The organism is Halobacillus karajensis (genome assembly GCF_900108515.1).
GTDB lineage: Bacteria > Bacillota > Bacilli > Bacillales > Halobacillaceae > Halobacillus > Halobacillus karajensis.
This window is the reverse complement of record NZ_FNWW01000003.1, coordinates 57,672-172,005: the sequence shown is the minus strand read 5'-3', so window position 1 is coordinate 172,005 and position 114,334 is coordinate 57,672. Positions and strand designations below refer to the sequence as shown.

Sequence of the window (114,334 nt, the reverse complement as noted above, 5' to 3'; positions counted from 1 at the left end):
TTTACTTGATCGTTCTTAAAGGCCCATTCACAGAGACCTTCGACTGCCTCTGAAGCATACCCGAAACTCCTCTCGGAAGCGACCACGTGATACCCAATTTCTACATTGCCTTCAGGGTCAGGCTTCCCTTTAAACCCTATATCACCGATGACGTGATCCCCTTCAGAATCTATCATTACCCATGGTCCAAACCCAAGTTCCTCGGTATCATTTTCTAAGCGCTCCGCATACATAGGCATTAGGGCTTTCAAACCATTATGGGGCCAGTTCTTATTCCATGGCAGCTGAAATTTATAATAGAACGCAAGCGAATTCTTCATCAACGTTTGGGCAAGATCGAGGGTGATCGGGAAAAGCTGCAACCTCTCTGTTTTTAATTTCATCTGGTCATCCTTTCCTTTTTATGTATATGGAAAACTTCATCGTATTCCAACATACCCTGCCTCACCCAAATGTAAACTAAAACAACGAATCGTTTTTACGATTCGTTGTTCATCTTATGTTCCCAATATAGCTTTGATCATGCTTGTTGTCTTTCCCCCATCATAAATAATATAAAGGAGTAAATAAACAGCCACTCCTGTAATAGCTGTAAAGAACCAAATGATACTTGTCACCGGTCCTATTTTTTCATGTTTTTTGATTTTACGATTAAAAGCAAAGGTTAATGTCACGATCCCAAACACTGCTCCAACAGTTGCCAGTAAGATATGAAAAACTAAAAAGATCGTATAAAAGGCCTTTATATCATCCGGACCTCCGAAACTTGTATTACCTACAAAGATGGTCCGGCTGGCATAAATAATAAAAAAGATTAACGCACTAATCGCTGCTGCAATCATCACTTTTCGATGCGAGCTTTTTCTATTTTTAATGATCAACACCCAACCGGCAGCAACGAGTACGGCGCTCAATACAATGAAAAATGTACTCAATGTCGGCAATAATGGCATATTTCCACCTCTTCCCCTCTAAACAACGTTCTAAGAATCCGTTTGTAACTGATTCGGTAATGGATCAATCGTATCTCTTTCTTTGTTGAACCAGCTGAAGAAAATATAAGCAATGATTGCCCCAAAAATAATCTCTTGTGTGACTTTCATAATAATTCCACCAAGCTGTTGATCTTCAATCAGCGGCATCGTTGTAAAATAATTGGGGCCATTTAAGTTCGGTGAGATTCCATTCAACACATCTGCAGGCACACACAACGTCATCGCCTGCATCCACGCCCCAGCTTCAGAGTAAGTTTCGTAAAGCGGTGATCCGGCAAAAATGATTAAGCCGCATGCTGGTGTAATCAAGACCCCATTGGCGAAAATAAAACCAATCTTTAAGATTGGACTCAACCTGTCCAGTCGCTCCAGTGGAGGAAATACGGAAATCCACATACAAAAAGCAACAAACAAAATGGTTGTCGTAATCACAGCGTGTGCAAGTTCACTCGATTTCGCATAGTCAAAGATCACAGGCATGTGATACATAGAAAAAAGGGCGTTAAACAGCAATAGGGAAATAAGTGGACGTGTAAGTAAATGCAGGATCGATTTTATTCCTTTTGTTGCAAACACTTTCTTCCAAATCCATGTTGGTAACCCTTTAATAACTAAAATAGGAAACAATAAATAATAAATCGCCATTTGTGTCATATGGGCGGTAAACATGATATGCCCTAGCAAATCGACTGGGGAACCTTTAACGATGTATAAAAGCAGCATACCACTATAAAACATAAACTGTTGAGCCCCACTCGGACGCTCCGTACCTTTTTTACGACCAGGTCCTGTTATGTAAAAATAAAAAGCTGCTAGTAACAGAACGAATAGAAAATAATACGGACTCCACAAGGCTCGGAAGCCAAAAATTTGAAGTTCTAACCACATAGGTGCCTCACCTCAGATTGTTTACTTGTACTTCTTCATTTTACCTAATTATCGTCAAAAAAACGAGTATACATAAGGAATTCCTACGATTGTTCATAATTTAGTCATATCTATATGTACTAAGAATGAACGTTCGGAAACTGTTTACACTCCTCTCCAATAAGGGACCAGACTAAAATTTTCAGAGCAATGAAAAAAGACCGGCAGCACCGGTCTTTTTCCTTATTAGGTTTTATCAGCTTTAGGATTACCACCAGATGATGGATGTGAAGGTGATGATGGTTAGTAACGCAACGGCTGCGCCACCATACATCATCAATGCAACCATATCATGCCCTTTGTTCTTCATATGCATGAAGTAATAGAGCTGAAAAGCTACCTGGACAACAGCCAGAATGATCAACGTTGGAATGATGAAGTAAGAGTTCACTTCCATAATGACCATACCGAATGCGATTAATGTAAACAGGATCATCAAAGCGAATGTAAGAACCTGTTGTTTCATTTCTTCGCGGTGCTGTTTCTTTTCAAATTCTCTGTGATGCACAGGTTTGGAATGTGTGTTATCTGCCATGGATTAACCCACCTTTCCCATAAGGTACACAACTGTGAAAATGAACACCCATACAACGTCGATGAAGTGCCAGTACAAGCTTGCAATATAGAACTTCGGCGCGTTGTATAAGTTTAATCCACGCTTCTGGTTTCGGAGCATCAGTGATACAATCCAGCATAATCCAAAGAGAACGTGTCCCCCGTGGAAACCAACAAGCGTATAGAAAGCAGAACCAAATGCTGAAGAGCGGAATGTAAATTCATAGTGGTGAATATAATGGTAAAATTCATAAATCTCCATTCCAAGGAATCCAAGTCCTAAAACGACTGTAATTCCTAACCATATCTGCATCTTCTTAAAGTCTTGATTCTTCATGTGATACATAGCATAAACACTCGTTAAGGAACTTGTCAGAAGGAGCATTGTCATGATGAACACAAGCTCGAGTCCAAATAAATGCTCAGGTGTATTCTCCCCCTGTGTGGACCCATTCAATGCAAGGTACGTACCGAAAAGACTTGCGAATAGAACAGTTTCTCCGCCAAGGAAAAACCAGAATCCTATAAATTTGTTTTTGCCTTCAAGGGTGGCTTTTTCCGGATCGTGCGGCATATGTTTTGGATTGAGTACATCTTCAGAACTCATGATTTGCCAACCCCCTTCTTAATATCTTCTTCCAGTTCTTCTTTATGAATATGGTGACCCAGATCATCTTTAAGGGAACGCGTTAGCATAGAGCCCAATGTAATAGCCATACCCGCGAACACCGCAATCAACCATGTGGGATCATCCACTTGGTAGATAAAGCCGAAACCAGCAATAAACAAACCAAGTGATATTGTAAACGGAAGGATGGATGCATTTGGCATGTGAATGTCACCAAGCGGTTCGGCAGGTGTCATGCCCTCTTTACCATCCATTTTTTCTACCCATAGTGGATCCAGACCACGAACCAGTGGTGTTTGAACAAAGTTATAGTGTGGAGGCGGTGATGGAATCGACCATTCAAGCGTACGACCACCCCAAGGGTCTCCACTCACTTTCTTCTCTTTGACAGAAGTATAGATGACATTGATCAAGAAAATGATCGTGCCAAGTGCCATCAAGAAGGCACCTGCTGTACTAATGATATTCCCTGTGGCAAGACCTTGTCCTTCCTGGAAAACCCAATAACGACGAGGCATACCCATTAATCCTAAGAAATGCTGGATAAAGAAAGTTAAATGGAAACCGATAAAGAACGGCCAGAAGGCCAACTTGCCAAGCTTCTCATTTAGAACTTTACCGAACATCTTCGGCCACCAGTAGTGCAGAGACGCAAATAGACCAAAGACTACACCACCAACGATAACATAGTGGAAATGACCAACTACAAAGTATGTGTCATGATACTGGTAGTCAGCTGCAGCTGCGGCAAGCATAACCCCTGTCATTCCACCGATGGTAAATGATGGGATGAAGGCCACAGACCAAAGCATGGCCGATGTCATCTTAATTTGACCACCCCACATCGTGAATAACCAGTTAAAGATCTTGATTCCTGTAGGAACCGCAATCGCCATCGTCGCTACAGCAAAAATAGAGTTAGCGATCGGTCCCATACCAACGGTGAACATGTGGTGAGCCCATACCATAAATCCTAAGAAACCAATTAACACAGTTGCGAATACCATCGCTGAGTATCCGAATAGACGTTTCTTGGAGAAGGTGGAAAAGATATCACTGAAAGCTCCGAATAACGGAAGAATCAGTATGTAAACTTCCGGGTGACCGAAAATCCAAAATAGGTGTTCCCAAATAATCGCATTACCGCCGAGGCCTACATCGAAAAATGCAGATCCGAACATGCGGTCAAACATCATAAGGAAAAGTCCAACGGTCAGTGCAGGGAATGCAAAGAGAATCAACGTACTTGTTACAAATGTAGACCATGTGAACAATGGCATACGCATGTAAGTCATTCCAGGAGCTCTCATATTGACGATGGTCACTAGGAAGTTAATCCCACCGATTAATGTTCCAGCCCCCGAAATTTGCAGCCCCATGACATAGTAATCTACCCCGTGTCCCGGAGATATCGTTGATAACGGAGCATAGTTCGTCCAACCAGCATCCGGTGCCCCGCCTGTAAACCAAGACACGTTCAGCATCAGCCCACCAAACAAGAACAACCAGAAACCTAAGGAGTTCAAGAATGGGAAGGCAACGTCCCTCGCCCCGATTTGTAAAGGGACAACAGCATTCATCAAGGCAAAGATGAGCGGCATGGCAGCTAAGAAAATCATTGTCGTCCCATGCATTGTGATCATTTCATTGTAAAGTCCAGCAGAGATGAAGTTATTGTCCGGCTTCATCAACTGGATCCGAATTATCATGGCTTCGAGCCCACCGATTAGGAAAAACAGTCCCCCAGCGACCAAGTAAAGATGTGCAATCTTCTTGTGGTCTACTGTCGTTAAGTAATCCCAAATCACAGCGCCGAGCCCACGTTTTTGTGCTACTGCAGTACTCACGCTTTAACCTCCCTTTTCAACCTCTTTCTCATAATTACTCTTCAACACTTTGCACTGGAAGATCCTGACCTACATCCGAGTGCTGCAATTCTAATAGATAATCAGCAATCTTACCTGCTTCTTCTTCCGTGACTAATTCAGATGGCATTTGGTTGCCAGGTTTGACCTCGTCCGGATGTACAATCCACTCTACGAGATTTTCTTTGGATGGCTCCAAGATCCCGGCAATCTTTTCACGGTTCCCGAAGTTACCCAAGTTTGGTCCCACACCAGCTGACGCGCCACCAATTGCGTGACAGCTCATGCAATTATTGTTAAATAACTCTTGGCCTTCTTGAGCGGATGCTGTTTCAGGTGTCGCTTCAGGATCGATATTCTTCATGTCTTCCACCCATTGTTCATATTCATCCGGGCTGACAGCGACAACTTTGAAATACATCAACGAGTGTGAAGGTCCGCAAAGTTCTGCACAAAACCCTTCGTAAACGCCTTCTTCATAAGCTTCTAAGTACATGGTGTTCATGTTTTCTCCAGGGTTGGTATCCATTTTCCCTGCAATAGCCGGGACCCAGAAGGAATGGATTACATCACTGGATTTCATGTTTAAGTATACCCTTTCATTTGTTGGGATGTAGAGTTCCTGACTAGTAGATATTTCTTCACCTGAATAGTCAAACTGCCACCAATATTGATTACCTGTGACATCCACCGTAATTACACCTTCATCCTCTTGCGTCGATTGGTCGGCAAGGTCGAAGGTCGCCTGAACAGTAGGGATGGCTAAAACTAGTAACAGGATGATTGGAATGACTGTCCAAATCACTTCCAATGCTTTGTTCCCTTCTGTTTGTTTTGGAACGATGTGTTCCTGCCCTTTCTTCTCTCGATAACGGAGAAGAACAAAAGCATAAATGGCCATAACAATTACGAAAACGAAAATCATAATCGCAATACTGATCAACATAAGATCAAACAATAATTCCGAGCCATACCCTTTTGGTTTCAATGCACTAATGTTCTCAATACCACAACCGGTAAGGAGCATGGTAAGAGCACCGAATAAGAATAGTGAACGGAATTTACCCATCCAACCTCTCATGCGTGATACCTCTCTTTCTATTGAAATACATTTTTATTTTAGAAACTGACCTCTAAGGTAGAGGTCAGTTCTTTAAAATGGGAATGGCAATGTGACGATGACCATCATAAAGAACATGATCGTCAGATAGTTCAATGAAAAAATGAACATCCATGTCGCCCATTTGTAATCATCTTTCATAAAGAAACCTGCAATTCCTAGAGCCAGCCAGCCGATGGAAAGTACATAGGCGATCACAAGAAAGATTGTTCCTAGTGAAGCTAAGTATATCGGTAATGGAAGGAGACATGCGACATATACAACAATTTGCCGTTTTGTCATCTCAAATCCATGAACAACTGGCAACATGGGAACCCCAGCAGCCTTATATTCATCTTTCTTTTTCATTGCCAAAGCCAAAAAGTGAGGCGTTTGCCAAATGAACATAATAAGAAACAGGATTATTGCTTCCAATTGAAGCCCAGGGTCGATCGCAGACCATCCAATCAGGGGTGGTACAGCTCCGGAGAAACTGCCAACTACTGTATTGATGGTGTATTTCCTTTTTGACCACATTGTATAAAGCACAACGTAGACAAACCAACCAAATGCCCCCCACACGGCTGCCTGCCATGTAGTTAAAAGCAAAGTGACAAATCCTATAATTGAAATACTGATCCCCAATGTTTTTATAAATGATAAAGACATCGTTCCTGTCACTGTTGGACGACTGCTCGTCCGTGACATCACCGGATCAATGTCTCTGTCATACCAATTGTTAAGAATACAACCGCCGGCAATTACGAAAGCGGTTCCGAGCATTGTCAGTAGAAATGTGACCCACTCATCAATAAAGGATGTTCCCGTATAATAGAGCGCCAGCCAAAATCCAGCGAAAGTAGTAATTAAATTAGAGTTAATGATACCGACTTTGATCAAGCTCTTTATATCAGCTAACAAAGAATGGCCATTGGTTTCTTTTTGGATCATTTCTGTAGAAGCAGATTCGACTGTTCTTGGATTGTCCATCGTTATATCTTCCTCCTTCTACCTCCCTCAATACAAGAGCTTATCAATCAAATGACAATGACCTTTCACTGAGGGGTGTTTCCACACTTGCCACATAGTAAGATGACAAGAAACATCAAAATAATTATATCACGTAATTGTTATTGTATCTATTTAAACTCGACAATTTTATTCTTTTGTGACAACTTTGTGAAACACCACTTTCTTTAGTATCTACCATTCTTCAAAAATTTAACGCTTATTCCTAGAATGAGCTTAGTTTTCAAGAGCCATTAGAAGAGCACACCTTTATATTTCTAGCAAACACTGACAAACATTGCAAGTTTTTTTCACGTTTTTTACAGATTGTTTTTTGACAAAAATCGTGTTTCCTAAGGGGGTGGCTCTTACTTAAATGGTAATGGGCATTCGAAAGGACACGGGGACCTGCCGTTCATATGGAGGATTCTTTTCATCATCAGTTAAAGTTCTCGTAACTGTCCTGGTGCGTATCCTCCAGCTCTCTTCTATCTTACTTCTTTCATTTCCCCTTCAGAAATCCGGAGTGTGAACGTTTCGTGAATCCTTCCCCCAAAAAACTCGAAGATTGTTACTCTGAGACTTCTTCAAAAACGCTATCAAAAAAAGCGTGCAAACCTCAGTGGTTCACACGCTTTAGCCAAGCAAGTTTATTCGAATTCAAGCAACAAGTCACCAACATGAATGGCTTCATTATTATCCACATACACATCCTTGATGACCCCATCAAACGGAGCCTGGACGGTCGTTTCCATTTTCATGGCTTCTGTAATCATGAGATGATCACCCTTTTTCACTTTTTCCCCTTTCGTTGTCAGTACTTTAATAACGGTACCCGGCATCGTCGCTCCAATATGTCTATTATTGGACTTGTCTGCTTTTGGTCTTTGCTGGACAGTTGCTTTTACATTCTCGTCCTTAACTACAACTTCCCGAGGCTGACCGTTTAATTCAAAATAAACCGTCCGTGTACCATCGATTTGGGGCTCGCCGACAGAAACAAGTTTGACAATTAACGTTTTCCCTTGTTCAATCTCGACTTCGATCTCTTCCCCGAGCCTCATTCCATAGAAAAAGGTAGGTGTATCAAGTACGGACATGTCTCCATACTGTTCACAGAATTTATGGTGATCCATAAATACTTTCGGATAAAGAGCATAGCTGATCATATCAAAACTAGTGACTTGCCGGTTCAATGAATGGAATAATGTTTCTTTAAGATTATTGAAATCGACAGGTTCCAGCAGTTCTCCCGGGCGGACGGATATGGGCTCGCGTCCTTTCAATATAATTCGTTGGAGTTCTGCAGGAAAGCCCCCATATGGCTGTCCGAGATACCCTTGGAAAAATTCTACCACGCTGTCAGGAAAATCAAGTGATTCCCCTTTCTCATAGATATCATCTTCATTCAAATCATTTTGCACCATGTATAAGGCCATGTCCCCAACAATTTTGGAGGAAGGGGTTACTTTAACGATATCCCCAAACATATCATTCACTCGGCGGTACATTGTTTTTACTTCATCCCAGCGGTGACCAAGTCCAACAGCCTTCGCTTGCTGCTGGAGATTACTATATTGCCCTCCTGGCATTTCATGTTCATACACTTCGGTATGGGGAGACACCATGCCGCTCTCAAAATCCTGATAGTATTTTCTAGTATCTTCCCAAAAATGTCCCAGTTCCTCGTACGCCTGGATATCTACATTTGGTTTGCGTTCACTTCCTTCAAGAGCATAATAAAGACTGTTAGCACTTGGCTGTGAAGTTAACCCAGCCATCGATCCTGTCGCTACATCGACGACATCCACACCTGCTTCAATCGCTTTAGCATAAGTAAACAATCCATTCCCACTTGTATCATGAGTGTGCAGGTGAATAGGAATATCGATGGTCTCTTTTAATGTGGAAATCAACTGAAAGGCAGCTTCCGGTTTCATCAAACCGGCCATATCTTTAATGCCTAAGATGTGAGCTCCTGCATCCTGAAGTTCCATGGCAAGTTGTTTATAATAAGCGAGATCATATTTTGGCCGACCAGTATCAAGAATGTCTCCTGTATAACACATCGACGCTTCCGCAACTTTTCCACTTTCGCGCACAGAATCAATCGCTAGTTTCATGCCCTCCACCCAGTTGAGACTGTCAAAGATCCTGAAAACATCAATGCCAGCGCTTGCACTTTTTTCTACAAATTCACGAATGACGTTGTCTGGATAGTTTTTATACCCTACGGCATTCGAAGCTCTCAACAACATTTGAAAAAGGACATTCGGTGCCTTTGTTCTCAGTTTTAATAAACGTTCCCAAGGGTCTTCATTTAGGAAACGGTATGATACATCAAATGTAGCCCCGCCCCACATCTCAAGGGAGAAAAGTTCGGTAAGCAATCGTGCCGTCGGTCCAGCAATATTTTCTAAATCCTTCGTTCTTACCCGAGTAGCCAGCAACGACTGATGGGCATCCCGGAAGGTCGTATCGGTCAGAAGAACTTCATGACGTTCTTTCACCCATTTCGCGAGGCCTTCGGGTCCCCTTTCATCCAGAATCTGTTTCGTCCCCTCCGGCATCGGAGCGGAGTGTTTAATGTCAGGAATTCTCGGTTTTGAATAAGTAGGTTTTTTTCTATTTCCATACCCCTCAAATCCATTGATGGTGCGGTCAGCAATATAAGATAGCATTTTTGTACCACGGTCTTTTCGTTTTGGAAAAACGAATAATTCTGGAGAGCGGTCGATAAATGTCGTGTCGTATTCACCTGAAAGGAATTGCTTATGCTGTACGACATTTTCAAGAAAAGGAATATTTGTTTTGATGCCGCGGATCCGGAATTCTTTCAAATTTCTGACCATCTTATGCGCAGCTTGATCAAAACTAAGGGCCCATGTAGACAGCTTAACGAGCAAGGAATCATAGTACGGCGAAATAACCGCACCCTGGAATCCATTCCCTGCATCCAGACGCACACCAAAGCCGCCTCCAGAACGGTAAGCCATAATTTTCCCTGTGTCTGGCATGAAATTATTTAATGGATCCTCTGTCGTCACACGAGACTGAATGGCATACCCATGTGTATAAATATCCTCTTGGGTCGGAATTCCAATACGGCTGCTATGCAAACCATATCCTTGGGCAACTAGAATCTGTGTCTGAACAATGTCCACCCCTGTAATCATTTCCGTGATCGTGTGTTCTACCTGGACACGTGGATTGACTTCAATAAAGTAAAATTCGTCCCCCGTGACAAGAAATTCCACGGTGCCGGCATTGATATATTTCACATTATCCATAAGTTTGACAGCTGCTTGACAAATCGCCTCTCTCACTTCATCATTCAGGCTGACACTCGGGGCTATTTCAACGACTTTCTGGTGTCTTCGCTGAACAGAACAATCCCGTTCATATAAGTGCACAATTTCTCCGTCCATGTCTCCGATAATCTGCACTTCTATATGTTTGGGTTCTTCAATAAGCTTTTCAACATAAACCTCATCACTACCAAAAGCTGCTTGTGCTTCTGAGCGAGCTCTGTCATAAGATTCTTCCAGAGTGGCCGCACTTCGAACTACACGCATTCCGCGGCCGCCGCCTCCCATGGCTGCTTTTATCATGAGCGGGTAACCATGCTGATCACCGAACTCCCGTATTTCATCCAATCCACTGACAGGACCGTCACTACCAGGGATAACTGGGATATGGGCTTGTACGGCCTGATCTCTTGCTTTCACTTTATCGCCGAACATATTCAAATGTTCACTCGTTGGTCCGATAAAGGTAATGCCTTCTTCTTCACAACGACGGGCAAATTGAATGTTCTCAGATAGGAACCCATAACCAGGATGGATAGCATCTACGTCTACACTTTTAGCTATTTCAATAATTCCTTCAATATCCAAATAGGCATCGATCGGCTTTTTCCCTTCCCCGATCAAATAGGCTTCATCTGCTTTATAACGGTGATAAGAGCCTGTATCTTCTTGTGAATAGATAGCGACTGTACGAATGTTCAATTCGGTACAGGCTCGAAAGACTCGTATAGCAATTTCACCACGATTTGCAACTAAAACTTTGTTGATTTTTTTCACATTTGCCATAATTCCACTCCCTGATTGTCTGTGTTTTAGGAATTTGAACGTGCTTCTATAAGGTTTCTCTATTCTGTTCCAAAATTCCTTCTAATCTGACAATTTTGATAGAGAAAATAAAGTTTCACGTTAAACAGGGAGATCTTTAGAAACAAAAAAAGAACTCAAATTACAACATTTCCTGTCGCAATTTGAGTTCTTATATTAGGATTCCTGTGCAGCCTCATGTAAAACGTTCAATTGTTTCTCAAGGTTATCCAAAAGGGCTTTTCCTTCTTCGTCGCTGATTAAATTCAAGCGAACCGCAAAATGGATTTCGCGGGATAATCCAAACATCTGTGTATCTAAAACTTCTTCGTAAAGTGGACATTGAGGCATAGTCAAATTGTCCATCTGTACTTTTATCAACCTTAATATTTTATCAGCGTCAGCTTTTAGAAGGGCATAGGCTTTCTCTCGATGATCCACAGCCACATCAGACAACATAAAATCCCCTCCATATACAAGTCATTCTTTTAATCATCTTATCGTTTAACTCGATAAATTGCAAGATGGAATAAGTATCTCAAAAGATTGACAGGTCATAACGGTTCGAGAGGATTTCAAGCAAGCGGAGTCCGACAACACTATTTCCCTTTTCATCAAGACTGGGGCCATAAACCGCGATGCCGCCAAATTCGTTTAAAGAGGCTAAGACAGAACCTGAGACTCCACTTTTAGCGGGAATTCCTACTTTAATTGCAAACGAACCAGAAGCATCATACATTCCACAAGTCACCATAAATGTCTTACAAATCCGGGCCAGATGTTTCGGGATGATCCTCCGCCCTGACTGAATGTCTTGCCCGCCATTCGCCAGCAATGCTCCCATGCGGGCAAGTTGGCACACATTCACTTCAATAGCACACTGCTTGGTATACGCATCAAGGGTTTCTTCCACACTCCCTGTGACAATTTGGTGCTGCTTCATATAAAAAAGAAGGGCTCTGTTTAAAAATGCCGATTCAAATTCGGATACAGCGACTTCCTCGTTATATTTAATCGAATGATCATCTGTCAATTCATGGATGAAGCTAAGCAGACGGCCCACTTTTTCATCTGGTGTGTCCCCATGAATCATGTTCGTTACAGCTAGTGCCCCTGCGTTGATCATAGGATTAAGCGGCTTTGTGGGGCTCTGTTCCAAGCGATAAATGGAATGGAACGGATCACCTGTAGGCTCCATGCCTACACGATCAAACACATAATTTTCTCCATTATCCATAAGTGCTAACGCTAGGGAGATTACCTTCGATATACTTTGAAGGGTAAACCTCACTTCTGTCTTCCCTGCTTCTACCGTATCGCCATCCAGGTAATGAATGGCGACCGCAAGATCTTCAGGGTTACTTCGGGATAATGCGGGAATGTAATTGGCCACTTGACCATCATGAGCATATGACCGAACATTCTCAAGCCAGGCTTCTAAAACACTTTCTGATATATCTTTTATCAATGGAATCAGCCTCCTTTAATGAAATCGAATTCATTTTTTGCTATGATTTTGAATGAGTGACTTTTTACTATTCGAAAGGTGGCCTCAGCCATGATTGTCCAAATAGCAGGTAATGTAAAGTTCCCGATCACCCTTGATCCGACGGTTTGGATCTTTGACGACAGAAAAAAAACTTTTTCTGAAGTTTTTGAAGGAGAGGAAATAAAACCAGAATTCACAGAGGAAGATGAATTAAAACGGCAGTCCACGCGTTTTGACAGAGAAGTTTACCAGCAAAAAATTAACCCGCCCGTCAATAAAAGTATCAATCGTTATGAAAAACAACGGATTCTCAAAGGCACATTCCTCATGCCGTTACAACCTTTCTTACATACGAGTGAACCAGCTCCGGATGTCAAAAGAGCAATTCTTGTCACAGACAATGGTGAAGAAACCATTGATGCCGAAGAATTAGCTGATTCCCTCCTCTTGTTTGCTGAGGATGGAAAACCATTACAAGAAAAAGGGCCTGTTCATCTTTACTTTAAGGACGGTTCTAACCAGTCCGCGCCGATCAAAGGAATTAAGAAAATTGTATTACAGTAAACAAATGGGCAGCTTTTAAAGCTGTCCTCTTTGTATATTATCTTCAAGCTGACGCAGGCTATAAATAAAAAAAAGTGGTGGTTCCTTTGAAAAAGTTATTATTGTCTACAACCCTTTTATTATTAGCTGCCTGCCAGCAAAATGGCGGTGAAGAGTCGCTCCTTCAAGAGCGGCAGAACGATCCAAAGTTGAAATATGTGACTGATTCAGATCCTGTAGAAAAGAAAGACATGAGCAACCAGCAAGCAGCCCGTCACCTAGCTAAATTAGCCGTACAGGTTCCCGATGTTCATGATGCAACCGCAATCGTCCTTGGCCAATATGTTGTCGTTGGCATTGATGTCGATAAAGACCTTGACCGCTCCCGTGTAGGAGTAGTCAAATATTCCGTCGGTGAAGCTTTGAAGCACGATCCATATGGAAAACAAGCAACGGTTGTTGCTGATGCTGATGGCGTTGAACGATTACGCGGTCTTGGTCAAAAAATATCAGAAGGTCATCCTGTCGAAGCAGTGACAGATGAACTGAGTCAAATTGTTTCCCGGTATATGCCAGGTGGTTCAGTTGAAGAACAGCCAAACTCAAATAAAAACCAGGATTCGGTCCCTAAAGAGGACAAAGAAGAGCTTGAAAAAATTGAAAAGGACCAATCGAAACAAGAATAAACGAAAAGAAAAAAAACAGCTAAATCCTCGTAAGGATTTAGCTGTTACTTTTCTCAAGAATTTCTCTTTCTTTTTCCGTTAATTCATTATAATATTGAACACCGAACTGAGACCCTTCCGCTACCATATCTGAATTATCTAAGCTGTCCGTTTCTGGTTGACCAGCTTCTTCAATTGGCAGGTCGTCCGATTTCCCAAAACTATCCTGGATAGATTTTGCTTTGTCTTTCATTTGATTACGCGTGTCCTCATCTTTCATGAAATAAGCAAGTGTTCCTCCGGCTACTGCTCCTACAGCTGTAAAGATCCAACGCTTTCTCATAATATCATCCTTTCCTGAACTTCTGTCATTACAGTTCCCCAACTTTAAACACCTCAAACGTGAAAAGTTCATCTATTTATAAAAAATAGAATATGTTAAACTATATGTAATCGAATGGAAAAATAGAGGTGAAAAAGATGCGTGTACAATGCGTTATTTGCGATAAAATAGAAAAAATAGAGAGCTATTGCCTACAAGCAAAACGTCTGAGGAATCGCAGGATTCACACGTACATGTGTCAATCCTGTCATGATCGTATAGAAGAGAACACAAAAAAACGGTTAGCCACAGGAGACTTCCGTTTTAACAGAGAACGAAAAAAAGAAAAGCATTTAAGTTGATAGGAAAACCCCCTTCCGCGGTCAGGAAGGGGGTTTGATGTTATGAGGACTCATTCTGCTGCCTGGCCCCTCGTTCTTTATGGAGCCTCAGCCTGTAAATTCCAAGAATCAAGGCCGCAACAAACAGGCTTTCCGGAATCGGTAAATTTAAACCAAGAATCAACGTCAATACAAACGTTCCAATAATTAATACACCATAGACCACAATGGTCTTCATTAAAGGTAATTTTCTTGCAAAACCAAGTTTAAATGTAAGGATGGCCAGAATGACCGTCGTTAAGTATAAAAGCATGAAAGAGCGAAATAACATGGAAACTTCGCTTTCATCATTTAAATTTACTTCACTACCAAATCCTCGGAAAAAGAAATCAGCCACAGGCCATAAATCCGTTGGGACCGGTAATGTGGACATATCGTTCATGATGTTCCTCCTCATGATTACCCTATTCTTTTTCTATGATACTAGAAAGGCTTCACGGATGCTACCCGTGAAACCATTTTCATTATTTAGACAAATCCTTTATAATAGACTTGAATTGAGGTGAGCCTATGAAAAATTTCCATATGAATACAGCCTTGTTAGCAAGTCTGGTTATATTATCCTTTGTTGCTGTCGGCTTTGCCATCGGGCAGGAGATATTCTGGCTGGCAGGGGTACTTTTCTTTTTAGGGTTTGCGCTCATGAGCGTAGGTCTCAGAAGGAAGCGGAAGCACCAACAACAAACGTCTTGACCGGCTATGTAAAAAACATGGAGAAAGCGACCTTCCCCAAAAGGTCGCTTTCTTTTATTTCTTCAGACGAACATATCCAGTAGATATTTCTTCATGAATATTCGGCCGGCTTGCGAGCACAGTGGTTTTATTTAGAAGGTCTAGTTCTTCCCTGTCGGCCCGGGTAACGATTCCACCTACTTCACGAACAAGTATACTACCCGCGGCATAATCCCAAGGCATGAGAGTCATGGTTAAGTAACCATCCAAAAGCCCTTCTGCGACAAATGCGAATTCCAGTGCTGCGGACCCATACGATCGGGTACTTCTTAATTTCTTCACAAGGTCCTGCATTCCTTGATGTTCGACATGAGGATTTTCTGGAATCATCCATGATGTATTAAGGGCTAGAATGGATTCACTTAAAGGACGCTCTTCATCGAGCATGGGAAGTTTATGCTCATTTTTGTATGCCCCTTCTCCTCGTCTGGCTGTATAAAGAGTTTCTTCCATTACATTGTAAATGAGGCCGATCTCACCTACTCCTTCATAATAAATTCCGATGGAGATGGCAAAGTTCCTCTTTTGATGCACAAAGTTCATCGTTCCGTCAATCGGATCAACAATCCAGACGGTTCCGCCAAGATCCTCTATTTCATCACCGAATCCTTCTTCTCCTAATAAATAGTGGTCTTGATAGGTTTCGTTAATTTTTTGGGCGAAAAATTGTTCTGTCTCCTGGTCCATTTCCGTGACCAGGTCGTTCGGGTTGGATTTTGTTTCAATGGATCGAGGCGAATCAATTTTCGATTTGATCCGTTCACCAGCTTCCAGGATCCAAGCTTTTGCATGATCAAAAATCTCGTTCTTTTTCTGTTGATCCATAACATCGTACCCCTTTTATCAGTCTTATCCTTTATCGTATCAAAACCTAAACAATATTTCATCAAAAGTGCAACTCCCCTCATAACCACTCTTCCAAATAAGCCCCTTTATCCAGAATACTCATTTTCAGATGATGAGGATATTCCCACTATGTTAGACAGTGTTTGGAGGTCCGGGAAATTATTCGTTTTCCGGGACCTCACCTGTCATGTCCATCCCACAGGGCTTTAGCCCGCAAAAGCTTGCCAGTTCCTACGCAGGAAAGATACTTCATCTAAAAACCTACAAAAAAAACGAGCAACTTTATTGTTGCTCGCTTTTATAAAGACCATTCAATCAATTGCTTACGAAGTTCAGAGAGCCTTCTTTTTGTTTTCTTCATTTGTTCGACGTCCCCGGCGATCATTGCATCATGCAAAGTTACCAATTCGTAATCAATTTCCATACGGATTACCGGGAGCTTCTCTTCAGCTTCTCTTTTACGCAATGCTTCCATGACATGTTTCACTGCCAATCCCTCCCTTTCAAATCCTTACTCTATATATATGTGTCGATTGGAGCAGAAGTTTCAATTAGATTACTTAATATGTAACCCATTTTTACTCCATTCAAACCCTCGAACACATGACTTAGTAAGGAAGAAATGTTGTGGTAAAATAAGGGGCGAGAAAATCGAGAGGTGATAGAATGACGACATTTAAAGGATTTACCCAAGAAGACTTTGACGTATTTTCCATTCCCGGACTTGAAAATAGAATGGAGGCATTAAGAGAACGCGTTTCTCCAAAACTTGATGCTCTAGCAACTGAACTAGCCCCTGATGTAACGGCGATGACAGGGGATGAGATGTTTGTACATGTGGCCAAACATGCACGCAGAAAAACAAACCCGCCTAACGACACATGGGCAGCGCTTGCTTCTAATAAACGTGGGTACAAAAAGCTTCCCCACTTTCAAATTGGCTTATGGGAAACTCATGTCTTCCTGTGGTTTGCTGTCATTTATGAAAGTCCAATTAAAAAGGATTTCGCCTTTGAATTGGAACAGCACAAAAATGAGGTGCTCCAACATATTCCGGAAGATTTTGTCTGGTCGGTGGATCATATGAAGCCTGACAGCATCCCCCATTCCAAAGTAGACGAGGACAAGTACTTGAGCATGACCGAACGTCTGAAATCCGTTAAAAAAGCAGAAATTTTATGCGGAAGAAATATTGAACGCGGGGATGAACGTCTGAAGGATCCAGAATCATTTTTAGCCTTGTGCAAAGAAACCTTCCAAACTTTGGAACCCTTATACCGCTATACGAAACAAATAGAACGGGAATAATCTCGGCGAGCTCCTATCAAGATTATTGATTACGCATAGACAGGAGGCTCCCCTCTTCAACTCATAGACCATAAAAAAAGGCGCACCTATTGGCTGCGCCTTTCGTTTACATTTTTACTTTATCCCCTTTAGTGAGTGATTTCGCCTGTTTGACAGCTTGATAGCAGGAGTAGCCTGACTCTTTTTCAAATTGCCCGCAAAGCGTCTTTTCTTCACTCTTGGACGGGACGATTTGTTTGAATCGTGTATAGGCTAACATCAACTCATCACGATCCACACCATTTTCATAGGCCTGTTCGACCATACTATAAAAATTGACAACATCAATGATTTCTTCTTTTGTCCAATATACTTCATCAATGGGATAGGTGTAACTCATTTTTCTCCTCCTTATTAGCTCCAATGCCCCCGAATGGCTTCCGCTTCTGAAAGCATCCGTTTGAACAGTTCAGAAACTGTCGGAACATCCTGGATTCGTGATGCCACCTGACCAGCCCAACCGAATCCATATTCTTGTAGTCCATCATGGATAAACTTTTTATTCGCCTGCCCGCTGATATAGGACTTCAAGCCTTCAAAACCGACTTGTTGGGCTTCCATTTCTAAAATACGATGGGTCCAATTATTTTTCAAGGCACGAGCAGGTGCTTTCAAACTCCGTTTAATAACCGTTGTAGATGTTTCATCAGCTTCCACCAGTGCTTTTTGATAATCAGGATGGGCATGGACGCATTCTTTCGTTGCAATAAAGCGGGTTCCCATTTCAACTCCATCCGCTCCAAGGGCAAGAGCAGCCATTAATCCACGGCCGTCCCCTATACCACCTGATGCGATGACAGGGATATCCACGGCATCCACCACTTGTGGAGTCAGGACAAAGGTTCCGACATCATCACGCCCAAGGTGGCCGCCGCCTTCTTGACCAACAACCATAACCGCATCCGCTCCCAGCTCCTCTGCTTTCACGGCCTGTCTGCGGGCAGCGACGAGCACGAGTGTCTTTATCCCTTTCCCTTCCACACGTTTCAGAACAGGGGCCGGGTTCCCTCCTGTGACTGATATGACCGGCACTTCCAAGTCAATCGCTACTTGGACCATTTCATCAAAAGGACGGCCATGTTGGCCGATGGCGAAGTTGACTCCGAACGGTTGCCGGGTTTTCTCTCTTATTTTAACAATCTCCTCTTTTAACTGTTCGGGTCCCTCCATACTCATGGCTGTCAGTTGACCAAGCCCGCCAGCATTAGAAACAGCTGCTGCTAAATCCGAGTAGGCTAAGTGAGCGAGCCCGCCCTGAATGATGGGGTATGTAATATCCAACAATTTTGTAACACGTGTATTCCATTCCACTTGCATCCCTCCCTTTCATTCATTTTATCATGATTAGAAAAAGGATACACAAAAGACTAGCCAGTTAGAAAGGAACCTGCTATAATTCATTTGCTTTTCTAATTTAAAGAGGTGGAAACACGAATGAACCAACACGAAACCCCCTTGTTTACAGGGTTACAAAAACATAGAGATCAAAATCCTGTTCCTTTTCATATCCCAGGACATAAAAGCGGCAAAGGAATGGATGAGGAATTCCGCTCATTCATCGGTGAAAACGCTTTGTCCATTGACTTGATTAATATTGAACCCCTTGACGACCTTCATCACCCGCAAGGAATGATCAAACAAGCGCAAGACCTTGCAGCAGAGGCATTTGGCGCGGATTATACCTTTTTCTCTGTTCAAGGGACTTCAGGTGCGATTATGACAATGATTATGAGTGTCTGTCATCCTGGTGATAAAATCATTGTTCCGAGAAATATTCATAAGTCTGTGACGACTGCCATTATTTTCTCAGGTGCGAAGCCTGTTTTTATTCACCCAGAATTGGATGATCGATTCGGGATTTCTCATGGAATCACTTCAGAGGCTGTTAAGAAAGCTTGTGAAGCTCATCCTGATGCTAAAGGGTTACTGGTAATTAACCCGACTTATTTCGGTATTTCTTGTGACTTAAAAGAAATCGTGAGGATTTCTCACCGTTTTGATATTCCTGTTCTGGTCGATGAAGCGCACGGCGTGCATATCCATTTCCATAAGCGTCTTCCCCTTTCGGCCATGCAGGCAGGTGCAGATATGGCTGCAACGAGTGTCCATAAACTCGGAGGGTCCTTAACTCAGAGTTCCGTATTGAATCTAAGGGAAGGCTTGGTTTCCCATGAGCGGGTTCAGTCCATTCTTTCCATGCTTCATACGACTTCGACTTCTTACATTTTGCTGGCGAGTCTTGATGCAGCCCGAAGGCACCTCGCCATTCATGGAAGGGAATTAATGGAGAATACTCTTTCGTTGGCTGATGAAGCGCGTCACAGACTTAACCAAATTTCCGGCATCTATTGCCCGGGCATAGAAATGCTGACAAGTACCGCTACCATCGATTTCGATCCAACGAAACTTATCATTTCTGTTAAAAAACTTGGATTATCCGGTTATGATGTAGAGGTATGGCTGAGGGACAATTATAAGATTGAAGTCGAGCTCTCTGATTTATACAACATCCTGTGTCTTATTACACCAGGGGACAGCCAAGAACAGATCGACCTTTTGGTGAAGGCGTTGGAAGAACTTTCCGAAGAACGAGGCGATACAGAAGAACTGGAGAACATCCCTGTGAAAGTACCGGAAATACCTGTGCTATCTTTATCTCCTAGGGAAGCTTTTTACTCTACTACAGAAACTGTTTTCTTAAAAGAGGCCGTCGGTCGAATCAGTGCTGAATTTGTAATGGTCTACCCCCCTGGAATCCCCATTTTCATTCCAGGTGAAATTATTACACAAGAAAATATTCACTATATTGAGGAAAATGTAGAGGCAGGTCTCCCTGTGCAGGGACCAGAAGACGATACACTAGAAACGATTCAAGTCATACGTGAACAACGGGCTTTTCAATAAACGAAAGTTCTCCTGAACAAATAGAAAGAACCAGACGCTCGCTCGTCTGGTTCTTTCTGTATGCTTCTTTTTTGTCCCCGATCAATAGCCCGACCTTTTTATTTCTCTTTTGGTTTGTTGCAAGTTGGACATGTGCCGTAGAGAGTAGCGACCTTTTCATTTTCGTAGTGCTCGATTACCTTCTGACAGTCTTGACATACGATTGTACCCATTCATATCCACTCCTTATCCTGTAATCGCTTTCAGTATATGTTTATTTTAATATGACATAAACTAAAAATCAAGCCCAAAAGTATATCTTTTTATAAATTGTGACATACTAATGAATTCCACTCTTCCTACTATATGATGCAGAAGGCCTTTTTAGCCCACAAAAAGGTCATCGCCAGTCATTTTAATGATAATCAAACAAAAAAAGACCACTCCTACGAGTGATCTTTAATGGTTTATGGTGTTTTAATAAGAGCCGGGTCTAATAGGTCATACCCCTTTTCACGCAGACCATCGATGATTTCCCCCAAGGCCCCATTTGTCCATTCCCGGTCGTGCATAAGCAGGTTGGCTCCATTGTTGAGAAGAGGGGTATTTACCATCATATCTGCTAATGCGGAAGCATCCTGATACTCACTTTCCCAATCGTAGCCATACGTCCAGTTCATAACCAGCATATTTTCTTCCGCTGCCAACTGTTTTGAGTAATCCGTATTTTGGCCAAAAGGAGCCCGGAAGAATTTAGGGCGCTCTCCAATAATCTCTTCAATTTTGTCATTTAAACCGACCATTTCCTCATGTTGTTCTTCTTCACTTATATCCTGGAGGCTAGCATGAGAGGCTGTATGGTTTCCAATAGCAAAACCCATGTCATGAATTTCTTTCAGCCTCTTTTTTCCCTCCTCTGTCTCAATAAAATGGCCATTCACAAAAAAGATGGCCGGGGCCTCTTTTTCTTTTAACGTTTTTGCCATTTCTACAGCGTAGGTATCTGGCGCATCATCGATCGTTATAAGGGCGACTTGCGGATTGGCATCTGAGATGGGCTGAATCGACCAATTTGCAGTCAATTCATATTGAGGCTCAACTGGCTCAACTGGCTCAGCCTCCTCTTCCTTTGTCTCCCCATGATCTTTAGCTCCCGTTGACTCTTCTTCCTCTACCTTTTCCGACACTTTCTCTTTCCCTTGATATTCTTCCTGTTCTTGCACTTCTTCACTTTTCACTCCGGAACAAGCAGTCAGCCAAAAAAGCACGAGAAACAGGAAAGCCGTCCATTTTTTCATGGGTTCCCTCCACTGTTATGTATTTCCACTTTCTCCATTATATAAGATGATTCAACATTTTATCTATCGTTTTTGGGTAATTTATTATATAATGATATATCGTGGTCCAGAGACTTCTTACATATGGGTGATTAAATGCTTCAATCTTTGAAAAAATTCAAAATTTTAGGAAGCCGCACATTGAAAACAGGGATTTCAGTTTTTTTGACTGCATTGATTTGTGGTTTTTTTAATTTACCCATCATATTTGCTGTTATCACAGCCATTGTGACGATTGAACATACAGCCGCTGATTCAATAAAAAAAGCAGCTGTACGTTTTCCTGCATCCGCCATCGGAGCATTGCTTGCGACTACTTTTTACGGATTGTTCGGTAAAGGTGCCTTAACATTTGCTCTCGTAGCGATGGTGACGATTGCTGTCTGCCATAAATTGAAACTGGATGACGGAATATTAGTAGCTACAATTACGGCTACTGCCATGATTCCCGACTTTCAGGATCAATATATTGTTTCGTTTTTCACAAGATTGGGTACTACTTCCATTGGGATCATCATCTCGACATTTGTGAATTTTTTCCTTCTGCCTCCGAATTATTCACCTATGATTTACAAAAGCATCAACGGTTTGTATAATCAAGCTGGCCTGCTTCTCCAACGAATAATATCTGAGGTTACGGCAGAATCTAAAGAGAAAACTCGTGCCATCCAAAGGTCATACCGCCAACTGACGGCACTTTTGGAAAGGACCAATCAACTTTCTCAATACCAACGAGAAGAATGGAAATATCATCGTCATTCAGAGGAAGAAATGGTAGCATTTCAACTTTCACAAAGAAAATTAGCGGCATTTCAGCAAATTGCTTACCACTTGGGCAACTTGCAGTATGTCCAAACAAAAGCCTCTGATTTTACAGAAAAAGAGAAAGAACTTTTGCATGCCTTAACGAAAGAGTATGTGCAAGTATTAGGCGACCCTACACATTCGATCAGCGAAAAACAGTTCGAAATGGTGAATAAGTTGGATGATGCATTCTGGAAATGGAAAGAGGAGCATGTCGTGAAGCAGACAGGTTACCGTCACCATTTACCACCGCAGACGATCTTAATTTATGAGCTTCTCTGTTTTCATGATGTATTGGAAGAACTACAAAATATTTCAGAAAAACAGAAAACCCTCGTAAAGAAATGTTATTTACCTGATCGTTCGTGACTTGGCGGAAAAATGAATATTTACTTAGGAGGGAAGTCAGTAATGAATCAAGTAACAAAAGTGTTTTACATTTCGGTTGTTGTCGCCCTATTATTTATTGGTTGGGGGATTGTTCCTGAGACAACATTACCGACATGGAACTTATCTAATGTAACTTCGAGTATTCAAGGTTTCTTAACAGAGAAGTTTGGATGGTTCTATTTATTATCAGCCACTGGATTTTTGATTTTTGCTATCTTTTTGGTCTTCTCAAAATACGGAAAATTGAAGTTAGGTAAACCTGACGATGAACCGGAATATCCTTACATTACATGGTTTGCTATGTTATTTAGTGCTGGAATGGGCATTGGTCTCGTATTTTGGGGTGCTGCAGAACCACTTTCCCACTTCCATACACCACCGGTTCCAGGTCAGGAAACGATGAGTGAAGAATCGGCTCAATCAGCTATGAAGTACACATTCTTCCACTGGGGATTGCACCCTTGGGCCATTTATGCAGTATTAGCTCTAGCACTTGCCTACTTTAAGTTCAGGAAAGATGCCCCTGGTGTCATCAGTGCGGCTTTGACCCCTGTTCTGGGCGAAAAAAGAGTCAAAGGGCCAATTGGTACTTTCATTGACTTCATCGCTGTATTTGCCACGATTTTCGGTGTAGCGACATCTCTAGGACTTGGGGCCCTGCAAATTTCAAGTGGACTAGCCTTTACGGTGGATGGACTTGAGGATACATTCGGTCTTCAATTGACGATCATTGCTATTGTGACCGTTCTTTTCATGGTTTCTGCCATGACTGGATTAAACAAAGGGATCAAGTACTTGAGTAACACGAACGTTGTATTAGCCATCGTCCTCATGGTATTTATGTTATTTGCAGGACCGACGAACTTTATTATGGATTATTTCACAACAACATTTGGGTCATACATTCGTGACCTTCCGTATATGAGTTTTCGTCTGACACCATTTGCAGAAGATAATTCATGGGTACAAAATTGGACTATCTTCTACTGGGCTTGGTGGATTTCCTGGGCTCCATTCGTTGGAACCTTCATCGCTCGCGTATCGCGTGGACGTACAATTCGGGAATTCATTCTTGGAGTCCTTCTCGTACCAACTATTTTCGGTGCGCTCTGGTTCTCTGTGTTCGGTGGGACGGCCATCTCCCTTGAGTTCTTCAATGGTGTCGACATTTTTTCAGACGTCAGTGCACTTGGTACAGAAGTAGCTCTATTCTCTATGTTGGAGAACATCCCAATGGGTGCGATTATGTCCATTATCGGTCTATTGCTAATTAGTACATTCTTCGTAACGTCTGCGGATTCAGCAACATTCGTACTAGGTATGCAGACAACTAATGGCAGCTTGAACCCGAAAAACCAGGTGAAGTTCACTTGGGGGATTATTCAAGCAGGAGCAGCGGCTGTGCTGTTATGGCAAGGCGGATTAGGCGCTCTGCAAACGGCAGCCATTATCGCGGCTTTTCCATTCACTTTCATTATGATTCTCATATGCCTCTCCCTATTCAAAGCATTCCAGGAAGAAGCTAAGAAAGTGGATTTGAAGAAGAAGTCAAGATAATATGGTAAAGGAACCCAGAAATGTCTGGGTTCCTTTTTTTTATGGTCGAAAGAATAATAGGGATCTCTCTTCTTCTTTGTGCATAAAAATAGGATTTGCAATGGGCAAATGAGGGGCATTCGAATACATAGTAAAATAAATCTATAAAGGGTATGTCAGAGAGAGCAACAGAAGAAATAAGGAGAGAGGTCTTGTTCGTAATCCCACCATAGACTCTTAACTGTTAACCAGTTCTCAATTAAAAAAAGACAACCCCACAGTTTTCATCTACCCCCGTACCTTTTCAGTATGGTTACAGGAGATATTAAAATGAAACACAGGACTATCATTTCCATGACAAATCGTTAACATCCCAGGGGCTCTTGTTTATTCCTGTTACACTAGAACTCGAGTAAACAACAAGGGAGTGGTACCGAGCATGTTAAATCGATTGTTCTTATCCTTTTTTGGTATTTTCATTCTCACTGGCTGTATTTTTCAGGGAGATACTGTTCAAGTACTTACCGCAAAACCAGATGATTATGAATTATACTTATATACTAAAGCGGACCAAGAAGAATCCGCCCAAGATTATCTCAGTGCTTTGCTTGACTGGAAGTTAAAACAGAAGGATGGATCTGAACTTCAATTTGAACAGTCCGAACAGAAAAAAGACAAACTTAAACTTCCTACCGATGAATTACCACTCCTTGTTGTGAAGGAAAACGGGAAAACTTTAACAACAATTGCTGGTGACAATCCACGTGAAGACATATTAACGACATTAGAAGATAAAATAGTAATCGCAAAAAAATAACGGAAAACATCGAAACGTGAGGTGATTTTTAATTAAGCGAAAGAAATCCTTCTTATGTCTCTCCTCTCCCCTATGAATGTGATAGATAGATGGTAGGAAGGCGATGAGAATCCTCCGCCCCTATTTAAAAGATACACAAAAACCCGACAGGCTCAAATGAGCCGTCGGGTTTTTTAAGAAATCTGCGATTATTTTACGATGTGGATCGGTTGATCAATCGCAACTTCTGCTGCTTCCATCGTGATCTCACCTAGAGTTGGGTGAGCGTGGATAGTTAACGCTAAATCTTCTGCTGTCATGCCAGCTTCGATAGCCAAGCCAAGCTCAGCAATCATATCACTCGCATTAGCACCTGCGATTTGGGCACCGATGACAAGGCCATCGTCTTTACGTGTTACAAGTTTTAAGAAGCCATCACTTTCGTTAAGAGAAAGTGCTCGTCCGTTTGCTGCGAACGGGAATTTAGCTGCTTTTACATCATATCCCGCATCTTTTGCTTCTTGTTCTGTATAACCAACAGAAGCTAGTTCAGGATCAGAGAATACAACAGCTGGAATTCCTAGATAATCAATTTCGGATTTCTCACCAGAAATCGCTTCTGCAGCGATTTTACCTTCATAAGAAGCTTTGTGAGCAAGTGGAGGTCCGTCAACGATATCACCGATCGCATAGATGTTATCAATGCTTGTACGGCACTGTTTGTCGATTTCAATCAGACCTTTATCCGTCATCTTAAGGCCAAGATCTTCCAAACCGATTTCATCTGTGTTTGGACGGCGGCCAACTGTTACAAGAACGTAATCCGCATCAATCGATTTTTCTTCACCTTTTGCTTCATACTTCACTGTAACACCATTATCCGTTTCTTCAACACCTTGAGCCATCGCTTCTGTAACGACTTCTACGCCTTTTTTCTTCAGACGCTTCTTAACTAAAGAAGACATTTGCTTTTCAAAGCCGCCAAGAATATCTTTCGTACCTTCAAGGATGGTTACTTCCGTACCGAAGTTTGCATAAGCCGTACCTAACTCAGTACCAATGTATCCTCCTCCGATAACAACCATTTTATTCGGAATTTCATCAAGGTTCAATGCACCTGTTGAATCAAGGACACGATCAGAGAACTTGAAAGAAGGGATCTCAATCGGACGGGAACCTGTTGCAATGATGCAATTGTTGAACGTATACGTTTGAGAATTCTTTTCGTCCATGACGCGTACCGTGTTCTTATCGACAAAGTAAACTTCCCCTTTGACGATGTCCACTTTATTTCCTTTAAGCAGACCTTCTACACCGCCTGTCAGTTTATTAACAACTCCGCCTTTCCATTCTTGCACTTTGGAAAAGTCTACCGTTGTGTTTTCAGACTTGATCCCCATATCTTCCGCACCTTGAGCATGCTCATAACGGTGACCTGCCTGGATCAATGCCTTGGAAGGTACACAACCAACGTTCAAACAAACGCCGCCTAAGTTACCTTTGTCAACAATCGTTACATTCTGGCCAGATTGTGCAGCGCGGATAGCAGCAACATAACCGCCAGGTCCCGCACCGACAACTAACGTATCTAATTCAATTGGGAAATCTCCTACTACCATACTTTACGCCTCCATCATGATTAGTTGTGGATCGTTCAGTAAACGCTTGATGTTGTTCATTGCATGCTGAGCTGTTGCACCGTCGATAATACGGTGGTCAAAGCTTAGGGAAATCGCAAGAACTGGAGCTACTACAACTTCGCCATCACGTACGATTGGCTTGTCTGCAATACGTCCGATTCCAAGGATCGCCACTTCTGGGTGGTTGATGACCGGAGTAAACCATTGGCCACCTGCAGATCCAATATTCGTAATTGTAGTGGAAGCACCTTTCATTTCTTCAGCTGATAGTTTACCGTCACGAGCTTTCACAGCTAGTTCGTTGATTTCGCTTGATATCGAGAACACAGACTTACGATCCGCATCTTTAACAACTGGAACCATTAGTCCCTTCTCTGTATCTGCAGCGATACCAATATTATAATAGTGTTTCTGAATAATTTCATCCGTATTGTCGTCAATTGACGTATTAAGAACAGGATATTTCTTCAGAGTGGATACAAGAGACTTCACTACATATGGAAGGTAAGTCAACTTGATATCTTGTTCTGCAGCGACTGCTTTAAACTTCTTACGGTGAGCAACAAGCTCGGAAACGTCCACTTCATCCATCAATGTTACGTGAGGAGCTGTGTGCTTGGAGTTCACCATAGCTTTGGAGATCGCTTTACGGATTCCACTCATTTTCTCACGAGTTTCAGGATACGCTTCGCCTGCAGCTGGTGCTGCTTGCTGTGCTGGTGCCGCTTCTTCCTGTTTGTCTTCAGCTTTTGCATCTGTTCCAGCTTCTGGTTGACCACCGTTCATGAAGCTTTCTACGTCTTCTTTAAGGATACGGCCATTTTTGCCAGATCCTTGTACTTTACGGATATCGACATCGTTATCACGAGCGAATTTACGGACAGAAGGCATAGCCACAACGCGACGATCCTCATCGACGTTACTGTCATCAGAAGATGCAGCTGGTTGTTCAGACTTTTCTTCTTTAGCTGCTTCCTCTTTTTCTTCCTTCGCCTCTTCTTTTGGCTCTTCAGAAGATGGAGAGTCTTCAGAACCATCATCGATTGTAATGATGACCGTTCCTACAGTTGTCGTCTCACCTTCGTCAACATGGATGTCTTTGACAGTTCCATCCACTTGTGAAGGGATTTCGACTACTGCTTTGTCGTTTTGTACTTCACAAAGTACATCGTCTTCTTTTACTTCGTCGCCAGGTTTGACGAACCACTTTGCAATTTCACCTTCGTGGATACCTTCACCGATATCAGGCAGCTTAAATTCAAATGCCACGGTTATTACCTCCTAGTAGTAGAGATGATTAAAAGTTCATAACGTCGTTGACTTTTTCAACGATCGTGTTGTGATTTGGCAGCCATACTTCTTCTGCTTGAGTAAATGCATAAACGGTGTCTGGTGCAGTCACACGCAATACAGGCGCTTCAAGATGTAGAATGGCTTTCTCTTGGATTTCTGATACGATATTCGCAGCGATTCCTGCCTGCTTTTGAGCTTCTTGAACAACAACCGCACGATTTGTCTTCTTCACAGATTCAAGAATTGTTTCGTAATCAACCGGAGCAACAGTACGCAAGTCGATAACCTCTGCATTTACTCCGTCTTTTTCAAGTTCTTCTGCAGCTTTAAGGCAAGAATGAACCATCGCACCATAAGCAACTAATGTTACGTCTGTTCCTTCACGCTTCACGGCAGCTTTATCAAGTTCTACTGTATATTCTTCTTCCGGTACTTCTTCACGGAAGGAGCGGTAAAGCTTCATGTGTTCAAGGAAGATGACCGGATCGTTATTACGGATGGAAGAGATCAAAAGACCTTTCGCATCGTATGGATTAGATGGGATTACGACACGGAGACCAGGTTGTTGAGCCATTAGGCCTTCAAGGCTGTCTGCGTGAAGTTCTGGTGTGTGGACACCGCCGCCAAAAGGAGAACGAACAGTGATCGGCATTGGACGTGTACCACCAGAGCGGTAACGGTAACGTGCCATTTGTCCACTGATGGCATCCATCGTTTCATAGACAAACCCGAAGAATTGGATTTCAGGTACTGGACGGAAACCGGTGAGTGCAAGTCCAATGGACATACCGCCGATTCCAGATTCAGCTAGTGGTGTATCGAATACACGATCTTCACCGAACTCTTTTTGAAGTCCTTCCGTTGCACGGAATACTCCGCCGTTCTGACCAACGTCTTCACCAAAAACGAGGACGTTGTCATCATTTTTAAGTTCAGTACGCATCGCATCTGTGATGGCTTGGATCATTGTCATTTGTGCCATGATTTACTTCGACTCCTTTTCCTTATATTCTTCCAACTGCTCTTTCAAGTTTGAAGGAAGTTCCTCATGCATGATACCGATTAGATCAGTAACCGATTGTTTCGGAGTATTGTCAGCCTCTTTAATCGCTGCTTTGATTTCTTCTTTTGTTTTCTCGATCAATTCGTTCTCTTCCTCTTCAGACCAAAGGCCTTTGGCTTCTAGGAATTTTCGGAAACGAACGATAGGATCTTTCTTCTCCCACTCGTTGTCTTCATCCTCCGTACGGTAACGAGTCGGATCGTCTCCAGCCATTGTGTGTGGGCCGTAACGATAAGTAAGTGTCTCGATCAATGTCGGGCCTTCCCCGTTCACAGCACGCTCACGAGCATCTTTTGTTGCAGCATAAACAGCTAGTACGTCCATACCATCAACCTGGATACCTTCGATTCCAGCCGCTACTGCTTTTTGAGCAATGGTTTGCGCTGCTGATTGTTTTTCAACAGGTACAGAAATCGCGAAACGGTTGTTTTGTACAACGAAGATTGCCTGTGCACCGAAGGCACCAGCAAAGTTGATTCCTTCGTAGAAGTCTCCTTGGGAGGCACCGCCATCACCAGTGTATGTGATCGCAACAGCATTTTCGCCGCGCTTTTTATATCCAAGACCAACACCAGCTGTCTGCGTGATTTGCGCACCGATGATGATTTGTGGACTTACAGCATTAACCCCTTCAGGCATTTGGTTTCCTTTATAATGACCACGTGAGAATAGGAACGCTTGGTAAAGCGGAAGTCCGTGCCAGATCAATTGTGGAACATCACGGTAACCCGGTAGGATAAAGTCCTCTTTCTCAAGTGCAAATTGGCTTCCTAGCTGGGATGCTTCCTGTCCAGCTGTCGGAGCATAGAAACCAAGACGCCCCTGGCGGTTAAGCGCAATAGAACGCTGGTCAAGAATACGCGTGTAAACCATACGGCGCATAATTTCTTTCAGATCTTCATCAGATAGGTCAGGCATATAATCTTCATTTACGATTTCGCCTTCTTCATTAAGGATTTGAAACGTTTCGAACTGATTTTCAATGTTCTCAAGAGTTCGTTTCAAAGTCATTCACCCTTTCCTTTCGTATTTTAAAATGGATGCTGTGAGTTAGCTTTCCCAATTATGAAAAAAAACTGTACCTATTTGCTCTTTACGTTTTACCCTGAACAGAATTGAGTTAATCATACAGGGAAGATGACAGAAACTGTTACATTTTTTAAGTAAGTTTCAATGGTACAATGGCAATCCATTATGTAGTTTAGCTCAAATCGTCATCATTCGTCAATCACTTCGCTACATAATATCCATACATAGTCATAGAGCTTCTTACAGCAGTCAGAAAATGACTTTTTTTGTCGCACAAAACCCCGATACTGTATCACCACAAAAATAAGCCTGTATTAATCTTACTTTTTTTTAACCAAACAATCAAATGAATTGACTTAAGTGCAGAAGAGCCCTGGGAGCTGCGACACGCTTAAGGACATTCGTGCAGTGATGTGATTTCCTTCTAGGAACAAATGGACTTAAGACCTCGAGCAGCTGGGCTCTGGCGCCGAAAAAGTTTGGTGGGGAGATGTTCTGGAAGACTCGATTAGCCTAAGACAAGCGGCACAGTGGCATGCCTTTCTCTACAGAGGTGATTGTCTAATGTCTGGAGAGGCTGGACGCCGGAACCGGATATCTAAGGTGCAGAAGATCCACGGGAGAGACCCGAACGCCCCACTCCCTGTGAGATCAAATCAAAAAACCGTCGACATTTGTCAACGGTTCTTCCCTATTCTTCTTTTTTATCTTCTGAAGCTGAGGACTCGTCTTGTTCTTGATAGCTTACATCAAGATCCATAGCCTCATACAATTCTTTTTTTAATTGATTATACGATTCGGTGTGTTTATTGAAACTTTCATTGTGTTCCATCACTTCATTGTATTTCTGATTAACTTGATCTATTTGATCTTGGAGCTGTTCTTCCGTCAACTCTTCGTCCTGCATCATATCATACAATTCTTTATCAAGGGTGAGAGCTTCGTCATAAGCCGTATAAAGATTTTGATACGCCTCGTATCTTGCATCCATTGTTTCGACCAATTCCTCTGCTTTCACTTTCGCTTCTTCTTTTTCTTCATCTAAATCATTCACGGGAGATTCGATTTTATCGAATTCTTCTTTTGCTGCATCAATGCTCTCTTTTTCAAGATCCAGTTTTTCTTTTCTTTCTTCTACGATTTTAGCTGCTTGCTGTGATTTTTCTTTAATTTCATCGATCTGGTCCATATTCAAGTTGATGATTTCTTCATATAATTGTTGTTCTTTTGTTTCAAGTTCCACCATTGGCTGTTGTTGCTCCCGGAACGTATCTTCTAACGTGACCGCTTTTTCCAGATGATCATAAATCTCTTCTTCTGCCGACTGACCCGTACAGGCAGATAAAAAAGCTGCCGTTGCCAAAAGCGCCGCAAAAATATGTAATCGCACAACTTTTCCCCCTCGAATTCCGTGAAACATTATTGTAATCTAGACGTATCTACAATAGTATAATAAATGATATTAAATGAAAAGAACCTTTTTTCACATATGTTACCATTGACATGAGCGAGTTAAGGTTTATTATAAAGAGCTCTATCACTAGTCATGTGAAATTTAATAGATAAAATAAAACGTAGGTCCATGTTTATTAGAGCTTCTTAGAAAAATGTTTCAGGCAGAAAGGATGTTGTTTTATGATTACAATGGACGATATTGTCCGTGAAGGGCACCCCGCATTGCGCAAAGTAACCGAAGAGGTTCCCCTCCCCCCTTCCGAAGAGGACAAAAAAACATTAGAAGAAATGATTCAATACTTAAAAAACAGTCAGGATGAGAAGGTATGTGAACGGTACGGCCTTCGTCCAGGTGTTGGATTGGCTGCTCCTCAAATTAATGTAAACAAGCGCATGCTTGCGGTTCACTTTACTGATTTGAAAGACCGCCTATACAGTTATGGCTTGTTCAACCCCCGCATTGTCAGTCATTCTGTTGAAAAGACGTATCTATCTACAGGAGAAGGCTGCCTCTCCGTTGATCGTGAAGTGCCTGGCTATGTTCCGAGGTATCGCAGAATTACGGTTAAAGCGACAGATCTTGAGGGAAATGAAGTGAAATTAAGGTTAAAAGATTACGCTGCCATCGTTTTTCAGCATGAAATCGACCATTTACATGGCATCATGTTCTACGATCATATTAATCAAGAGAACCCTTTCAAAGAGCCGGAAGGTGCGACCCCGGCTGACCGTTAAGACCTTACAACCGGACCCCATCACCTTCTATTAATAATAAGTAAATCATAAAAAGCTCCACCGTTTAAGCGGTGGAGCTTTTTTATATACCTTACTGGGCCATTTTCCTTCTAAGTAAGGAAGCGATGCACCTGGTTTACTTTAACAATCCAAGCTCATATATGGCATGAGCTATCCCATCCTCAGCCACGTCTTTCGTAACAAAATCACTGACTGCTTTCGTTTCTGACACGGCATTTCCCATTGCGATGCCTGTCCCTACTTCGCGAATCATTTCAATGTCATTGAGTCCATCCCCGAACGCGTAAGTATCTTCCATATGAAGACCTGCCGCTTCCACAAGTTTTTTAATCCCTTCCGCTTTGGAACCACCTTTTGGCAAGACGTCACAAGATACTGGGTGCCAGCGAATATAATCGAAAGCATCATAAGCTTCGCGGTACTCTTCTATTTCATCGCCTTCACAGAATAAAAGCGCTTGATAAATCTTCCTTCCCCTAAAAAAAGAGGCGTCTGCACTCGGGTGATCAATGTACAATGTGCCCAAGCTTTCCTCGATATGATTATGATCGGGAACAGATGCCTTCATTTCCTCGTGGTTCATAAATACCATAGGATGGTCGTTCCCTTCCGCATGGTTGTGAAGTCTTTCCAGTTCAGGTTCTGAAAGTGGATTATTGTACACTTCTTGGCCTTCAAAAACAACATACTGCCCATTGAAGCTCACAAAGGAATCGATTCCAAGTTCCTCTCTCAATTTTTTATACATGAACGGAGCTCGCCCTGTAGCAATCGCACAAAAAACGCCCTCTTCTTTTAAAGCCTGGATAGCTGTTTTCGTCTTTTCCGGTAATTTTTTATCATGGTCAAGTAACGTACCATCAATGTCAAACAGCGCAATTTTCTTCGTCATAACTTGGTTCCTCCTAAAAATAGCGATATACAATTTTTCTATATGTATCATAGCATACCCTTTTCTTTGGCTATACTGTAGCATGAGTGGATAGGTTTGAGAAGAAAAACAAACGATATATATAAAATATAATATGTAAATGTTTCATTCTTCCACAAACCGTATTATACTAGAGGTAACAGGGATTGGGCGGTTTAACGTTTTATGTTTTCTTCATTTGATGAAAGGGGATAGATGCAAATGATGAAGCGTCTACGAAGGAAGCTTAGAAAACGTTGGAAAAACATTATGAAACGAAAAACATACGCGTAAATCATTGTTTAAGGGTGTACCGAGCACCTGCACATACCGTTATCATTACCATACAGGTTATAAAACGTGCTATGATGATGACAGGACAAGAATGTGGAAATTATATCTAGTTAGGAGCGATAGAGTAATGATATTTAAAGTACTATATCAGGAACAGGCGAGTGAAGTTCCTGTCCGCGAGCGTACAGAAAGCCTATACGTGGAAGCGGAAACAGAAAGACAAGTTCGTGAAAAATTAAAAAATGAAGGATTCAATATTGAATATATTCAGGTGCTTGATGAGGATCACCTGGAATATGAAAAGCAATCCGAAAATTATAAAGTGGAGAGCTTGTAACCGATGAAATTCGTTAAGAATGATCAGACAGCCGTATTTGCCCTTGGCGGACTCGGTGAGATCGGTAAAAATACGTACGGTGTACAATTCCAAGACGAAATCATCCTCATTGATGCAGGAATTAAATTCCCGGAAGACGAGTTGCTCGGTATCGACTATGTCATCCCGGACTATACGTACCTTGTTCAAAACCAAGATAAAATCAAAGGACTATTCATCACACATGGTCACGAAGACCATATTGGCGGTATTCCCTACTTGTTACGCGAAATCAACATCCCCATTTATGCTGGGAAACTGGCTATCGGCCTTCTGCGTAACAAATTGGATGAACACGGTCTTTTACGGAATGCGAAACTGAACACCATCCAGGAAGATGATGTCATCAAATTCCGTAAAACATCCGTATCTTTCTTCCGTACAACGCACAGTATTCCTGATTCTTATGGAGTTGTCGTTAAAACTCCACCAGGAAACGTTGTACACACAGGTGACTTTAAGTTTGACTTTACACCTGTAGGAGAACCAGCTGATTTAGCTAAAATGGCTGAAATCGGTAAAGAAGGCGTTCTCGCCCTATTATCAGACAGCACCAATGCAGAAGTTCCTGGTTTTACAAAATCAGAACGAGTGGTTGGACAAAGCATCGACGATATCTTTACGCGTATGGACGATGGTCGTTTGATCTTTGCCACGTTTGCTTCCAACATTCACCGCTTACAGCAGGTCGTGGAATCTGCCGTTAAAAACGGTCGTAAGGTCGCTGTATTTGGCCGTAGTATGGAATCTGCCATTCGAATCGGTCAGGAACTTGGATATATCCGTGCCCCTAAGGATACATTCATTGATGCCCAACAGATCAATAGGCTTCCAGCAAATGAAGTCGTGATCCTTTGTACAGGCTCTCAAGGTGAACCAATGGCTGCCCTGTCGAGAATTGCCAACGGTACTCACCGCCAAATTCAAATTCAACCTGGCGACACCGTCGTGTTCTCTTCTTCCCCAATCCCTGGAAACACGATCAGTGTCAGCCGTACGATTAATAAATTGTACCGCGCCGGTGCAGATGTCATCCACGGCCCATTGAATGATATCCACACCTCAGGACACGGAAGCCAAGAAGAAATGAAGCTAATGCTTCGTTTAATCCAACCAAAATTCTTCATGCCGATTCATGGTGAATACCGCATGTTGAAAGAACACGTAAAACTGAGCCACGATTGTGGAGTGGAACCTGAGAACTGCTTCGTCATGGATAATGGTGATGTATTAGCCCTTGGTAAAGAAGAAGCAAGTGTCGCTGGTAAAATCCCGTCCGGCTCTGTCTACGTAGATGGCAGTGGAATCGGAGATATTGGAAACATTGTTCTTCGTGACCGCCGTATCCTTTCAGAAGAAGGACTTGTCATTGTCGTGGTCAGCATAAATATGAAGGAATTCAAGATTGCATCAGGTCCTGACATTATCTCTCGTGGATTTGTTTACATGAGAGAATCAGAGGACTTAATTAAAGAAGCACAAAAACTTGTCAGCTCCCATGTTGAAAAAGTTATGGAACGTCGTACGACCCAATGGTCTGAAATTAAGAATGAGATTACGGACACCATCGCACCGTTCTTGTTCGAAAAAACCAAGCGTCGTCCGATGATTCTCCCAATCATCATGGAAGTGTAAGTATAAAAAGAACCCGCTGGGATAATATCCCAGCGGGTTCTTTTTCTTTTTTACCTCAAACGCTTCAATGCTTTTACCATATCAGGCAGATCGAGGTTGCCTGATTCAAAAAACTCTTTAATAATATATTTCGAAAAGTTAACAGCAGACTGATATTCGATTTTTCCAGGTAAAGGCGCTTGATCTTCGATAACTACATCAACAAGAACCGGCTGATCCGATATAAAAGCCTGTTTCATTTTTGATTCTAGTTCCTCATAGGATTCAATACGGATTCCTTCCCCTCCACAGGCTTCTGCAAACTTAGCAAAGTCCACTTCTCCTAAGTTCGTAACATAATTCAGATGCCCCATTTGTTCTTGCTCATATTTAATCATCCCGATCTTGCTATTGTTTAGGACAATCATTTTAATCGGAAGGTTGTATTTAACAGCCGTTACAAAATCATGCATAACCATTGAAAATCCGCCATCACCTGCTACACCAATGACCTGTTTCTCAGGATGTGCTTTCTTTGCAGCAATGGCACCAGGCAGGCCGCTTCCCATGGTTGCCAACCATCCTGATAAAATGAACTTCTGGTTGACTAAATGTAAAAAACGGGTTAACCAAACCGTTACATTCCCCACGTCCCCTGAGATGATCGCCCCAGGCTCCACATGTTTTTCAAGTTCGTACATTACTTGAGGGGCATGAAGAGGATCTTCTGTCGAACGTTTTTCTTCCTGGATGGCAATTCTCCATTCGTTCATTTTTTCCTGATAATGCTCGAGGTAGGCCCTCTTTTCAACAGATTGGACGAGCTTAGTTAAAGCGGAAAGGGTTTCCTTGCTATCCCCAGGAAGTCCAACTTCAATCGGGTAATATTTGCCTAAATGTGCAGACTTATTGTCGATTTGGATCGCAGATACATCCTCAGGAAGAAAATCTCTATATGGAAATTGGGTGCCCACGAGGATGAGCAAATCCGTTTCTTTCATCGCATGGTAAGCGGGTTTCGTTCCAATTTGCCCAAGCTGGCCAAGACAATATGGATGATTATCGGGAATAACGCCTTTCGCTAGCAAACTTAAAATGACAGGGGCTTTGATAGTTTCCGCAAAATCAATCAATTCATTTTTTGCTTGTCGTGTACCCTGACCAGCAAGGATAATCGGTTTTTCCGCGTTTTCGATCAATTGTCTTGCTTCATTCAGCTGTGTTTGGGAAGGGGACACTTCCGCTTTGTAATATTTCCCAGAAGTAAGCCGCACTTCTTCCTTCTGTTTGGCAGCAAATAAGTCATCTGGAACGATGAGGACCGCTACTCCTTTATAGGTGTAAGCTTCTTTGATCGCCTGGTTAAGTAAGTCGGGGAGCTGTGCTTCCGTTTCAGCCCGACGATTAAAGACCGCCACATCATCAAACATCCGTTCAAGATTGATTTCTTGAAAAGCACCGGTTCCTACTTCTTCACTATGCACTTGTCCAACAATGGCCAGTACTGGTGCACTGTCTGCTTTAGCATCGTAAAGACCATTCAGGAGATGGACAGCTCCAGGGCCCGCAATGGCTGCTGTAACGCCGATTTTCCCTGTTAATTTAGCATAGGCTGCAGCGGAGAGGGCGCCTGTTTCTTCATGACGCACTTGAATAAATTCGATTTCTTCTTTCCTCTTTCTTAAATCTTCTATCAGCTCGTTGATGGAATCTCCAGGCATCCCATATATGTGATCGACACCCCAATTGATCAATTGCTGTGTCAGGACTTCACCTGTTCTTTTATTGAACATCAAAATCACCCTTTCCCATTCCACTAAATTATTTCCCTTAACCTTTCTTATATCCTTTTCATCCTTTTCTTAAACAGCACCTTTTATAAACTCCCGGCATCCTCGAGAAGAAGGTCCGCCAAACAACCACGGAACATGAAGGGTTCAGTTCCATATACCTTCTCATCATCAATAGATTTATCGAGGCAGGATCCCTTCCGCTCGAAGCACGGATTGAATAGCCTTGCGTGCTTCCATTAAAACAGATTCTTTCCAATTCCTATCTTGAGGATAGAACATATTCATGAATTCTCCCCTGATCCACTCTCTGCTTTCGTGATTCTTTGTTCCTTCCCAATACAGCTGATTTTCTAAAATAATCGTGATGAACTCCCGGAGTTCTGCCTGCCGACTGGTTCCAAAAGTACCGAATTCAAACAGAGCTGAGGTCAGATGTTTTGAGGGAAACTTCTCCTTTTTTAACTCATAGAAATAATTGGTGGAATCCCCCTTAACCTTTTCAGGTGAAAAAACTTGGATATTATTTAGTCCATACCATTCCATCAGCTCTTCTTCATGTTTTTTATTTTCTTTTGACATGACCATCGTCACCTCATTTGAAGGACCTAAAGCTGTATGCCAGTCCATGTGCACAATCCGATCAAAACGGTTAAGGAGTGTTTCCTGCCACGATTTCATATAGGTAACTGATGGTTCTTCTTCTTTTCCACCGAAATAAACGCCTCGTTCAAACTGAAATTGTCCCATTCCTTTCGCCTGTTTTATCCCTTTATAACCTTCCTTCATCATGCCTTTACTTAGCGACTCATAGAGGGACGTTTTTTCTTTTTCAATGCTTTCCACCGGACGTTCAGGCAGAAAAATATGGCATTCCTTTTCATACATACTATTGATATCCCGGGGGATAGCGGAGGGATTCAAAAAGTAATTCCGATTTAAGTCGACATTATTTTCTGTGACCCTGCGGAAATTCCTCATTCCCCAAGGATTTATGGCGTGTACAAGACATATTCCAGTTTCAGAAGGATCCATATCCTCGATCCATTCTTCCACAAACAAACGAATGACTGCGGCTCCCGCATACCCCTCAATACCATGTTCCCCACTAGTCATGAAAAGGACCTGGCGATTAGATTCATCGGCTTCAGCATAAAGAACATCAATCGTGTTATCCTCTTCTTCCCCAATAAACTTTGTGTATAGTTTAGCTCCGGGCCATTTTGACTGGATAAGGGAAAGTAAATGACGGAATTCTTTTCTTGATTCTTCATAGGCTCCTTTAAAATAATGATTCACTGCTTCCATTCTTTGATTCTCCCCTCATCATGTTATGACTCTCCATTCGTTCCTTTCATCAATCGTTTCCTCCTCTAACGTCTATTCAAACCTACGAGAAACAAAAAATAAAAAACCCTGAGCTCAAGTCTCAGGGTTTTGACCGTCTTGTTCGTCTTCTAACTCCAGTATTTCTTTTCCAAGCTGCTCTATTTTCTCTTCCAGGGATTTCATGAAGACAATTTTAGAATCCAATTCCTCTTCGTATTCAAACGTCTGCCCAAGGATGTTTTTCATCTGTTCATCCAAGAAACCGATAATATCTTTCGAGGACTCCTCATTGAATTCAGAAAAAGACTGTAAGTATTTTTGGTTTTGTTTTTGTAAATTAGCATTTAACTCTCTCAAATGATCGATTTGTTCTTGCTTTTCCTTGAGTTCTGATAGGACAGCTGCCTGTTTCTCCTCCAGATTCTCCCGTGCCTTTTCCCATTCTTTCTGCTTTTGCTTCCATGCTTTACTCTCCGCTTCAAAAGATTGAATTCGGGATTGATAGTTGGTCTTTTCTTCTTTTAATTGCACTGCCATTTTTTCTTGTGCTTTTTTCTGATTAAGCAGTTCCTTCCGTTCCTCTTTCAATTGCTGCAGAGAATCTTGTAGTGTCGGCAATCTTTCTTCAAAATAATTATTTTTCTCGATGCGTTCTTGAAGTTCTTTTTTAATGGTCTGGACAGTTGTTTCTAGATGATTTTTTTCCTCCAACGCTTTCTCTAATCGATTCGCTTGCTTGTCATTTTTTCTTTGAAGGGTTTCGATCTGTTTTTGTTGTTGCTGACTTTTCTCTTTGATGGAATGGTAGGCGGCTTCCACTTTTTGAAACTTCTTCGCGTTTTCTTCCCCGCTTTTCTTAAGCTTTTCACATGTATTTTCCGATTGCTGTAAGGTTTCTTTTAGTGAGGAAGCCTCTTTTTCTTTTGTTTCTGCTTTATTTTCGAGAACCTTTATGGATTTCTCCATACTTGCCCTATCTGTTTTGGCTTCATTCAGCTGTTGTTCAAGTGATTGGTTTTGTTCCGAAAGGTCTGCAATACGGGTGATGTGATTCGCCGCTTTTTCTTCGTATTCTTGGACCTTGGTCTTATATTCTGCTTTTGTCTCATCCAGTTCTTTTGCCTTTTTTTGAACCAGGTATTGATGATGGGAGATCTCTTTTTTAGCAGAAGCCAGATTTTGAGACAGCTCCGTGATTGTTTTTTGATAGCGATTCGCTTTTTCTTCCCACCGTTGAACTTCTTCCTGAAGATGATCTTCTCGTCTTTTGCTTATGCTGAGCTGATTCTCCATGCCTCTTAATCGTCGATTCGACTCTTCCACGGCTATATTTTTTTCCTTTTGCAATTCTTCCTGCTGCTCCAATAGTTCAGCATTTTCTTTCTTCAATTTCGTCAATAAAGCATAATGATAATTCTCTTGATAATCTCTTACTTTTTCTTTATATTTCGCCAGCTCTGATTTGAAATGAATGATTTTTTGCTGCAATACAATCGTATCTTTCTCCATCCTCATTCCTCCTACCGAGCATTTAATTGTTCAGTAAATCCAGAATTTCTTTCAGATGATCTTCCTGCTCTTCTAAAAGATTTTCAAAAGCTTGCTTTTTTCCCTCATTCGACGTAGACGCTCCTCCTTTCTCCTCTTTATTCATAAGTAGCATCATCAACAGCATTTGCAATGTTTGTTCATCCAAATAGACGAAACTTTGGCCTTTTTTCCCTTCTTTCACATCGCTCAACTGACGCATCATCCACTGCCTGAGATACTTTTTCATGAAGATCTGTAGTTCGCGATCATCCATGATTATCGTCCTCCCTATCTACGTTCATCCCACTGAGGTTAATTTGGTTCAAAGCAGGAACCCCTTCTTCATGCTCTTCGCCATACGTAAAGCCCATCAAGCTGCCGGCATAGTTTTTTTCCGGAGACCATTTCAATTGGAAGTTGGAAAAGGTTAAGGAATCTCCTGGTTCAATCTGTTTCACTTCAACAGGACGCAGCCAGAATTCCTCTTTATCTGTCACTTCATTCAACCGCTCCCATGCTCCGGACATACGCATCTTCTTTAAAGAATCTTTGTAGAGATATTTACCTAAAAAATGAAAAATGGAGTTCTCTGATAGCTTCAGACAAATGTAGGGAGCCTTGAACGGTTCTCTTCCTTTATTCTGAATATGGAAGCTGCCAAGAAGCATGCTTTCGTGGGCAGGATCGTGGGAAAAGTGAATTGAGTATGTAAAATAGCTGTATACATGCTGATCCTGGGATTGTTTTAGTTCTTCGATTTTCTCTTTAATTTCATGAATGTAGCGTTCATGTCTTTTTTTCCATTGTGAAAGGTCTGAATCCACTCCAATCACCTCCACAAAATATGTCTTATTAATGATTCTTACTCCAAAAAGAATCCTCTTATTCTCTATAAGCACACTTATCGAGAACACATACCTACGAGGCTTTTGTTTGAGGATATGGTGGGTGGGAAAAGGGCTCGCTTTCCTTGGGTATGTGGTGAGCATTCTTTGGCTTCGCCTTCCGGGATCTTACCTATCATAACCCTCCCGAAGGAGTCCCTCCATTTTTCCACACGATAGGAGATCATCAAACCCTATTCTTGATAGGGAGCTTGAGTAGCTGAAAATAACTTTTTATAGGGGACTGAAGAATGATTCTCCTCCCTAACCAGGCTAAGGGTTTCTACGCAGTGAATTCGAGCCCTATATATAGGGAAAGTAGCGTTGAGGAAGGAGGAGACTCCCACAGCAGAATGAACGAGGCGAGATCCCACAGGGTTTAGCCCGAGGAATCTTGCCAGTCCCCCTAGAAAAGTGAGTCCTTTCCCAGCCTCCTTAATCTCCAAAGGTATTGCGGAAATCACGTCTTCCCAGGTAACTGCCATTTCGTTTAATAACCCAAGTACGAACGTTTTCTTAGCTTACGCCAAAATAAAAAGAGAGGAAAGGATTCCTCTCTTTAAACCTATGACCCTAGCTTAGCAATCATTACCGTTGTTGTCGTCGTCACCATTTGGGAACAAGACAGGGCACTGTGGTGGGATTGTTGGAGTCGGGCATGGCGGGATTGGAAGAATATCACGCGGCTGACAGAACTCAGCAGTGATTTCTAGAGTCACATCAAATGTGGATTGGATGCTTTGGCAAAGACGGACTGTTACGTCGACGTCTAATTCGTCAGCCTCTGTTCCGTTTTCAACGCAGGACGCTGTACAAACAAAGCAGCTCAAGTCTGTGTAGTCGACATCGATCTCTGTTCCTTCTGGAGCACAAAGGAGAACCTGCTCACAACGAGTAAATTCTGCACTTCCAACCTCCACAGTTCCGCCACCCAATTCCGGTGTCAAATCTACGAAGATCGTTACTTCGAAGTTTTTGCGGATGCTGACCAATTGAAGAGTCAACATTGTGCCATCAACCACAAGTTCCTGGTCTACCCGCCCAAGAACTTCAGCGTCAATTGGCTCCACTTCACATGTCACTGTATCAATAACGATATCGTCACATGTCAGCTGGCTTCCATCCGGGCCGATTGGCAACTCAAGTCCATCGACACTTAAATCGAATGTCGCTTCGTTGATGATCCAGTCATAAACTTTTTCTGTGTTGATACATAGGAGCTCTTGGCCCCCGCTAAGATTTTTTGCTTGCATGGTATGCAAACACCTCCGAATAAGATTTTTCTTTCATTTGTAGCATATGAACGGACCTACCGATGGGACTAGTGCATCTGCTGAGATTTCGTTCAATTTAGCATTTTGTGCGAACACCTACAGTAGATTCATGGACGTGTTTTCTTGTGACTGTCCTCTTTAAAAAAATCTTCAAATAATTCAATTTCTAAGACATACAATAATAAGAAAGAGAATACCACAGCAATTGGGTTGGAAAAATCGGTCCATGTGTCACGTATTGCTAAGACACAAATAGTATATTAATGTGCTTGAAAAGGGTGATGAGTGATGGATCAAAAACGTCCGAACAACTCAGAAGAACTCCATTCGAAGAAAGAAAAATTAGTACTCTATAAAGAAATGCTGCATTCCTTAAAAAATGGAAGTTTGATCGACGACTACCTTCTTGCTAAACAAGAATCTCATGATTTTAAGTTTCAAACAGAAGGAGTTTTGAGGAAAATGGATAAGTACCATTATAATTCTGAGCAAAAGACGAAACAGCTTTTTGCTCAACTTCAATCCGTCACGGAAACGATAAACGGATTGAAAAAAGATATGACGTCCATCAAAGAAAAAATGGACCGGATCCAAGTCCATGAATTGATGGAAAAAATGAATCGTTTTATAGATGAACAAAGTATGGCCAAGAAAAAGGAAGAGCCAAGTGAGGTGGACCGTTTAAACCTGGAGATTCATCAACTGAAACAACTCGTCCAAACAACACATCAGCCCCAGGAAAATTTTTCTCCAATAATGGAGCCGCCGCAACAGTCAAAACAGCGCACATCGGAATATCGCAAATTGCAAAACATGTTGAAATCGGCCCGTGTCTCACAGCCACGGAATGATTATCAACCACCCATGAGCCACCAACCTTCTTATAATCCGTATCAACAAGGTTACCAGGGACCGTCACAAGGATTTCAGGGACCATCACAAGGCTTCCAGGCCCCATCACCATCTTTTTCAAAACAGTCAAGAGCTAAAGCTGGAAAATCGAAAACCTATGTCAACCCGCAGTTCGATTTGAATCAGCAAACGACTGTAAGAGCCAATTCAAAAAAAAACGATGAAAAATCCGCCCAAAATGAATTAAATGAAAAATCCGTCCAAAATGGATTAATGGAGGAAACAGAGGCACCAAAGAAAACCATTCAGTTTCAACTCATGCGGCCCGAATCTGCACAAATGGCCAAGCAAATGAGGATGGCTGACAACACCCCGTCGACCACCCAAGAAAATGCAGCCGATCAACCAAAAACTCCAGACAAAAAGGAATCAACGAATGACACAGCGCATGCAGCCTCCAATGAAGAAACAACGAAGAAAAAAGAGCGCTCCCTGTTTTCCTTATTCCAAAGGTGGAACAGTTAGATATGAAGATTTCCCCCACCCTATACCAGCAGATTATTTCTCACGGTGTCCAGGAACATCCTCATGAGGCGTGCGGATTAGTAGCAGGAGCAAAAGCATCGCGTGTAGAAAGCGTGTGGCCTCTTGCTAATGAACAAAAATATCGAAACCGGTATTTTATTAGCAAGAAGGTCGTCGAATCGACCATAAAGAAAGTAAATGAGCAAGGACAAAAGGTGCTGGGTATTTATCACTCTCACCCTACCACAGCACCCATTCCTTCCTCTAGAGATCTTTGGTACCATCCCGATGAACAAGTAAAAATGATTATTGTATCCTTTAAGACCCATCCTCCTGTCCTGAAGTGCTACACGATTCACTCCCATACTTATGATGAACACCCCTTTTTAATAGACCCTTCCCATTAGCCCTCCCCCTTTATTAGTAAGAGACTATAATACAGTATTAAGATTAAGGAGAGGTAGTCGTGAAAGCAAGAAAAGTGAAAAGACAAGTACAGTTTAATCAGCCTTTCAAAGGCTCTGATCATCCGATGGTCATAAACACGTCTTCGTCCGGTAAGGGGAATCGACCGATCAGACGTGGCGGCTGTTGTGGGAAAAAGCGAACCTAATTCACTCACCTCCAAATAGTTCCATATGGTTTTTAAAGCGTCACATATTATTGCTCCTTTTTTTCCCTTCAGGAGCCCGTCCATATAAAATAGCCCCTGGTCATTAGACCAGGGGCTCGCTGCGTTTAATCTTCCAATACGAGATTCTTTTCAAATCGACTGATATCTTTGTCTGCTCCGATTACGATGAGGACATCGCTTTCCTTAATTTCCTCCGTAGCCATTGGGGAAACGATGACATCCCTGTCACGCTTAATCGCCACGACGTTACAGCCGTATTCTGCACGAATATCAAGGTCCACAAGCGTCCTCCCCCCCATTTTATCTCCAGCTTTCACTTCCACGACACTGTGATCATCCGAGAGCTCGATATAATCGAGAATATTGTTGGAAATGATATTGTGAGCAATCCGTTTCCCCATATCACGCTCAGGGTGAACCACTTGATCGGCTCCAATTTTATTTAAAATTTTCTCATGATAATCATTTTGGGCTTTGACCGTAATCATTTTGAGTCCCATTTCCTTCAGAATTAACGTCGTTAACATGCTTGCCTGAATATTATCCCCGATAGCGACGATCACATGATCGATGTTACGGAAACCAAGCTCCTTCAAGACGCTTTCATCTGTGGAATCCGCAATGACGGCATGTGATGCAATATCCCGGTATTCGTTCACTTTATCCTCATCAAGGTCTAACGCCAGTACTTCCATACCCTCCCGGCTTAATTCCCGGCAAATACTGCCTCCAAACCGACCGAGTCCTATGACGGCGAAATCTTTTTTCATATGCCAACCTCCAACTGTCTCGCAAAATCTATGCTTATTCTACCACATAAAACAGGGAACAACTATGCCATCACGGATTAAAATGAAAGGTTCGTTTTCCACGCAATCTTTCGCTCTAAACTATAAAAATAGCCTGGAGAAAAGATTCTCCAAGCTTGTCCCATCATTTTTTGCCTTTTACATAGTCAGCGTCGAAGAGGAAGAGACGCATCAGTAATAGTAAGGATGGAATTAACAAGAGTAATCCCGCGATAAACGCAACAATCAGGGCAATCGCCATGGACTCATTTGTCACTCCGCTGGTGATCGTCACATACGGGTGTAACAAATACGGAAGATGAGAAGCCCCGTATCCGAAGAAAGCGACGAAAAATTGGACCATTACGGCCATAAAAGCCCAACCGTAATGTTTCCCCTGATACACGAGAAATACCGCAACCATAAAGAAACCGACGGAAATGCCAAAGACCCACCATAGATCCATCGCCCGTTGAAAGTGGTCCATGTTCTGTTGGCTAAGAGCAATGAAGGTCGTCAGACTGGCTATTATCGTCGGAGAACTCCAGAACAAAGCATATTTCCTCAAAAGCTCTAGGGCTGGTTGATCACCTGCTCGATGAGCATAATAGGTGAGGAACATGGCACTGATATACAGGACACTCACAATGGCCAGGAAAACAACACTCCAGGAATAAGGACTGGTGAACAACTCTCCATAAAGCAGTTGGACGCCTCCTGCTGTCTCTTTTATATAGCCTCCCTCTGAAATAGTCAGCGCAGTGGAAAGAGAAGCCGGAATAAGCAGACCTGTCGCCCCATATAAAAACATGTACAAGTGATTATCCTTGGATCCGTAGTTTTCAAACGCGTAGAAAGACCCACGGATAGCAAGAAGCACAATAGCAATACTGCCTGGAATCAGTAAAGACTGCCCGAAATAGTAGGCCATATCCGGAAAGAACCCGACAAGCCCGACAAAGAAGAAAACAAAGAATACATTGGTGACTTCCCACACAGGGGAGAGATATCGGGAGATCAGCTGATTCATCAAATGGTCCTTTTTCGTCAGTCGGGCATAATAAGCGAAAAATCCAGCCCCGAAATCTATGGACGCGATGATCAAATAGCCATAAAGGAAAATCCATAAAACTGTGATTCCCACTAATTCGTAACTCATACGTCCCCCTCCTTCTCAGCAGCGGTGGTCGGAGAATACCGGTGTTCCAACTCAACTTCAGCCGGTTTTCCTTTGAATATTTTCCGTAATGCCAAGAGACATCCGATGGCAAGTACAAGATAAACAGCAGCGAACAGGACAAACATCCAGAATACATAAGGGGAGGTTGTGGCGCCTTCTGCCACAGTCATGAACCCTCGTAAAATCCATGGCTGACGTCCAACCTCTGCATAAATCCATCCAAATTCAATCGCAAGCATCGTCAGCGGGCCTCCGAGAACGATTCCCCATAACAATAACGGGTGATGCTCATTCCACTTCTTCACTTTCGCGAAAAGGAGGAATAATAAGGAAAGACCTAAGGTGTAAATGCCGATACTGACCATCAAATCGAACATGTAATGAATCCAAAGCGGCGGCTGTTCCTCTTCTGGAGTCTCATTCAATCCTTCCACCTCTGCATTGAAATCTCCATGGGCAAGAAAACTTAATGCATTCGGAATCCGGATCGCGTTTTCGACTTCATTATTTTCATTGAGCTTCCCAAATACGACGAGGTCAGCGCCTTCTTCTGTTTCAAAGTGCCATTCCCCAGCGGCTAATTTTTCCGGTTGGTTCTCCGCGAGGAATTTTGCTGATAAATCGCCGGCGACCGCTGTTAAAATCGCAAAAATAAATGTCATAGTGACCGTGAGTTTCAACGCTTTCTTATGATAGAGCGATCCTTTTTTTATGAGAATCATAAAGGCTGCGATACCCGCGAGGATAGCAGCTGCCGTCAAATACGAAGATGAGATGACGTGAAATACTTTTGTCGGCGTGGCAGGGTTGAACATGGCTGCAAGTGGATCAACCGCTGTGAATCGTCCATCCTTCATTTCAAAACCTTGAGGAGTATTCATAAATGAGTTCACTGTCGTAATGAAAAACGCGGAAAGTGTCCCTCCAATAACTACCGGGATGGAAAGCAACCAATGATAAACAGGCTTCTTAAACCGGTCCCACGTATATAAATAAATGCCAAGAAAAATAGCTTCAAAGAAAAAAGCGAACGTCTCCATAAACAAGGGCAGGGCAATCACATTGCCGGCAAGCTGCATAAAGCTTGGCCATATGAGTGATAATTGCAGCCCGATGGCTGTCCCTGTTACCACCCCAACTGCCACGGTGATTGTATAGCCACGTGTCCACCGCCGGGCGAGAAGAGTATAATGGGGATCCTTTTTCTTTATTCCTATGAATTCTGCAACGGAAATGAGGACAGGAATCCCCACTCCAAGCGTCGCAAAAATTGCATGAAAGAGCAGCGTCATTGCTGTTAACGCACGGCTTAATTCAACGGTTTCAAAACCAAACATCTTTCTTCCCCCTAACTACAAATGGGTAAATCAATGATTTTAGTATAAAGTGTGAAAACGGTTCATAATCACTTAGTTGATGACGATTTTGTGACATCCTTCACAAACTAATGATTTGGTTTCATCTTAACGAATCTCCTCTTCGGTGTCGATTCTTCTGCCTATTTTCCTTCTACCCTGTGCAGGGGAATCATAACCCCTAAACCCTAAATCAAAGGGCCCATGGCTTCATATTTATTTGCTTAAAAAGAAGAAGACACCGGCAGCGCCGGTGTCTTCTTCCATTTTTATATAGCGTCAAGCATTTGGAACTGGGCTTTAACGAGATGGTAATACTCTCCTTCTTGGTCCATAAGTTCATCATGGGACCCCTGCTCCAAAATGCGTCCTTGTTCGAGAACAAATATATTATCAGCTTCTCTAATTGTAGAAAGCCGGTGAGCGATCATAATCGCCGTACGTCCTTTCAAAAGCTTCCGCAATGCCTGCTGGATTTTCAACTCTGTCTCCGTATCGATGCTTGCTGTTGCTTCATCCAGGATAAGGATGCGTGGATCAGCAAGGAGGGCTCGTGCAAAAGACAAAAGCTGCCGCTCTCCTGCGGATAAAATATTCCCCCGTTCTTCGACTTCTGTTTCGTAGCCGTTGTTTAGGCGTTGAATGAAATCATCCGCACCGACGACTTTCGCTGCTTCCATCACTTCTTCATCGGAAGCATCCGGACGGCCGAAACGGATGTTTTCCAAAATCGTCCCAGAGAAAATGAAAGTATCCTGAAGAACAACACTGATCTGCTGACGTACGCTGTCGATCGTGGCATCTTTCAAGTCGACCCCGTCGATCTTTACTGCTCCCTGAGTGGGATCGTAAAAACGGCTGATCAAATTAGCGATGGTCGATTTTCCGGAGCCGGTGTGACCAACAAGGGCAACTGTCTCTCCTTCCTTCATCTCCAGGTTGATATTGTGAAGAGCGATTCGTTTAGAGTCATAAGCGAATTGAACATTTTCAAATTCGATATGTCCTCTCATATCTCTTAAAGCCACCGCGTGTTCTTTTTCCTCCACGTTCGGTTGTTCATCGAGAAACTCAAAAATTCTTTCGGATGCTGCCATAGCCATGAGCAGCTGGTTATACATCATACCTAACCGGGAGATCGGCTCCCAGAACATGCCGAGGAAAAAGGCAAAAGAAACGAACGTACCGATTTGGATATCATTCTGCAAAATCAGGGATGCTCCGTAAGCGACAAGAATAACCGTTCCCACCGCATTACTCATTTCTACGAATGGCCGGAACATGGCACTTTTTCTTGAAGCCCTGTTCCAAGATTGGAAGTTATCGGTATTGACCCCGTCGAAATACTCCGTGTTCTCTTTTTCCTGAGAAAAGGATTGTGTAATCCGAATCCCCTGCAGGCTTTCATTCAAGTGTGAATTCAATTTGGATTGTTGGATTCGCACATCCTGCCAGGACCTGCGAATATTCCTGCGCAATTTAGTAGAAATATAGAACATGAGCGGCATAATGACAAGAATGGCAAGCGCCAACTTCGGACTAAGAGCGAAAAGAATGACGACAATTCCCGTCAGCATAACAATATCCATCAGTAGATTGATAATCCCGTTTGTAAACAATTCCTGCAGTGAATTGATATCATTCATAATTCGTACAAGAATGGAACCGGCTGACCTTGAGTCAAAAAACTTATGAGATAAGCGTTGGACATGTGAAAATAAGTGTTGCCTTAAATCATAAATCACATTTTGACCAAGAATGTTCACATATTTAATCCGCAGGGCATTTCCAATATAGCTTAATAAATACAGGATAGCGATCCCAACCACGAGTTGAATCAGCAGGTTCGTGTTAGCATTAGCGATCGCCACATCAATAGCTACTTTACCAATCAAAATGGGTACGACGAGCCGGACGATGGTCGAGATAAGCATCGCGACAATCGCTATAGGCAGCAGCCTTTTCGAATAAGGCTTTAAGTATTTAAGCAGTCTCCACATTTGTGACCAATTAAACGGCTTTTCAATCGCCTGATCCTGCGTATATTTAAAACGATTCAAGTGTGTGTTTGTCTCCGGTTCATATTTAGGTTTACGAGCCATTTCGTTCCCCCCCTTTTTTTATTATGAAATATGTGATGTGTTCATGATTTTCTCTTTATCCTGATACTGGATATCATAAATCCTTTGATAAGGGCCTCCGTTTATCAACAATTCTTCATGGCCCCCACGTTCTTTTACCGTACCGTTTTCGAGAACAATAATTTCATCCGCATGTTTTAATGAAGAAATTCGGTGGGCAATAATAAATGTCGTACGCCCTTTCATCACTTCCTGGAGCGCTTTTTGAATCTTAAATTCAGTTTCCATATCCACAGCGGAAGTGGCGTCATCCAAAACCAGTATGGCTGGATCGATAAGAATGGCACGCGCGATGGCAATTCTTTGTTTTTGACCGCCGGAGAGTCCCATTCCACGTTCTCCTAGCAGGGTGTCATACCCCTCAGGCATATCCATAATAAAATCGTGAGCCTGTGCTCGTTTCGCTGCATCCATGACGTCCTCAATCGTTGCACCCGGATTTCCGTAGGCAATGTTTTCTTTGATCGACGTTGAAAATAGAAAAGATTCCTGCAGGACAAATCCGATATTTTTGCGAAGGCTTTTTAGCCCATATTCCTGAACAGGGCGCCCATCGACAAGGACCTCCCCTTTTTCAGGTTCATAAAAACGCGTAATTAATTGAGTAATGCTCGTTTTACCTGAGCCCGTCGCTCCAATTAAACCGATTGTTTTCCCTGGAGGAGCATCAAAACGGATATCCTTGAGTGCAGAGTCATCATCTTCCACATAGGTTAAGGTAACATCATGGAAGGTGACATGACCGTTTAGACGATCTTGATGAACAGCTCCTTCTTTTTCCGTAATTTCTTCCGGAGCTTCCAGGATTTCAAGCAGCCGTTCTCCCGATGCTTTTGATTGAGAAAATAGGTTGATGACAAATCCGAAGTTCATCAACGGACCAAGAATATACCAGACTAAACTGAAAAAGGCGACAAGTTCACCGAGCTGCATGGAATGATTGACGACTAAATATCCGCCATATGCAAGTAAAGCAACGACCGACACGTTTCCGATGAATTCCATTAAAGGGAAATAACGCGACCAAATGTTGGATGTTGTAATGAATTTTGTCCGATAATCATTGCTTCGATCAGAAAAACGCCCAATCTCAAAGTCTTCTCTTGATAAAGATTTGACTGTATTCATACCGCTGATGTTCTCCTGAACGCGTGTGTTCAGTTTACCGAAAGACTTACGAATTTTACGGAATGCAGGATGGACTTTACGGTCGAATTTGTATACAACAAGCGCCAAAAAGGGCATGGCAGCCATCGTAACAAGGGCAAGCGGTACGGAGAAATAAAACATGACGCTCAAACTGATGACGATTAACAGAACGATTCGAATCAGTTCCGAAAACCCCATAGAAAGGAAAAAGCGAAATCCTTCGACGTCTGCGGTTAATCTGGACATCAAGTCCCCGGTTTTAGCGTTGTCATAGTAACGGAATGGTAAGCGTTGGAGTTTTTTGTACAGGACATCACGAAGGGTGTACACGGAACGGATTCCGAAAAAATCCCCTAGGTACTGGTGGAAATAGGTAGCGATTCCTTTGATGATCATGAGTGCGATAAATGCGACACAAATGTAGGGGATCAAGCTATACTCTTCAGCCAAGACCACATCGTCGATCGTCACCTTCAATACAACCGGGTACACGACCGTAATGAGTGTGACAAATAACAAGGAAAAGAGCGACCAGAAAAAATACTTCTTGTAAGGCCAATAAAATTGCTTAAGTTTTTTAAACGTATCCAAAGGTTTCCCTCCTTCTTATTTTTTAACGTAATTATAAATATATCGGGTATCGAAATAAATATCTACCTATTTGCTATAATTTTTCAAATTTTCTATCTAAAGGATGAATATTCCTCAGTCGAAAGGAGGAGAGCGGGAAGGATGGAAATCAGGATAAGAGCGTATAAAGCTATTATCCTCAAGCCAATATGTTTTCACTAGGCTCTCCTTTCATAAAAAAAGAACAACTTTTCCATTAATATGGAGGTTGTTCATTCGGTATGCTTTATTTTGGTTTGTTATAAAAGAACTACAAAAGCGAGAGACGTATTTTTTCGACAAAAATGGGCTATATCGGCGAAATTCGTTGAAATGACCTCCTCTTTTCCGCTATCCTAGTAAAGGAGATAAACATAGAAGTTGGAAAGGAGCCCCCTATGAATTTATTTGAAGAAGGATTAAACTTTGATTTTAATGTGCTCATTACAGGAGGATTAAAGATAATTGTCCTGTTGATTGCCTTCGCTATTATTAAACCACTTGGAAGCAAAGCGATCGAAGCAGCGATTAACCGGATGAGCCAACAGCGCAATATATCGGAAGGTCGGAACAAAACGCTGCAAAAACTCACGGTTAATATTTTTTCTTATGTCCTATTTTTCATACTGATAATGATGTTATTAAGTACCATCGGTATTGAAATCGGACCACTACTAGCAGGGGCTGGAATTGTAGGACTTGCCATCGGTTTCGGTGCCCAAGGTCTTGTTTCTGATATCGTTACAGGATTTTTCCTGCTCCTGGAAAGACAAATTGAGGTAGATGATTACATTACCGCTGGCGGCTATGACGGGGTTGTGGAAGAAGTCGGCATCCGTACGACAAAAATCCGTAGTTTTGACGGAACGTTGAACTTCGTTCCAAACCGTAACATTGTCGGTGTTGCCAACCATTCCCGTGGCAATATGCGCGCCCTTGTCGATATTGGGATCGGATATGATGAAAATATCGACGCAGCTATGGATGTATTACAAAAAGTGGCGGACGATTTCTCAGAAGATGAACGATTTGTTGAAGGGCCAAATGTCCTTGGTGTACAAAGCCTCGGTTCCTCTGATGTCGTCATTCGTATTCTCGGTAAAACGAAAAACATGGAGCAGTGGGCAGTCGAACGTGATTTAAGAAAAGCGATGAAAGAAGCGCTTGATGCCGCTGATATAGAAATTCCATTCCCTCATCAAGTCTTTATCCAAAAAGATGCGTAAATAGAGAAAGCCCGGCCTTAACGGCCGGGCTATTTTTTGGATTCATCTTTCCACATCTCTACTTTTTTTATTTGCCCTTTGACTAAATCAACAATTTTAAAGGAATAGCCTTCTCCCTGTACGACAGTCCCTTCCTTCGCCTCAAAGTCTCTTGTATAGATCCAACCAGAGATCGTGTCGATGTCATTATGGTTCAACTGAATATCAAAAAACTCATTAATATCCTGAATCGGCGTTTTTCCCTCAATTAAGAAATGACCGTTCTTTAATCGCTTGATGTCACGCTCCTCTTCCGCGTCAAATTCATCACGAATCTCGCCGACTATCTCTTCTAAAATATCCTCCACGGTCACAATCCCCGCTGTCCCCCCGTATTCATCGATCAGTACGGCCATATGGGTATGATTCTTCTGCATTTTTACAAGCAGATCATGAATCGGGATATTCTCAAACACTTTCATGACCGGACGTAAAAAAGGCCGGAGACTATTTTGTTGTTCGGCATCATCATACAGCAATTCTTTCATATGGATGATTCCAATAACCTTATCTTTGTCCCCTTCAATAATCGGGTACCGCGTATAGCGATTATGTTTCACTTCCCGGATGGCATTCGTGACAGAACGATGGACATCAATCACAGACATTTCTGTTCTTGGGATCATTATTTCTTTAGCCGTTCGATTATCAAACTCAAAGATCCGATCAACATACGTATATTCGGAGCGGTTAATTTCCCCTTTTTGATAACTTTTCGTTAAGATGTGACGCAATTCTTCTTCAGAGTGAACGTCATCTGACTCCTTTGCTGTTTGAAAACCCAGCATGCGGACGATTACATTAGCCGATCCATTTAAGAGCCAGATCAGTGGATACATCACCTTGCTGTACAACATTAGGGGGTTAGATAGAAACAATGTAATCTTTTCTGCTTTTTGGATCGCCATCGTTTTGGGAGCCAGCTCGCCGAGGACCACATGAAGAAAGGTGATGACAAAGAAAGCCAACACAAAAGAGAGAGTATGAGTCACACCTTCAGGTAAAGCGACTCGATCTAGTACCGGTCTTACTAACACTTCAAGCGTGGGTTCGCCTAACCAGCCTAATCCAAGAGCGGTGATGGTAATCCCGAGCTGGCATGCACTCAAATAATAATCGAGATCATTCAATATGCGCATCGCATTTTCGGCTTTTTTCTCACCTTCTGCTGCTCTCGCCTCAAACCTTGTTTTTCTTACTTTTACAATAGCGAATTCACTGGCAACGAAAAAGGCCGTCAAAAGGATTAAAACGGCTACAGCGATTAATTTGATGGTCGTCTCCATAGAAGCCACTCCTTACAAAAAAAAGAAGGAGGCTTTCCGCTCCTTCATTCAGCTATCTACTATTGTTTACCGTAACGTTGAACCTATTCTTACTTAAAGCTCGCGCAATCCCTTTTCAACCAGATCGACCCCAACAACCAAGGCGTCTTCCTCAGGTTTCAGGGACGCTTGATGCAGACCAGCTTCGGAGTCCACTCCAAGCCAGAACATAAAGCCGGGAATTTCTTTCAACATGTAACCAAAGTCTTCCCCTGTCATCGCCATCTTTGCTTCCTGATAGGAGTAAGGGCTGTCTTCCACGATCTTTTCGAATCGCTCCACTTGTTTGGCATCATTGTACACTTGGTGGTAGTTGGAACCGTAGTCGATCGTGATTCCACAGTCATTGGCAATCTCAAAGCCGCGGGCGACTTTCTCAATTTCTCCTTTCACCTTCTCCATGGCTTCTGGAGATAAGGTGCGGATCGTGCCTTCCAGTCTGGCTGCCTGAGCAATAATATTCTGAACCGTCCCAGCCTCTATTTTGCCGACGGTAATGACCGCACTGTCTAATGGATCCACCCTGCGGGCAACGATCTGCTGTAAGTGGGAGACAAAAGCACTCGCGGTCACGACCATATCATGAGTTAAATGCGGGAACGCCGCATGCCCGCCCACTCCTTTAAAATCGATAAAAAGTTCACTCGTATTGGCAAACAGCAATCCCGGCTTGGATGATACCGTCCCCACAGGAAGTTCCGGAGCCACATGCAAACCGAAAATGACATCTGGGCGGAATTGCTCCATCTGTGCAGACTGAAGCATGGGTTCCGCTCCTCCAGGTCCCTCTTCTGCCGGTTGAAAAATAAAGACAATATGATCTTCAACAGGACTTTCCGCCAGGCGTGCTAAAGCACCGAGAGCAATAGTCATATGGAAATCGTGCCCGCACGCGTGCATCAGACCTTCGTGTACCGAGCGAAATTGATATCCAGTTTCCTCCGTGAGGGGCAGTCCATCAATATCTGCCCGGTAACCGATGGTTTTACCACCGACACTGCCTTTCACATGAACAAAAATCCCTGTTTTCCATGTTTCAACGGTTAAGGAGCTCTGAGGCAGTGTTTCGATAAAATCAAGTAAATACTTTTGTGTTTCATATTCCTTGAATCCGAGTTCAGGAATTTGGTGTAACGCTCTTCTCACCTTGATGAGTTGTTCTTGTTCCATCATAGGTCCTCCCTATACGAAAGGCCCTGCTCCAAGAGCAAGGCCTTGTAATGATAAAAAAATGGCATGAAGTGATCAGTTATCCAACTTACGAAGTTCCTGTTTAATCTCAGTCTTGGACTTCGTTTGATCGTCAATGTTTTTGATAACTTTAGCTGGTGTTCCGGCAACTAAAGTGTTTGCTGGAACATCTTCGGTCACGATTGAACCTGCCGCAACAACCGCACCTTCACCGACAGTCACGCCTTCAAGAACCACGGCGTTCGCTCCAATGACGACACCATCTTCAATGACGACCGGTTTAGCAGAAGGAGGTTCAATGACACCCGCCAGCACAGCACCTGCTCCAATGTGACAGTTCTTACCGACGGTCGCGCGTCCTCCCAGCACAACATTCATATCAATCATTGTACCTTCTCCTACAACAGAACCAATATTGATCATTGCACCAAGCATGATGACAGCCCCATCACCGATTTCTACCTGGTCACGGATGATAGCCCCCGGTTCAATCCTTGCATTCACTTTTTTCAGATCAAGCAAAGGAATAGCTGAATTACGACGGTCATTTTCAAGGACGTAGTCTTCAATTTGATCTTGATACTTTTCCAGAAGCGGCTGAATGACTTTCCATTCACCGAAAATGACACCGGACTGTCCAGAAATGAAGTCCTGAACCTGCTCGCCAAAGTCGATTTGATCCAAGTTTTCACCTTTGACGTAAACTTTGACTGGTGTTGATTTTTCACTATTTGAAATGAAAGAAATAATTTCATTTGCGTCCATTTGGTTCATTATGAATTCCTCCTTCTATGTATCTTTCATCCTTTACTTTATCAAAGTAACCCCAAGTTTATCAATCTTCTTTTTTCGGAATTTGCAGAATTAGTAGGAAACTAATAATGGCGAGCACCAAAAGACCATTGTAGACAAGATGTAATCCAGATGTAAGTCCGTCCTGTAATACGTGGAGGGCCTCATGACCCAGCTCGTTCCTAGTCTCTTCTCTAAGTAAAGCATTAGCAGAGTCCACACTAAAGGAATCAGGCAGTCCAGACGCTTCGACAGCACCAGCGACTTGGCTGTTTAAAATCCCACCAAGCAATGCCGCACCAAGCGCACTGCCAATCGTACGCATAAACATATTGGTAGCCGTTGCGATGCCCCGTTTCTGCCAGCTTACACTGTTTTGAATCGATACAATGAATGATGTCGAGGAAAGGCCCATCCCAATTCCTATGAATAACGAACCCATGGCCGCAAACCAAGGACCCTTCTCAGGGCTTAATAAAGAAAAAATCAGAGCACCGATGATGAGGGAAACACCTCCGAGAACAGCCGTCGGCCGGAAACCGATTTTTAATATGAGCCGCCCGGCAATGGTTGCGGCAATCGGCCATCCAATCGACATCGTCGTCAGGGTAAACCCTGCAACTGTTGCCGATTGCTCCATCACTCCCTGCACAAAAGCAGGCAGATAGCTGCTCACCCCGATTAAAATCATCCCTGTTGTTAAGGAGGTTAAATTGGCATAGCGGATCGACCGTATATGCCATAAGTCCATTGGCATCATTGGGTCATCCGTTTTCCTTTCGTGCTGAAAGAATACAATAGCTCCTGTGAACGCCACAACGATCATGGATACCATCGTCCACGAATCCCAATCAATGCCGACTCCACCTTCAACCAGGATGATCATGACTGTACTGACTGTGATCACCACCCATGCTGATCCTGCAATATCGACACTGCGCTTTTCTTTGGACACGTCTTCTTTAAAAAAGAAAATAATACCGAATAACGCCAACAATCCAAGCGGAATGTTCATCCAAAAGACATAGGGCCAATCGAGAACATCCACAAAAAAACCGCCGAGGGCAGGCCCAGTTACGGCGGAGATCCCCCAGACACTAGAAAGATATCCCTGGATTTTCGCCCGTTCTTCTTTTGTATAAATGTCCCCGACGATCGTGGTTGCTATCGGCATAAGTGCCCCTGCACCAAGCCCCTGCACCAGCCTTGCTGCAATTAATACTTTCATCGAAGGGGCAAGCGCGCAAATAACCGCCCCCACAAGAAACAGACTGATTCCGAATAGAAATACCGGCTTTCTGCCAAACACATCCGATAACCGGCCAAACAAGAGTACGGTCGCTGCATTTGTCAGTAAATAAGCGGAAAAAACCCAGCTGTATAAACTGAAACCGCCAAGGTCAGCTACGATACTCGGCATTGCTGTAGAGACAATGGTCGCTTCGATAGCAGCCAGAAACATACTAAGCATAATCGAAGCAAGCACAAGTCCCCGTTTTTGTTGTTTTCCCTGCATATGTATCTACACCTTCATTAGACAAAAATAGATGACATCCTCGATGTCATCTATTTTACCATAGTCTGTTTATTCATTTGCTTCTATCATTGTATTTGAATGTCTCGTGATAATGCTTGCTGAATTGTTTAAGAATCGTCCGGCGGGTGACAATGCCGTCAAATTCTCCCTCTTCATTCGTCACACAGACGAACGGAAAATCAATGAGCTTGTGCATGGCGTCAATCATGTTATCACCAGGTTGTAAACACGGCACTTCATTATCCATCACTTCTTTTACTGTCATCTCAGACAGTCGATTCAACTCAAATTCCTCAATTCCCAACGTTTCTTCTAAAATCTTCGTTTTACTAATGACTCCTTGAAATTGATACGTAGGATCTAAGACAGGAACAGCTGAATAGCCGGACTTGACCAGCACTAACAGCGCATGTTCCAGCGGGTTTTCAATTTGTACGTGTGCTACTTTCTCAGATGGAATCATAAGTTCTGAAACGAGCGGGATCCTTAATGCTTCTTTTTCTAAACTTATCATGTTCTTATTCACTCCTCTTTTTTCGAACATTGAAGGAGCAGAAAGAGACGCTCTTTGGACCAATACATATTCTATCATAATTTCACTCTCATAACGAACGCAATTTCCGACAATTCTCTCTCTAGCCTAACTTCCGAATTTCCTTTACCCCCATCCTTATTTGGGTTAAACCACTTTTTAGCGAATCATTCTTTATTTATGATTAGTAGAGGCGTATAATGGGGATCATTAACTAAAACATTGGAGATGAATCATTTGCTCACCCATACATTTTCAAAGCGCGAAGAAATCGCGAATGCCATCACCCATGGGATTGGCGCCATTCTTAGTATCGCCATGCTTGTTCTGCTCATCCTATTCGCAAGTTTCAATGGCAACCCCTGGCATATCACGAGTGTGACCATTTACGGGGTTACGATGCTGCTGTTATATGTATCTTCCACTCTTGTACACAGTTTTCCTCCTGGAAAAGCTAAAGATTTGTTTGAGATTTTTGACCATTCTTCCATTTACTTATTTATTGCGGGGACCTATACACCTATATTGCTCATTCCATTACGAGGTACACTGGGATGGACGCTGTTTGGTATCGTATGGGGAATAGCGGTACTCGGGATTGTGTTCAAAGTGTTCTTTGTTAAAAAGTTTGTCGTCATGTCCACCATTTTTTATGTGCTAATGGGGTGGTTAATTGTCCTGGCATGGGCGCCATTGACCGCTCAAGTGCCGGCCGCAGGCATCACTTACCTTGTGGTTGGCGGGGTTATGTATTCGATTGGGTCGATTTTTTATGTGTGGCGAAGTTTTAAGTATCACCATATGGTCTGGCATTTGTTTGTGCTGGGAGGATCGATTCTTCACTTTTTCTCTATTTTCTTCTATATTATTGGATAAACCCACGAACCGTAGTTCCCTCTGCGGTTCTTTTCTTTGTCTTAACTATCCTGCATTGATACCACAAGGGAGCCCCTCTTCCATAAATACCTTGAGAGCGAATCCTCAGGGAGGATCATCCGGGGGGTGATCCGTCCAGGCAAAAGAAAACGAACGCTTTCCCACTTCCCCTTAAGTGCCATTCAGATAAATAAAACCCATATGAAAATATCCCCCCCGGCCATAATAACCGGGGGATTCTTTTATACAACATCGTATCCTTGTTCTTCCACAACTTCTCTCATTTCCACTTTGTTCGCAGAATCAGCGTGGGAGACTTTCACCTGACCTGTTTCCAAATTGACGTTGACTTCATTCACGCCATCTACCTCTTTCAGTGCTCCCTCAACAGCGCTTTTGCAGTGACCGCAAGTCATACCTTCGATTTTAAGAGTTGTTTCCATCTTTACCATCCTTTCTATTTTTTACTGGAGATCATTTATCCTATAGTTGGAAACCGCTGACAGAAGAGCGGGGATTCCTTAATCCTTTACATCTTCACGCGTTTTAAACGCAGGGAGTTCGTGACAACACTGACTGAACTAAACGCCATGGCTGCACCGGCCACCCAAGGGGCCAGGAGACCGAGGGCGGCGACCGGGATACCTGCTGAGTTATAAGCTAAAGCCCAAAAAAGGTTCTGGCGAATATTGCGCATGGTTTTCCTGCTCAATCTAATCGCCTGGCTCAAGTGAACAAGGTCACCCCCGACCAATGTGATGTCAGCCGTTTCAATGGCCACGTCTGAACCTGTGCCAATCGCGATTCCGATATCTGCCGTTGCAAGAGAGGGGGCATCATTAATACCATCTCCAACCATGGCCACTTTTTCTCCTCGTTTCTGAAGTTCTTTCACTTTGTCTGCTTTTTCCTCCGGTAAGACCTCAGCAAATACGCCATCAATACCGACTTCTTTCGCAATAGCCTCTGCGGTTCTTGAGTTATCCCCTGTGACCATATAAACAGCAAGGCCCATCTTCTTCAATTCAGCAATCGCTTGTTTCGATGTTTCCTTCACTGTATCAGCAACCGCTATATAGCCTCTCATTTCTCCATCAACGGCAATGAACATCACTGTTTTTCCTTCTTGTTCCAGCTCAGCCATTTCTTCTAGATAGGATTCAAAAGCGATATCTTCCCGCTCCATTAATTTTCTTGTCCCAATATCCACTTGTTTACCATCAACGACCGCTTTAACCCCGTGCCCGGGAACGGCTTCAAATTCAGGCGTTCCTGAACGAGTGATCCCCTGTGCTTCCCCGTATTGAACAATCGCTTCAGCCAAAGGGTGCTCAGAAGATTTCTCAGCAGCAACAACGAGGGATAATAATTTTTTATCCTCCTCAAAGGAAATAAAATCGGTGACTTCGGGTTTCCCTTTCGTCACTGTTCCTGTTTTATCTAAGAGGATAGTCGTCAACCGATGAGTCCCTTCTAAATATTCGCCGCCTTTAAAGAGAATGCCCTGCTCTGCCCCTTTCCCTGTTCCAACCATGATCGAAGTCGGTGTGGCTAGACCGAGAGCACATGGACATGCAATGACCAAAACAGCAATCGCCGCTTCAAGCGCGGGCGGCCATTCTCCCGGGGCTATAAATAAGATCCAGATCCCAAAGGTCACAAGCGCTATGCCGACAACAATCGGAACAAAGATCCCTGAAATATTGTCAGCGGTCCGTTGAATCGGTGCTTTGGAGCCTTGGGCCTCCTCCACGATGTTGACAATGCCGGCTAACGCCGTATCTTTGCCCACACGCTCTGCTTTCATATGAATCGTTCCATTCTTATTGATGGTCGAGCCAATGACAGGCTCTCCTTCCTGTTTATCGACCGGGATCGATTCACCTGTAATCATCGATTCATCAATAGACGTCATACCACTGAGCACAATACCGTCGACGGGTATTTTTTCGCCAGGTTTAACAATAAGCTCATCTCCGACCTGGACTTGCTCAACAGGAACTTTCTCTTCTTTCCCTTTCCGAATGACCGTCGCCTCTTTGGCCTGTAAATTCAATAATTTCGTTAGGGCCGCTGTTGTCCTTCCTTTAGCAAGGGCTTCAAACAATTTACCGACAAGAATGAGTGTAATCAATACAGCACTTGTTTCAAAGTACAACTCAGGCATGGCACCTGGATTCATCTCTGCACGGATAGCTTCAACAAGACTGTAAAAATAGGCCGCCGATGTCCCGAGGGCGACGAGAACATCCATGTTGGCACTCTTATTGGAAAGGGCTCTATAAGCTCCTTTGTAAAACGGTGCCCCAATATAAAATTGAACAGGCGTAGCAAGGAGAAATTGAAACCATGGATTCATGAGTATTGACGGAACAGGGACACCAATATCCCAAGGCAAATGGGCGAACATCGTATATAAAAGCGGGAATGAAAGAATGGCGGAAATCCAGAGTTTCCGTTTCTTTTCCTGTATTTCATCTTCCTTTTTCTCTTTCTGTTCTTCACGTGTCTGTTTCGTGACAGCATGGTATCCGAGTTTCTCCACTTTCCTAAGAATGTCATCAACAGAGAGCTGATCCGGGTCATACTCCACGACGCCTGCTTCTGTAGCCAGGTTGATGGAGGCCTCGTTCACCCCTTCTGTCTTATTAAGGGCTTTCTGAATTCTTGTGGAACAGGCCGAACACGTCATGCCCTGAATATCAAGTTCCACCCGTTCTTTCTGGACTCCATACCCAAGCTTTTCAATCCGGGAGGTAATCTCATCAGGTGTGACGGCATCATCATAGCGGATGTTGGCTTTTTCCATGGCAAGGTTGACATTCGCTTCTACACCTTCCATTTTGTTAAGGACCTTTTCGATCCTTGCCGAACAAGCTGAACACGTCATCCCGGTAATACCGACATTCATTTTCTTTTTCTCCGACATATCTCCTCCTCCTTACTTAGAGAATTGCTGGACGACTTTCATTAATTCTTCAATCGCCTCGTCTCCATCGCCGTTCTGAATCGCACCTTTGACGCAGTGATGGGTGTGTCGTTCCATTAGATTGTATCCGACTTTATTTAATGCTTTATTGATTGCTGAAATTTGTACGAGTATATCCACACAGTAGCGGTCCTCTTCCACCATTTTCTGGATGCCGCGCACTTGACCTTCGATTCGTTTTAAACGATTAGTTATTGCTTGTTTCTCATCATTTGTACGCGGTTTGACCGGTTTTTTTCCGCTGTTTTCCGGGAGTAATTCATCTGTCATTCCTACCGCCTCCTTTCAATCATAATATACGGGGTACGGGTATATAAGTCAACAATTATGCTTTTGTTATATTAGTATTTGGTGATGTTTATTTTTTACTCCCTAGGGGTATATAAAATAGGAGGGGATTCTTAACTATCGGACTTTTATTTGCTCTCATTATGACTATCGATATCATTAGGCATCCGCAGATGGTGACGACCATGGATGACGTATAACCGATCAATGGCTGGTTTTTAGGTCCGATCGCATGGTGGAGTAATTTTTGGAATGAGGAAGGAAGAACGCCTTCACAGCAGCTAAAAAAGCGGTTCCCTATCACTTATGGCATTTGAGGGAGATGTTCGGATGGATGGCGCTTGTCCACTTCGTCCGTTTCCAAGACCCACCGCCCCCGAATCAAGCTTCTTGTTTTTTTATGATGGAAACACCATGATTTTAGGTTTCTTTACCAGTATCCTGCTTAATTAGGTCTTAGTAAAAAAAGATTAAGGAAGAAATGTAAGAGGGAAAAACAGTGAGGAGGATAAAATCTCCAAACTATACAAAAGGAGGGCATCCCGAATAAGGGTTGCCCTCCTCTATGTCATACCTTCACTAATGAGCCATTCCCTTAAATAGGTGACATGAGCATCACCCTAAAAGGGTTTTGATCTGTACTTGTGACCATCCTGCTCCATTGATTACAAGATTTCCATTATCAATGGACAAGGGTTTTGGTCATTTTCATATTACGGCGATCCCCTCTCGCTTAAAAAGGGAATTTATTCAACCATTGCCCCCCATCAAGAGTAACAACTTCCCCATTCATGTACGAAGCTTCTTTCGAAAGAATAAACGTCGCAAGTCCAGCGATTTCTTCTGGTGTTCCAAGGCGTCCAAGAGGGACGGAAGCTAACGTACGTTTCGCTGCTTTCTCAGATTGAAATAGTTTTTCTGCTCCCCCTGTCCGTTCAATCGGCCCCGGGGCAATAGCATTGGCACGAATGCCGTATTTCGTCCCCCATTCGACGGCGAGTGTACGTGTCATGGTCAGTACCCCTGATTTAGCGGATGCAGAATGGATAACCCCTGCCCCGGCACCCCAAGCATAAGTAGCAACGATATTCAGGATTGACCCTTTAATTTCATTTTCAATCCAATACTTCCCAACGGCCTGACTGCAGTAGAATGTGCCATTCAGTACGATATTGATGACCGAATTCCATCCATTGGGGGACAATTCTTCTGCCGGTGCGATGAAGTTCCCTGCGGCATTGTTGACCAGGTGATCGATTTGTCCAAAAGCATCAACGGTCTCAGCGACCATACGTTTTGTATCCTCCACTTCGCGAACATCCATTTGTATGGCAAGGACGTTCTCCTCGTTCCCAGCTGCGATTTGTTTTTTCGCTTCCTCTAAACGTTCTACATTACGGCCCGTGATTGCGACTTTCGCCCCTTCTTCGACAAACCTTTTTGCCATATGCAGCCCCATACCACTGGATCCGCCTGTTACGATGACCACTTGATTGTCCATATGTAAAAACCTCCTCTTGATCTCTCTATATTCTATTCCACACCAACAAACTGAATACCTGTTCATTTTTTAAAATAACGGATATTTTTACATTTCATTACACACACACCCATCCTCCCTTGGCTTTTCACATATAAGGACGAAATAGGATCTAAAGAAAAAGTTTCATATTCTCATAAACAGGAATTTTCGACGTATTCTTTCCGTCACCCATGTTATAATGGCGAAAGAATTAAGAGGAGAGACGACATGAAAATAACAAGAAGAACATTTATCAAACGAACACTTGCAGGCATTGGTGCATTAATCGGACTGAACGTTTTCGGGTATTCTTATGCTCGTTATATCGAACCGAACATGCTGGCCATCCGGAACCATGAGATCATCAATCATAAAATTCCACGCAATTTTCATAATTTCAAAGTGCTTCAGTTTTCAGATACACATATTGGTTTTCACTATGAACTCGATGATTTAGAACGACTGGTTGCAAAAATTAATGAGGAAGAGCCGGATCTGATTTTATTCACAGGGGATCTTGTCGATGAGCCCCAAACCTATGCTTTTCCATCGCGGCTTGTGAATATTTTAAAGAAATTAGAAGCACCTAAAGGGAAGTTCTGGATTTATGGGAACCATGATCACGGGGGCTATGGTACAGAAAAAATCCGCAGCGTTTTTGAACAGAGCGGGTTCCAGCTTTTGCAAAACGAACATACTTCCATTACGAATGGTTCAGAATCATTTACACTTGCTGGAGTGGATGACGTTATGCTCGGAAAGCCAGATATCAAACAAACACTGAAAAACGTAGATGAAGAAGCTTTCACATTGGTGATGGTTCATGAACCTGATGTGGCTTCGGAATATCAACACCTCCCGATCGATGTGCAACTATCCGGCCATAGCCATGGAGGACAAGTACAGGTCCCGTTCTTCGGATACCTTGTCACGCCCCCTTATGCGGAACATTATGTAGAAGGTCATTACCCCATGGATAATGGATTGGAGCTTTATGTCAGTAGAGGCATTGGTACAACAAGACTCCCTTACCGTTTTCTATGTCGTCCGGAGATTTCCGTTTTTCATTTAAAAACGGGGGAACACCCATAACCAACTCTTACAGTTTTGTGACAGATTCATCACTCTTCTGTCCTTTTAAAATGGGAATGGTACACTAGAATCAATTTAGAAAGTTGGTCATACGAATGAAGATGAAATTTGGGTTCAGTCTTCTGCTTATCCTTCTTATCTCTGCCGGCTGCGGCTCTAAGGATGTAGAAGAATTATCAGCCATTAATCAACACGGGGAGCAAGTATCCGTACCGAAAGAATATGCGGGAGATTACTGGGTGGCGGATTTTATTTTTACCAATTGTGAAACCGTCTGTCCCCCAATGACTGGCAATATGTCGAGACTGCAGGCGCAGTTACAAGAAGAGGGCCTTGATATCCAGCTGGTATCGGTCAGTGTCGATCCAGAGAATGATACTCAAGATAATCTGCTTGCTTTTGCCGAGAACTATCAGCCGGATTTTGAACACTGGGATTTTCTTACAGGGTACAGCTACCAGGACGTGAAAGAATGGTCGATCAAATCTTTCCAATCGCCTGTCAAAAAAATGGAGGATTCCAATCAGGTGGCACACGGCACAAGTTTTTTCCTCGTCGGTCCTGATGGTAATATTCAAGAAACCTACAGTGGCACAAAAGCGGATTCAGTCACAAAAATTGTCGAAGATCTGAAAAAATTAAAAGAATAGATGAATGTAAAAAGTTGTAAACTACATCGAAGAAAGCTATACTTGAGGGGAAAGGAGATCATAGATGAAAGACAACCCATTAACGAACCGCGATATAGCCGAATCTTTATTCATCGTCAATCGCCACGCGAAAACAGCACCCGAACCGAAACACCTATATGATATTAAAAAGCATACGATTGATAAACTCCTAAAAGAAAACCGCGCAAAAAAGGTCGGACTTCACTTTTCCGACCATCCGAAGTTTAGTCAACAGCACTCGACCCTCCTCATTGAAATTGGCGGTTATTATTTCCACGTGCCTGCGTCAAAGCAAGATTTTAAGCAGGTAAAGCATTTAGGAAAAGTCGACCAATCCTACCGGAATCCAAAACCCAAAAAATCCTTGTCGAGAGCCAAACGTACGCTTTATCAATATCTCAACTGGCAGCCATCGAAGAAACCGGCATACAGTTTCCAGGCCACCTCTCATGGAAGTTTCCTCGGACAGCCTACGGGAGGGCCCTGGAACCAACGCCAAAGAAGACGCCCATAAAGGGAGCCTCTTTTACGGGCTTCATTTCTTTATGAACAAGGAATGGACAAGTGGAGGATGATAAAATGGCTGTTAGTGAAGCAGAAGACTTTTTATATCATTTGAAGAAGTATATGGAATACACGACTGAAATGCGTGCTTCCTATGAACATCTTTCTGATAATCATAAGAAAACCGTTGTTGATTCCTCACCGACAAAGCAAGGTCCGAAACCCTATCAAGACATGCCTACGCTTGGGCACGATGAGCTTTTTGATCAGTTTTGAAATAAAGAATAAAAAACATCCGCTGAAAACAGCGGATGTTTTTTATTTCCCTTCTCTAATGGATAAAGAGACTTTTAAAGAATGTGATGGTCAATAATTTTTACAAGCTCTACGATTTCCGGTTTGGAAACTTGGGCGTCTGCACCAACCATTTCTCCTTTATGGCGCAGGTCATCTGTAATTAAGGAAGAGAAAATCACGACAGGAAGCTGTTTCATCTCTTCCTGTTCTTTCAAAAGACGGGTGAAGTGGTGGCCGTCCATCTGCGGCATCTCGATATCAGTAATGATTAACTGGTATTCTTCTTCGATGGATTTCCCTTCTTCCAACAATGCCTTCAGGTGTTCATAGGCTTCTTTACCATCTTCAAAGCTGACCGTATTGTCATAGCCTGCCCCGCTTAACGTCTCCTGGAGCATGACTCGCAGCATACCCGAGTCCTCGACGATCAGGATTTTCTTTTGAGAACGCTCCCGCTCCCCTAACTCACGCAGCTGCTCTGTATGGATACTTGATTCTGGATGGATATCTGCAACTATTTTTTCAAAATCGAGCAGCAACAGCATTCCTTTCTCCATCTTAATCACACCAGTGATCTGTGTCTCTAATCCTTGGTACATTTTACTCGGCTTTTCGATCTGCTCCCATGAAATACGATGGATTTTTGTCACTGTATGGACATGGAAAACGATTTTGGTCTGGTTGAATTCGGACAATATGAATTTGTCCTGTTGCGGATCTTCTGATGATGCTAAGCCAAGCGCATGGGCAACGTCCACTACTGGAACGACTTCCCCCCGGATTTCAATGATCCCTTCTATCGATTGATGGGAGTGAGGGATCTTCGTGACTGGCTGTGGAGTAAGAATTTCTTTCACTTTTATAACGTTTATCCCAAAACGGTGGGTTCCTATTCTAAATTCAACAATTTCTAGTTCGTTTGTTCCGCTCTCGAGTAAGACCCCCTGGTCCTGCTTCATGAAGCATCGTCCTTCCTATGATCGATTCAACTCTTTATATCGTCTTTTGTAAAACAAAAGTGAAGCCTTTCACCCAAGAATTCATCTTCGTCTATGATATCCAAACAAAAAGCTTGTAGAGAAAGGATAGAATTCTCTACAAGCTGTGCCTATACGTTCATTAATCATTTCTTATAATCAAGTAAACAATCAGACCTACAATTGGGAAAAATAAGGTGCCGATAAGAACAACTAAATTATAAGCAGAACTTCTTCCTTTTCTGACAGAATCCCTGTAGGCCCAAACACTGGTTACAATATTCAAGGCAAGAAGCCCGCCTCCCACAATTAAGAAAGCAAGAAAAATGATGCCGATTTCCATGATGCTCCTCCTCTATTTCCGTTTCTCCTCTTACTATACGAAAAAGAAAAGAAATGGTTTCAAATCAGGCGGCTTTTCTCTTGTTCCGCCTGGAAATTCGCATAAACAATTTGCGAACCCATTTACCTGTTACGTAGGCAAGGCCGTAACTACTAAGGGCGAGAAGGCAGACCGACCAATAATAATGGGGCAATGTCGATTGCGTATCAGACATTGCATATCGGTCCACAAGCTGAAGAAAAACAAGGGCGAGAAGGACACAGGTGATATAGCTTGAGAGATCCTTCCAATGATGAATCATGATCCACTCAATCACCGGTTTGACCACCCACATCAATGCCACCATAAATGAAAAAACGAGACCAAATTGGACATATTCTGGTTTCAACCCAAATACATTCAATAAGTCCTGATCCAGCCATCCGATTGTCTCATCCAAAAACGTTGTATCAAACCAATGCTGAAAATTCATCAATTACCGCTCCCTGTTCTTTTTACCTCCATTATGAACAAGGAAGGAAAAGGATAAACTTACGATGGTAAAAGTTCTGGATGCTTATTTCTCACCCACTTCAACCCTTCCCGACGACTCAATGGGCGGACTTCTATTTCATTTAGAAAACGGATGACCGCTTCAGCATCTGTTTTGCTATATTCACGAAGAGCCCAGCCGATCGCTTTTTCTATAAAGAATTCGTGCTCCTGTTTCAATTTTCCAATCGTTTCAAAAAGAAGTTCAACATCAGTGTTGCCTTTATATTTCAATTGATGAAGAAGGCTCGAACGGCGGAGCCAAAGATGGTCAGATGCTCTCCATTCTTCGGTATACGAACGTAGCTTCTCAGGGTAACGCTGAAAGTATCCTCCACACAAATGGGCAGCAATCCTATCAACTGTATCCCACCAGGGTTTAGTCATAAGCAGCTTCTTATACGTAGCAATACTTTCTTCCGGAGCTTTTTTGATCCCTTTTTCTAAAAGTGCCAATGCTGCATAGTGACATTCCCTCATGGGTTGGAGAAAAAGCTGAACCGCAGTCTTCAGGCGTTCTTCTTCTGTTATATCTTTAAATTCTTTCAAAATCGGGGCCAAAATTTTCTTCTGCTCCGGTGCTTTGATTCCGTAAAAAGGAAATTGATTTTTCATGTATTTTTCCATCGGGATGCGATTTTCTTCATTTTTGTGTTCAGCTAAAGCGGAAGACACCGCCATACAGAACTCAGTCGAACTTTTCATATTTTCGCTCCCACTTGATGGCGGGCAGATGGAACAGCCTGTTCATTTACCTGAAGGAACCGTTCCAGCCGGTCGGCATGAGCGGCTGCTTCTTCATATCCCTGGATATATAAATGATGCAAACGATCGCGGTTTCGCTCAATCCGGCTTACCTTTAAAGGTCGCAGGGGTCGGATAACGAAAGCTTCTCCTGCTTCCTCTGCTTTTTTCACCTGTTGAAGCTGTTGGTTATATCGGATATGTCTTTCCAACAATGCCTTAGCAAATAGCGGAAACTGCTTGTATTTACGGTTCAAATACCAGCCGCCTTTCATCCGCCCTTTGATATACCCATCATTCCTCGTTAAAACGACGACCTGTTTTTTATTGCCATGTTCTTTAGATATTCCTATAGGGATAGGATCCGTTATTCCACCATCCATCAATACATGACCATCATAATGAATACTTGGGGCGACCATTGGCAGAGAACTGGAAGCCCGGATAATTTTAAGCAAACTGTCCCGGTCCGGAAAGCGATCATAATATAAGGGTTTTCCTGTTTTCATGTCTGTAGTGCTCACCACAAATCGGGTTTCTTGAGTTCGAAATGTTTCATAATCAAAAGGAACAAGCTGATTCGGCAGCTTATCAAAGATAAAGTCCATCCCGAATAATTGACGTTTCGTCAACATCCGTTTATAGGATATATATTCAGGGTGGCTGCCATATTCAACAATGACCTTATAATTCCTGCCCCTTTGTTTAGCGACGTAGGAGCTCCCGTTGCAAGCGCCTGCTGAAGCCCCTACCACGTAAGGGATATGTATGTCTTGATCAAGGAAAAAGTCGAGAACACCAGCTGTATAGGCGCCTCGCATTCCTCCGCCTTCAAGGACTAATCCGATATCCTCCATAAAAAACCCCTCCACTTCTCCTTTATTCATCTCTATTTATAGTTTGCCACTTTCTTTTTGAAATGTAAAAAAGCAACCGCTTCTATGCGGTTGCTTTTTGGTGTGATATCATCAGTTTACATAAGCATCGGAATCATTTTTTCTTGCGTGTTTTTCATCTATTTCACGTTCAATTTTTTCGATAGCTTCCTGATCGTTTAATAATTGTTGTTTATTACGATCCACTAAGTCTTCAAAGGAAATGCGTTTAATATTTCTCATTACGTAACTCCTTTCTGGGGCTTCGTTTACATGATACCAAAATTCGAACGGTTCTAAACATGAATTGTTTGAACATTTTGTTAACTTTACATAAAGAAGGAGAATACTCATGGAACATTTGATTAATCCAAAAGTAAAAGATATCGAAATATCAGGCATCCGACGTTTTTTCAATATGGTCTCCCACTATGAGGACATTGTAGCTATGACGATTGGTCAGCCTGACTTTCCTACACCACTTTCTATTAAAAAAGCTGGAATCCAAGCGATAGAGAATAACCAGACCAGTTACACACACAACGCTGGGATGCTGTCACTGAGGAAAGCAATCGAACAGCATGTGCACCATTTTTATCAGCTTTCCTACAAAGCAGAAGAGGAAATCATTGTGACAGTCGGGGCCTCCCAGGCCCTTGATATCACCTTAAGGACCATTATCCGACAAGGAGATGAAGTGCTTCTTCCAGGACCTGTATACCCAGGATATGAACCACTGATCCGTTTAGCCGGAGGTAAGCCCGTCTTCATTGATACGAGTGAAAATGGCTTTAAATTGACAGGAGATCTAATCGAGAAGAACTTGACTTCAAAGACGAAAGCGGTTATTCTACCTTACCCTTCCAACCCAACAGGAGTGACCTTGTCTGAAACGGAACTTCGTGAAATCACCAATGTATTGGAGAAACATAAACTCTTCCTTTTAGCCGATGAAATTTACAGTGAACTTGTCTATGATCAGCCACATACTTCGATTGCCAGTTTCCCTTCCGTACGTGACCAGGTGATTGTCATTAATGGGGTGTCCAAGTCTCACAGCATGACAGGGTGGCGGATTGGCTACCTGCTTGCCCCATCCTGGCTGTGCCGTCATATTCTTAAAGTTCACCAATACAACGTCTCTTGTGCGGCCTCGATCAGTCAGCACGCCGCTCTTGAAGCATTGACTAATGGAAAAAAAGACGCCATCGACATGCGGGAGACATACAAGGAACGAAGGAAGTTCGTTGTGGAAAGGCTCAGCCAAATGGGGCTGGATTATGCCGAGCCTGATGGAGCTTTTTATGTATTTTTACAAATGCCCTTAAACGGAAAAACGACGTTTGAACGTGCTGTCCAACTCGTGGAAGAAGCAGGAGTCGCTCTCGTCCCTGGTGACGCTTTTTCCGAATATGGCCAAGGATATATGCGTCTTTCTTATGCGTATAGTATGGACACATTAAGAAAAGGTCTTGATCGATTGGAACGTTTTATAGCCCTTGATTCAAGCCGTTGATAAAAAGGCCTCTCTCTCATTTAATACAGCAGCCATCCGCATTAAAGCGGCAGTTGGCCACCTACTGATGGAAAACGGATGTACACCCATCTATTTAACGAAAAGCACTCATGATCAGATTCATGAGTGCTTTTCGTTCAGTTTGGTTTATCTTTTTGTACTTCATTCAATAGTGCATCGAGTTGTTGGCTGATCTTCACCGATTCAGCACTCGACAGCCCTTTTTCAAGAGCGACTTTCGTCATTTTTCTCCTCAAAAGTTCCAGTTCATGAATACGAGGATCTTTGTCGGCTACTTGCACCATCGACTACCTCCTGACCTATTCGTTCTCTTTATTATTTTACACTTTTCGTTTCTAGAAGAAAAGAATGTGTGTTCGCATTCCGTTCTTGCACGCAAAAAATTATCTCAACTTTCTATTACTTTGTAAAGGTTATCGATAAATGTTCTGAATATTCGACAAACGTTTGCGCATATATGATAATAAGACGCTGATGTTAAATCTTCGTTAAAAACATAAGGGGTTTCCTTTTCTTTCTGGACCTGTGTGGTAAAATTAAGTACGAGGTATTATATGTTCATGAAGAAAGGAAGATGAGATTGTCTGAACAATCAAAAAAAGAATGGTTGGAATGGTTGAAGGCCATTGCTGTTGCCATTACGCTAGCTTTTATTCTTCGAACATTTTTCTTCGCCACTTCTATTGTGGAAGGGGCCAGCATGGACCCGACTCTTAAGAATGGGGAACGAGTGATGTTCAATAAAATTGTATATTATATCGATGAACCGAATCGCGGCGATATCGTCATTATTGAACGGCCCGTCAAAAGTTATGTGAAACGTGTGATCGGGCAGCCCGGCGATACAGTGGAAATCCGGGACCATGAGTTATATGTGAACGGGGAACAGCAAACGCAGGAATATTTGACGGAGGAAGCTTCATCAGCGACCCGGGATTTTGGGCCTGTCGAAGTCCCGAAAGGCAAATATTTCGTGATGGGTGACAATCGGTCAATCTCCAAAGACAGCCGTAATGGGCTTGGTTTTGTAGAGGAAGAAGAAATCATCGGACGCACAGAATTAATCATCTACCCATTCGATGAGTGGGGGTTAACAAAATAGGTTCACCAATCGCTCATTTATAAGAAATGCCCGTTCAGTTATAACCGGAACGGGCATTTTTTATGTTCTTTGTATTATTTAGATGAGACGATTTTGTCCGGAAGTTGATGAAGGGTCTCAATAAGTTGGTCCAGCTTTCCCTCCACCCGGTGCAGCAAGTAAAAAGTCACCGCTATCGGGAAACCGACATCCGCTAATATGGAGAGCCATGCATCCATAGCCATACCTCATCCTCCTCTTCCTATTAGAAAAAAGGAGCCGCCTCCTTAAGGGCGGCTCTACTTCTTTTTAAAATTCAATTTCCATAATATTGCGTTCAACTATCCGTGCCTCTTTCTTCTCTACAAGCTCTCCACCGCTAGAATAAAAACATCCTTGCGCGATAATCGTGTCCATCGCCGCCGTCACTACGGCAGGATCGGCAGGTTCCACAGGATCATCCAGGCTGATAGTGACAATCTTTCCTTCTTCATTTAAAAATTTCAATTCCAGCTTTTTCATTCGTTTTCCTCCCTAATTAAGATTCAGTCAAGATGGAACGATCATCACGGGCAATATCAACAAGGATATGCTGTTGTAACGGTGATAATGCAACAGCAACTTCATGCAATTGCTCGTTTGTTGCATCTGTTTTAATATTGTTGAATGTTTTGCGTTTTGTTACCATGTTTCCCTCTTCATCCTGCCCTGTGGATAGAACAAACTGTAACCTAGTGTCTACTTTCAGTGTTTGAACAGCCATGTGTGTCACCCCCTCTCACTTTTATAATCGAAGAGAAAAGAGAAAAAGTGTCGTCGGTGATTCTACTTTTTTCAAAAAAGGTAAAAGCGTGAGGGGTTCAACAGACATCGAAAGGAGGACGAAAACTAAAAAAGTCCGAAGGGAAAGCATGACGCTCTCCCCCGGACTTTTTTAGCTGCGTGTTAAGTATTACCCATTATCAAAAATTGTTAACCCAATGAAACCAAGCAGGACAATGATACTAATAAAAAACATTACGATTTCCATCTATGTTCCACCCCTCTTTCTCTGTTCTATGATAGCAAAAAAAATACCATTCTGCTTTGGATATTGTCAGATTTTTGAGGCTCCTTTATTCATGGCCTCAACGTTCCAGTAGTTTACCTTCAAAGAATTAGTGGTGGTACTTACTTTTGGCTCCAATTGGAGGCCTGTTTCTCAAATATTCTATGGTTGGCGGCTCCCCCATGGTCCGGATTAAGGAAAAAATGCCGCTAACACCATCCTTGGAAAACTCATCCATATGGAGTAACCACTCATGCATACTCATTCCCTATTTAGCCATGATAAGGGTGGAGGTGATCGGACATGGAAAAGAAAAATAGCAACCAAGAACGCAAAAAAGAAAGGCGACCGGCTCCCATCCAGCAAGACCTTGGAGTAGACCAGGATGAACAAGCAATGAACGGGGAGTATGGCATGCTGGAAACAGAAGAAGAAGACCGCCTGCATGACAAGGAATAAAAGAGGCAAGCATAGAACTCCTATGCTTGCCTCTTTATTCTTTATAATCGAGCCATTTTTAAACGATGAATGGCGAATAAAAACATCAGCGGGCGGAGCAGTTATCGGCATTTCGGACGTCACTGCACATCCTATTATATCTCTGCTTCTTCCTCTACTGGACATTGACCTTCATCTTCTGTTGATGCTTTTCCCTTTCTGATGGATCAACGACCTTGTCATCATATAAATGACAAGCTACCTGGCGGCCATGCTCTACTTCTTGCCAGACAGGTGCTTTTTCAGCACATACATCCATAGCAAAGGGACAACGGGTCCGAAATACACATCCGCTTGGCGGGTCGATCGGGCTCGGGATTTCCCCTTCTATGATTACTTGTTCTCGTTGATCTTCTATATCAGGGTCCGGAATCGGAATAGCTGATAAAAGAGCCTGTGTATACGGATGCAAAGGCTGCCTATACAAACGGTCACTACTCGTCAATTCAACCATGTGCCCTAGATACATAACCCCGATTCTATCGGATATATGCTGAACCATGGATAAGTCATGGGCGATAAACAAGTAAGTCAACCCTTTTTCTTCTTGTAGACGTTCCAGTAAATTGACCACTTGTGCCTGAACCGACACATCAAGAGCCGAAATTGGTTCATCAGCGATGATGATATCCGGGTCAAGCGCGAGCGCCCTTGCAATCCCGATCCGTTGACGCTGGCCTCCGCTGAATTCATGAGGGTAGCGGTTGGCATGATCTCTGTTCAACCCTACTTCTTCAAGCAGCTCATACACCCGTGCCATTCTTTCCTTATTGGAAGCATAAAGGCGATGAATTTCCATTGGTTCGAGAATGATTTCCGCAACGGTGGATCTTGGGTTCAAGGACGCGTAGGGATCCTGGAAAATCATCTGCATCTGCCGTTTTAACAAAAATTGTTCCTTTTCTGAAAGGTCATGGACATTCTGCCCCTCATAGATTACTTCGCCATCCGTTTGTGTATATAGGTTCATAATGGTCCGTCCGGTCGTGGACTTGCCACATCCGGATTCTCCGACAAGTCCTAATGTTTCTCCTTTATATAGATCGAAGCTAACACCGTCGACAGCTTTTAGCGACTTACCTTTCCCCATCTGAAAATGCTTTTTTAAATTCTTTACTTCCAATGTTTTATGTGGACTCATGAGGACTTTTCCCCTTCCTGCCAATACCTTCTTGCTGCACATTGTTCTTTTTCATAGACGGTTCCTGCTAAATCGATGATCTCAATGCTTTTCCCGACATTCGGGGAATGAAGCATTTTTCCATTGCCATAATAGAAACCAACATGGTGGATTCGTCCTTTCCCTTCTTCATAAGCGAAAAACAAAAGATCGCCTGGCTGGACCTGGTCTAAGGGGATTTCTTTTCCGCCACGGGCTTGATCGGAAGCATCCCGTGGGATTTGATAGTGGAACGCTTTATGCATGTTGTAAGCAAAACCTGAACAGTCGTACCCGTAAGCACTCATTCCCCCCCAGAAATAAGGGAGCCCTACGAAAGATTCACCTGCACGAATCAAGTCTTCTCCATTGCCTTTGGTTTTCTGATCACTTGGAGATAGAATACTCACATCCGCGGACGATACAAAACCTTCCCCATCTGGTGAGAGAACACGAACGAAGGCTCCTTGTTTTTCTACTACGGGAAGAGCGGTCAAATAACTCACCTCCATAACTGGATTCTTTTCTTCATCCAACAACGCTGTATGTTTCCGTTGGACAACTGCTTTTTTCTTTTCCGTCCACTCTTCCGACGTGACTTCTACAATCTGATTGGCCGGTACATATCCCGGATACCCGCGCGCATCTTTACTTGAAGGCTGGGTAGGTACAATCACCTTCGCCCAGCTGTCGGTCCTCTCTTCAAGGAGGACTTCTTCTCCTAGAAGGAGCTGTGACTGAACAAGATTATCGTCGCAAAGCGCCCGTTTGTTCTCGATATTAAGCACCTTCAACCAGTCTTTTATAGAAGCAGATGCTGACAGGCCCTTTTCATCAATCTCCCTTGGGGAATCAGGTGATGTCCAGACTGTTGCTACAGGTACGCGCACTACCCATATGGTATTGGTTGATTTGGTATATGCCATGTTGATGTCCTCCTTGTTCCTTCCAAGTGGTTTAAGAAAGAGCGGCTTCTTCTAAGTCCACATAATGAACACCCAGCCCAGATCCCTCAGAAAAAGTGATGGATGCCTGACTATATACGACACCCCCATGAACGGGATCTCCCGTAAGCATAAGTGGGGCATCAAAGTCTACCCGAGTTATATTTTTTTGACTTGCTGCTAAATGAGCAGCCGCTGTAATTCCAAGTTTGGTCTCAATCATACTCCCCACCATACATTCAACCCCATAGGCTTCTGCCAGGTGATTAATCTTTAACGCTTCATGGATTCCCCCAGACTTCATCAGCTTAATATTGATCAAGTCCGCACTTCTCGTTTCGATGATTCGTTTAGCATCTATACAACTGAACACACTTTCATCAGCCATGATTGGAATGGAAGTATGGTCTGTTACCTGCTTTAACCCTTCGATGTCATGGGCCTTGACAGGCTGTTCCACTAATTCGATCGGCAAATTCTTAGCTTCCATTTTCTGAATAGCATAAATGGCTTCCTTTGGGGTCCATCCTTGATTAGCATCCAGACGAATAGTTATGCTGTCCCCGACCTGACGATGGATTGCCTGGATTCGATCCAGGTCTTTTTCGATTGTATCTTTGCCGACTTTCACTTTAAGGATATGAAAGCCTTTCTCGACATAATCTTCTGCATCTTTGGCCATTTCTCCAGGTTCATTGACGCTGACCGTATAATCCGTCTCAAGCTGATCATGGTATCCGCCAAGCAACTGGTAAAGCGGTAGCTGACATCGCTTTGCGAAACAGTCATACAAAGCGATATCAACGGCTGCTTTTGCACTCGTATTCCCGACACAACTTTGTTGTACCGCTTCGAACAGACGCTCCCTTTTACTCATGGGCTTACCGATGATTCGGGGAGCAATAATTTTCTTAATGGTATGTTCGATACTCTTTAAACTCTCCCCGGTAATCACAACGGTCGGAGGCGCTTCCCCCCACCCGATAGTCCCGTCCTCACATGTCACTTTCACATAAATGGATTCCGCAACAGTGACGGTTCGCAATGCTGTCTTGAACGGGGTATGCAAAGGCACCGAAATGGGATACGTATCAATCGATTGAATGTTCATATTTTCCACCCTTTCTTAATTGACTCCTGCATCGACCACCAGTGACTTCTTTGTACTTGAAAGAGTGGCCATCGTCCCTAATGGAACCGCATAATGGGGCAGACAATGTCCAATTTTAAAGCCGGATAATACAGGTTTATTCATAGAAGTAAAATAATGATCAAAGACTTGAGACAACGAGAGGGTTTCCTTGGTTTTTACAGGTGTTGTTTGACTGAAGTCACCAATGATGATGCCAATAGCTTCATTAAATTTTCCCGCCATCTTTAATTGGTTGAAGAAAGAATCAATGCGATAGGGTTCTTCTCCGACGTCCTCAACTAAAAGCAGTTTTCCTTTTGTATCTATTTCAAAAGGAGTACCAATGGAGTTGACCAGCAGGGATAGATTTCCCCCTACTACTTCCCCTGTGGCTTCTCCCTCTGCATGAATATGTAAAGGTGATTTTACTTCTGTATAATGGATGGCAGTAGGTTTGAAGAGTTGCTGAAACATGCTTTTAGAGACTTCATCGAAGTTCTCAATTCCCACATCCGAGCTCAACATCGGTCCATGAAACGTCACGAGGCCCGTTTGCTGGCGGATAGCGGTATGTAAAAAAGTAATATCACTATACCCCCAAAAAACTTTCGGGTTTTCTTTAATGATGGAATAATCGATCTCTGTAACAAGGCGACCGGTTCCATAGCCTCCTCCGGCGCAAATAATCCCATCAATCTCAGGATCTAAAAACATATGGTGTAAATCTTCTATTCTCTCCTGTTCTTTCCCTGCCAAATACCCATATTTACTAGATACATGGGCGCCGATTTTCACTTGCAACCCTAATTGTTGGTTAAGGAATGGGATGGCCTGGTGTAAATGTTTTAAATCTGGAGGGCTGGCCGGTGCAACGACACCAACTGTATCCCCTTTCTGCAATCGTTTTGGCCGGATCATCATCTTCCCTCCTTTGGAAGGAAAAGAGGCGAACGATTCGCCTCTTTTCAAGAAAGTTATTGTTTATCTGCCCATTTCAGCTCCAGGTAACCAACAGGGTGACGAACGATACCTGACACCTGATCATTTTCAAGGACCACCTGATTATAGAAATGAACCGGGAAGATTGGCATTTCCTCAAAAAGAACTTTCTCAGCTTCATACATTAATTCCCAACGTTTTTCCTCATCCGCTTCGTTTTTCGCATCAGCGATCAACTGATCATATTGTTCATTGGACCAGCCAGTACGGTTCATGGAAGAATCCGTTGTGAAACTCTCAAGAAAGTTGATAGGATCAGCGTAATCGGCTAGGAAGGAGCTACGGGAAAGCTGGTGTTCCAAGCCTTTTTGCGCTTCAAGGAATACATTCCATTCCGCATTCTCCAGTGTGACTTCTATACCTAGATTTTCTTTGAACATTTGTTGAATCGTTTCTGCAATTTTCTTATTATCTTCACTCGTATTATAGGAAAGGGTAATAGCAGGAAGCTCATCGTATCCTTCTTCCTCCATCCCTTCTTCCAATAACTGTTTCGCTTTTTCTACATTAGGTTCGATCAAGTTGCCGTTGTGTTCACGGAAATCTTCACCAGATGGACTTTCAAAACCGTATGAAACAAATCCGAAAGCCGGTTCTTCTTTGTTCTTCGTCACGTAATCTACAATTTCCTGTTGATTGACTGTAAGCGCCAATGCTTTTCTAATTTTCTTATTCTGGAAAGGTTCTTCCGTTACATTGAAACGATAAAATGCGGTCCCCGCCTGATCCTGGATGGATACTTGTTCACTATCCAGCAGTTGTTCAGACATGTCAGAAGGAATTTCAGAGGTATCCAATTCTCCACTTTCATACATTTGATATTCCGTATTGGTGTCATTAACCATCGCCCAATGGACTTCATCCAATTTGACCGTATCCTTGTCCCAGTATTCTTCATTCTTCTTCATCAACATCTCACTATCGTGTTTCCATTCAGCCAGAGCGAACGGTCCATTTCCGACAAAACTGTCAGCTTCGGCATACCATTCCGGGTTTTCTTTCGCCACGGATTCATTAATCGGGAAGAAAGCCGGGTTGGAAATGATGTTCAGAAAATAACCGGTCGGGGAGCTCAAGGTCACTTTCAATTCCTTTTCACTCACCGCTTCCACCATCACATCATCAGCAGATCCTTCTCCATTGTTGTATGCTTCTCCACCTTCAATGAAGTAACCAAGAAACGCGGCTGGTGAAGCTGTTTCAGGGTCCAATAGACGCTTCCAGGCAAACTCATAATCCCCTGCGGTTACATCGTCCCCGTTTGACCATTTAGCATCTTCACGAATGAAAAAGGTGTACTCTGTGCCATCCTCTGACACTTCCCAATCCTCCGCTGTGGCCGGCTGTGGTGTATGATCTTCTCCTAATCGTGTCAATCCTTCCATCAAATTGTTCAAGGCGTTCCATGATACAGCATCGAACCCTTGGGAGGGATCGAAAGAAGTCGGTTCTTCCTCATTATTCAACAAAAGAGTTTTCGTACTTGATTCATTGCTTTCTTCTGAGCTGCCCTCTTCATTTTCTCCTGCACTTTCTGATGCCGTGCACGCGGCTAATACAGCGACAAGTACAACCCCCATTAAAACTGTCCACCATCTTTTCATGTCATGTGCTCCTCTCTATATGTTTAAAATGTTGAAGCCATAAATTTCTTCGCTCTCTCATCCTGTAGCCAGCAATTGACCTCATGCGTTTGGCTCAGTTCCGAATGAAACGGATAAATTTTACTGCAAACTTCCATCGCCATCGGACAGCGGGCCGTAAACGGACACCCTGCTGGCGGGGAGAACAAATCCGGAGGCGTGCCGTCAATCGGGATCAGCTTCTCTCCTTTTTGATCAAGGCGCGGCACAGATTGGAGCAATCCCCTTGTATAAGGATGCTGAGGGGTGTAAAAAATTTCTTTTCTCGTCCCCGTTTCAATCACTTTCCCCGCATACATCACTGCAATACGGTCCGCGATTTTCGCCACCACTCCTAGATCATGGGTGATCAAAATAATCGATACCCGCGTCTGCTTTTGAATTTTTTGGAATAACTGCAAAATCTGTGCTTGAATAGTGACATCAAGGGCCGTTGTCGGTTCATCGGCAATCAACAGCTCTGGTTCACAAATAAGCGCCATCGCAATGACAATACGCTGCCGCATCCCCCCACTGAATTCGTGGGGATACTGTTTCAACCGTTCCACGGGATTGGGAATACCCACAAGGTTCAGCATATCAACCGCCTGATCATTGGCTTCTCTCTTCGAGATGGAACGATGCTGACGAAGCCCTTCAGTCAGCTGATCGCCGATAGTCAGTGTCGGGTTTAAAGCGGTCATCGGATCTTGGAAAATCATCGATATATCGACCCCTCTGATTTTCCTCACCTCTTTGTCAGGTAACTGCGTCATATCCACCCCTTTGAATAAAATGGCTCCCTCTTTGATTTTTCCTGGCGGGGAAGGAATAAGACGCATGATACTGTTAGCCGTCACGCTTTTTCCGCAACCTGACTCCCCGACGATCGCCAGCGTCTCCCCTCGATATAACTCCAGATTCACACCACGGACCGCCTGTACCTCGCCCCCGAAGGTGGTAAAGGATACGTGAAGGTCGCGGATATCCAATAATTTTTCCATAGCTGATTACCTCCTGAGTTTCGGGTCAAGCGCATCCTGAAGTCCATCTCCCAGCACATTGAATGCAAACATAGTGGCTGAAATGAAGAAGGCCGGGAAGAACAACCGCCACCAATCACCGGACAAAATGACCCCAAGCGCATCATTGGCCATCATTCCCCAACTTGCATAAGGGGACTGGATCCCTAATCCTAAAAAGCTTAAAAACGCTTCGGCGAATATGGCTGTCGGTACCGTCAGGGTCATTTGGACAATGATCGGCCCCATCGTATTCGGCAGTAAATTTTTCTGAATAATTCTTTTTGTCTTCGCTCCGAACGATTGAGAGGCCATAACAAATTCGTTGTGTTTCAACTGAAGCACTTGTCCCCTGACAATCCGGGCCATCCCTACCCACCCGGTAACGGTAAGAGCGATAATGATTGTCAAAAGACTCGGCCCCATCACGACAAGCAGTAAAATGACGACAAGAAGATATGGGAGGCCATAAAGGATCTCAATGATCCGCATCATTATATTGTCGGTACGCCCCCCCTTATATCCGGAAAGTCCCCCGTAGGCCACACCGATAAAAAAGTCGATCAGAGCAGCCATCAAACCGACAAATAAAGAAATTCTTGCCCCGTACCATGTCCGTGTAAACACGTCGCGACCTAATTCATCTGTCCCAAACCAATGAGTCATGGAGGGGGCCTGGTTCTGATTCGGTAAATTTTGTGTATCCACGTCATGCGGGGAAACCCATGGTCCGATTACGGCCATAATTCCGAGTAAGATGAGGAACAATAAACCACTCATCGCCAATTTATTCTGCCGAAGCCTGCGCCACGCATCCTGCCAGTAGGAAAGTGAAGGTCGAACAACGGATTCCGCATCATCTGTATTTTTCTTCTTCGGTTGAAACCATTCATCCGGTATGGATGAATGAGTGGGTTGTTCCTTTTCTTTTTGCTCTGGAATCACCTTAGCTCCCTCCTTCTTTGTGCAGCTTGATTCTAGGGTCGAGAATGCCGTAAGCGATATCCACTAGGAATAACATGAATACAAGAAAAGCACTGTAAAAAACGGTAGTTCCCATGATGACAGGATAATCTCGCTGGTTAATGCCTTCCACGAAATATTTCCCCATCCCCGGGATAGCAAAAATCTTTTCTATGACGAAGGTTCCTGTCAAAATTCCGGCAAGCAGGGTCCCCAAAATAGTAACGACAGGCATTAATGCATTTTTCAAAGCGTGTTTGACGATAACCTTAAAGGGAGATAACCCTTTAGCTCTGGCTGTTTTTATGTAATCTTGAGTTAATGTTTCAAGCATGCTCGACCTTGTCAAACGAGCGATAATGGCCATTGGACCGGTGGCCAGGGCGACAATGGGCAGAATCATATGTTGCGGACTGCTCCACGTTGCGGCAGGCAGAATCCCTAAATTAACAGCCAATTGCTGAATTAATAGGGTAGCCAAAACAAAATTCGGAATGGAGATGCCGAGAACCGCTATTGTCATGGCGATATAATCAATGACACCATTGTGCTTTAGAGCGGCAAACACGCCTAAAGCGACACCAGAAATCAGGGCTGTCAGTACCGTCCACACCCCCAGCTCAGCAGATATTGGAAACCCCCTGCTTAGAAGGGAATTCACTGTTTCTGTCGGTTGTTTAATAGAAGGTCCGAAATCCATAGTTACAATTGATTTTAAGTACAGGACATATTGAACAATTAAGGGTTCGTCTAAGTGATAGTGAGCTTCCAAGTTTCGCTGCACAGCTTCATTGGTGGTCCGTTCTTCATTGAATGGGGAACCGGGAAGCAGGTTCATTAAGAAAAAAGTGAGGGTTGCTATGATGAAAACGGTGACAACCATGTATAAAAAACGCTTAAGTATGTATTTCGCCACAACTTCTCCTCCTAGCTGGATGTGGTCTGCATCGCAAGCTCTGTCATGACGAGCATGGCTTGGTATGCTTCCAGGATGTCTTTGGCCCTGAATCGTACGGTCGTCGAATTTGGTTCCAAATCTGTGCCAGGCATTAAGTTCGCCCATTCGGCTTGTCCATAATTCATAAATTCAATCCGTAATGTAGGATAATCCGGTGGAACCAGCGGTTCTACCCGGGTTCGATTCTGTAAAGCCTGAGCGGTTCGTTCCTCTAATAGTTCTCCGGCTTTTTTCGGTGTTAAACTCTTAACCGCTGATCGGGAGATCGTCTCCTTTACTGGGGCAGTGACAACATTTGGAATCAATGCTTCCGCTTCCTGTGCCGCACAATCATCCCCTGCCACCATCAGCACAGGCACACCATAGTAACCAGCCACATAAGCATTGAAACCAAGTTCTCCTACGGGTGTATCGTTTATGTAAAAATTTCGAACCCCAAACGTCATCGAATGGGATAAAACGCCTTTTTGAGCAGCACGGGCATGATACCCTACAAATAAGGCACCCGAAAAAGAATCATCCAATCCCTGAACCATGGAAAGGGGCTTTACGCTTCCAGTAATCAAGGTTGCATCCGGATGGATTTCATCAATGAGTAAATTATTCATTTTCGAATGACTATCATTAACAAGCACTTCATCGGCTTTATTTTCCATGGCCGACCGGATGACATAATTGGTTTCCTCCGTCATTATTCTTCTTGCTCGTTCATAATTGTGTTTGGAAGAATCGACAAAAGTGTAATCTGGTACACCTGTAATCCCTTCCATGTCGACTGAGAGGTACAATTTCATGATGACTTTCCCCCTTCACTTTTGGTAATATTGTTAATTTTCTCATAATTTTATCAATCGCAGACAAATTTTGCAAGTGTGCTCTTTAGCCCCAAAGTAAGCGTGAGTTTTACATGCACAAAAAAAGACGCCTCTCCTTGATGAGTGGCGCCTCTTTACTAGTGGATATGAACCCTCTTCCGATCTCTACAATAGGCGGATGTGGGTGATTTTTGATTGGGGATTGCTTTTCAAATGGTCTTCCCGTGCTTTTTCTTTGTGGGACGCAAAAACAGGTACTTTTTTTACAACCCCTGTTTTCGCTTGATAGTAAATAAGGTATTTTTCTGCCATTCTAGTCTCCCTTTCCTGTACGATTGTTGCTACAAGTATTCGCAAGAGATGACAGAAATATACATCTATGTTGTTCCTACGAAAAAGGAGATCGTATCCATTGGTTTTTGCACATCTGTCTCACTGCATTTTTGCAATGATCTGCTGTTTTTCCTGATCTGTAACGAAATGGCGATGATTGAACACTTGATACCCGTTCTTCCTGACTTTTTTCAGGATGGCCCTGTACATTTTTGCAGCGCCGCCAACAGGAGTTCGGGAATACAAAGGGTAAGCCTTTAATGTATCCATCGCTCTATCATAATATATCTCTGCCTCACTCGCGAGCTCTTCCCACATGTGTATGAATGGCTTGTTCACTTTCTTTTCTTTCAGGTCCACGAATGTGTATCCGTACTTTTCCATTAATTCCTGAGGTAAGTATATTCGGTCGATTTCCATATCCTCACCGATATCTCGTAATATGTTTGTCAGCTGCATCGCATAGCCAAGTTCAATGGCCCCTTGCTTTAATGAAGTTATTTGCCTTGGCGCGATAACAGGAAGAAGCATTAAACCTACGGTACTCGCAACGTGATAACAATAATGCAATAGGTCATCTTTCGTCCGGATTATATGAGGATAAAGGTCCATCCGCTGTCCTTCAATCATGGCATAATAAGGCTCTGAATCAATGGAGAAGTTTCGGAAGACATCATCTAATGCCAGCCAGCAAGGATCATTCAGCGCTAATTTCCCCTCCATGAACGCATCGAATTCATCGGCGAACACTTCTAGTCCTTTCTTAGGTTCCACACCTTCATCTACAATATCGTCCACTCGACGGCAAAAGGCATAAATGGCCCACACAGCTTTCTTTTGTTGTTTTGGCAGCAACATGAAGGCTCTCGAAAAGGTTTTAGAATGCTCTTCGATTAATTTGCGACAATAGTGGTATGCTTGGTTCAAGTCCGACATTACTAAACACCTCGCTTGTAATTATGCCTTTCTCCCTCCCAAAATTGCAAATAATCGGCCAGCATTTGTGTGCCGTGCATCACTCGCTGGGATGTATGGATGCCCCTTTGGCAGCAATATTTCAAGGGGTACGGAGGAGTTTCGACCGAAACACGCCGGATGGAAACAGCGACTTCTTTATCTATCGCAAACGCCGGTGATTAGCTGACAATCGGTATTACCAGTGCTTGGCCGATGACAAGGTCACCAGGAGTCTCCGGTTTAGGGTGACCTGTCCAGGGATTTTGAATTTATACAAACGTGTTATCTGTTTCTGCTGTAAAATGGTGACAGGTAAGAATAAGGATAATTAAGGGAAACGAGGGGATAATACCAACGAAGGAGGGATGGTTATGTATTCAAATCAAAGGATTTCCGGACCCTATTTCCCCTCGCATACCACACATTCACCCCCTCACAACCAATATACGAATGAACAATTAAATCATTGGTGTGAGGAGCTCGATCAATGCGAACACCATCAAGAACAACAGTCAAACAGCATGCATCAAAAAAGTAAGATCACAAAGCTTTCTCCTCCGACCTTTTTGAATTAGTGGAAATGGGTTAATGACCATACACGACTGCCCTTCCGTGCATAGGCTACAAATGTAACAACAGGAGGTGAGCTTATGTACGGAGGCTATCCTTACGGAGGAAGAAAGTGCCACAGACCACGACGTTACGGCAACGATTTCGCCTTAATCGTCGTATTGTTCATCCTATTGGTCATTGTAGGCGCAGCATTTTATTGCTAATGAAAGCCAAGTAAAACCGAGTGGGGCAGAAGATGTTCAGCTATGTTCACGGGGCCCATCCGCAACATTCATTGAACACCCCGCTTCCTGGGGGATCCAAGCATAAGCAAAGCCACCCTATGAAGACTTGCAGGATCGCTTATGCCTCAAGGATCTGTAACTGGAAAGTTAAAAAGGGAGAGGGCCGGCTAGAAAGATAAACCAATGCCTCCTTCTCCTAAAAGAGACTCATCTTTTTATATCTTTCCATATAAAAAAGGCACCGCCCTTTCGGCGGTGCCTTTTTGCTCTACCCTTTTTGAATAGTTGAATGGCCAGCAGCTTCCCTTCGCCGGTGCCTCGGCGGGCTGTTCGATTGCTGCAATGCCTTTTCTATTTCTTCAATAAATGATACATGTCTGGCCCTTACCCACGATATTGGTCTAGCCAATAATAATTCGCTCTCTTGGATAATGGTAGTTCACACGTGCTTTGTCATGTTTATTAAAGGAGAATAAGAACGTAAGCAAGCCGATCCGACCAAGGAACATGAGCAGCATGAGAATAATTTTCCCAAAGGTTGAAAGGCCAGGGGTAATGCCCATCGACAATCCAACCGTCCCAAAGGCGGAACAAACTTCAAATACGATCTCATTCAATGTAAATGGTTCGATGATGGAAAGTGTGATGACAGCAATAAAGCATAAGAACAAAGCGACCATCGTCACAACCACCGCTTTATTTAAATCTTCCGGATGAATTTCTCTTCTGAAAATACGTATGTTCTGTCCACCCCGGGCGAACGTAAGAACGAAAATGACCACAAGTGCAAATGTGGTTGTCCGGATTCCGCCACCTACACTACTCGGAGAAGCTCCGATAAACATCAGGGACGACATAAACAACTGGGTTTGTTCTGTAAACTGATTTATATCCAGGGTTGCCAGCCCGCCACTGCGTGTAGTAACCGATTGGAACAGCGCATAGAAAAGGATTTCATGCCAGGACCTGCCGGCAAAGAAATGATTATTCTCTAAAATAATAATCATAAGGGTACCAAACAAAACAAGAGCAAAGAATGTAATGGTGGTAAGCTTGGCAAACAATGAAAATCGGATGGTCTTCTCTTCTTGATTCTGCCATAAATATTGCTTCACTTCGATTAATACAGGAAAGCCAATCGCCCCTGCAATGATAAGAACAATATTGATGAATTGAACAAAGTAATCGTCACGGAACGGAATGAGTGATTCACCAGTGATATCAAAACCACCGTTTGTCATAGCACTGATTGTCCCGAAGAACCCTTGTAAATAAGCTTCCCCAGGTTCATAATACTGTAGAAAATATGTACCGAGGACAAGAAAGCCGATGAATTCAATCATCAAAACGACAAGGATGATCTGTTTCACTAAACGGACCATCCCCTGGAAAGTGGTCTGGTTCTGGTCGGTCATAATAAGCCGGCGTTCCTTCAGCCCAATTTTCTTCCCGAGCATCAGCCAAATCATCGTGCCAAGGGTCATAATCCCGATCCCGCCAAACTGGAGAACAATGGCTATTATAAAATAGCCAGTCGTACTGAACGTCTCGGCCGTGGGCACTGTCGTCAGCCCTGTCACACTGACTGCACTGACGGCTGTAAATAATACATCGATAAAAGCCAAATCCACCCCGTCCCGATGAGCGACGGGAAGTGCTATCAATATGGAAGCGATCGTCACGGCCACCATATAGTATAATGCGATTAATTGAAATGGCGATAAGTCATTCAGCCACATCAGGCTCTTTCTTCTCACCCACATAAAGTAAAAACTCCTTTGATGCTGCCAGTCCTCATGGATGTTTATCGCCACTAATCATATAGTGGGACAAATGACTTCTATTTCTTCATTTTCGTAAGACATTACAATCTCATACACACATTGGAGGCGTCTGAGCATCAGACGCCTCCTCGTTATGTTTATGCCTTTGATTCCTGGCCTCTTTTTTTAAATTCTTCTAAGAGGTCTTCTCCCTGAAAACCTTCATCCATTAATTGTTTCAGTACACGTTCGACCTGTTCTTGATGTCGATCAACGATCGTCCCCATGAAAATAACATTCATTCGGCCACCGATTTTGTTTACATCAATCGGTTTCACCATGAAAGTCGCTGGACGATTGCTTTGTTTCGTGATTTTCACCTGTATAATAATTTCTTCTTCATTTTCACGCATCGTTTCAAAAAAGTCACGGTAGCTTTCATCTACATAAGCTTCAACAACCCACCGTCCGTGGTCGTCCTCCCTGTTAATGATCAACCCGTCTTGTAACTTGATGCGCCGCTGGGTAATATCATCATGCTTTTCTTCCACGATATCCAATGAAATCAATTTAAAGGTTTTCATTCGAATGACCTCCGGGAATGATAATTATCTCTATTATAGAATACTAAGAGGACTGGGGCAAAGAGTGATTTCAACCTTTTTTTCATCCACCGATATAGGACATCTCGATTTTATTCTGCTTCATGGGTTTTCCATGGGCTCTATCTACCGAATATTGATCGGTCCTCCCTGTCCAAACAGCCTGTAAATATTCGGTGATCGAGTGATCTCCCTCTCCTTCACGAAGCATTTGCTTCAAATCATACCCGGAGGATGCAAACAGGCAGGTGTATAGTTGGCCGTCCGCTGATAATCGAGCTCTTGTACAGCTGGAGCAGAAGGCTTCGGTGACAGATGAGATGACACCAATTTCCCCTTTCCCTTCCTCATAACGATAGCGAGAAGCGACTTCCCCATAATAATTAGGTTCAAGCGGAACAAGCGGCATTTCCTCATGGATTTGATCGATGATCTCTTTTTTGGATACGACGGCATCCATATTCCAGCCATTGTGATTCCCGACTTCCATGAATTCGATAAACCGGAGGGTATCTCCGGTTCCCTTGAAATAACGGGCCATTGGGAGAATTTGATCTTCATTCATCCCCTTTTTGACTACCATGTTGATCTTGATATCCAAACCAGCTGATCTGGCTGCTTCGATTCCCTTTAGGACTGGTTTCGTTTGAACACCACGACCATTCGTCTCCTTGAAAATGTGATCCTCAATCGCATCCAGGCTAATGTTGACCCTGTCCAACCCAGCTTCTTTCAATTTCCGGGCCTGCCGAACAAGGAAGACAGCATTTGTCGTCACAGCAATATCCTTGATTCCGTCGATTTCCTTTATTCTTCGTACTAATTCATCCAAATTTTTCCTCATCAAAGGTTCGCCGCCGGTCAGGCGTATTTTTTCCGCTCCAAACCCAGCAAAAATACGTACGAGCCGGATAATTTCATCAAAACTGAGCAGTTCATCCTTTGGTAAAAATGTATAATCCGGGCCAAAAATCTCTGCCGGCATACAATAGGTACATCGGAAGTTGCATTGATCGATAACAGATATTCGTAAATCTTTAATGGGACGACCCAGTTGATCGGTGATGTGGGAATCGATATGATCACCCCTCCTCCAATTGTTTTTGTCCATGTTCATGCTCTAGAAGAATGGCTTCTACCGTATCTCCTTTTTCATAGCCTCTTGTGCCTCCAGGAAGAACGATGAAAGCATTTGCCGCTGCTAATGAGGTCACGACTGCAGATTTGTCTATTCCTACAGGGGATACCACTACTTCCCCACGTTTGAAGCTGACTTTCCCTCGAACAAAACGGCTGAACGGGTTGGGTTTCTTGAAATCTTCCCCGAGGATTGCCTGAATACGTGGACGAAAAGGGGCCGGATTTCCGATTAAGCTTTGAATCATGGGGTAAGCAAACAATTCGAATCCGACATAACAGGCGGATGGATTTCCACTCAATCCATACAACAACTGACCATCGAGCTCTGCAACGGTCGTCACACTCCCTGGCCTCATGGCCACTTTATTAAACAGCACCCTTGCTTTAAGTTTTTCATAGATCTCAGGCATCAGATCATAATCACCGACAGATACCCCGCCCGTCGTGATGACGAGGTCAAAATCCTTCAAGGATCCTGAAACCGCATGGTAACAAGTTTCAAAGTCATCATCCAGCTTACCGAGATAGGTTCCTTCCGCACCAGCACGTTCGATTTGAGCAAGGATCATATAAGCATTCGAGTTGCGGATTTTCCCGGGCACGAGAGGTTCATCGACATCCAAAAGTTCCGTTCCTGTAGCAAAAACTCCTACCTTCGGCTTTTGATAGACCATAACTTCTGAGTAACCAAACGTAGCCAGAAGAGCTTTCACCCCTGGGTTAATCAAAGCCCCGGCCCTGACAAGCCTTTTTCCCTTCTCTGTTTCTGAACCTTTCTCAATAATATTTTGATTCGGTTCTAGAGCCCGTTTTATTTCCATATAGGAGTGACCGCTTTCTTCAAAAGTTTGACAAATTTCAAACATCGCTACACAATCCGCCCCTTCAGGAATTTCGGCTCCTGTCATAATGCGGACGGCTTCTCCTTTTTCCATAGGACGTGATGCCCTGTGGCCGGCAGCAACAGTTTCGGTCACATGAAACGTACCAGGATTTTTCCGGGTAAGGCCCCTTGTATCTTGCGAGCGTAAAGCAAACCCATCATAAGGAGACTTATCAAAAGGCGGCACAGGATTTGTCGCTAAAATATCTTCTGCAAGACTGCGTCCACCACAATGCTCGATGGCAACCTTTTCTGTTTTTCCTTGTTTTTTATTGGCCATGACCCTGTCGACAGCGTCGGCTATTGGCAGGGGGTCTCTATGTAAGTTCATGATTCAACCTTCCTTTTGAAAAAATGTTCTTCCTTTGAAGATATAGGAACATTCGCATTTTTTCAAAGATTTCTCTATGTACAGGATCCTTTTCAGTCCTCAAAAGCATGGAAAAAATAAGGAAAAACCCGGAGCTATAAGCTCCGGGTTCGGGATGAAAGTTTTTAGATTGGGTCGTAAACGTTGACTACGTGGTTGATGGCTGTTTCATCTTGCTTTTTTCCGCGTTTTTCACCTTTACGGGCATGTTTTTTCTCATTACGTTTGGTGATTTTCTTATTTCCTTGTGCCATTTCCCATTCACTCCCCTCCCTCTTATTGTTTCAAAATAGAATAATTTTATGACAAAACCCCTGCCATAAAAGACAGGGGTTGTTCCTTTATAGGTACAGGTATTTGTTTTTGGAATCATTAATTTTTCGTTCAATATATCGGCTGCGTTGTTTTGATTTTTCAATCGCACCGTTGTCCATACGTTCAATGATGATGGTGAAAATAATCAAATTGATTCTCATTTTGTCTCCTCCTCTGTGTACTGAGGCTAAGCGGTATCCTTCTCCACATTCAACCAGTTCATAAAAGCAATTCTCAGCATTTCTCCCATGATGATCTCCTCCTTGTGTTTTTTACATGTAACGGCTGAATGCAGATTTCCGGTCTAGCCACTGATCTTGGACTGTTGGACGATAACCAGGGATGGGCTGATATCGTTTTGCGTTGTTCCTAGCGAAGGTAATCGTAAAGATAAAGAATTGTATCGTCATTGTTTTCACTCCTTTCAAATAGTGTATATTTATATCTAAAGAGTAAAATTACTCTTAGATAGGCACAAAAAAGCCGCAGGGACTCTGCGGCTTTTGGAAAAATTTCACTCCATAAAAAAGCCACAGGAATACAATATGCATCTCCTGCGGCTGTTATGAATGCTTTAATTAAAAATAGTCATTGATCTCAGATTGGCTTCTGAGCGCAGGTCGATGGTATGAAGTTCGTTTGGTTTTGGATCATGCAGTTGTTCATTTTCGTCGACCTCGCTTTCTGAGAAATTTTTCTTACACTGGAAATTATATAGGACCTTTTTCGGAAAGTAAAGCCTACTTTTGAAAAAACTTGACTTTTCTCCAAAATAGGCCATGGGCATATAAAAAGCAATGGAAGGAGCTTCTCCCCACCATTGCTTCTCCGACACGCCCCTGCTATGCATTCATTGTATGAATCTGGTTATCCACTTATGCTGAGTCATTGTTCTTTGTTAAGACTTGTTCAATTTTTCGGTCCAGGTCATGCAATCTTTTTAATGCATGGCTTTTATCCATTTGTTTATAATGATGCAGACCCATGGGCTGCTCATCTTTTTCGTCTGCTTTGGCTACGACGTGTTGAAGTGGTGTTCTTTTTTCATCAAGACCAAATGGCAAGTAACTATCTGTGTGAAGGAGCACTGCGACGGATACTTCCTTTGCTACAAGCCTGTCTTCTCCTAAACGAATCAATAACTTGTGCGCACGTTCCGCCCCTTTAATGGCATGAATATCGGATTTTCGGTATTCATCATAATCCCATTTGCCATCCCGATACCATTCATAATGGCCCATATCATGCAGTAAGGCGGATTTAGTCGCAAGGTCTGGGCCGACCCCCATCTCCACAGCCATATCAAAAGCATATTCAGCAACGGTGACCGCGTGGTTGATGCCTGATCGCTGCAAATATTTTTGAGTAATCCGGTGTTTAAATACCTCAACGAGTGTCACTCTTCTCATACGATCACCTCCGTTTTTTTAAAAAAGATCATATCACGTTCCCCTTTTAAGGACAAGGTGAAGACATGCATGAAACGGGAGTGCTCTCTATAGGAATACCCTATATCCCTGGCACAGAAACAGGGAATTGAATCCTGTAGAGTTGGTTCATCTTATGCTTAGAAACAATTAGGAGTGTGAGAATTAGAGATGTGCCCTAAAGAAAGAGGCTTTCAACCTTTCTTTTTGTCCTCATGTTTAGTACAAGTTTTGTACGGGTAGTTCTATAGCAACAAACAAAACACAACGGAGGTGACGACAGTGAATGAGCTGTCTTCTTACCAAATCACATTAAAACGCCCGTTAAAAACCATTCAAATTATGAAAATGTACAAAATAATCACAAAAAATGGCTGTGACTTATATTTACTTCAAAATCAATTAATTGCTGACGCCGGACACCTTCCGAAATTATTATCCTTTTTCTTATTCATGGATGTGGATGACCCCTTCCTTATGATCATTGATGGAAAATGTGTGGATGAGGTATATCAAAAAATCGAAGCAGAATGGAAGGAGCATATTGTCGAGAGTAGCTGTCGTAGAAAATACAGTAAATCTGTTGTGGAAGTGAAATATCGATATCTGTATAACTTTTGTATATCCCTAATCGCCCCCCCTGATGTTAAATGACTATTTAAGGGGAAGTCGGAGCGTCCCCTCTCCTTAGAGTGATAAATTCCAAAAAACCCGCTCTTTATAAGGAAGCGGGTTTCTTTCGTGTGTAGGTTTCTTCTTTTTTGTAAAAGTTCAAACGGAACTGTAAGTAGCCAATAGCTATAATAAGAGCGAAGGCAAGAAAAATATTGCTGTAAACGGCTGTATTCCCATTAATTCCAAACCAGTTGAAGGGGTGGTTCGGTTTATAAACGTCGAGGGCCTTACCGATCAGAGCACCACTCAAAGCGCCTGATACAAAGTTCATTAAATTAAAGACCCCCATTCCGACCCCTGTTTCACTTTTGTGCAAAATGTTTGCAAGGATATCCGCAGACGATGCCTGCACAAGCGGAAAGCTCATGTAGGCGATAATGATCACAGCACTAACCACGTACGGAGAAGCTCCGACGAATGTGGATAATAGGAGAAATCCGGTACCAAGCAGTGTTAATGCAAGGTAAAGTACGAATATGTTGCCTTTTGTATCGACAAGTTTTCCACCCTTCTGACCCATCAAAGCTGCGCTTAATGCCCCTGGAAATAGGACGAGTCCAATCATCATGGTGTTCAATCCGTACGCATCACGGAACATAATCGGGAGCATGAACATCATGCCAAACAAACAGACAACGCCTAGAAAACTGGTTATGATTGTCGCCCTGTATCGGCTGCTTTTAAATAAATGGGCGGGGATAAATGGTTCCTCGATCGATTTCATACGCCACACATTTAAGCCGAAGAACGTGCCTGTAAAAATAAACAACCAGGAATGGCCCAGTGTAATGCCCAACAGCAGCGTCGAAATCATTCCTGCAATCAAGACGGCGCCGATATAATCGATATACCCCTTTCTCGCTTCTTCCTTGGGCAGGTTTTTACGTAGAAACGGTAAAGTAATGATAATTAATGCAGAGGTTAAGAACAAATACCGCCAATCAAGGAAGCCTGCGATGAAGCCGCCGGCAATTGGACCGATGCCAGAGGCAAAAGCCATCACAGAGGAAACGATGCCGAGCACTTTCCCCCGCTCATTCGGAAAATAGCGAATGGGAGCCAAAAAGACAAGCGCTGGAATCATCGCTCCTCCCACTGCCTGAATAACCCTTGCCAGAAGAACCATTGCGTAATTTTGTGCAAAGAATCCGAAAAGGGACCCGCTGCAAAAAATAACTAATCCAAATGTAATTAACGTCCGGTATGGATAATAATCGGCCAGTTTCCCATAGGTAAGCGCGCCAATCGCATAGACCATGATATACCCTGTCATAACCCAGCTGACCTCTGAAGGCATCAATCGATAAGAGGTGGCTATATCAGGAACGGCGATGTTGAACATGGTACCATTCATAACGGACATCATCATCACCGCGCAAAGAGAGATCAATAATCCCTTTGGATTCTGTACTTGCTGATTTTCTTTCAACTTAGACCTCTCCCTTCAATCTTTCGTTACTCGAAATATAGTACAAGACTTCTACATGGAAAGCAACGGTAAATGAAATGATTTATAAATTTAAATGAACAGAAAATTCCGATATAATAAATAAGAGACTTTCAAAAGGAGTGATTGAATGTACGATGTGGCAATTATCGGAGCCGGTCCCGCCGGTGCGAGTGCCGGACTCTTCACAGCGAAAGCCGGTAAGAAGACCATCCTTTTTGATAATGGCAAAAGCATTACCGCCAAGGCTTGGGTGGAAAACCATTATGGAGTTGATGCGATTGAAGGGCCAAAACTCCTGGAACAGGGCCAGAAGCAAGCGGAGAAATTTGGAGCAGAAATCGTTAAAGGTGATGTCGTCTCCATTAAAGAAAGTGGCGAACTTTATATTGTGGAAACATCAGAAGGCCGTTATGAAGCGTCTCATGTCATTTTTGCGACAGGCATGTCTGTCAAAGCTGCCGAAGCATTCGGTCTAGATGTCGTGGAAGGAACAGAACCACGAGTGGCTAAAATCATTAAGACGGATGAACATGGCCGCACTTCCTCACCGAAAATGTGGGCAGCAGGCACGGTAGCTGGTGTGAGTGTTCACACGATCGTAACATCAGGGGACGGTGCACGCGTAGCGATTAACGTGATCAGTGAACTGGACGGGAAACGCTATGTTGATCATGATATTTTAGGAAAATAAATAAACAGGAACAAAAACAACCCCCGTCGTTCCTATGGACGGGGGTTAGTTATTATGATTTTTTATCCTTGGGTTTGTGAAAGCGCCCGATCCCCAGTTCTCTTCCTTCTTTATAGATAGCTTTCACAAAACTGATCACCATCATAAGCATAATGATCGAAAATGGCAGGGCAGCAATAATCATTGTATTTTGCAGTGCCTGCAGACCTCCTGTGTAAAGGAGTGCTAAAGCAGTAGCTGACAACAATCCGCCCCACGTTAATTTGATAAAGGTCCCCGGGGTTTCCGAACCCCCAGTTGTCATCATGCCAAGTACAAATGTACCCGAGTCTGCGGATGTAATAAAGAATGTGGCAATCAGCGTCATTGCCACAATGGAAGCAATCCAGCCAAGCGGGACATTTGAGAATACCCCAAACAAGGATTCTTCTGTAGCAAGTGAAGAGATCGTATCAATGGCGTTATGCTCAAGATTGATGGCCGTCCCTCCGAATGTGGCAAACCATAAGAATCCGATAACTGATGGAACCACAAGCACAGTAAACACAAATTCACGAATACTACGCCCACGAGAAACTCGTGCTATGAACACGCCGACAAATGGTGACCAAGCAATCCACCAGGCCCAGTAAAAAATTGTCCATGCATTGATCCATTCACGTGTGTCTGGGTTAAGCGGAGCAATGCGGAAACTCATGGTAGGCAGATATTGAAAATAGGCACCGATGGAACTCGTGAATAGATTCAAAATAAACATCGTGGGTCCCACAATAAAGAGAAGTAAAAACAATAAAGCAGCGAGGCCCATATTTGCATTACTAAGGATTTTGATACCTTTTCCAAGGCCTGTCCAAGCTGAAATCATGAACAGGACTGTGACGATCGCTATAATAATGAACTGCACAAGAATACCTGTCGGAATATCAAATAAAAACGAAAGTCCCCCATTAATTTGAACCGCCCCAAACCCTAGTGTTGTGGCTACACCAATGACGGTAGCAATAACGGCTAGGATGTCGATGACTTTACCTATGATACCTTCAGCCGCCTTTTCCCCAATCAATGGTTTTAAAGTAGCACTGATGAGTCCTGCATGGTCATGACGGAAGTTGAAATAGGCAAGGACTAAAGCGACAATGCCATAAATCGCCCATGCGTGAATTCCCCAATGGAAAAATGTAAAACGCATCGCATCTTTAATCGCTTGATCTGTTCCCGTCTCTCCTGTTGGTGAACTGAGAGCATAGTGATTAATCGGCTCAGCCGTTCCCCAGAAGACGATCCCTATTCCCATCCCCGCACTGAACAGCATCGCAATCCAGGTCGGTCTTGAAAACTCTGGAGTCTCCCCTTTTTTCCCCAGTTTAATCCTGCCAAGCGGTGTGAAAAGGAAAGCCAGACAAACCAGGACAAACAGTGTGACAACAATTAAGTAATACCAGCCGAGTGTGTGAGCGATAAAATCTTTCACATTTGTAGTCATTTGTTCTAAACCGTCTGGCCACACGACCCCGATGATAACAAGGACAAGCATAATTCCAGCAGAAACCTTAAACACGGTGTTAAATTTTTTCATATCACGTACGGCTCCTTCCAAAAGTGGAGATGTACACTTATTATCTATAAGAGTGGCAATCCTATTCGAAAAGGAAAAAATAAGAAAGTTGCTTTTCATCCATAGACCTGTCAAACTGGAAGAGCTGACGATTGATGGGTCTTAGTGAAAAGAAAGCGCAGGTGAAGAAAATGATAGAAGTCCGCACGTCTACGCTTGATAACGAAGAATTGAACCGTGGGATATTCGCAAAACGGGATATTGCTAAAAATGAGCTGATTCATCAGGCTCCTGTAATCCCCTATCCCAATGAGGAACACATTCATATTGAAAAAACCCGTCTGGCTGATTATGCCTTCGAATATGGTGAGAACCACACGGCCTTTTTGCTGGGGTATGGCATGATGTTTAACCATTCCTATCAGCCGAATGCGAATTATGTCATTAATTTCGACAATCATACGTTTGACTTTTATGCTTATCAAGATATCAAAGCCGATGAAGAAGTTTATATTAATTACAACGGTTTTGTTGATGAACAAGAACTTCTTTGGTTCGATCAAGAAGACGAAGATCAATAATAGAACGCTCCTCAATGAAGGGGCGTTTTTTGATGGAAGCATTTGGTCTTTAGCATTCCTTCTATTGGCGAACACCAGGCGATGTCCCATCGTAAAATAAAAGAGACCGGGAATGAATCCCAGTCTCTTCCGTTTAGCGAGGGCGGCGTTCTTCGATATCCAGAGATAGTTCAAAGATGTTGATCATACGATCATCTCCTTCGTTTCTTGTTACCTCAAGTATAGACCGCCCCATTCTTTTTCTTAACGGTCGAAGGAGTGATCCTTCATCCATCTATGGACTGAAAAAAGACGGAAGGGATTCGCCGGTATCCCCTCCGGCCCGCATCCATAATCAATCAAACCAACCTTTGTTTTTAAACCTGAAGAACATACCAATGGCCACCGCAAGCATCACACCCCGAACAGCAAAGTAGCCGTACTCCGCTTCCAGTTCCGGCATGTTGACGAAGTTCATGCCATACACCCCGACAATAAAGGTGAGCGGCATAAAGATGACACTAATAACCGTCAAAATTTGCATCGTACGGTTCGTCTCATGGGAGTTGAGGGATAAATAGCTGTCCCGTATATCCTGTGTCATTTCCCTATTGGATGCGACCATGTCCGCTACCTTTATCAAATGGTCATGGATATCTGCAAAGTATTCTCTTCTTTCAAAGACACCTTCCAAATGACTGGTATTCAATATCCGGTATAATAGATCCCTCATCGGGTGGATCGTCTGCCTAAGAGTCAACAGTTCACTTCTGCGGTCGAACAACGCTTCGAGCAGCTTTTCCATCGACAAATCCTTCGTATTGTCTTCGATTTCATTAATATGATCTTCAATGGTATAAATCAGTGGAAAATAGTGGTCGACCACCTTATCAAGAATCTGGTGAAAGATATAATATTCATCCACACGGTCGAACTGTTTACTGCGCTTAACTACTTGTTTCGCCTGTTCCAGCGGACTATTTTTCTCTTTGTGAAAAGTAACAATCGAACACTTGCCAAGAAAGACATCGATCTCTTCACGCTCAAGCGTCTTTGGATGGACGGAATGAACGACGAAAAATGTGTGGTCATCATAATAATCCAGTTTCGGTCGCTGTAGTCCGTGCAGACAATCTTCAATGGCCAAAGGGTGGAAATCGAAAGTCTTTTCGAGATGAATCACTTCATTCTCGGTAGGCTCGGAAAAATCCACCCAGTACCAATCCCAGTCCACTTCCCGGAGCTGTTCAATGGATAATTCCTGAAACCCTTTTTCCTTGCTGTAGGCTAATACTTCAATCAAAATAATCACCTGCCCTGGTTATGTACATCTTCTTCATTTATAACCGCAGGAGGAATTTTTAAAACGACCTTTTTTAATTATGGTACGATGGAAGAAAAACGGAGTGGAGGCAGGCGGATAATGCAACAGTTGAATCCCTCAACACCCATACAAGGAACACGTGTGACACTACGACCGATAACAGAAGAGGATATTCCCGTTTTATACAAGCTGATTTACAATGGAGAGGAACCGGAATGGAAAAAATGGGATGCTCCTTACTACCCGCTCGAGCCTCATACATTAGAAAGTTACCGAAGTCACGAAACAGCAAGAAAGAACCGACTCGGAACCCATGAACCGGATTCACGGCTGATTATTGATGTCAACGGAACTACCATTGGTACGGTCACTTATTACTGGGAGCATAAGTCATCCCTGTGGCTTGAAGTCGGTATAGGCATCTATGATCCTGATTACTGGAACGGCGGGTATGGCTTTGAGGCGCTTGAGTTATGGATCGATCATCTTTTCCAAACGCTTCCGCTTGCACACGTCGGCTTAACGACATGGTCCAAAAATCAAAGGATGATACGTGTCGGGGAAAAGCTCGGCATGAAACTCGAAGGACGTCTGCGCAAGTGCCGGCTTTTTGAAGGGCATTTTTATGATTCGATCCGCATGGGGGTCTTACGGGAAGAATGGATGAAACGAATGGAATGAAACAACATGCCGGGAGTGAAACCTGACATGCTGTTTTTCCTTAAGCATGTATTTCAACTTCTAATGCCTCTGTAAAAAGCAAGGAGTCTTGAGCAAATCCGTGATGTTTAACCATTTGCAGAAGCCGACGTGTCGATCCTCCGCTGATATAGACAGCGGAATTATCAAAAAGATCCGTCCATCGTTTGTTATGTAACTCCGTCCACATTTGCACACGTGTCATTCCATGAGGATCGAGCGCCTTTTTTATGTAATGGAAGCTATAGCCAAAGACTCACCTCAGGGTCACCGCCCAGCGGGATGTACAAAAGGGGTTTCCCCTTTTTTTCATCTTTTCGCCAAAAAGTCATGCGCTTTTTGGTTCAGCTGCGCATCCCCTCCACCTGATAAAATCAAACGGTCCATTCCATCCTCCCCTTTCCAGCATTGGACGTTCAGTCATCCACCTCTAATAAACCCAAGAATGGACCAAGCATCCCTGGCCGCTTTAGAAAAAATAAACACCAATCCCCAAACATTTCCAAATCAATCTATAAGTGTACACAAAATATTCACCTCCGTATGGAAGGCACATTCCTTTTTTCATGGTACCATGGAAGACGTTAGGTCAGGCAGGATCGACAGGAGGGAAAGCATTGACGAAGAGGAGCATGAACCTATACAAAATTTTTACCGGCACTTTTCTAATCACGACGATCATTTTCGCCTCCTTGTGGATCGAAGGAAATAGTGGAGACACCATTGACACCTATACAGTGGACGCTGCTTCTTCCGTTGTCAAAGAATTGCCGTACCGACTGGAAGATGTGCGAATTTCGTTTGACTCTTTCCATAAGGAAGACGCTTCAGCGAAAGAGCATAAGTACGCAGAAACATTACTTGCCCGCAGTTTGCAGCAATTAACTGGAAACCAAAGACTGCTAAACGCCGCAGAGAGGTCAAATCAATTAGAGAAACCATGGTTTCAGGATTATTTCAACGAGTTATTTACACTGCGCTCCATTATGACCGCCCATTCATTCGAAAAGGAACAATCCGATCAGGCGGAGGCGATCGCCTCACAGTTGACTCAACTCCAGGCCGATGTGCAATATATCGTGGACAAAGAATCTTTTACAGTTACGGATAAAGAAAAAATGAACGCATTGACAGAGACTATCCGGACGTTTAATGAGCAGTTTTTATCATAAATTTAAAAACAAGCTTACGAATAAGAAGAGGGAAAGCGCCTTGCCACCCCCAAAGCAGGCAGGTGTTTAACAATAAAAAAAGGACGCCCAGCACCCAAGGGTGAGGCGTCCTTTTTTTATTTTAGCCGAAATACGTATTCAACGGAGGTACAATTTGTTTCTTACGGGAAACGACGCCTTCAAGAACAGCCTGATTTCCATCAAGCTCCACGTCAAATGCTTTGGCAACCGCTTCAGTTTCATTTCCAACGGCAACAACTGTGGAATCACTTTCGAGTATATCTGTCACCACAAGGACGAAAAGATCAAGACCCTTATCGGAAACCGTCTTCTCAATCGTTGATTCAAGTTCGCTCCTACGGGACAGAACATCATCTGTGTCTACCGTATTCACCTGAGCGATTTCTACTCTTTTATCCCCCATATCGAATTCTTTCGCATCCAGGGAGATCAACTCTTCTGCTGATTTATCACTGATATCCGCACCAGCTTTCAACATGTTCAATCCATACTCTTCCACGTTTACTCCAGCTATAGCTGCTAGTTCTTCTGCCGCTTTACGATCTTCATCCGTACATGTCGGAGACTTGAACAACAGAGAATCAGAAATGATCGCAGAAAGCATCAGCCCAGCCATTGGCTTCGAAACTTCCTGACCTTTTTCTTTATATAATTTGTTTAAGATTGTTGCTGTACAGCCTACAGGCTCTGCACGGTAGTAAAGAGGCCCTTTTGTTTCAAAGTTCGCGATACGGTGGTGATCAATAACTTCTAACACCTGTACGTCTTCGATGTCATCCGCACTTTGCTGACGTTCGTTATGGTCCACAAGAATCACTTGTTCCACTTCATCCGACACGCGTTCAACTAAACGAGGGGCATCCACGTTGAACTGATCAAGCGCGAATTGTGTTTCTCCATTCACCTCTCCCAGGCGTACCGGCTCCACGTCCTCGCCTAGCGCCTTCTTCAAGTCCGCGTACACAAGGGCAGATGTAATCGTATCCGTATCCGGGTTTTTATGACCGAAAATCAATGTTTTACTCACAATCATCTTCCTTTCTTTTTCAAGGGTATGTAGGAATGCTTGTCCGTTTCGATTATAAAATAGATTAGGTTCTGCGTCCATCTTCTCCTATTATTCTCTGTGAAATAGAAAAGAAGGGTTAGTCCTTATCCAGACTCATCATGAAATAATAGCCAAAAACCACCTGTACAACCGCACTAATGGTCGGATGTGTCATCATAGAATAAGGAAATAGTGAATCTACGGGTAGGAGATAGGGCACGACAAGGAAATACGCGCAAGGAACAACAAACCCCACCCCATATCTTTTCTTCCATTTAAACCTCCCTTCCTTTTTCCAAAGCCGTAAAAATTTTTGTAAACCAATCAAAAAACCGACGGGAATATAGGCGAGTTGTCCGAAAATAATATAAAAATAAAAATTTTTTGTAAAAGCAGCCTGCTGCTGAAGTTTCATGTCGATCCACGAGATGAAAATCAAGTATCCAAAAACCGTCGCAGACTGCATGATTACAAGGATTTTCCCATTCATAATCTCCCCCCATTCTGCCCATATTTCACCATATGTCAGGGGGGTTATTTTTTTGCTTAGGAAGAGGTTTAACCATAAAAATTCAGGGAATTTAGTAAAAAGGCAATTGAGATTTGTCTACACTTTATGTTAGAATTCCTTACATAGAAAAGTGAGGCCGTTATCCAGCAAGTATTTGGATGCAAATCTCATAATATATTAGTAAAAGAGAGGGTAATGTATGACTTACACAAAAGAACAGATTAAACAGGAAGTACGAGAAAACAATGTTGAATTCCTAGTACTTGAATTCACAGACATGTATGGGGATACAAAAAATGTTGAACTACCAGTTGAAGAACTTGAAATGGTATTAAACAATGAAGCGATGTTTGACAGTTCTTCCATTTCCGGTTTCTCTGATATCCAGGAGAGTGACATGTACCTCGTCCCGGATTTAGATACTTTCCTACTACTTCCTTCTTTGGTTGATGAAGATCGCAGTGCGCGCTTCATTTGTGATATCTACAAACCGGATGGTACGCCATTCGAAGGAGACCCTCGTTACATTCTTAAACGAGCAATGCAGGAAGCTGAAGAGATGGGCTACACCGTAAATGTAGGTCCAGAGCCAGAGTTCTTCCTATTTAAACTAGATAAAGACGGCTACCCTATTCGTCAAATGAACGACCGTGGCGGATACTTTGATGCATCACCAAAAGATAAAGGCGATAAAGTACGCCGTGACATTGTCCGCACACTTAAGAATTTCGGTTTCGAAATGGAAGCTTCCCACCACGAAGTAGCGATGGGACAGCATGAAATTAACTTCCGTTTTGACAGCATGGTCAAGACAGCTGATAACATCCAAACATTCAAAAACGTGGTCAAAGATATTGCAACCAATCATGATTACCATGCAACCTTCATGCCAAAACCAATCTCAGGTGAGAATGGTTCCGGAATGCACTGCCACCTTTCCTTATTCCAAAATGGAAGCAGCGCCTTTTATGATGAAGATGCCCATGATGGCGTTTCTAAAACAATGAAACAGTTCATCGCTGGTATCCTGCACCACGCCCGTGGTATGGCAGCAATTACAAACCCGAACGTAAACTCTTATAAGCGTCTCGTTCCTGGTTATGAAGCACCTGTAAGTATCGCTTGGTCTCACTCCAACCGCAGCTGCATGGTGCGTGTACCAACCACTCGCGGACAGGGAACACGCTTTGAAGTCCGTAACCCAGACCCGACAGCGAACCCATATTTAACTCTTGCTGTCCTCATTCAGGCCGGTCTTGATGGAATCCGGAATGAAATGGACGCTGGAGAAGCGGAGAGCCGTAACCTTTATGAAGTGGAAGACGATAGTGTACCAACACTTCCAACAAACTTAAAAGAAGCTCTCTCCGCTCTTAAGCAAGACGAACTTCTCCTGCACGCACTGGGTGATCACACATCTAAAGTGTTTATTGAAGATAAAGAGGAAGAATGGACAGCATACTCGTTGCAAGTCAGCAAGTGGGAAATCGATAAATACATGAATAAGTAATACAACCGAAAAGACAGTCCTCCAATATAGGAGGGCTGTCTTTTCATTTGGACTGAGTGTGAACTGGGGACTCTTGGAAGTAATCCAGAGATCGGAATCCCTTTAAGCTTGGTTCAGGAAACGAATCCATTCATTACAAAAAAAGCTTGCAGAGAAATAGGATTCTCTACAAGCTTTACCTATTATTTCATCCCATTGGGCCCATAAAGCATCCGGTTTGTCCGGTGGGTACCGTAGCGCGCTTTCAGTTCCAGCCGCTTCAACTCCCGTTTTAACTTATTGTAATTTTTTAACCGATCCTCATCGAGTTTCCCATCTTCGATCGCTTTCTGCACCGCACACCCAGGTTCCTGCTCATGCTTACAATCTCTGAATTTACAATCCGCCCGTAAAAGGTCAATATCTGCAAAAGTTTGGTCGACCCCTTCTTCAGCACCGCCCCATAACTGCAACTCACGCATCCCCGGGGTGTCAATGATAGAGGTGCCGTTTGGAAGCTCGAACAGTTCACGGTGGGTGGTGGTGTGACGACCGCGTTGGTCCTCTTCCCTCACTGTTTGAGTCGCTTGCTTTTCTATTCCTAGCCAATGGTTGATCAGGGTGGATTTCCCTACACCTGAGGAGCCGACGAGAGATATCGTCTCGCCTGGACGCAGTTCAGCCTGTAGTTCTGCCATCCCCTCCCCTGTCAAACTGTTAACGGCATAGACAGAGACTCCTGGAGCTGCACGTTCCACCTGGACCATATATGCCTGGACCGTTGCACATAAGTCTTTTTTTGTACATAAGACAACAGGACGGGCACCGCTTTCGTAAATCTGCTGCACGTAACGTTCCAACCGTCTTCCATTGAATTCCTCGGTTAATGACGTTACAACAAAAACCGTATCCACGTTGGCAGCGATCACTTGTTCCTCATGCTTGCCGCCTGCCTGTTTTCGGGATAAAACGGTTTTGCGGTTAAGCACCCTGTGAATTTTTGCCCGTTCTCCTTGATCATACGGCTCAAAAGTGACCCAGTCTCCAACTGCCGGATAGTCACTGGCCACCTGGACATTATGGTGGAACCGCCCGGATACTTCTCCTGTTCGCTCACCTGTCTCATCAGCCACTGTATATAATCCGTGTGTCAACCGGGTTACCCTGCCCACCTTTTCGCTATGATCGACCTGTGCTTTAAAAAATAGTTCGTCATTCGTCCGTTTCATTTCATTCCTCCTGATTTTTAGGAGGACGTTACGAGTGATGTCCTCCGTAGTTGACTATATTTTGTTTAATTGAACGTTGAATGTCTGTCATAACACATCACTCCTTACTTTTTTAGTTAATCTTATTATATCAGAAAATTCTTCCAGAAGCTGTATTTTTTCTTTGAAAGGGCTGGTCTCCGGTATGATACAAAAAGAAGGGCAACGCCTCTCTTTTTGTATCATGAAAGGCATTCGTTAGGTTGGAGATATTTTTAGGTTTGAGAAATGCAGAACCAGGGTATTCAATTCTCACACCTTAAGGAAAAACCGCCAAAACTAGACGGTTTTCACGGTTGAAAGCCTGTTTCTTACCATGGTAAAATCATTTAATAATAAGAATTTTCAGAATATAAATATATAGGAGGTGAAACAATGGAACTGATCGAGTTATATCCATGGCTGATGCCAAGCCTGGTACTGATAACGGTTGCTACACTTATTGGATCCTACTTCAGCTTTAAAGCTGAAAAGTTCGGCCTCATGATGGCAATCGGAATGGTTCAGACATTTATCAGTACATTGCTTGCATCCAGTGTAGGACCCCTTATTTTCGGGATTGGATTGACACAATTTTACGTTGGCATCGTCAACATGAAAAGGGTGAAAGCTATGAGCCATGAGTAATCATGGGCTTATAGATCTTTCACCCTTTTTTCTATATACATACAGAGGTCCCCTATGGTCGGGAAACAGTCAAACTCTTTATTATAGGGAAGTTCTTTGTCACTGTTCGGAGGGAGCTCCCAATATTGAATAAGGGCTGCGAACGTTTCGAGAAATTTCCCACGATCATTCTTGTACAAAGATTTGAGGTCACTGTGTGTGGTCAAATGGTCCATCGGATCTTCATAGATTTCATCAAGATACATATGAACAAAATGAACGACACTTCGGTAAATCGCCACAACCATTCTCGGGTCCTGGATATTGGTCTCCCTCTCTTTCTTCTGTTGAAATACTTTGAAATTAAATAGTTCTCCCATTACCCCCACCTCACTCTTTTTATTATTTATTAATAGTTCTTGACGATTGTTGGTGAATCCTTCCCTAATCCCAAGATATTTTGCAAAAGTTTCGTACTCATGAAGGTTCCCCTCTTGTGGTATCCTGTAGGAAAGAGCTTTTTTAAGTGAGGGATTCTGGCGATGTTAAAAATCAATGGATTGATGGCGATGATGGTGCTGTTATTCATCGGCTGCCGTGCGAATGCCGATACGGAAGAACCGGTAGATATGACTCCAGTTGAAGAAAGTGAAATTACCTTTGAAGAACAAGAGTCGTCGAAAGACAAAGAGAAAAAAATGCAGCTGACACTTGAAAATACCACCTATTCTTTTGTCTATAAGGACTACCCTATTCTTTCCCAGTATGTACATAACTTTGATCAGCCCGAAGAACAACTGCGGCGCCTACCTTTTTCAAAAATAAAGAAAGATCAGTATAGGGTTGAATTTGCCTGCCATGAAGAACGCTGCTCCCATTTAATGATTGATTTTAATAAAAAAGACTCATACTTAATGAGCGATTTGAGCCGTCTTGTATCCACTCACGTTTCACCTGACCAACATTTCGTCGCTTTTATTTATCAACGGGACCATGATGGAGAACATAGACATCAACTGATTGTTATGGATCTTGATACCCTTGAGCCGGTGGGATTGGAACCGAATGGAGACCACCTGATCCCAAAGCCGAATCAATACCAATACGCGATCCATTCTGTTACCTTTATGGATGAAGAAAAATTGCAAATCACCAGTGATGATCCAATGGCCGATCCTTCCGTCGAGGAACCGGTACATTCATTATGGATTTATCAGTAGGAGGACAGTCGTATGAACCAAACAATCGAAACGATATTAAATCACCGCTCCATTCGACAATTCAAAGAAGTTCCAGTGACAGAGGAACAGCTGGATACCATTCTTGCCGCAGCCCAGCAAGCATCCACGTCCAGTTATATGATGGCCTACACCATCATTGGCGTGACAGATGAACACAAAAAAACAGAACTTGCTGAAATTACCGGGCAAGGATATGTGAAAAAAAATGGACATTTACTCGTTTTCTGTGCCGACCTTTATCGTCACACGCTGAATGCGTCCCCTGAACAGTACGAGCAAATGCTTTCAAATCTTGAAAACAGTGAACATTTTCTTGTTTCTGCGATCGATGCTGCTCTCGCTGCACAAAATGCCGCGGTTGCTGCTGAATCGATGGGTCTTGGAATTTGTTATATTGGCAGTATTCGCAACCAACTCGACAAGGTCGATGAAATCCTTCATCTTCCAAAACATGTCATCCCGCTATTCGGCATGGTCATTGGTGTTCCTGCCCATACCCCTGATCAGAAACCACGCCTGCCAAAAGCAGCCGTCTATTTTGAAAATGAATACAAACATGACCATGAAGCAGAACTCGAAGCGTTTGATCAAACGATCGCCGAATATTATCAATCCCGAAAGACGAACACACGTAACGATTCCTGGACCGATCAGATGCTTCGCCGTTTCACAAACCCCATGCGGATGGACGTCACAGGCATTGTGAAAAAGAAAGGCTTCAACAAGCAGTAAGGAGCTTTATCCTATGTATGAAACGATTACGCTGAACATGAAATGTGCCGACAATATCGCCGTTCTGACGGGAGCCGGGGTATCGACCGCGAGCGGCATCCCGGATTTTCGTTCCACTGAAGGGCTTTGGACCGAAGATCATGCACGGGAATATTACATGTCATCCGACTACTTCTTCCACGATCCGGAGGATTTTTGGAAAAAGTATAAAGCGATTTTCAGAATGAAGCTGTTAAAAGATTACCAACCGAATCTTGTCCACCAATTTATCAAAGACTTGGAAACAGACGAAAGAGAAGTATCGGTCGTTACTCAAAATGTGGACGGGCTTCATTCCTTGGCCGGCAGTTCACGAGTCCTTGAATACCATGGAACATTGAACAAGTCCAGCTGCCTGAACTGTGGGCGTTCCTATTCCCTTGATGAAGTGATGAAAGTCAACGTGCCCGAATGTGACCATTGTGGGGAGATTCTTAAACCGGATGTCCTTCTCTTTGGTGACTTGATTACAGCCCATGAAGAGGCAGAAGCTATCATAGAGAAAGCAGATCTCCTTTTGGTGATGGGGACGTCCCTTTTTGTTACTCCCTTCAATCTGCTTCCATATCTAGCTTTTGAACAAAACGGTACCACTTCTGTCATCATTAATAATGAACCTACAGAGAAAGACCATTTGTTTGATTATGTGGTGCATGAAGACCTGACAATAGCTGTCGAGCAACTAAAAAGCCGCGGTCTTTGAGCAAAAAACACATGAGGCGTACCTTGCTCCGTCAAAACAAAAACCAAAAGCTCCGTCCAAAACGGAGCTTTTGGTTTGTTATTAGTTTCCAAAATATGGAGTGCCTGGTCCACCAGATTATGGTATCCATTAGGCGAGTTTGAGTTTTTTGATCAGTGGTTTAAGTGTCAACCCCTGGATAATCAGAGAAAACAGGACGACAGAGAATGTAAGAAGTAAGACTTGATCTCGACCATCAAAATCCATCGGGAGGCTGAGGGCAAGGGCAATAGATAGACTTCCTCTCAATCCGCCCCAGTTAATCAGAAGCCTCTCTTTAGACGAAATCTCTTTCACCCAACCGGTACCGAGATAAACAGCGATCGTTCGGCCGACAATCACGATTATGATGGCTCCTGCGATATATCCCCAGTTCCCCGCAAAATCAATATTACGAATTTCCATCCCGACCATCAGAAAGATCAACGCATTGGCAATCAATGTCACAGAGTCCCAGAACGTGTTAAGATTCGTTTTCGTTTCTTTGGACATGCCGATTTTCGCACCGTAATCCCCAAATACAAAACCACCGACGACAACAGCAATTACCCCTGATGTATGGAAGTGTTCAGCAATAAAGTAGCTTCCGAAGAACAAAAGTGCACTGAAAGCGACCTCAAGCGGATAATCATCAAACACACGGATCACTTGAGAGAAAAGATAACCAAGAAGCAATCCGATCAACGCTCCGCCTACGGCAAATTTTAAAAACAAGAACACACCATTTCCTAAACCGATCCATCCCATTTCAATATACGTAAGCAGATAAATACTTGCGATTTTAAAGAGCACCACCGCAATCCCATCATTGAATAAGGACTCTCCCTCCATAATGGTAGACATTTTCTGTTTCACGCCCAGTGATTTAAAAATGGACAGCACACTGATCGGGTCTGTCGCACTCATCAGCGCAGCAAACGTAAAAGCAACAGCCAAAGGCAAATCCAGTAGAAAATAGGTCGCCGCCCCAATACTTAACGAGGAAATAAACGTCCCTAAAAACGCCAGTCCCAGTACGGTTTTCTTTTGTGAAAAAAGGTGGTGGAACGGGAGCTTCAAGGTGGCGTCTCCAAGCAGAATCGGTAAAAAAAGGGAAATAATCGTCGCCTGAAAGATCTCCGATTGGGTGATGTAGCGTTCAGCATCTTCAAGGACTGGAAGCTGGGTCATTCCGAGTACAAGCCCTACAAGAACAAGAGCAATAGAGTCCGGTTGCTTCAATAACTTTGCAATGGCAATGACGGTAACCGATACAGCCAATAGTAGTAAGATTAAAATAAAGACATCATGAAATCCATGCATTGAAAACCCTCCATTGTAAAATGACATCATTAGTCTTTCCCTTAATGACTACAATCTACCCATGAAACTAAAAGCAAACAATAAAACGAACTTGTCATTCATAGACAAGTCCGTTTTTTTCGATTTATTCAGATGGGGCTAAATGATGTTCTGCGAGAGTAACCGCGATTTCGTCTTCAATATCCTCTACATCATCCAAATAGTTATTAAAGACAAGCGCAAAAATCAAAGTTTCTCCATCGGCTGTCGTCACATACCCAGAAAGGGAGGAGACGCCGGTCAAAGAACCTGTCTTTGCTTTGACATTATTTTGGGCAGCCGTATCCTGCATGCGTGAGCGAATCGTACCGCCGACAAATCGTTCACTGTTTCCCGCGACCGGCAGGGACTTCAAATAAGCGGGAAACCAGTCTTTATCCTGCACTTGATAAAGGAGTTCGGATATTTCATGAGCCGGGATCATATTCACATGCGACATCCCTGACCCATCTCGCAGCCTGAGAGTGTCAGATTCAACCCCAATGTCCGACATGTAATCTTCGACCACTTCCAGCCCTTTTTCCCAGCTTCCCTCCTCATGAACCCGTTTCCCCATCTCTTTCACTAAAACTTCTGCGTGACCATTATTGCTAAGCTTCATAAAAGGGATATAGATATCCTCAAGGGCCATGGACTCTTTAGAGACCATTAATTCGGAATCTGCCGGTGTATTCCCGTGGATTTCCATATCCCCCTTCACTTTGATGCCCTGCTTGGTCAACGACTGCTTAAAAAGCTCTAAGGCAAGGCCGGTCGGTTCAGAAACCGCTATCCATGAACGTGACCGACTACCTTCTGTTGGAATGGTACCTTCCACAATGATTTGATTGGTCCCGTGCTTTCGTTCAATGGTGACATCTTTCTCTCCATCAGCAGGAACCGTTTCAGTCTGATTGACCACTTGTACATAGTCTGTTTCAGGTGTGAGTTCGATTTGAGCTGGCTCACCCTCTTTTTCAGATGGATAGGCGGCGACAATCACCGTTCCAGCATCATAATCTTCATTGGGAGACACCGTGAGAGCAGAGATTTGTGAACCATAATACCGGGTTTCATCATTCCATGAAATATCCTCAGATAAACGAACATCATCATACCATGTATCATCTGCAATTAAGTCACCTTTTACTTCCCTCACACCAGCCTCCTTTAAAGACTGCGCCATGGCATCAAGATCTTCTACCATTAAGGTAGGGTCGCCTTTCCCCTTTAGATAAAGATCCCCATGCAATTTATTTCCCTTTATATCTCCATCCGCCCACACCTCTGTTTGAAAAGTGTAGTCAGGTCCGAGCGTTTCCATGGCGGCAGCTCCCGAAAATAGCTTCATATTCGACGCTGGTTTCAACCGGACATCTGCATTTTTTTCGTAGAGAACTTCTCCTGTTTCAGCCAGCCGGATGCTGATACCTGAGAGAGCACCGTTTAATTTTTCATTTTGCAGAATCTGATCGAGTTCATGGTTCAATGAGGTATCCTCCTTCGAGGCATCCACTTCGGTTTCTACGGACTGATAAGGGGTGAACATCATCAATGCAGCAAGGAACGGAACAACAAAATGCTTACTCTTCATAGAAAACATATGTATGGATCGTCCTCCTAGAATATTTTGGTACCTTTAACACTAGCAGAAAATACAGAAAATTTTAACATTCAGTGTGGAATGAACAGAAAAACAGACGGTTGGTAGGGGTTCTTTTGTTCCAGTTTTCTTTAGGGAGGCCTATCCATAATAAAAAGCATGAAGAGAGCATCCGCCGGCTTTCTTCATGCTTCTGTTCAATAACGGCCTTTATTGAAAAGGGTGTTTTTGCGAAACTGAAAAGTATTGAAACCAAAAGCGAAATTCATCGAAAAAGGCAGACGGCGGCAGTTCGATATTTTCAAAGAAATCCTCCAGCAAGTCTGCTTCCACATCATCCAAGATCCCTGTCACATAGAGTGGTGTTTTAAAGCGATTATATAAACGTTGATACCCATAATCCGCAAACACTTCTTCCATTTGTCCTTCTGTCATGGCATGTCCACACTCCTTTTTACTAGGATAGCCGCGGATTCCCTATCCTATTCCAGGGCGATGAACCGTACTTTTTTTGACTTCTCTTCTTTCCTGCGTTATTCTTAGAAGCTCTTGAGGCTTCGCTACTCATTCGAAAATAGTTTTCAGGAGTGAAATTATGCCAAAATATCAAGTAGGGCAGGTCATCCAAGAGCGATGTACAAGCTGCTACCATCATGAAAAGAAAGTCATCAAAGTCGTTCCTAAAGAATTTGAAGATAAAATGGCTTATGTGGTCTGGACACAGTGCCCAGAGTGTGGAACCAACGATCATAAACTGATACCTAACGATTCTTAAACGGACATTCATATGTTTATCCGGGCAAAATTAAATCAGATTCATGACAAACAGGACTTCCTTATAGAGAAAGTCCTGTTTTCTTTATTGGGAAAATTCCCATTAAACACCAATGAAATCGATGTCATTAGCGAAAAATCAAACATTTTCGACAAATGTGGTCAAGGCTATTGTCCATTGCAGAGATTCTTGTTAATATTATGCTTTATTCCCCTGCAAAATTTCATTCACATCATAGAAAGGGACATGCATATGCAACAGAAACCATCATTCTCTACTTATGCCGTCATTGGTACGATGCTCTTTGGGCTGTTTTTTGGCGCTGGAAATTTAATCTTCCCTATTCAACTGGGACAACTAGCTGGAACTTCCTTCTGGCCGGCCTTAATTGGCTTTCTTGTGACAGCGATCGGTCTTCCCTTATTGGGAGTTCTCGCCATTGCGATTTCGGGCAGTCAGGGGTTAAATGATTTAGCAAGCAGGGTCCATCCCGTATTTGGAATCACCTTCGCACTCATCCTTTATTTAACGATTGGACCTTTCTTTGCCATTCCAAGAACAGCGACCGTTCCTTTTGTGGTCGGTTTTGAACCATTCCTCGATCCGGGCCAAAGCCGTTTATGGCTTGCATTATTCAGTTTCGTCTTTTTTGCGATTGTCTACTATTTCTCACTGAATTCTGCTAAAGTCATGGATATTGTCGGGAAATATTTAACGCCAACGTTTTTACTGTTCTTATCTATCTTAATCATTACAGCTATCATACAACCGATGGGCACTTTTGGAGCCCCGACCGGAGACTATGGCACGATGCCATTTATGACCGGATTTAAAGAAGGGTATAACACAATGGATGCTCTCGGTGGGCTTGCTCTCGGCATTATCGTTATCCAGGCGATTAAAAACAGGGGAATTACCGATACGAAGGTGATTGCCCAGACCACGTGGAAGTCCGGTTTGTTTACCATGGGGCTCATGGTGCTGATTTACGGCTTAATTACGTATATGGGTGCCTCCAGTGTCCAAGCCATTGGTCTTTTGGAAAATGGCGGGCTCACCTTTGCTGCGGTTTCCCAGCATTACTTTGGTGCCTTCGGTTCCATTTTGCTGGCGGTGATCATCGTCCTTGCTTGTTTAAAAACGAGCATCGGATTGATTATCGCCTGTAGCGAGTTTTTCCATTCAGTCTATCCAAAGATCAACTACAAAACATTTGTACTGATTCTATCGATCCTATCCTTTATGGTGGCGAACTTTGGACTGACAAATATCATCCAGTACGCCGTCCCCGTGCTGATGTTTTTATATCCACTGGCCATTGTTTTGATCCTACTAGGGGTTGGTTCCCGTCTCTTCAACCATAAGCGCAATGTTTATGCTGGCGCGATGATCCTTACCCTGTTTGTCAGCACCATCGATGGCTACAATGCGCTAGCGGGAACGATTCCACAGGTATCTCATCCATGGATGGAAGACATCAGTGATTTCTATGCCTCCTATCTGCCCTTCTATGAAACAGGGCTTGGTTGGATTGTACCAGCCCTTATTGGGGCCATGATCGGTTTTCTTTGGAAAGACAGGATTCAAGAAGAAGCCCCCGTTCTACAAAAAAATGCGGAAAACCTTTCTCATTAAAATGAAAAGAAGCTCAGAGTGACTCTGAGCTTCTTTCATTTTTTCTATTCTCTTATTTGATTCAATGCGTTTGACAACCCGCCGTCATCGATAAGTTGATAGTTGGTTACGGTACTTCGGTCATCCATGTTCACTCGCCCTGTCACTTCTATAGTCCCTTCATCTCTCCCTTCATAATTAACCTGTACAGTAAAAGTATAGGCTCCTTCTGTCCTTTCGCTTTCTTCTACAACCACATCTTTAACATCCGTGGAATAATCATTATTGTACGCTTCCATATGAGTACTCATCGCATAAGTACCGATGTATTCTTCGTACATCGCTTCATTAAAATAAGAGCCATAGATATCCTTTAAATATAAATCCAACTCAGTTGGCTCCTCTTTAGCAGAAGTTTCTCCGGTACCGATCTTTACCACATGGGCAGGGTCCTCCAATAAATTGACCAACTCATGATCAGGTCCTGTAAACTGATGGTTTACAATCGTTTCTATGATTCCCTTTTCTTCTTTAGTTGTCGTTTTAGAACCTGCAGAACAACCGATCATAAGCAGCAGGACAACAAGCATTAGTAAGGGAATGGCGACACGGGCCTGTTTTCGATAAATATACATCTCCTCCCATTCTTAACCTGTCTTCCATACCATACGGTTGGAAAGAGACTACGTTTCAAAATTCTCTCCGCAAAAAGAAGGCAGGCACAAGGCTTCAT

The 114,334-nt window shown here is 43.2% G+C and carries 123 protein-coding genes (1 of these 123 running past the window's edge); 37 read left to right on the top strand and 86 right to left on the bottom strand.

Annotated features, from left to right (window positions below):
- The 11 genes from BLW54_RS08065 to glsA form a co-directional block, all read right to left on the bottom strand.
- Window positions 1–383, bottom strand: the 5' portion of a protein-coding gene (locus BLW54_RS08065) for a GNAT family N-acetyltransferase (protein WP_074733885.1). 157 nt of this gene lie to the left of the window's left edge; the window shows 383 of its 540 coding nt (coding positions 1–383); the start codon lies at window positions 381–383; its stop codon lies off the left edge, out of view.
- 114 nt (window positions 384–497) lie between these two features.
- On the bottom strand, window positions 498–953 hold the full coding sequence (locus BLW54_RS08060) for a DUF420 domain-containing protein (RefSeq protein ID WP_035505591.1): 456 nt from the start codon (window positions 951–953) through the stop codon (window positions 498–500).
- Window positions 954–983: 30 nt separating this feature from the next.
- Window positions 984–1,883: a cytochrome c oxidase assembly factor CtaG gene (gene ctaG, locus BLW54_RS08055; protein ID WP_074733883.1), complete on the bottom strand. Its 900-nt coding sequence runs from the start codon at window positions 1,881–1,883 to the stop codon at window positions 984–986.
- A 247-nt stretch (window positions 1,884–2,130) separates the two neighbouring features.
- Window positions 2,131–2,457, bottom strand: a complete 327-nt coding sequence (gene ctaF, locus BLW54_RS08050; RefSeq protein ID WP_035505596.1) for a cytochrome c oxidase subunit IVB — start codon at window positions 2,455–2,457, stop codon at window positions 2,131–2,133.
- 3 nt (window positions 2,458–2,460) lie between these two features.
- On the bottom strand, window positions 2,461–3,084 hold the full coding sequence (locus tag BLW54_RS08045; RefSeq protein WP_074733881.1) for a cytochrome (ubi)quinol oxidase subunit III: 624 nt from the start codon (window positions 3,082–3,084) through the stop codon (window positions 2,461–2,463).
- Window positions 3,081–4,952, bottom strand: a complete 1,872-nt coding sequence (gene ctaD / locus BLW54_RS08040) for a cytochrome c oxidase subunit I (RefSeq protein WP_035505599.1) — start codon at window positions 4,950–4,952, stop codon at window positions 3,081–3,083. The genes BLW54_RS08045 and ctaD overlap by 4 nt, the downstream gene beginning before the upstream one ends.
- 34 nt (window positions 4,953–4,986) lie before the next feature.
- Window positions 4,987–6,051, bottom strand: coding sequence for a cytochrome c oxidase subunit II (gene coxB / locus BLW54_RS08035; protein ID WP_074733879.1), 1,065 nt, complete (start codon window positions 6,049–6,051; stop codon window positions 4,987–4,989).
- A gap of 72 nt (window positions 6,052–6,123) precedes the next feature.
- Window positions 6,124–7,059: a heme o synthase gene (cyoE, locus tag BLW54_RS08030; RefSeq protein WP_035505603.1), complete on the bottom strand. Its 936-nt coding sequence runs from the start codon at window positions 7,057–7,059 to the stop codon at window positions 6,124–6,126.
- Between the two features lie 668 nt (window positions 7,060–7,727).
- Window positions 7,728–11,171, bottom strand: coding sequence for a pyruvate carboxylase (pyc, locus tag BLW54_RS08025; RefSeq protein WP_074733877.1), 3,444 nt, complete (start codon window positions 11,169–11,171; stop codon window positions 7,728–7,730).
- A gap of 195 nt (window positions 11,172–11,366) precedes the next feature.
- Window positions 11,367–11,648 (bottom strand): Fpa/YlaN family protein, encoded by a 282-nt coding sequence (locus tag BLW54_RS08020; RefSeq protein WP_392387188.1) that lies wholly within the window; start codon window positions 11,646–11,648, stop codon window positions 11,367–11,369.
- A gap of 79 nt (window positions 11,649–11,727) precedes the next feature.
- Window positions 11,728–12,657, bottom strand: coding sequence for a glutaminase A (glsA, locus tag BLW54_RS08015; RefSeq protein WP_035505608.1), 930 nt, complete (start codon window positions 12,655–12,657; stop codon window positions 11,728–11,730).
- 90 nt (window positions 12,658–12,747) lie between these two features.
- Here glsA and BLW54_RS08010 point away from each other — a divergent pair, with 90 nt between their 5' ends.
- Both BLW54_RS08010 and BLW54_RS08005 read left to right on the top strand, forming a co-directional pair.
- Window positions 12,748–13,242 (top strand): molybdopterin-binding protein, encoded by a 495-nt coding sequence (locus BLW54_RS08010; protein ID WP_074733875.1) that lies wholly within the window; start codon window positions 12,748–12,750, stop codon window positions 13,240–13,242.
- A gap of 86 nt (window positions 13,243–13,328) precedes the next feature.
- Window positions 13,329–13,907, top strand: coding sequence for a YhcN/YlaJ family sporulation lipoprotein (locus tag BLW54_RS08005; RefSeq protein WP_083391493.1), 579 nt, complete (start codon window positions 13,329–13,331; stop codon window positions 13,905–13,907).
- 37 nt (window positions 13,908–13,944) lie between these two features.
- Here the strand turns inward: BLW54_RS08005 and BLW54_RS08000 are convergent, their stop codons facing one another.
- Window positions 13,945–14,229, bottom strand: a complete 285-nt coding sequence (locus tag BLW54_RS08000; protein ID WP_074734132.1) for a YbyB family protein — start codon at window positions 14,227–14,229, stop codon at window positions 13,945–13,947.
- 137 nt (window positions 14,230–14,366) lie between these two features.
- Here BLW54_RS08000 and BLW54_RS07995 point away from each other — a divergent pair, with 137 nt between their 5' ends.
- Window positions 14,367–14,570, top strand: coding sequence for a YlaI family protein (locus BLW54_RS07995; RefSeq protein ID WP_074733873.1), 204 nt, complete (start codon window positions 14,367–14,369; stop codon window positions 14,568–14,570).
- A 40-nt stretch (window positions 14,571–14,610) separates the two neighbouring features.
- Here the strand turns inward: BLW54_RS07995 and BLW54_RS07990 are convergent, their stop codons facing one another.
- Window positions 14,611–14,991 (bottom strand): YlaH-like family protein, encoded by a 381-nt coding sequence (locus BLW54_RS07990; protein ID WP_074733871.1) that lies wholly within the window; start codon window positions 14,989–14,991, stop codon window positions 14,611–14,613.
- A 128-nt stretch (window positions 14,992–15,119) separates the two neighbouring features.
- On the opposite strand from BLW54_RS07990, the gene BLW54_RS07985 reads away from it, so the two are divergent.
- Window positions 15,120–15,302 carry a hypothetical protein gene (locus BLW54_RS07985; RefSeq protein WP_035505614.1) on the top strand — a complete coding sequence of 61 codons (183 nt, stop codon included), beginning with the start codon at window positions 15,120–15,122 and terminating at the stop codon, window positions 15,300–15,302.
- 54 nt (window positions 15,303–15,356) lie between these two features.
- Here BLW54_RS07985 and BLW54_RS07980 read toward each other — a convergent pair whose 3' ends face one another.
- Window positions 15,357–16,166: an inositol monophosphatase family protein gene (locus BLW54_RS07980; RefSeq protein ID WP_035505616.1), complete on the bottom strand. Its 810-nt coding sequence runs from the start codon at window positions 16,164–16,166 to the stop codon at window positions 15,357–15,359.
- Window positions 16,167–16,485: 319 nt separating this feature from the next.
- Window positions 16,486–16,674: a YkzI domain-containing protein gene (locus BLW54_RS07975; RefSeq protein ID WP_035505618.1), complete on the bottom strand. Its 189-nt coding sequence runs from the start codon at window positions 16,672–16,674 to the stop codon at window positions 16,486–16,488.
- Window positions 16,675–16,853: 179 nt separating this feature from the next.
- Here BLW54_RS07975 and BLW54_RS07970 point away from each other — a divergent pair, with 179 nt between their 5' ends.
- Window positions 16,854–17,495, top strand: coding sequence for a YktB family protein (locus BLW54_RS07970; RefSeq protein WP_074733869.1), 642 nt, complete (start codon window positions 16,854–16,856; stop codon window positions 17,493–17,495).
- A gap of 106 nt (window positions 17,496–17,601) precedes the next feature.
- Here the strand turns inward: BLW54_RS07970 and BLW54_RS07965 are convergent, their stop codons facing one another.
- Together BLW54_RS07965 and BLW54_RS07960 are read right to left on the bottom strand one after the other, a co-directional pair.
- A complete protein-coding gene (locus BLW54_RS07965) occupies window positions 17,602–17,874 on the bottom strand; it encodes a UPF0223 family protein (RefSeq protein ID WP_035505623.1) in 273 nt (90 codons plus the stop codon).
- Between the two features lie 14 nt (window positions 17,875–17,888).
- Window positions 17,889–18,845 carry an NAD(P)H-dependent flavin oxidoreductase gene (locus BLW54_RS07960; protein ID WP_074733867.1) on the bottom strand — a complete coding sequence of 319 codons (957 nt, stop codon included), beginning with the start codon at window positions 18,843–18,845 and terminating at the stop codon, window positions 17,889–17,891.
- A gap of 123 nt (window positions 18,846–18,968) precedes the next feature.
- On the opposite strand from BLW54_RS07960, the gene BLW54_RS07955 reads away from it, so the two are divergent.
- Window positions 18,969–20,438, top strand: a complete 1,470-nt coding sequence (locus tag BLW54_RS07955; RefSeq protein WP_074733865.1) for an aminotransferase class I/II-fold pyridoxal phosphate-dependent enzyme — start codon at window positions 18,969–18,971, stop codon at window positions 20,436–20,438.
- 98 nt (window positions 20,439–20,536) lie between these two features.
- Here the strand turns inward: BLW54_RS07955 and BLW54_RS07950 are convergent, their stop codons facing one another.
- Window positions 20,537–20,650, bottom strand: a complete 114-nt coding sequence (locus BLW54_RS07950) for a GapA-binding peptide SR1P (RefSeq protein WP_074733863.1) — start codon at window positions 20,648–20,650, stop codon at window positions 20,537–20,539.
- Between the two features lie 234 nt (window positions 20,651–20,884).
- Complete coding sequence (locus tag BLW54_RS07945) at window positions 20,885–21,715, bottom strand: polysaccharide deacetylase family protein (RefSeq protein WP_074733862.1); 831 nt, start codon at window positions 21,713–21,715, stop codon at window positions 20,885–20,887.
- 135 nt (window positions 21,716–21,850) lie between these two features.
- Here BLW54_RS07945 and BLW54_RS07940 point away from each other — a divergent pair, with 135 nt between their 5' ends.
- The 3 genes from BLW54_RS07940 (at window position 21,851) to BLW54_RS07930 (ending at window position 25,301) form a co-directional block, all read left to right on the top strand.
- Window positions 21,851–22,927 (top strand): FUSC family protein, encoded by a 1,077-nt coding sequence (locus BLW54_RS07940; RefSeq protein ID WP_035505631.1) that lies wholly within the window; start codon window positions 21,851–21,853, stop codon window positions 22,925–22,927.
- Window positions 22,928–22,969: 42 nt separating this feature from the next.
- Window positions 22,970–24,505 carry a glycine betaine uptake BCCT transporter gene (locus tag BLW54_RS07935; RefSeq protein ID WP_035505633.1) on the top strand — a complete coding sequence of 512 codons (1,536 nt, stop codon included), beginning with the start codon at window positions 22,970–22,972 and terminating at the stop codon, window positions 24,503–24,505.
- Window positions 24,506–24,923: 418 nt separating this feature from the next.
- Entirely contained in the window at window positions 24,924–25,301 is a 378-nt protein-coding gene (locus BLW54_RS07930) for a hypothetical protein (protein WP_074733859.1), read from the top strand.
- 188 nt (window positions 25,302–25,489) lie between these two features.
- On the opposite strand, the gene lpdA is transcribed toward BLW54_RS07930, so the two are convergent.
- The 5 genes from lpdA to BLW54_RS07905 all read right to left on the bottom strand — a co-directional run bounded on the left by lpdA (window position 25,490) and on the right by BLW54_RS07905 (window position 31,695).
- On the bottom strand, window positions 25,490–26,899 hold the full coding sequence (lpdA, locus tag BLW54_RS07925) for a dihydrolipoyl dehydrogenase (RefSeq protein WP_035505636.1): 1,410 nt from the start codon (window positions 26,897–26,899) through the stop codon (window positions 25,490–25,492).
- 3 nt (window positions 26,900–26,902) lie between these two features.
- Window positions 26,903–28,189, bottom strand: coding sequence for a dihydrolipoamide acetyltransferase family protein (locus BLW54_RS07920; protein WP_074733857.1), 1,287 nt, complete (start codon window positions 28,187–28,189; stop codon window positions 26,903–26,905).
- Window positions 28,190–28,217: 28 nt separating this feature from the next.
- Entirely contained in the window at window positions 28,218–29,195 is a 978-nt protein-coding gene (locus BLW54_RS07915; RefSeq protein WP_035505641.1) for an alpha-ketoacid dehydrogenase subunit beta, read from the bottom strand.
- Window positions 29,196–29,198: 3 nt separating this feature from the next.
- Window positions 29,199–30,281, bottom strand: a complete 1,083-nt coding sequence (gene pdhA, locus BLW54_RS07910; RefSeq protein WP_035507520.1) for a pyruvate dehydrogenase (acetyl-transferring) E1 component subunit alpha — start codon at window positions 30,279–30,281, stop codon at window positions 29,199–29,201.
- 715 nt (window positions 30,282–30,996) lie between these two features.
- Window positions 30,997–31,695, bottom strand: coding sequence for a YkyA family protein (locus tag BLW54_RS07905; protein WP_231622329.1), 699 nt, complete (start codon window positions 31,693–31,695; stop codon window positions 30,997–30,999).
- Window positions 31,696–31,940: 245 nt separating this feature from the next.
- On the opposite strand from BLW54_RS07905, the gene def reads away from it, so the two are divergent.
- Window positions 31,941–32,495, top strand: coding sequence for a peptide deformylase (gene def / locus BLW54_RS07900; protein WP_074733855.1), 555 nt, complete (start codon window positions 31,941–31,943; stop codon window positions 32,493–32,495).
- 136 nt (window positions 32,496–32,631) lie between these two features.
- On the opposite strand, the gene BLW54_RS07895 is transcribed toward def, so the two are convergent.
- On the bottom strand, window positions 32,632–33,408 hold the full coding sequence (locus BLW54_RS07895) for a Cof-type HAD-IIB family hydrolase (protein ID WP_035505647.1): 777 nt from the start codon (window positions 33,406–33,408) through the stop codon (window positions 32,632–32,634).
- Between the two features lie 439 nt (window positions 33,409–33,847).
- Between BLW54_RS07895 and BLW54_RS07890 the strand changes: the two genes are divergently transcribed.
- Window positions 33,848–34,057: a DNA-dependent RNA polymerase subunit epsilon gene (locus BLW54_RS07890; protein ID WP_035505649.1), complete on the top strand. Its 210-nt coding sequence runs from the start codon at window positions 33,848–33,850 to the stop codon at window positions 34,055–34,057.
- 3 nt (window positions 34,058–34,060) lie between these two features.
- On the top strand, window positions 34,061–35,731 hold the full coding sequence (rnjA, locus tag BLW54_RS07885; RefSeq protein ID WP_035505650.1) for a ribonuclease J1: 1,671 nt from the start codon (window positions 34,061–34,063) through the stop codon (window positions 35,729–35,731).
- A gap of 50 nt (window positions 35,732–35,781) precedes the next feature.
- Here the strand turns inward: rnjA and BLW54_RS07880 are convergent, their stop codons facing one another.
- The 6 genes from BLW54_RS07880 to BLW54_RS07850 all read right to left on the bottom strand — a co-directional run bounded on the left by BLW54_RS07880 (window position 35,782) and on the right by BLW54_RS07850 (window position 42,496).
- Window positions 35,782–37,503, bottom strand: coding sequence for a pyruvate oxidase (locus tag BLW54_RS07880; RefSeq protein WP_074734129.1), 1,722 nt, complete (start codon window positions 37,501–37,503; stop codon window positions 35,782–35,784).
- A 177-nt stretch (window positions 37,504–37,680) separates the two neighbouring features.
- Window positions 37,681–38,808 carry a M14 family metallopeptidase gene (locus tag BLW54_RS07875; RefSeq protein WP_035505653.1) on the bottom strand — a complete coding sequence of 376 codons (1,128 nt, stop codon included), beginning with the start codon at window positions 38,806–38,808 and terminating at the stop codon, window positions 37,681–37,683.
- Window positions 38,809–38,922: 114 nt separating this feature from the next.
- On the bottom strand, window positions 38,923–40,338 hold the full coding sequence (locus BLW54_RS07870; RefSeq protein ID WP_074733853.1) for a coiled-coil domain-containing protein: 1,416 nt from the start codon (window positions 40,336–40,338) through the stop codon (window positions 38,923–38,925).
- Between the two features lie 22 nt (window positions 40,339–40,360).
- Window positions 40,361–40,633 carry a hypothetical protein gene (locus BLW54_RS07865; RefSeq protein ID WP_035505656.1) on the bottom strand — a complete coding sequence of 91 codons (273 nt, stop codon included), beginning with the start codon at window positions 40,631–40,633 and terminating at the stop codon, window positions 40,361–40,363.
- A complete protein-coding gene (locus BLW54_RS07860) occupies window positions 40,626–41,183 on the bottom strand; it encodes a hypothetical protein (RefSeq protein WP_244153497.1) in 558 nt (185 codons plus the stop codon). Before BLW54_RS07860 ends, BLW54_RS07865 begins: the two co-directional genes overlap by 8 nt.
- Window positions 41,184–41,821: 638 nt before the next feature.
- Window positions 41,822–42,496, bottom strand: coding sequence for a BMQ_0737 family morphogenetic spore coat protein (locus BLW54_RS07850; RefSeq protein ID WP_035505658.1), 675 nt, complete (start codon window positions 42,494–42,496; stop codon window positions 41,822–41,824).
- A gap of 309 nt (window positions 42,497–42,805) precedes the next feature.
- Here BLW54_RS07850 and BLW54_RS07845 point away from each other — a divergent pair, with 309 nt between their 5' ends.
- From BLW54_RS07845 to BLW54_RS20680, 3 genes are read left to right on the top strand one after another with little or no spacing between them, the layout of a single operon-like run.
- Entirely contained in the window at window positions 42,806–43,894 is a 1,089-nt protein-coding gene (locus BLW54_RS07845; protein ID WP_035505660.1) for a hypothetical protein, read from the top strand.
- 2 nt (window positions 43,895–43,896) lie between these two features.
- Window positions 43,897–44,301 (top strand): M67 family metallopeptidase, encoded by a 405-nt coding sequence (locus tag BLW54_RS07840; RefSeq protein ID WP_074733849.1) that lies wholly within the window; start codon window positions 43,897–43,899, stop codon window positions 44,299–44,301.
- Between the two features lie 59 nt (window positions 44,302–44,360).
- A complete protein-coding gene (locus BLW54_RS20680; RefSeq protein ID WP_155996960.1) occupies window positions 44,361–44,507 on the top strand; it encodes a hypothetical protein in 147 nt (48 codons plus the stop codon).
- Between the two features lie 125 nt (window positions 44,508–44,632).
- Here BLW54_RS20680 and BLW54_RS07830 read toward each other — a convergent pair whose 3' ends face one another.
- From BLW54_RS07830 to BLW54_RS07810, 5 genes are all read right to left on the bottom strand, one after another.
- Window positions 44,633–45,298: a potassium channel family protein gene (locus BLW54_RS07830; protein ID WP_035505663.1), complete on the bottom strand. Its 666-nt coding sequence runs from the start codon at window positions 45,296–45,298 to the stop codon at window positions 44,633–44,635.
- A 163-nt stretch (window positions 45,299–45,461) separates the two neighbouring features.
- Entirely contained in the window at window positions 45,462–46,475 is a 1,014-nt protein-coding gene (locus BLW54_RS07825; RefSeq protein WP_074733845.1) for a cytochrome d ubiquinol oxidase subunit II, read from the bottom strand.
- The gene (locus tag BLW54_RS07820; RefSeq protein WP_074733843.1) at window positions 46,472–47,833 is read right to left on the bottom strand and encodes a cytochrome ubiquinol oxidase subunit I; all 1,362 of its coding nucleotides are present in this window, start codon (window positions 47,831–47,833) and stop codon (window positions 46,472–46,474) included. The genes BLW54_RS07825 and BLW54_RS07820 overlap by 4 nt, the downstream gene beginning before the upstream one ends.
- 287 nt (window positions 47,834–48,120) lie before the next feature.
- Complete coding sequence (locus tag BLW54_RS07815) at window positions 48,121–49,953, bottom strand: ABC transporter ATP-binding protein (protein ID WP_035505670.1); 1,833 nt, start codon at window positions 49,951–49,953, stop codon at window positions 48,121–48,123.
- Window positions 49,954–49,974: 21 nt separating this feature from the next.
- Window positions 49,975–51,732: an ABC transporter ATP-binding protein gene (locus BLW54_RS07810; RefSeq protein WP_074733841.1), complete on the bottom strand. Its 1,758-nt coding sequence runs from the start codon at window positions 51,730–51,732 to the stop codon at window positions 49,975–49,977.
- A gap of 416 nt (window positions 51,733–52,148) precedes the next feature.
- Between BLW54_RS07810 and BLW54_RS07805 the strand changes: the two genes are divergently transcribed.
- Window positions 52,149–52,976: a mechanosensitive ion channel family protein gene (locus BLW54_RS07805; protein WP_074733839.1), complete on the top strand. Its 828-nt coding sequence runs from the start codon at window positions 52,149–52,151 to the stop codon at window positions 52,974–52,976.
- A gap of 29 nt (window positions 52,977–53,005) precedes the next feature.
- Here the strand turns inward: BLW54_RS07805 and BLW54_RS07800 are convergent, their stop codons facing one another.
- From BLW54_RS07800 to cbpB, 5 genes are all read right to left on the bottom strand, one after another.
- The gene (locus BLW54_RS07800; protein WP_074733837.1) at window positions 53,006–54,301 is read right to left on the bottom strand and encodes a hemolysin family protein; all 1,296 of its coding nucleotides are present in this window, start codon (window positions 54,299–54,301) and stop codon (window positions 53,006–53,008) included.
- Between the two features lie 93 nt (window positions 54,302–54,394).
- Window positions 54,395–55,510, bottom strand: a complete 1,116-nt coding sequence (locus BLW54_RS07795; RefSeq protein WP_035505679.1) for an N-acetyldiaminopimelate deacetylase — start codon at window positions 55,508–55,510, stop codon at window positions 54,395–54,397.
- Window positions 55,511–55,585: 75 nt separating this feature from the next.
- Window positions 55,586–56,305, bottom strand: a complete 720-nt coding sequence (dapD, locus tag BLW54_RS07790; RefSeq protein WP_035505682.1) for a 2,3,4,5-tetrahydropyridine-2,6-dicarboxylate N-acetyltransferase — start codon at window positions 56,303–56,305, stop codon at window positions 55,586–55,588.
- 61 nt (window positions 56,306–56,366) lie between these two features.
- Window positions 56,367–57,839 carry an MDR family MFS transporter gene (locus tag BLW54_RS07785; protein WP_074733835.1) on the bottom strand — a complete coding sequence of 491 codons (1,473 nt, stop codon included), beginning with the start codon at window positions 57,837–57,839 and terminating at the stop codon, window positions 56,367–56,369.
- Between the two features lie 73 nt (window positions 57,840–57,912).
- Window positions 57,913–58,374, bottom strand: coding sequence for a cyclic-di-AMP-binding protein CbpB (cbpB, locus tag BLW54_RS07780; protein WP_074734124.1), 462 nt, complete (start codon window positions 58,372–58,374; stop codon window positions 57,913–57,915).
- Between the two features lie 255 nt (window positions 58,375–58,629).
- Between cbpB and trhA the strand changes: the two genes are divergently transcribed.
- Complete coding sequence (gene trhA / locus BLW54_RS07775) at window positions 58,630–59,268, top strand: PAQR family membrane homeostasis protein TrhA (protein ID WP_244153496.1); 639 nt, start codon at window positions 58,630–58,632, stop codon at window positions 59,266–59,268.
- 242 nt (window positions 59,269–59,510) lie between these two features.
- Here trhA and BLW54_RS07770 read toward each other — a convergent pair whose 3' ends face one another.
- From BLW54_RS07770 to fadH, 4 genes are all read right to left on the bottom strand, one after another.
- Entirely contained in the window at window positions 59,511–59,711 is a 201-nt protein-coding gene (locus tag BLW54_RS07770) for a cation transporter (RefSeq protein WP_074733833.1), read from the bottom strand.
- Between the two features lie 86 nt (window positions 59,712–59,797).
- Window positions 59,798–62,197: a heavy metal translocating P-type ATPase gene (locus BLW54_RS07765; RefSeq protein ID WP_074733831.1), complete on the bottom strand. Its 2,400-nt coding sequence runs from the start codon at window positions 62,195–62,197 to the stop codon at window positions 59,798–59,800.
- A 12-nt stretch (window positions 62,198–62,209) separates the two neighbouring features.
- On the bottom strand, window positions 62,210–62,527 hold the full coding sequence (locus BLW54_RS07760; protein WP_035505691.1) for a metal-sensing transcriptional repressor: 318 nt from the start codon (window positions 62,525–62,527) through the stop codon (window positions 62,210–62,212).
- A gap of 751 nt (window positions 62,528–63,278) precedes the next feature.
- Window positions 63,279–64,046 (bottom strand): 2,4-dienoyl-CoA reductase, encoded by a 768-nt coding sequence (gene fadH, locus BLW54_RS07755; RefSeq protein WP_074733829.1) that lies wholly within the window; start codon window positions 64,044–64,046, stop codon window positions 63,279–63,281.
- 249 nt (window positions 64,047–64,295) lie between these two features.
- Here fadH and BLW54_RS07750 point away from each other — a divergent pair, with 249 nt between their 5' ends.
- The 4 genes from BLW54_RS07750 to BLW54_RS07735 all read left to right on the top strand — a co-directional run bounded on the left by BLW54_RS07750 (window position 64,296) and on the right by BLW54_RS07735 (window position 66,610).
- A complete protein-coding gene (locus tag BLW54_RS07750; RefSeq protein WP_074733827.1) occupies window positions 64,296–65,159 on the top strand; it encodes a metallophosphoesterase in 864 nt (287 codons plus the stop codon).
- Window positions 65,160–65,254: 95 nt separating this feature from the next.
- Complete coding sequence (locus BLW54_RS07745) at window positions 65,255–65,809, top strand: SCO family protein (RefSeq protein WP_074733825.1); 555 nt, start codon at window positions 65,255–65,257, stop codon at window positions 65,807–65,809.
- Window positions 65,810–65,873: 64 nt separating this feature from the next.
- Window positions 65,874–66,344 carry a YkyB family protein gene (locus BLW54_RS07740; protein ID WP_035505700.1) on the top strand — a complete coding sequence of 157 codons (471 nt, stop codon included), beginning with the start codon at window positions 65,874–65,876 and terminating at the stop codon, window positions 66,342–66,344.
- Window positions 66,345–66,409: 65 nt separating this feature from the next.
- Window positions 66,410–66,610 (top strand): hypothetical protein, encoded by a 201-nt coding sequence (locus tag BLW54_RS07735; protein WP_074733823.1) that lies wholly within the window; start codon window positions 66,410–66,412, stop codon window positions 66,608–66,610.
- A gap of 74 nt (window positions 66,611–66,684) precedes the next feature.
- Here BLW54_RS07735 and BLW54_RS07730 read toward each other — a convergent pair whose 3' ends face one another.
- The 6 genes from BLW54_RS07730 to BLW54_RS07705 form a co-directional block, all read right to left on the bottom strand.
- Window positions 66,685–67,590, bottom strand: a complete 906-nt coding sequence (locus BLW54_RS07730) for a chemotaxis protein (RefSeq protein ID WP_074733821.1) — start codon at window positions 67,588–67,590, stop codon at window positions 66,685–66,687.
- A gap of 160 nt (window positions 67,591–67,750) precedes the next feature.
- On the bottom strand, window positions 67,751–67,951 hold the full coding sequence (locus tag BLW54_RS07725) for a PLDc N-terminal domain-containing protein (protein ID WP_035505707.1): 201 nt from the start codon (window positions 67,949–67,951) through the stop codon (window positions 67,751–67,753).
- 64 nt (window positions 67,952–68,015) lie between these two features.
- Window positions 68,016–68,423 carry a hypothetical protein gene (locus BLW54_RS07720; protein ID WP_074733819.1) on the bottom strand — a complete coding sequence of 136 codons (408 nt, stop codon included), beginning with the start codon at window positions 68,421–68,423 and terminating at the stop codon, window positions 68,016–68,018.
- A gap of 59 nt (window positions 68,424–68,482) precedes the next feature.
- A complete protein-coding gene (locus BLW54_RS07715; RefSeq protein WP_074733817.1) occupies window positions 68,483–69,187 on the bottom strand; it encodes a DNA alkylation repair protein in 705 nt (234 codons plus the stop codon).
- A complete protein-coding gene (locus tag BLW54_RS07710) occupies window positions 69,184–70,083 on the bottom strand; it encodes a patatin-like phospholipase family protein (protein WP_074733815.1) in 900 nt (299 codons plus the stop codon). Before BLW54_RS07710 ends, BLW54_RS07715 begins: the two co-directional genes overlap by 4 nt.
- A gap of 111 nt (window positions 70,084–70,194) precedes the next feature.
- Window positions 70,195–70,344 (bottom strand): FbpB family small basic protein, encoded by a 150-nt coding sequence (locus BLW54_RS07705; protein ID WP_074733813.1) that lies wholly within the window; start codon window positions 70,342–70,344, stop codon window positions 70,195–70,197.
- 109 nt (window positions 70,345–70,453) lie between these two features.
- Between BLW54_RS07705 and BLW54_RS07700 the strand changes: the two genes are divergently transcribed.
- Window positions 70,454–71,617, top strand: coding sequence for an aminotransferase A (locus BLW54_RS07700; RefSeq protein WP_074733811.1), 1,164 nt, complete (start codon window positions 70,454–70,456; stop codon window positions 71,615–71,617).
- Between the two features lie 137 nt (window positions 71,618–71,754).
- Here BLW54_RS07700 and BLW54_RS07695 read toward each other — a convergent pair whose 3' ends face one another.
- Entirely contained in the window at window positions 71,755–71,922 is a 168-nt protein-coding gene (locus BLW54_RS07695; RefSeq protein ID WP_139254145.1) for an aspartyl-phosphate phosphatase Spo0E family protein, read from the bottom strand.
- Between the two features lie 296 nt (window positions 71,923–72,218).
- Between BLW54_RS07695 and lepB the strand changes: the two genes are divergently transcribed.
- Entirely contained in the window at window positions 72,219–72,740 is a 522-nt protein-coding gene (gene lepB, locus BLW54_RS07690) for a signal peptidase I (RefSeq protein ID WP_035505715.1), read from the top strand.
- Between the two features lie 74 nt (window positions 72,741–72,814).
- Here lepB and BLW54_RS07685 read toward each other — a convergent pair whose 3' ends face one another.
- The 3 genes from BLW54_RS07685 to BLW54_RS07675 form a co-directional block, all read right to left on the bottom strand.
- Window positions 72,815–72,958 (bottom strand): YvrJ family protein, encoded by a 144-nt coding sequence (locus tag BLW54_RS07685; RefSeq protein WP_074734118.1) that lies wholly within the window; start codon window positions 72,956–72,958, stop codon window positions 72,815–72,817.
- Window positions 72,959–73,028: 70 nt separating this feature from the next.
- On the bottom strand, window positions 73,029–73,241 hold the full coding sequence (locus BLW54_RS07680; RefSeq protein WP_035505716.1) for a DUF2922 domain-containing protein: 213 nt from the start codon (window positions 73,239–73,241) through the stop codon (window positions 73,029–73,031).
- A 16-nt stretch (window positions 73,242–73,257) separates the two neighbouring features.
- On the bottom strand, window positions 73,258–73,482 hold the full coding sequence (locus BLW54_RS07675; RefSeq protein ID WP_035505718.1) for a DUF1659 domain-containing protein: 225 nt from the start codon (window positions 73,480–73,482) through the stop codon (window positions 73,258–73,260).
- 588 nt (window positions 73,483–74,070) lie between these two features.
- On the opposite strand from BLW54_RS07675, the gene BLW54_RS20410 reads away from it, so the two are divergent.
- Window positions 74,071–74,226, top strand: a complete 156-nt coding sequence (locus tag BLW54_RS20410) for a DUF4021 domain-containing protein (protein WP_139254143.1) — start codon at window positions 74,071–74,073, stop codon at window positions 74,224–74,226.
- A 154-nt stretch (window positions 74,227–74,380) separates the two neighbouring features.
- Here BLW54_RS20410 and BLW54_RS07660 read toward each other — a convergent pair whose 3' ends face one another.
- From BLW54_RS07660 to BLW54_RS07615, 11 genes are all read right to left on the bottom strand, one after another.
- Entirely contained in the window at window positions 74,381–75,406 is a 1,026-nt protein-coding gene (locus BLW54_RS07660) for an ABC transporter ATP-binding protein (RefSeq protein WP_035505720.1), read from the bottom strand.
- On the bottom strand, window positions 75,403–76,350 hold the full coding sequence (locus BLW54_RS07655; RefSeq protein ID WP_074733807.1) for a C40 family peptidase: 948 nt from the start codon (window positions 76,348–76,350) through the stop codon (window positions 75,403–75,405). Before BLW54_RS07655 ends, BLW54_RS07660 begins: the two co-directional genes overlap by 4 nt.
- Before the next feature lie 31 nt (window positions 76,351–76,381).
- Window positions 76,382–77,479: a dipeptide epimerase gene (locus BLW54_RS07650; RefSeq protein WP_035507530.1), complete on the bottom strand. Its 1,098-nt coding sequence runs from the start codon at window positions 77,477–77,479 to the stop codon at window positions 76,382–76,384.
- 15 nt (window positions 77,480–77,494) lie between these two features.
- Complete coding sequence (locus BLW54_RS07645; protein WP_074733805.1) at window positions 77,495–78,421, bottom strand: S66 peptidase family protein; 927 nt, start codon at window positions 78,419–78,421, stop codon at window positions 77,495–77,497.
- 53 nt (window positions 78,422–78,474) lie between these two features.
- On the bottom strand, window positions 78,475–80,103 hold the full coding sequence (locus BLW54_RS07640; protein ID WP_074733803.1) for a peptide ABC transporter substrate-binding protein: 1,629 nt from the start codon (window positions 80,101–80,103) through the stop codon (window positions 78,475–78,477).
- Between the two features lie 23 nt (window positions 80,104–80,126).
- Entirely contained in the window at window positions 80,127–81,125 is a 999-nt protein-coding gene (locus BLW54_RS07635; protein ID WP_074733801.1) for an ABC transporter ATP-binding protein, read from the bottom strand.
- Between the two features lie 6 nt (window positions 81,126–81,131).
- Window positions 81,132–82,085, bottom strand: a complete 954-nt coding sequence (locus BLW54_RS07630; RefSeq protein WP_074734114.1) for an ABC transporter permease — start codon at window positions 82,083–82,085, stop codon at window positions 81,132–81,134.
- 4 nt (window positions 82,086–82,089) lie between these two features.
- Window positions 82,090–83,022: an ABC transporter permease gene (locus BLW54_RS07625; RefSeq protein WP_139254139.1), complete on the bottom strand. Its 933-nt coding sequence runs from the start codon at window positions 83,020–83,022 to the stop codon at window positions 82,090–82,092.
- A gap of 11 nt (window positions 83,023–83,033) precedes the next feature.
- Window positions 83,034–83,858 (bottom strand): D-aminopeptidase DppA, encoded by an 825-nt coding sequence (gene dppA, locus BLW54_RS07620; protein WP_035505732.1) that lies wholly within the window; start codon window positions 83,856–83,858, stop codon window positions 83,034–83,036.
- A gap of 186 nt (window positions 83,859–84,044) precedes the next feature.
- The gene (locus tag BLW54_RS20675; protein WP_167358794.1) at window positions 84,045–84,191 is read right to left on the bottom strand and encodes a hypothetical protein; all 147 of its coding nucleotides are present in this window, start codon (window positions 84,189–84,191) and stop codon (window positions 84,045–84,047) included.
- 120 nt (window positions 84,192–84,311) lie between these two features.
- Complete coding sequence (locus tag BLW54_RS07615) at window positions 84,312–85,148, bottom strand: phytoene/squalene synthase family protein (protein WP_074733799.1); 837 nt, start codon at window positions 85,146–85,148, stop codon at window positions 84,312–84,314.
- 671 nt (window positions 85,149–85,819) lie between these two features.
- Between BLW54_RS07615 and BLW54_RS07605 the strand changes: the two genes are divergently transcribed.
- Complete coding sequence (locus BLW54_RS07605) at window positions 85,820–85,945, top strand: YjcZ family sporulation protein (RefSeq protein WP_074733797.1); 126 nt, start codon at window positions 85,820–85,822, stop codon at window positions 85,943–85,945.
- A gap of 422 nt (window positions 85,946–86,367) precedes the next feature.
- Here BLW54_RS07605 and BLW54_RS07600 read toward each other — a convergent pair whose 3' ends face one another.
- The 8 genes from BLW54_RS07600 to BLW54_RS07575 all read right to left on the bottom strand — a co-directional run bounded on the left by BLW54_RS07600 (window position 86,368) and on the right by BLW54_RS07575 (window position 92,448).
- Window positions 86,368–87,729: a TrkH family potassium uptake protein gene (locus tag BLW54_RS07600; protein ID WP_051744179.1), complete on the bottom strand. Its 1,362-nt coding sequence runs from the start codon at window positions 87,727–87,729 to the stop codon at window positions 86,368–86,370.
- Window positions 87,730–87,887: 158 nt separating this feature from the next.
- Window positions 87,888–88,313: a YwpF-like family protein gene (locus tag BLW54_RS07595; protein ID WP_035505738.1), complete on the bottom strand. Its 426-nt coding sequence runs from the start codon at window positions 88,311–88,313 to the stop codon at window positions 87,888–87,890.
- A gap of 82 nt (window positions 88,314–88,395) precedes the next feature.
- On the bottom strand, window positions 88,396–89,442 hold the full coding sequence (gene moaA / locus BLW54_RS07590) for a GTP 3',8-cyclase MoaA (RefSeq protein WP_074734110.1): 1,047 nt from the start codon (window positions 89,440–89,442) through the stop codon (window positions 88,396–88,398).
- Window positions 89,414–90,685, bottom strand: coding sequence for a molybdopterin molybdotransferase MoeA (locus BLW54_RS07585; RefSeq protein ID WP_074733793.1), 1,272 nt, complete (start codon window positions 90,683–90,685; stop codon window positions 89,414–89,416). The genes moaA and BLW54_RS07585 overlap by 29 nt, the downstream gene beginning before the upstream one ends.
- Before the next feature lie 164 nt (window positions 90,686–90,849).
- A complete protein-coding gene (locus BLW54_RS21150) occupies window positions 90,850–90,978 on the bottom strand; it encodes a hypothetical protein (RefSeq protein WP_262365316.1) in 129 nt (42 codons plus the stop codon).
- An 87-nt stretch (window positions 90,979–91,065) separates the two neighbouring features.
- Window positions 91,066–91,200, bottom strand: a complete 135-nt coding sequence (locus tag BLW54_RS21145; RefSeq protein WP_262365317.1) for a hypothetical protein — start codon at window positions 91,198–91,200, stop codon at window positions 91,066–91,068.
- Window positions 91,201–91,311: 111 nt separating this feature from the next.
- Window positions 91,312–91,449 carry a hypothetical protein gene (locus BLW54_RS20670; protein ID WP_167358793.1) on the bottom strand — a complete coding sequence of 46 codons (138 nt, stop codon included), beginning with the start codon at window positions 91,447–91,449 and terminating at the stop codon, window positions 91,312–91,314.
- Between the two features lie 465 nt (window positions 91,450–91,914).
- Window positions 91,915–92,448, bottom strand: coding sequence for an HD domain-containing protein (locus BLW54_RS07575; protein ID WP_035505744.1), 534 nt, complete (start codon window positions 92,446–92,448; stop codon window positions 91,915–91,917).
- Window positions 92,449–92,748: 300 nt separating this feature from the next.
- On the opposite strand from BLW54_RS07575, the gene BLW54_RS07570 reads away from it, so the two are divergent.
- Window positions 92,749–93,120 carry a hypothetical protein gene (locus tag BLW54_RS07570; protein WP_074733788.1) on the top strand — a complete coding sequence of 124 codons (372 nt, stop codon included), beginning with the start codon at window positions 92,749–92,751 and terminating at the stop codon, window positions 93,118–93,120.
- A gap of 64 nt (window positions 93,121–93,184) precedes the next feature.
- Here the strand turns inward: BLW54_RS07570 and BLW54_RS07565 are convergent, their stop codons facing one another.
- Window positions 93,185–94,570, bottom strand: a complete 1,386-nt coding sequence (locus tag BLW54_RS07565; RefSeq protein WP_035505747.1) for an MFS transporter — start codon at window positions 94,568–94,570, stop codon at window positions 93,185–93,187.
- A 148-nt stretch (window positions 94,571–94,718) separates the two neighbouring features.
- On the opposite strand from BLW54_RS07565, the gene BLW54_RS07560 reads away from it, so the two are divergent.
- The gene (locus BLW54_RS07560; RefSeq protein WP_074733786.1) at window positions 94,719–95,282 is read left to right on the top strand and encodes an FAD-dependent oxidoreductase; all 564 of its coding nucleotides are present in this window, start codon (window positions 94,719–94,721) and stop codon (window positions 95,280–95,282) included.
- Between the two features lie 52 nt (window positions 95,283–95,334).
- Here BLW54_RS07560 and BLW54_RS07555 read toward each other — a convergent pair whose 3' ends face one another.
- Window positions 95,335–96,858: a BCCT family transporter gene (locus BLW54_RS07555; RefSeq protein ID WP_074733784.1), complete on the bottom strand. Its 1,524-nt coding sequence runs from the start codon at window positions 96,856–96,858 to the stop codon at window positions 95,335–95,337.
- Between the two features lie 170 nt (window positions 96,859–97,028).
- Here BLW54_RS07555 and BLW54_RS07550 point away from each other — a divergent pair, with 170 nt between their 5' ends.
- On the top strand, window positions 97,029–97,418 hold the full coding sequence (locus BLW54_RS07550; RefSeq protein WP_035507540.1) for an SET domain-containing protein: 390 nt from the start codon (window positions 97,029–97,031) through the stop codon (window positions 97,416–97,418).
- 334 nt (window positions 97,419–97,752) lie between these two features.
- Here BLW54_RS07550 and corA read toward each other — a convergent pair whose 3' ends face one another.
- Complete coding sequence (gene corA, locus BLW54_RS07545; RefSeq protein WP_074733781.1) at window positions 97,753–98,700, bottom strand: magnesium/cobalt transporter CorA; 948 nt, start codon at window positions 98,698–98,700, stop codon at window positions 97,753–97,755.
- Window positions 98,701–98,820: 120 nt separating this feature from the next.
- Between corA and BLW54_RS07540 the strand changes: the two genes are divergently transcribed.
- On the top strand, window positions 98,821–99,402 hold the full coding sequence (locus BLW54_RS07540) for a GNAT family N-acetyltransferase (protein WP_074734107.1): 582 nt from the start codon (window positions 98,821–98,823) through the stop codon (window positions 99,400–99,402).
- Between the two features lie 40 nt (window positions 99,403–99,442).
- On the opposite strand, the gene BLW54_RS20665 is transcribed toward BLW54_RS07540, so the two are convergent.
- Window positions 99,443–99,616, bottom strand: coding sequence for a hypothetical protein (locus tag BLW54_RS20665; RefSeq protein ID WP_167358792.1), 174 nt, complete (start codon window positions 99,614–99,616; stop codon window positions 99,443–99,445).
- 421 nt (window positions 99,617–100,037) lie between these two features.
- Between BLW54_RS20665 and BLW54_RS07535 the strand changes: the two genes are divergently transcribed.
- Window positions 100,038–100,592, top strand: coding sequence for a hypothetical protein (locus BLW54_RS07535; protein ID WP_035505751.1), 555 nt, complete (start codon window positions 100,038–100,040; stop codon window positions 100,590–100,592).
- A 121-nt stretch (window positions 100,593–100,713) separates the two neighbouring features.
- On the opposite strand, the gene BLW54_RS07530 is transcribed toward BLW54_RS07535, so the two are convergent.
- Together BLW54_RS07530 and BLW54_RS07525 are read right to left on the bottom strand one after the other, a co-directional pair.
- Complete coding sequence (locus BLW54_RS07530; protein WP_074734105.1) at window positions 100,714–101,640, bottom strand: manganese-dependent inorganic pyrophosphatase; 927 nt, start codon at window positions 101,638–101,640, stop codon at window positions 100,714–100,716.
- Between the two features lie 118 nt (window positions 101,641–101,758).
- Window positions 101,759–102,151 (bottom strand): hypothetical protein, encoded by a 393-nt coding sequence (locus BLW54_RS07525; RefSeq protein WP_074733779.1) that lies wholly within the window; start codon window positions 102,149–102,151, stop codon window positions 101,759–101,761.
- A gap of 220 nt (window positions 102,152–102,371) precedes the next feature.
- Between BLW54_RS07525 and BLW54_RS07520 the strand changes: the two genes are divergently transcribed.
- The gene (locus BLW54_RS07520) at window positions 102,372–103,682 is read left to right on the top strand and encodes a glutamine synthetase family protein (RefSeq protein ID WP_035505755.1); all 1,311 of its coding nucleotides are present in this window, start codon (window positions 102,372–102,374) and stop codon (window positions 103,680–103,682) included.
- A gap of 182 nt (window positions 103,683–103,864) precedes the next feature.
- On the opposite strand, the gene rsgA is transcribed toward BLW54_RS07520, so the two are convergent.
- On the bottom strand, window positions 103,865–104,890 hold the full coding sequence (gene rsgA, locus BLW54_RS07515) for a ribosome small subunit-dependent GTPase A (RefSeq protein ID WP_074733777.1): 1,026 nt from the start codon (window positions 104,888–104,890) through the stop codon (window positions 103,865–103,867).
- Window positions 104,891–105,304: 414 nt separating this feature from the next.
- Here rsgA and BLW54_RS07510 point away from each other — a divergent pair, with 414 nt between their 5' ends.
- Entirely contained in the window at window positions 105,305–105,556 is a 252-nt protein-coding gene (locus BLW54_RS07510) for a hypothetical protein (protein ID WP_035505760.1), read from the top strand.
- Between the two features lie 8 nt (window positions 105,557–105,564).
- Here BLW54_RS07510 and BLW54_RS07505 read toward each other — a convergent pair whose 3' ends face one another.
- On the bottom strand, window positions 105,565–105,915 hold the full coding sequence (locus tag BLW54_RS07505) for a hypothetical protein (RefSeq protein WP_035505762.1): 351 nt from the start codon (window positions 105,913–105,915) through the stop codon (window positions 105,565–105,567).
- 162 nt (window positions 105,916–106,077) lie between these two features.
- Between BLW54_RS07505 and BLW54_RS07500 the strand changes: the two genes are divergently transcribed.
- The 3 genes from BLW54_RS07500 to BLW54_RS07490 are packed head-to-tail and all read left to right on the top strand — an operon-like array spanning window position 106,078 to window position 108,250.
- Window positions 106,078–106,755: a hypothetical protein gene (locus BLW54_RS07500; protein ID WP_074733775.1), complete on the top strand. Its 678-nt coding sequence runs from the start codon at window positions 106,078–106,080 to the stop codon at window positions 106,753–106,755.
- Between the two features lie 12 nt (window positions 106,756–106,767).
- The gene (gene nfsA, locus BLW54_RS07495) at window positions 106,768–107,508 is read left to right on the top strand and encodes an oxygen-insensitive NADPH nitroreductase (RefSeq protein WP_035505766.1); all 741 of its coding nucleotides are present in this window, start codon (window positions 106,768–106,770) and stop codon (window positions 107,506–107,508) included.
- A gap of 13 nt (window positions 107,509–107,521) precedes the next feature.
- The gene (locus tag BLW54_RS07490) at window positions 107,522–108,250 is read left to right on the top strand and encodes an NAD-dependent protein deacylase (protein WP_074733772.1); all 729 of its coding nucleotides are present in this window, start codon (window positions 107,522–107,524) and stop codon (window positions 108,248–108,250) included.
- Window positions 108,251–108,379: 129 nt separating this feature from the next.
- On the opposite strand, the gene BLW54_RS07485 is transcribed toward BLW54_RS07490, so the two are convergent.
- The 3 genes from BLW54_RS07485 to BLW54_RS07475 form a co-directional block, all read right to left on the bottom strand.
- Entirely contained in the window at window positions 108,380–109,591 is a 1,212-nt protein-coding gene (locus BLW54_RS07485) for a cation:proton antiporter (RefSeq protein WP_035505770.1), read from the bottom strand.
- Window positions 109,592–109,715: 124 nt separating this feature from the next.
- Window positions 109,716–111,203, bottom strand: coding sequence for a D-alanyl-D-alanine carboxypeptidase/D-alanyl-D-alanine endopeptidase (gene dacB, locus BLW54_RS07480; protein WP_074734103.1), 1,488 nt, complete (start codon window positions 111,201–111,203; stop codon window positions 109,716–109,718).
- Window positions 111,204–111,422: 219 nt separating this feature from the next.
- Window positions 111,423–111,647, bottom strand: coding sequence for a hypothetical protein (locus BLW54_RS07475; RefSeq protein ID WP_035505772.1), 225 nt, complete (start codon window positions 111,645–111,647; stop codon window positions 111,423–111,425).
- Between the two features lie 160 nt (window positions 111,648–111,807).
- On the opposite strand from BLW54_RS07475, the gene BLW54_RS07470 reads away from it, so the two are divergent.
- The gene (locus tag BLW54_RS07470; protein WP_035505774.1) at window positions 111,808–111,987 is read left to right on the top strand and encodes a hypothetical protein; all 180 of its coding nucleotides are present in this window, start codon (window positions 111,808–111,810) and stop codon (window positions 111,985–111,987) included.
- Between the two features lie 252 nt (window positions 111,988–112,239).
- Entirely contained in the window at window positions 112,240–113,622 is a 1,383-nt protein-coding gene (gene brnQ / locus BLW54_RS07465; RefSeq protein WP_051744182.1) for a branched-chain amino acid transport system II carrier protein, read from the top strand.
- A 44-nt stretch (window positions 113,623–113,666) separates the two neighbouring features.
- Here the strand turns inward: brnQ and BLW54_RS07460 are convergent, their stop codons facing one another.
- Window positions 113,667–114,236, bottom strand: a complete 570-nt coding sequence (locus BLW54_RS07460; protein WP_074733770.1) for a hypothetical protein — start codon at window positions 114,234–114,236, stop codon at window positions 113,667–113,669.
- Window positions 114,237–114,334: the final 98 nt, after the last annotated feature.

Excerpts from the sequence above, each read along its gene's own strand:
- BLW54_RS08060 (WP_035505591.1), bottom strand. The coding sequence starts at position 953 with ATGCCATTATTGCCGACATTGAGTACATTTTTCATTGTATTGAGCGCC.
- ctaG (WP_074733883.1), bottom strand. The coding sequence starts at position 1,883 with ATGTGGTTAGAACTTCAAATTTTTGGCTTCCGAGCCTTGTGGAGTCCG.
- ctaF (WP_035505596.1), bottom strand. The coding sequence starts at position 2,457 with ATGGCAGATAACACACATTCCAAACCTGTGCATCACAGAGAATTTGAA.
- BLW54_RS08045 (WP_074733881.1), bottom strand. The coding sequence starts at position 3,084 with ATGAGTTCTGAAGATGTACTCAATCCAAAACATATGCCGCACGATCCG.
- coxB (WP_074733879.1), bottom strand. The coding sequence starts at position 6,051 with ATGAGAGGTTGGATGGGTAAATTCCGTTCACTATTCTTATTCGGTGCT.
- cyoE (WP_035505603.1), bottom strand. The coding sequence starts at position 7,059 with ATGGACAATCCAAGAACAGTCGAATCTGCTTCTACAGAAATGATCCAA.
- pyc (WP_074733877.1), bottom strand. The coding sequence starts at position 11,171 with ATGGCAAATGTGAAAAAAATCAACAAAGTTTTAGTTGCAAATCGTGGT.
- BLW54_RS08020 (WP_392387188.1), bottom strand. The coding sequence starts at position 11,648 with ATGTTGTCTGATGTGGCTGTGGATCATCGAGAGAAAGCCTATGCCCTT.
- BLW54_RS08010 (WP_074733875.1), top strand. The coding sequence starts at position 12,748 with ATGATTGTCCAAATAGCAGGTAATGTAAAGTTCCCGATCACCCTTGAT.
- BLW54_RS08000 (WP_074734132.1), bottom strand. The coding sequence starts at position 14,229 with ATGAGAAAGCGTTGGATCTTTACAGCTGTAGGAGCAGTAGCCGGAGGA.
- BLW54_RS07995 (WP_074733873.1), top strand. The coding sequence starts at position 14,367 with ATGCGTGTACAATGCGTTATTTGCGATAAAATAGAAAAAATAGAGAGC.
- BLW54_RS07990 (WP_074733871.1), bottom strand. The coding sequence starts at position 14,991 with ATGAACGATATGTCCACATTACCGGTCCCAACGGATTTATGGCCTGTG.
- BLW54_RS07985 (WP_035505614.1), top strand. The coding sequence starts at position 15,120 with ATGAAAAATTTCCATATGAATACAGCCTTGTTAGCAAGTCTGGTTATA.
- BLW54_RS07980 (WP_035505616.1), bottom strand. The coding sequence starts at position 16,166 with ATGGATCAACAGAAAAAGAACGAGATTTTTGATCATGCAAAAGCTTGG.
- BLW54_RS07970 (WP_074733869.1), top strand. The coding sequence starts at position 16,854 with ATGACGACATTTAAAGGATTTACCCAAGAAGACTTTGACGTATTTTCC.
- BLW54_RS07965 (WP_035505623.1), bottom strand. The coding sequence starts at position 17,874 with ATGAGTTACACCTATCCCATTGATGAAGTATATTGGACAAAAGAAGAA.
- BLW54_RS07955 (WP_074733865.1), top strand. The coding sequence starts at position 18,969 with ATGAACCAACACGAAACCCCCTTGTTTACAGGGTTACAAAAACATAGA.
- BLW54_RS07950 (WP_074733863.1), bottom strand. The coding sequence starts at position 20,650 with ATGGGTACAATCGTATGTCAAGACTGTCAGAAGGTAATCGAGCACTAC.
- BLW54_RS07945 (WP_074733862.1), bottom strand. The coding sequence starts at position 21,715 with ATGAAAAAATGGACGGCTTTCCTGTTTCTCGTGCTTTTTTGGCTGACT.
- BLW54_RS07940 (WP_035505631.1), top strand. The coding sequence starts at position 21,851 with ATGCTTCAATCTTTGAAAAAATTCAAAATTTTAGGAAGCCGCACATTG.
- BLW54_RS07935 (WP_035505633.1), top strand. The coding sequence starts at position 22,970 with ATGAATCAAGTAACAAAAGTGTTTTACATTTCGGTTGTTGTCGCCCTA.
- BLW54_RS07930 (WP_074733859.1), top strand. The coding sequence starts at position 24,924 with ATGTTAAATCGATTGTTCTTATCCTTTTTTGGTATTTTCATTCTCACT.
- lpdA (WP_035505636.1), bottom strand. The coding sequence starts at position 26,899 with ATGGTAGTAGGAGATTTCCCAATTGAATTAGATACGTTAGTTGTCGGT.
- BLW54_RS07915 (WP_035505641.1), bottom strand. The coding sequence starts at position 29,195 with ATGGCACAAATGACAATGATCCAAGCCATCACAGATGCGATGCGTACT.
- def (WP_074733855.1), top strand. The coding sequence starts at position 31,941 with ATGATTACAATGGACGATATTGTCCGTGAAGGGCACCCCGCATTGCGC.
- BLW54_RS07895 (WP_035505647.1), bottom strand. The coding sequence starts at position 33,408 with ATGACGAAGAAAATTGCGCTGTTTGACATTGATGGTACGTTACTTGAC.
- BLW54_RS07890 (WP_035505649.1), top strand. The coding sequence starts at position 33,848 with ATGATATTTAAAGTACTATATCAGGAACAGGCGAGTGAAGTTCCTGTC.
- rnjA (WP_035505650.1), top strand. The coding sequence starts at position 34,061 with ATGAAATTCGTTAAGAATGATCAGACAGCCGTATTTGCCCTTGGCGGA.
- BLW54_RS07880 (WP_074734129.1), bottom strand. The coding sequence starts at position 37,503 with ATGTTCAATAAAAGAACAGGTGAAGTCCTGACACAGCAATTGATCAAT.
- BLW54_RS07875 (WP_035505653.1), bottom strand. The coding sequence starts at position 38,808 with ATGGAAGCAGTGAATCATTATTTTAAAGGAGCCTATGAAGAATCAAGA.
- BLW54_RS07870 (WP_074733853.1), bottom strand. The coding sequence starts at position 40,338 with ATGGAGAAAGATACGATTGTATTGCAGCAAAAAATCATTCATTTCAAA.
- BLW54_RS07865 (WP_035505656.1), bottom strand. The coding sequence starts at position 40,633 with ATGGATGATCGCGAACTACAGATCTTCATGAAAAAGTATCTCAGGCAG.
- BLW54_RS07850 (WP_035505658.1), bottom strand. The coding sequence starts at position 42,496 with ATGCAAGCAAAAAATCTTAGCGGGGGCCAAGAGCTCCTATGTATCAAC.
- BLW54_RS07845 (WP_035505660.1), top strand. The coding sequence starts at position 42,806 with ATGGATCAAAAACGTCCGAACAACTCAGAAGAACTCCATTCGAAGAAA.
- BLW54_RS07840 (WP_074733849.1), top strand. The coding sequence starts at position 43,897 with ATGAAGATTTCCCCCACCCTATACCAGCAGATTATTTCTCACGGTGTC.
- BLW54_RS07830 (WP_035505663.1), bottom strand. The coding sequence starts at position 45,298 with ATGAAAAAAGATTTCGCCGTCATAGGACTCGGTCGGTTTGGAGGCAGT.
- BLW54_RS07825 (WP_074733845.1), bottom strand. The coding sequence starts at position 46,475 with ATGAGTTACGAATTAGTGGGAATCACAGTTTTATGGATTTTCCTTTAT.
- BLW54_RS07820 (WP_074733843.1), bottom strand. The coding sequence starts at position 47,833 with ATGTTTGGTTTTGAAACCGTTGAATTAAGCCGTGCGTTAACAGCAATG.
- BLW54_RS07815 (WP_035505670.1), bottom strand. The coding sequence starts at position 49,953 with ATGGCTCGTAAACCTAAATATGAACCGGAGACAAACACACACTTGAAT.
- BLW54_RS07805 (WP_074733839.1), top strand. The coding sequence starts at position 52,149 with ATGAATTTATTTGAAGAAGGATTAAACTTTGATTTTAATGTGCTCATT.
- BLW54_RS07800 (WP_074733837.1), bottom strand. The coding sequence starts at position 54,301 with ATGGAGACGACCATCAAATTAATCGCTGTAGCCGTTTTAATCCTTTTG.
- BLW54_RS07795 (WP_035505679.1), bottom strand. The coding sequence starts at position 55,510 with ATGGAACAAGAACAACTCATCAAGGTGAGAAGAGCGTTACACCAAATT.
- dapD (WP_035505682.1), bottom strand. The coding sequence starts at position 56,305 with ATGAACCAAATGGACGCAAATGAAATTATTTCTTTCATTTCAAATAGT.
- BLW54_RS07785 (WP_074733835.1), bottom strand. The coding sequence starts at position 57,839 with ATGCAGGGAAAACAACAAAAACGGGGACTTGTGCTTGCTTCGATTATG.
- cbpB (WP_074734124.1), bottom strand. The coding sequence starts at position 58,374 with ATGATAAGTTTAGAAAAAGAAGCATTAAGGATCCCGCTCGTTTCAGAA.
- BLW54_RS07770 (WP_074733833.1), bottom strand. The coding sequence starts at position 59,711 with ATGGAAACAACTCTTAAAATCGAAGGTATGACTTGCGGTCACTGCAAA.
- BLW54_RS07765 (WP_074733831.1), bottom strand. The coding sequence starts at position 62,197 with ATGTCGGAGAAAAAGAAAATGAATGTCGGTATTACCGGGATGACGTGT.
- BLW54_RS07760 (WP_035505691.1), bottom strand. The coding sequence starts at position 62,527 with ATGACAGATGAATTACTCCCGGAAAACAGCGGAAAAAAACCGGTCAAA.
- fadH (WP_074733829.1), bottom strand. The coding sequence starts at position 64,046 with ATGGACAATCAAGTGGTCATCGTAACAGGCGGATCCAGTGGTATGGGG.
- BLW54_RS07750 (WP_074733827.1), top strand. The coding sequence starts at position 64,296 with ATGAAAATAACAAGAAGAACATTTATCAAACGAACACTTGCAGGCATT.
- BLW54_RS07745 (WP_074733825.1), top strand. The coding sequence starts at position 65,255 with ATGAAGATGAAATTTGGGTTCAGTCTTCTGCTTATCCTTCTTATCTCT.
- BLW54_RS07740 (WP_035505700.1), top strand. The coding sequence starts at position 65,874 with ATGAAAGACAACCCATTAACGAACCGCGATATAGCCGAATCTTTATTC.
- BLW54_RS07735 (WP_074733823.1), top strand. The coding sequence starts at position 66,410 with ATGGCTGTTAGTGAAGCAGAAGACTTTTTATATCATTTGAAGAAGTAT.
- BLW54_RS07730 (WP_074733821.1), bottom strand. The coding sequence starts at position 67,590 with ATGAAGCAGGACCAGGGGGTCTTACTCGAGAGCGGAACAAACGAACTA.
- BLW54_RS07725 (WP_035505707.1), bottom strand. The coding sequence starts at position 67,951 with ATGGAAATCGGCATCATTTTTCTTGCTTTCTTAATTGTGGGAGGCGGG.
- BLW54_RS07720 (WP_074733819.1), bottom strand. The coding sequence starts at position 68,423 with ATGAATTTTCAGCATTGGTTTGATACAACGTTTTTGGATGAGACAATC.
- BLW54_RS07715 (WP_074733817.1), bottom strand. The coding sequence starts at position 69,187 with ATGAAAAGTTCGACTGAGTTCTGTATGGCGGTGTCTTCCGCTTTAGCT.
- BLW54_RS07710 (WP_074733815.1), bottom strand. The coding sequence starts at position 70,083 with ATGGAGGATATCGGATTAGTCCTTGAAGGCGGAGGAATGCGAGGCGCC.
- BLW54_RS07705 (WP_074733813.1), bottom strand. The coding sequence starts at position 70,344 with ATGAGAAATATTAAACGCATTTCCTTTGAAGACTTAGTGGATCGTAAT.
- BLW54_RS07700 (WP_074733811.1), top strand. The coding sequence starts at position 70,454 with ATGGAACATTTGATTAATCCAAAAGTAAAAGATATCGAAATATCAGGC.
- BLW54_RS07695 (WP_139254145.1), bottom strand. The coding sequence starts at position 71,922 with ATGGTGCAAGTAGCCGACAAAGATCCTCGTATTCATGAACTGGAACTT.
- BLW54_RS07685 (WP_074734118.1), bottom strand. The coding sequence starts at position 72,958 with ATGGATGCATGGCTCTCCATATTAGCGGATGTCGGTTTCCCGATAGCG.
- BLW54_RS07680 (WP_035505716.1), bottom strand. The coding sequence starts at position 73,241 with ATGAAAAAGCTGGAATTGAAATTTTTAAATGAAGAAGGAAAGATTGTC.
- BLW54_RS07675 (WP_035505718.1), bottom strand. The coding sequence starts at position 73,482 with ATGGCTGTTCAAACACTGAAAGTAGACACTAGGTTACAGTTTGTTCTA.
- BLW54_RS20410 (WP_139254143.1), top strand. The coding sequence starts at position 74,071 with ATGGAAAAGAAAAATAGCAACCAAGAACGCAAAAAAGAAAGGCGACCG.
- BLW54_RS07660 (WP_035505720.1), bottom strand. The coding sequence starts at position 75,406 with ATGAGTCCACATAAAACATTGGAAGTAAAGAATTTAAAAAAGCATTTT.
- BLW54_RS07655 (WP_074733807.1), bottom strand. The coding sequence starts at position 76,350 with ATGGCATATACCAAATCAACCAATACCATATGGGTAGTGCGCGTACCT.
- BLW54_RS07650 (WP_035507530.1), bottom strand. The coding sequence starts at position 77,479 with ATGAACATTCAATCGATTGATACGTATCCCATTTCGGTGCCTTTGCAT.
- BLW54_RS07645 (WP_074733805.1), bottom strand. The coding sequence starts at position 78,421 with ATGATGATCCGGCCAAAACGATTGCAGAAAGGGGATACAGTTGGTGTC.
- BLW54_RS07640 (WP_074733803.1), bottom strand. The coding sequence starts at position 80,103 with ATGAAAAGATGGTGGACAGTTTTAATGGGGGTTGTACTTGTCGCTGTA.
- BLW54_RS07635 (WP_074733801.1), bottom strand. The coding sequence starts at position 81,125 with ATGGAAAAATTATTGGATATCCGCGACCTTCACGTATCCTTTACCACC.
- dppA (WP_035505732.1), bottom strand. The coding sequence starts at position 83,858 with ATGAAATTGTACCTCTCAGTCGACATGGAAGGGATTACAGGTGTACCA.
- BLW54_RS20675 (WP_167358794.1), bottom strand. The coding sequence starts at position 84,191 with ATGGCAGAAAAATACCTTATTTACTATCAAGCGAAAACAGGGGTTGTA.
- BLW54_RS07615 (WP_074733799.1), bottom strand. The coding sequence starts at position 85,148 with ATGTCGGACTTGAACCAAGCATACCACTATTGTCGCAAATTAATCGAA.
- BLW54_RS07605 (WP_074733797.1), top strand. The coding sequence starts at position 85,820 with ATGTACGGAGGCTATCCTTACGGAGGAAGAAAGTGCCACAGACCACGA.
- BLW54_RS07600 (WP_051744179.1), bottom strand. The coding sequence starts at position 87,729 with ATGTGGGTGAGAAGAAAGAGCCTGATGTGGCTGAATGACTTATCGCCA.
- BLW54_RS07595 (WP_035505738.1), bottom strand. The coding sequence starts at position 88,313 with ATGAAAACCTTTAAATTGATTTCATTGGATATCGTGGAAGAAAAGCAT.
- moaA (WP_074734110.1), bottom strand. The coding sequence starts at position 89,442 with ATGGACAAAAACAATTGGAGGAGGGGTGATCATATCGATTCCCACATC.
- BLW54_RS07585 (WP_074733793.1), bottom strand. The coding sequence starts at position 90,685 with ATGAACTTACATAGAGACCCCCTGCCAATAGCCGACGCTGTCGACAGG.
- BLW54_RS21150 (WP_262365316.1), bottom strand. The coding sequence starts at position 90,978 with ATGGCACAAGGAAATAAGAAAATCACCAAACGTAATGAGAAAAAACAT.
- BLW54_RS21145 (WP_262365317.1), bottom strand. The coding sequence starts at position 91,200 with ATGAGAATCAATTTGATTATTTTCACCATCATCATTGAACGTATGGAC.
- BLW54_RS20670 (WP_167358793.1), bottom strand. The coding sequence starts at position 91,449 with ATGACGATACAATTCTTTATCTTTACGATTACCTTCGCTAGGAACAAC.
- BLW54_RS07575 (WP_035505744.1), bottom strand. The coding sequence starts at position 92,448 with ATGAGAAGAGTGACACTCGTTGAGGTATTTAAACACCGGATTACTCAA.
- BLW54_RS07560 (WP_074733786.1), top strand. The coding sequence starts at position 94,719 with ATGTACGATGTGGCAATTATCGGAGCCGGTCCCGCCGGTGCGAGTGCC.
- BLW54_RS07555 (WP_074733784.1), bottom strand. The coding sequence starts at position 96,858 with ATGAAAAAATTTAACACCGTGTTTAAGGTTTCTGCTGGAATTATGCTT.
- BLW54_RS07550 (WP_035507540.1), top strand. The coding sequence starts at position 97,029 with ATGATAGAAGTCCGCACGTCTACGCTTGATAACGAAGAATTGAACCGT.
- BLW54_RS07540 (WP_074734107.1), top strand. The coding sequence starts at position 98,821 with ATGCAACAGTTGAATCCCTCAACACCCATACAAGGAACACGTGTGACA.
- BLW54_RS07525 (WP_074733779.1), bottom strand. The coding sequence starts at position 102,151 with ATGAATGGGAAAATCCTTGTAATCATGCAGTCTGCGACGGTTTTTGGA.
- BLW54_RS07520 (WP_035505755.1), top strand. The coding sequence starts at position 102,372 with ATGACTTACACAAAAGAACAGATTAAACAGGAAGTACGAGAAAACAAT.
- rsgA (WP_074733777.1), bottom strand. The coding sequence starts at position 104,890 with ATGAAACGGACGAATGACGAACTATTTTTTAAAGCACAGGTCGATCAT.
- BLW54_RS07510 (WP_035505760.1), top strand. The coding sequence starts at position 105,305 with ATGGAACTGATCGAGTTATATCCATGGCTGATGCCAAGCCTGGTACTG.
- BLW54_RS07505 (WP_035505762.1), bottom strand. The coding sequence starts at position 105,915 with ATGGGAGAACTATTTAATTTCAAAGTATTTCAACAGAAGAAAGAGAGG.
- BLW54_RS07500 (WP_074733775.1), top strand. The coding sequence starts at position 106,078 with ATGTTAAAAATCAATGGATTGATGGCGATGATGGTGCTGTTATTCATC.
- nfsA (WP_035505766.1), top strand. The coding sequence starts at position 106,768 with ATGAACCAAACAATCGAAACGATATTAAATCACCGCTCCATTCGACAA.
- BLW54_RS07490 (WP_074733772.1), top strand. The coding sequence starts at position 107,522 with ATGTATGAAACGATTACGCTGAACATGAAATGTGCCGACAATATCGCC.
- BLW54_RS07485 (WP_035505770.1), bottom strand. The coding sequence starts at position 109,591 with ATGCATGGATTTCATGATGTCTTTATTTTAATCTTACTACTATTGGCT.
- dacB (WP_074734103.1), bottom strand. The coding sequence starts at position 111,203 with ATGAAGAGTAAGCATTTTGTTGTTCCGTTCCTTGCTGCATTGATGATG.
- BLW54_RS07475 (WP_035505772.1), bottom strand. The coding sequence starts at position 111,647 with ATGACAGAAGGACAAATGGAAGAAGTGTTTGCGGATTATGGGTATCAA.
- BLW54_RS07470 (WP_035505774.1), top strand. The coding sequence starts at position 111,808 with ATGCCAAAATATCAAGTAGGGCAGGTCATCCAAGAGCGATGTACAAGC.
- brnQ (WP_051744182.1), top strand. The coding sequence starts at position 112,240 with ATGCAACAGAAACCATCATTCTCTACTTATGCCGTCATTGGTACGATG.
- BLW54_RS07460 (WP_074733770.1), bottom strand. The coding sequence starts at position 114,236 with ATGTATATTTATCGAAAACAGGCCCGTGTCGCCATTCCCTTACTAATG.